General features: G+C 73.0%; 108 protein-coding genes, 5 pseudogenes and 2 riboswitches (1 of these 115 cut by a window edge). Of the genes and pseudogenes, 70 read left to right on the top strand and 43 right to left on the bottom strand.

Translation table 11 applies throughout. From position 1 onward, the window contains the following. Positions 1-68 precede the first annotated feature (68 nt). From GA0070624_RS01955 to GA0070624_RS01900, 12 genes are all read left to right on the top strand, one after another. Entirely contained in the window at positions 69-971 is a 903-nt protein-coding gene (locus tag GA0070624_RS01955; protein ID WP_091336106.1) for a hypothetical protein, read from the top strand. 148 nt (positions 972-1,119) lie between these two features. After that, on the top strand, positions 1,120-1,629 hold the full coding sequence (locus GA0070624_RS01950; protein WP_091336104.1) for a GNAT family N-acetyltransferase: 510 nt from the start codon (positions 1,120-1,122) through the stop codon (positions 1,627-1,629). A gap of 290 nt (positions 1,630-1,919) precedes the next feature. Further along, positions 1,920-2,375, top strand: a complete 456-nt coding sequence (locus GA0070624_RS01945) for a hypothetical protein (protein ID WP_091336102.1) — start codon at positions 1,920-1,922, stop codon at positions 2,373-2,375. Positions 2,376-2,377: 2 nt separating this feature from the next. Further along, on the top strand, positions 2,378-3,628 hold the full coding sequence (locus tag GA0070624_RS01940) for an SRPBCC family protein (RefSeq protein ID WP_176731558.1): 1,251 nt from the start codon (positions 2,378-2,380) through the stop codon (positions 3,626-3,628). Further along, positions 3,625-4,041: a gas vesicle protein GvpJ gene (gene gvpJ, locus GA0070624_RS36725; protein ID WP_091336100.1), complete on the top strand. Its 417-nt coding sequence runs from the start codon at positions 3,625-3,627 to the stop codon at positions 4,039-4,041. The genes GA0070624_RS01940 and gvpJ (GA0070624_RS36725) overlap by 4 nt, the downstream gene beginning before the upstream one ends. A 1-nt stretch (position 4,042) precedes the next feature. After that, positions 4,043-4,795, top strand: coding sequence for a GvpL/GvpF family gas vesicle protein (locus tag GA0070624_RS01930; protein WP_176731557.1), 753 nt, complete (start codon positions 4,043-4,045; stop codon positions 4,793-4,795). A gap of 3 nt (positions 4,796-4,798) precedes the next feature. Further along, positions 4,799-5,134, top strand: a complete 336-nt coding sequence (locus tag GA0070624_RS01925) for a gas vesicle protein GvpG (RefSeq protein ID WP_091336095.1) — start codon at positions 4,799-4,801, stop codon at positions 5,132-5,134. 10 nt (positions 5,135-5,144) lie between these two features. Then, positions 5,145-5,498: a gas vesicle protein GvpO gene (locus tag GA0070624_RS01920; protein ID WP_091336093.1), complete on the top strand. Its 354-nt coding sequence runs from the start codon at positions 5,145-5,147 to the stop codon at positions 5,496-5,498. A gap of 1 nt (position 5,499) precedes the next feature. Then, a complete protein-coding gene (gene gvpJ, locus GA0070624_RS01915) occupies positions 5,500-5,877 on the top strand; it encodes a gas vesicle protein GvpJ (protein WP_091336091.1) in 378 nt (125 codons plus the stop codon). Then, positions 5,861-6,697: a GvpL/GvpF family gas vesicle protein gene (locus tag GA0070624_RS01910; RefSeq protein ID WP_091336090.1), complete on the top strand. Its 837-nt coding sequence runs from the start codon at positions 5,861-5,863 to the stop codon at positions 6,695-6,697. The genes gvpJ (GA0070624_RS01915) and GA0070624_RS01910 overlap by 17 nt, the downstream gene beginning before the upstream one ends. A 19-nt stretch (positions 6,698-6,716) precedes the next feature. Then, a complete protein-coding gene (locus GA0070624_RS01905; protein ID WP_091336088.1) occupies positions 6,717-6,965 on the top strand; it encodes a gas vesicle protein in 249 nt (82 codons plus the stop codon). After that, on the top strand, positions 6,962-7,315 hold the full coding sequence (locus GA0070624_RS01900) for a gas vesicle protein K (protein ID WP_218105096.1): 354 nt from the start codon (positions 6,962-6,964) through the stop codon (positions 7,313-7,315). Before GA0070624_RS01905 ends, GA0070624_RS01900 begins: the two co-directional genes overlap by 4 nt. 4 nt (positions 7,316-7,319) lie before the next feature. Here the strand turns inward: GA0070624_RS01900 and GA0070624_RS01895 are convergent. The 3 genes and pseudogenes from GA0070624_RS01895 to GA0070624_RS01890 form a co-directional block, all read right to left on the bottom strand. Next, positions 7,320-8,882 (bottom strand): annotated as a pseudogene (locus tag GA0070624_RS01895) (AAA family ATPase); the annotation flags it as partial. Between the two features lie 149 nt (positions 8,883-9,031). Continuing rightward, positions 9,032-9,626, bottom strand: a pseudogene (locus tag GA0070624_RS36720) (AAA family ATPase); the annotation flags it as partial. Between the two features lie 34 nt (positions 9,627-9,660). Further along, positions 9,661-10,113: a roadblock/LC7 domain-containing protein gene (locus GA0070624_RS01890; RefSeq protein WP_091336084.1), complete on the bottom strand. Its 453-nt coding sequence runs from the start codon at positions 10,111-10,113 to the stop codon at positions 9,661-9,663. Positions 10,114-10,436: 323 nt separating this feature from the next. On the opposite strand from GA0070624_RS01890, the gene GA0070624_RS01885 reads away from it, so the two are divergent. Further along, positions 10,437-13,301, top strand: coding sequence for an alpha/beta fold hydrolase (locus GA0070624_RS01885; RefSeq protein ID WP_091336082.1), 2,865 nt, complete (start codon positions 10,437-10,439; stop codon positions 13,299-13,301). Beyond that, positions 13,301-14,197 (top strand): ABC transporter permease, encoded by an 897-nt coding sequence (locus tag GA0070624_RS01880; protein ID WP_091336080.1) that lies wholly within the window; start codon positions 13,301-13,303, stop codon positions 14,195-14,197. Before GA0070624_RS01885 ends, GA0070624_RS01880 begins: the two co-directional genes overlap by 1 nt. A 130-nt stretch (positions 14,198-14,327) precedes the next feature. Here GA0070624_RS01880 and GA0070624_RS01875 read toward each other — a convergent pair whose 3' ends face one another. Then, on the bottom strand, positions 14,328-15,371 hold the full coding sequence (locus GA0070624_RS01875) for an acyltransferase family protein (protein ID WP_091336078.1): 1,044 nt from the start codon (positions 15,369-15,371) through the stop codon (positions 14,328-14,330). 119 nt (positions 15,372-15,490) lie between these two features. Here GA0070624_RS01875 and GA0070624_RS01870 point away from each other — a divergent pair, with 119 nt between their 5' ends. The 4 genes from GA0070624_RS01870 (at position 15,491) to paaN (ending at position 20,422) form a co-directional block, all read left to right on the top strand. After that, positions 15,491-15,952, top strand: coding sequence for an EamA family transporter (locus GA0070624_RS01870; RefSeq protein ID WP_176731556.1), 462 nt, complete (start codon positions 15,491-15,493; stop codon positions 15,950-15,952). A gap of 20 nt (positions 15,953-15,972) precedes the next feature. Continuing rightward, positions 15,973-16,106: riboswitch (SAM riboswitch) on the top strand. Positions 16,107-16,117: 11 nt separating this feature from the next. Beyond that, on the top strand, positions 16,118-17,407 hold the full coding sequence (thrC, locus tag GA0070624_RS01865) for a threonine synthase (RefSeq protein WP_091336073.1): 1,290 nt from the start codon (positions 16,118-16,120) through the stop codon (positions 17,405-17,407). A gap of 269 nt (positions 17,408-17,676) precedes the next feature. After that, positions 17,677-18,696, top strand: coding sequence for a GNAT family N-acetyltransferase (locus tag GA0070624_RS01860; RefSeq protein ID WP_091336071.1), 1,020 nt, complete (start codon positions 17,677-17,679; stop codon positions 18,694-18,696). A gap of 52 nt (positions 18,697-18,748) precedes the next feature. Further along, positions 18,749-20,422 (top strand): phenylacetic acid degradation protein PaaN, encoded by a 1,674-nt coding sequence (paaN, locus tag GA0070624_RS01855; protein WP_176731555.1) that lies wholly within the window; start codon positions 18,749-18,751, stop codon positions 20,420-20,422. Positions 20,423-20,469: 47 nt separating this feature from the next. Here the strand turns inward: paaN and GA0070624_RS01850 are convergent, their stop codons facing one another. Further along, complete coding sequence (locus GA0070624_RS01850; RefSeq protein ID WP_091336067.1) at positions 20,470-20,997, bottom strand: GNAT family N-acetyltransferase; 528 nt, start codon at positions 20,995-20,997, stop codon at positions 20,470-20,472. 180 nt (positions 20,998-21,177) lie between these two features. On the opposite strand from GA0070624_RS01850, the gene GA0070624_RS01845 reads away from it, so the two are divergent. The 4 genes from GA0070624_RS01845 to groL all read left to right on the top strand — a co-directional run bounded on the left by GA0070624_RS01845 (position 21,178) and on the right by groL (position 25,332). Next, positions 21,178-21,468: a hypothetical protein gene (locus tag GA0070624_RS01845; protein ID WP_218105095.1), complete on the top strand. Its 291-nt coding sequence runs from the start codon at positions 21,178-21,180 to the stop codon at positions 21,466-21,468. Positions 21,469-21,944: 476 nt separating this feature from the next. Next, entirely contained in the window at positions 21,945-22,148 is a 204-nt protein-coding gene (locus GA0070624_RS01840; RefSeq protein ID WP_013288855.1) for a cold-shock protein, read from the top strand. A gap of 378 nt (positions 22,149-22,526) precedes the next feature. After that, on the top strand, positions 22,527-23,438 hold the full coding sequence (locus GA0070624_RS01835; protein WP_245718622.1) for a hypothetical protein: 912 nt from the start codon (positions 22,527-22,529) through the stop codon (positions 23,436-23,438). 271 nt (positions 23,439-23,709) lie between these two features. Then, complete coding sequence (groL, locus tag GA0070624_RS01830) at positions 23,710-25,332, top strand: chaperonin GroEL (RefSeq protein WP_091336062.1); 1,623 nt, start codon at positions 23,710-23,712, stop codon at positions 25,330-25,332. Positions 25,333-25,393: 61 nt separating this feature from the next. Here the strand turns inward: groL and GA0070624_RS01825 are convergent, their stop codons facing one another. After that, the gene (locus tag GA0070624_RS01825) at positions 25,394-25,594 is read right to left on the bottom strand and encodes a hypothetical protein (protein WP_176731968.1); all 201 of its coding nucleotides are present in this window, start codon (positions 25,592-25,594) and stop codon (positions 25,394-25,396) included. Positions 25,595-25,729: 135 nt separating this feature from the next. Further along, positions 25,730-26,665: a GNAT family N-acetyltransferase gene (locus GA0070624_RS01820; protein WP_091336058.1), complete on the bottom strand. Its 936-nt coding sequence runs from the start codon at positions 26,663-26,665 to the stop codon at positions 25,730-25,732. 403 nt (positions 26,666-27,068) lie between these two features. On the opposite strand from GA0070624_RS01820, the gene GA0070624_RS01815 reads away from it, so the two are divergent. Beyond that, the gene (locus GA0070624_RS01815; RefSeq protein ID WP_091336056.1) at positions 27,069-28,292 is read left to right on the top strand and encodes an IS110 family RNA-guided transposase; all 1,224 of its coding nucleotides are present in this window, start codon (positions 27,069-27,071) and stop codon (positions 28,290-28,292) included. A 23-nt stretch (positions 28,293-28,315) separates the two neighbouring features. On the opposite strand, the gene GA0070624_RS01810 is transcribed toward GA0070624_RS01815, so the two are convergent. Next, entirely contained in the window at positions 28,316-30,769 is a 2,454-nt protein-coding gene (locus GA0070624_RS01810) for a S8 family serine peptidase (protein WP_091336053.1), read from the bottom strand. 79 nt (positions 30,770-30,848) lie between these two features. On the opposite strand from GA0070624_RS01810, the gene GA0070624_RS01805 reads away from it, so the two are divergent. After that, positions 30,849-32,663: a glycerol-3-phosphate dehydrogenase/oxidase gene (locus tag GA0070624_RS01805; protein WP_091347935.1), complete on the top strand. Its 1,815-nt coding sequence runs from the start codon at positions 30,849-30,851 to the stop codon at positions 32,661-32,663. A gap of 86 nt (positions 32,664-32,749) precedes the next feature. After that, a complete protein-coding gene (locus tag GA0070624_RS01800; RefSeq protein ID WP_091336051.1) occupies positions 32,750-33,268 on the top strand; it encodes a hypothetical protein in 519 nt (172 codons plus the stop codon). A gap of 39 nt (positions 33,269-33,307) precedes the next feature. Here the strand turns inward: GA0070624_RS01800 and GA0070624_RS01795 are convergent, their stop codons facing one another. Then, positions 33,308-34,708: an FAD-binding oxidoreductase gene (locus GA0070624_RS01795; protein ID WP_091336049.1), complete on the bottom strand. Its 1,401-nt coding sequence runs from the start codon at positions 34,706-34,708 to the stop codon at positions 33,308-33,310. A gap of 67 nt (positions 34,709-34,775) precedes the next feature. On the opposite strand from GA0070624_RS01795, the gene GA0070624_RS01790 reads away from it, so the two are divergent. After that, positions 34,776-35,045, top strand: coding sequence for a DUF4031 domain-containing protein (locus GA0070624_RS01790; protein WP_091336047.1), 270 nt, complete (start codon positions 34,776-34,778; stop codon positions 35,043-35,045). Between the two features lie 56 nt (positions 35,046-35,101). Here GA0070624_RS01790 and GA0070624_RS01785 read toward each other — a convergent pair whose 3' ends face one another. After that, positions 35,102-35,746, bottom strand: coding sequence for an HD domain-containing protein (locus GA0070624_RS01785; protein ID WP_091336045.1), 645 nt, complete (start codon positions 35,744-35,746; stop codon positions 35,102-35,104). Positions 35,747-35,842: 96 nt separating this feature from the next. On the opposite strand from GA0070624_RS01785, the gene GA0070624_RS01780 reads away from it, so the two are divergent. After that, positions 35,843-37,075, top strand: a complete 1,233-nt coding sequence (locus tag GA0070624_RS01780; RefSeq protein WP_245718621.1) for an FUSC family protein — start codon at positions 35,843-35,845, stop codon at positions 37,073-37,075. A gap of 49 nt (positions 37,076-37,124) precedes the next feature. On the opposite strand, the gene GA0070624_RS01775 is transcribed toward GA0070624_RS01780, so the two are convergent. After that, positions 37,125-38,384, bottom strand: a complete 1,260-nt coding sequence (locus GA0070624_RS01775; protein WP_091336042.1) for an aminotransferase class V-fold PLP-dependent enzyme — start codon at positions 38,382-38,384, stop codon at positions 37,125-37,127. A gap of 48 nt (positions 38,385-38,432) precedes the next feature. Continuing rightward, a riboswitch (SAM riboswitch) is annotated at positions 38,433-38,551 on the bottom strand. A 23-nt stretch (positions 38,552-38,574) separates the two neighbouring features. On the opposite strand from GA0070624_RS01775, the gene GA0070624_RS01770 reads away from it, so the two are divergent. After that, entirely contained in the window at positions 38,575-40,065 is a 1,491-nt protein-coding gene (locus tag GA0070624_RS01770; RefSeq protein ID WP_091336040.1) for a PrsW family intramembrane metalloprotease, read from the top strand. Between the two features lie 54 nt (positions 40,066-40,119). Here GA0070624_RS01770 and GA0070624_RS34530 read toward each other — a convergent pair whose 3' ends face one another. After that, the gene (locus tag GA0070624_RS34530) at positions 40,120-40,287 is read right to left on the bottom strand and encodes a hypothetical protein (protein ID WP_176731554.1); all 168 of its coding nucleotides are present in this window, start codon (positions 40,285-40,287) and stop codon (positions 40,120-40,122) included. Between the two features lie 99 nt (positions 40,288-40,386). After that, positions 40,387-40,731, bottom strand: a complete 345-nt coding sequence (locus tag GA0070624_RS01765) for a GroES family chaperonin (protein ID WP_091336038.1) — start codon at positions 40,729-40,731, stop codon at positions 40,387-40,389. 140 nt (positions 40,732-40,871) lie between these two features. Here GA0070624_RS01765 and GA0070624_RS01760 point away from each other — a divergent pair, with 140 nt between their 5' ends. Continuing rightward, positions 40,872-42,185, top strand: a complete 1,314-nt coding sequence (locus GA0070624_RS01760) for an AI-2E family transporter (RefSeq protein ID WP_091336036.1) — start codon at positions 40,872-40,874, stop codon at positions 42,183-42,185. A gap of 1 nt (position 42,186) precedes the next feature. Here the strand turns inward: GA0070624_RS01760 and GA0070624_RS36715 are convergent. Continuing rightward, positions 42,187-42,873, bottom strand: a pseudogene (locus tag GA0070624_RS36715) (ATP-dependent DNA helicase); the annotation flags it as partial. Positions 42,874-42,984: 111 nt separating this feature from the next. Further along, a pseudogene (locus GA0070624_RS36710) lies at positions 42,985-44,334 on the bottom strand (ATP-dependent DNA helicase); the annotation flags it as partial. A 138-nt stretch (positions 44,335-44,472) separates the two neighbouring features. Here GA0070624_RS36710 and GA0070624_RS01750 point away from each other — a divergent pair. After that, on the top strand, positions 44,473-44,979 hold the full coding sequence (locus GA0070624_RS01750) for a DUF402 domain-containing protein (RefSeq protein WP_091336031.1): 507 nt from the start codon (positions 44,473-44,475) through the stop codon (positions 44,977-44,979). 7 nt (positions 44,980-44,986) lie between these two features. On the opposite strand, the gene sigJ is transcribed toward GA0070624_RS01750, so the two are convergent. Continuing rightward, positions 44,987-45,943, bottom strand: a complete 957-nt coding sequence (sigJ, locus tag GA0070624_RS01745; RefSeq protein WP_091336029.1) for an RNA polymerase sigma factor SigJ — start codon at positions 45,941-45,943, stop codon at positions 44,987-44,989. Between the two features lie 159 nt (positions 45,944-46,102). On the opposite strand from sigJ, the gene GA0070624_RS01740 reads away from it, so the two are divergent. The 3 genes from GA0070624_RS01740 to GA0070624_RS01730 all read left to right on the top strand — a co-directional run bounded on the left by GA0070624_RS01740 (position 46,103) and on the right by GA0070624_RS01730 (position 48,855). Next, positions 46,103-47,092: a PPK2 family polyphosphate kinase gene (locus tag GA0070624_RS01740; protein WP_091336027.1), complete on the top strand. Its 990-nt coding sequence runs from the start codon at positions 46,103-46,105 to the stop codon at positions 47,090-47,092. A gap of 127 nt (positions 47,093-47,219) precedes the next feature. Beyond that, positions 47,220-47,846 (top strand): DUF47 domain-containing protein, encoded by a 627-nt coding sequence (locus tag GA0070624_RS01735; RefSeq protein WP_091336025.1) that lies wholly within the window; start codon positions 47,220-47,222, stop codon positions 47,844-47,846. Positions 47,847-47,850: 4 nt separating this feature from the next. Beyond that, positions 47,851-48,855: an inorganic phosphate transporter gene (locus tag GA0070624_RS01730; protein ID WP_091336023.1), complete on the top strand. Its 1,005-nt coding sequence runs from the start codon at positions 47,851-47,853 to the stop codon at positions 48,853-48,855. A gap of 45 nt (positions 48,856-48,900) precedes the next feature. On the opposite strand, the gene GA0070624_RS01725 is transcribed toward GA0070624_RS01730, so the two are convergent. Next, complete coding sequence (locus GA0070624_RS01725; protein ID WP_091336021.1) at positions 48,901-49,869, bottom strand: Gfo/Idh/MocA family protein; 969 nt, start codon at positions 49,867-49,869, stop codon at positions 48,901-48,903. A 63-nt stretch (positions 49,870-49,932) separates the two neighbouring features. Here GA0070624_RS01725 and GA0070624_RS01720 point away from each other — a divergent pair, with 63 nt between their 5' ends. Next, the gene (locus tag GA0070624_RS01720) at positions 49,933-50,760 is read left to right on the top strand and encodes an NUDIX hydrolase (RefSeq protein WP_091336019.1); all 828 of its coding nucleotides are present in this window, start codon (positions 49,933-49,935) and stop codon (positions 50,758-50,760) included. Between the two features lie 131 nt (positions 50,761-50,891). Here the strand turns inward: GA0070624_RS01720 and pstB are convergent, their stop codons facing one another. The 7 genes from pstB to GA0070624_RS01685 all read right to left on the bottom strand — a co-directional run bounded on the left by pstB (position 50,892) and on the right by GA0070624_RS01685 (position 58,134). Continuing rightward, positions 50,892-51,668, bottom strand: a complete 777-nt coding sequence (gene pstB, locus GA0070624_RS01715; protein WP_091336018.1) for a phosphate ABC transporter ATP-binding protein PstB — start codon at positions 51,666-51,668, stop codon at positions 50,892-50,894. A 20-nt stretch (positions 51,669-51,688) separates the two neighbouring features. Next, positions 51,689-52,777 (bottom strand): phosphate ABC transporter permease PstA, encoded by a 1,089-nt coding sequence (gene pstA / locus GA0070624_RS01710; RefSeq protein WP_091336015.1) that lies wholly within the window; start codon positions 52,775-52,777, stop codon positions 51,689-51,691. Next, positions 52,774-53,865 (bottom strand): phosphate ABC transporter permease subunit PstC, encoded by a 1,092-nt coding sequence (gene pstC, locus GA0070624_RS01705; RefSeq protein WP_091336013.1) that lies wholly within the window; start codon positions 53,863-53,865, stop codon positions 52,774-52,776. The genes pstA and pstC overlap by 4 nt, the downstream gene beginning before the upstream one ends. Before the next feature lie 45 nt (positions 53,866-53,910). Next, a complete protein-coding gene (pstS, locus tag GA0070624_RS01700; protein WP_091336012.1) occupies positions 53,911-55,014 on the bottom strand; it encodes a phosphate ABC transporter substrate-binding protein PstS in 1,104 nt (367 codons plus the stop codon). A 308-nt stretch (positions 55,015-55,322) separates the two neighbouring features. Next, the gene (gene mshD, locus GA0070624_RS01695) at positions 55,323-56,249 is read right to left on the bottom strand and encodes a mycothiol synthase (RefSeq protein WP_091336010.1); all 927 of its coding nucleotides are present in this window, start codon (positions 56,247-56,249) and stop codon (positions 55,323-55,325) included. A gap of 129 nt (positions 56,250-56,378) precedes the next feature. Beyond that, positions 56,379-57,245 carry a polysaccharide deacetylase family protein gene (locus GA0070624_RS01690; protein ID WP_091347931.1) on the bottom strand — a complete coding sequence of 289 codons (867 nt, stop codon included), beginning with the start codon at positions 57,243-57,245 and terminating at the stop codon, positions 56,379-56,381. Between the two features lie 175 nt (positions 57,246-57,420). Further along, positions 57,421-58,134: a winged helix-turn-helix transcriptional regulator gene (locus GA0070624_RS01685; RefSeq protein ID WP_091336008.1), complete on the bottom strand. Its 714-nt coding sequence runs from the start codon at positions 58,132-58,134 to the stop codon at positions 57,421-57,423. Positions 58,135-58,388: 254 nt separating this feature from the next. On the opposite strand from GA0070624_RS01685, the gene GA0070624_RS01680 reads away from it, so the two are divergent. The 6 genes from GA0070624_RS01680 (at position 58,389) to GA0070624_RS01660 (ending at position 62,873) form a co-directional block, all read left to right on the top strand. Further along, complete coding sequence (locus GA0070624_RS01680; RefSeq protein WP_091336006.1) at positions 58,389-59,444, top strand: hypothetical protein; 1,056 nt, start codon at positions 58,389-58,391, stop codon at positions 59,442-59,444. 81 nt (positions 59,445-59,525) lie between these two features. After that, the gene (locus tag GA0070624_RS01675; RefSeq protein ID WP_091336004.1) at positions 59,526-60,311 is read left to right on the top strand and encodes an LmeA family phospholipid-binding protein; all 786 of its coding nucleotides are present in this window, start codon (positions 59,526-59,528) and stop codon (positions 60,309-60,311) included. A 127-nt stretch (positions 60,312-60,438) separates the two neighbouring features. Then, complete coding sequence (locus GA0070624_RS36705) at positions 60,439-60,516, top strand: Ms5788A family Cys-rich leader peptide (protein WP_311202345.1); 78 nt, start codon at positions 60,439-60,441, stop codon at positions 60,514-60,516. Between the two features lie 206 nt (positions 60,517-60,722). Then, positions 60,723-61,571, top strand: coding sequence for a sulfurtransferase (locus GA0070624_RS01670; RefSeq protein ID WP_091336001.1), 849 nt, complete (start codon positions 60,723-60,725; stop codon positions 61,569-61,571). 3 nt (positions 61,572-61,574) lie between these two features. Then, the gene (locus GA0070624_RS01665; protein WP_091335999.1) at positions 61,575-61,907 is read left to right on the top strand and encodes a DUF1416 domain-containing protein; all 333 of its coding nucleotides are present in this window, start codon (positions 61,575-61,577) and stop codon (positions 61,905-61,907) included. A gap of 105 nt (positions 61,908-62,012) precedes the next feature. Further along, complete coding sequence (locus GA0070624_RS01660; protein ID WP_091335997.1) at positions 62,013-62,873, top strand: hypothetical protein; 861 nt, start codon at positions 62,013-62,015, stop codon at positions 62,871-62,873. Between the two features lie 132 nt (positions 62,874-63,005). Here the strand turns inward: GA0070624_RS01660 and GA0070624_RS01655 are convergent, their stop codons facing one another. From GA0070624_RS01655 to GA0070624_RS01645, 3 genes are all read right to left on the bottom strand, one after another. Continuing rightward, entirely contained in the window at positions 63,006-65,060 is a 2,055-nt protein-coding gene (locus GA0070624_RS01655; protein WP_091335996.1) for an amylo-alpha-1,6-glucosidase, read from the bottom strand. After that, complete coding sequence (locus GA0070624_RS01650; RefSeq protein WP_091335995.1) at positions 65,057-65,437, bottom strand: SCP2 sterol-binding domain-containing protein; 381 nt, start codon at positions 65,435-65,437, stop codon at positions 65,057-65,059. The genes GA0070624_RS01655 and GA0070624_RS01650 overlap by 4 nt, the downstream gene beginning before the upstream one ends. Positions 65,438-65,527: 90 nt before the next feature. Further along, entirely contained in the window at positions 65,528-65,902 is a 375-nt protein-coding gene (locus GA0070624_RS01645; RefSeq protein WP_091335993.1) for a DsrE family protein, read from the bottom strand. 12 nt (positions 65,903-65,914) lie between these two features. Between GA0070624_RS01645 and mtfM the strand changes: the two genes are divergently transcribed. Both mtfM and GA0070624_RS01640 read left to right on the top strand, forming a co-directional pair. Continuing rightward, complete coding sequence (gene mtfM, locus GA0070624_RS36310; RefSeq protein WP_281180942.1) at positions 65,915-66,019, top strand: small membrane protein MtfM; 105 nt, start codon at positions 65,915-65,917, stop codon at positions 66,017-66,019. After that, on the top strand, positions 66,016-66,606 hold the full coding sequence (locus tag GA0070624_RS01640) for a heme-binding beta-barrel domain-containing protein (protein WP_091335991.1): 591 nt from the start codon (positions 66,016-66,018) through the stop codon (positions 66,604-66,606). Before mtfM ends, GA0070624_RS01640 begins: the two co-directional genes overlap by 4 nt. A 10-nt stretch (positions 66,607-66,616) precedes the next feature. On the opposite strand, the gene GA0070624_RS01635 is transcribed toward GA0070624_RS01640, so the two are convergent. Next, on the bottom strand, positions 66,617-67,465 hold the full coding sequence (locus tag GA0070624_RS01635) for an aminotransferase class IV (RefSeq protein ID WP_091335989.1): 849 nt from the start codon (positions 67,463-67,465) through the stop codon (positions 66,617-66,619). Positions 67,466-67,534: 69 nt separating this feature from the next. On the opposite strand from GA0070624_RS01635, the gene GA0070624_RS01630 reads away from it, so the two are divergent. The 4 genes from GA0070624_RS01630 to GA0070624_RS01615 all read left to right on the top strand — a co-directional run bounded on the left by GA0070624_RS01630 (position 67,535) and on the right by GA0070624_RS01615 (position 70,977). Beyond that, positions 67,535-67,963, top strand: a complete 429-nt coding sequence (locus GA0070624_RS01630) for a Fur family transcriptional regulator (RefSeq protein ID WP_091335987.1) — start codon at positions 67,535-67,537, stop codon at positions 67,961-67,963. Further along, positions 67,960-69,072, top strand: a complete 1,113-nt coding sequence (ygfZ, locus tag GA0070624_RS01625; RefSeq protein ID WP_091335985.1) for a CAF17-like 4Fe-4S cluster assembly/insertion protein YgfZ — start codon at positions 67,960-67,962, stop codon at positions 69,070-69,072. Before GA0070624_RS01630 ends, ygfZ begins: the two co-directional genes overlap by 4 nt. A 23-nt stretch (positions 69,073-69,095) precedes the next feature. Further along, the gene (locus GA0070624_RS01620; protein ID WP_091335983.1) at positions 69,096-69,923 is read left to right on the top strand and encodes a beta-keto acid cleavage family enzyme; all 828 of its coding nucleotides are present in this window, start codon (positions 69,096-69,098) and stop codon (positions 69,921-69,923) included. 94 nt (positions 69,924-70,017) lie between these two features. Beyond that, the gene (locus tag GA0070624_RS01615) at positions 70,018-70,977 is read left to right on the top strand and encodes an asparaginase (protein ID WP_091335981.1); all 960 of its coding nucleotides are present in this window, start codon (positions 70,018-70,020) and stop codon (positions 70,975-70,977) included. A gap of 86 nt (positions 70,978-71,063) precedes the next feature. Here GA0070624_RS01615 and GA0070624_RS01610 read toward each other — a convergent pair whose 3' ends face one another. Beyond that, a complete protein-coding gene (locus GA0070624_RS01610; RefSeq protein ID WP_245718620.1) occupies positions 71,064-71,861 on the bottom strand; it encodes an alpha/beta fold hydrolase in 798 nt (265 codons plus the stop codon). A 112-nt stretch (positions 71,862-71,973) separates the two neighbouring features. On the opposite strand from GA0070624_RS01610, the gene GA0070624_RS01605 reads away from it, so the two are divergent. From GA0070624_RS01605 to GA0070624_RS01585, 5 genes are all read left to right on the top strand, one after another. Beyond that, positions 71,974-72,570: a helix-turn-helix domain-containing protein gene (locus GA0070624_RS01605; protein ID WP_091335979.1), complete on the top strand. Its 597-nt coding sequence runs from the start codon at positions 71,974-71,976 to the stop codon at positions 72,568-72,570. Next, positions 72,567-73,250 (top strand): hypothetical protein, encoded by a 684-nt coding sequence (locus GA0070624_RS01600; protein WP_091335977.1) that lies wholly within the window; start codon positions 72,567-72,569, stop codon positions 73,248-73,250. The genes GA0070624_RS01605 and GA0070624_RS01600 overlap by 4 nt, the downstream gene beginning before the upstream one ends. A gap of 72 nt (positions 73,251-73,322) precedes the next feature. Beyond that, complete coding sequence (locus GA0070624_RS01595; protein ID WP_091347925.1) at positions 73,323-73,640, top strand: DUF2516 family protein; 318 nt, start codon at positions 73,323-73,325, stop codon at positions 73,638-73,640. Beyond that, a complete protein-coding gene (locus tag GA0070624_RS01590; RefSeq protein WP_091335975.1) occupies positions 73,637-74,524 on the top strand; it encodes an alpha/beta fold hydrolase in 888 nt (295 codons plus the stop codon). The genes GA0070624_RS01595 and GA0070624_RS01590 overlap by 4 nt, the downstream gene beginning before the upstream one ends. A gap of 11 nt (positions 74,525-74,535) precedes the next feature. Further along, positions 74,536-75,273 (top strand): alanyl-tRNA editing protein, encoded by a 738-nt coding sequence (locus GA0070624_RS01585; protein WP_091335973.1) that lies wholly within the window; start codon positions 74,536-74,538, stop codon positions 75,271-75,273. Positions 75,274-75,357: 84 nt separating this feature from the next. On the opposite strand, the gene GA0070624_RS01580 is transcribed toward GA0070624_RS01585, so the two are convergent. Beyond that, positions 75,358-76,095, bottom strand: a complete 738-nt coding sequence (locus GA0070624_RS01580) for a nucleotidyltransferase domain-containing protein (protein ID WP_091335971.1) — start codon at positions 76,093-76,095, stop codon at positions 75,358-75,360. Between the two features lie 77 nt (positions 76,096-76,172). On the opposite strand from GA0070624_RS01580, the gene GA0070624_RS01575 reads away from it, so the two are divergent. Further along, complete coding sequence (locus tag GA0070624_RS01575; RefSeq protein WP_091335969.1) at positions 76,173-77,087, top strand: SDR family oxidoreductase; 915 nt, start codon at positions 76,173-76,175, stop codon at positions 77,085-77,087. On the opposite strand, the gene GA0070624_RS01570 is transcribed toward GA0070624_RS01575, so the two are convergent. Further along, complete coding sequence (locus tag GA0070624_RS01570) at positions 77,078-78,142, bottom strand: helix-turn-helix transcriptional regulator (RefSeq protein WP_091335967.1); 1,065 nt, start codon at positions 78,140-78,142, stop codon at positions 77,078-77,080. The genes GA0070624_RS01575 and GA0070624_RS01570 overlap by 10 nt on opposite strands. A gap of 131 nt (positions 78,143-78,273) precedes the next feature. On the opposite strand from GA0070624_RS01570, the gene GA0070624_RS01565 reads away from it, so the two are divergent. From GA0070624_RS01565 to GA0070624_RS01555, 3 genes are all read left to right on the top strand, one after another. Next, on the top strand, positions 78,274-79,194 hold the full coding sequence (locus GA0070624_RS01565; protein ID WP_091335965.1) for an SDR family NAD(P)-dependent oxidoreductase: 921 nt from the start codon (positions 78,274-78,276) through the stop codon (positions 79,192-79,194). A 70-nt stretch (positions 79,195-79,264) separates the two neighbouring features. Then, positions 79,265-80,056, top strand: a complete 792-nt coding sequence (locus tag GA0070624_RS01560; RefSeq protein WP_091335963.1) for an EI24 domain-containing protein — start codon at positions 79,265-79,267, stop codon at positions 80,054-80,056. 1 nt (position 80,057) lies between these two features. After that, positions 80,058-80,573: an O-acetyl-ADP-ribose deacetylase gene (locus GA0070624_RS01555; RefSeq protein WP_091335961.1), complete on the top strand. Its 516-nt coding sequence runs from the start codon at positions 80,058-80,060 to the stop codon at positions 80,571-80,573. Positions 80,574-80,577: 4 nt separating this feature from the next. Here GA0070624_RS01555 and GA0070624_RS01550 read toward each other — a convergent pair whose 3' ends face one another. Together GA0070624_RS01550 and GA0070624_RS01545 are read right to left on the bottom strand one after the other, a co-directional pair. Next, entirely contained in the window at positions 80,578-81,471 is an 894-nt protein-coding gene (locus GA0070624_RS01550; protein WP_245718619.1) for a GNAT family N-acetyltransferase, read from the bottom strand. Continuing rightward, complete coding sequence (locus GA0070624_RS01545) at positions 81,468-81,869, bottom strand: RidA family protein (RefSeq protein WP_091347922.1); 402 nt, start codon at positions 81,867-81,869, stop codon at positions 81,468-81,470. The genes GA0070624_RS01550 and GA0070624_RS01545 overlap by 4 nt, the downstream gene beginning before the upstream one ends. A 196-nt stretch (positions 81,870-82,065) precedes the next feature. Here GA0070624_RS01545 and GA0070624_RS35495 point away from each other — a divergent pair, with 196 nt between their 5' ends. Beyond that, complete coding sequence (locus GA0070624_RS35495; RefSeq protein WP_091335957.1) at positions 82,066-87,738, top strand: ThuA domain-containing protein; 5,673 nt, start codon at positions 82,066-82,068, stop codon at positions 87,736-87,738. A 51-nt stretch (positions 87,739-87,789) separates the two neighbouring features. Here GA0070624_RS35495 and GA0070624_RS01535 read toward each other — a convergent pair. Together GA0070624_RS01535 and GA0070624_RS01530 are read right to left on the bottom strand one after the other, a co-directional pair. Further along, positions 87,790-88,514 (bottom strand): annotated as a pseudogene (locus GA0070624_RS01535) (LacI family DNA-binding transcriptional regulator). Beyond that, positions 88,511-89,269, bottom strand: a complete 759-nt coding sequence (locus GA0070624_RS01530) for a maleylpyruvate isomerase family mycothiol-dependent enzyme (protein ID WP_091335955.1) — start codon at positions 89,267-89,269, stop codon at positions 88,511-88,513. The pseudogene GA0070624_RS01535 and the gene GA0070624_RS01530 overlap by 4 nt, the downstream one beginning before the upstream one ends. 70 nt (positions 89,270-89,339) lie before the next feature. Between GA0070624_RS01530 and GA0070624_RS01525 the strand changes: the two genes are divergently transcribed. Beyond that, positions 89,340-90,428: a UDP-N-acetylmuramate dehydrogenase gene (locus GA0070624_RS01525; protein WP_091335953.1), complete on the top strand. Its 1,089-nt coding sequence runs from the start codon at positions 89,340-89,342 to the stop codon at positions 90,426-90,428. Between the two features lie 113 nt (positions 90,429-90,541). Here GA0070624_RS01525 and GA0070624_RS01520 read toward each other — a convergent pair whose 3' ends face one another. Both GA0070624_RS01520 and GA0070624_RS01515 read right to left on the bottom strand, forming a co-directional pair. Beyond that, positions 90,542-91,330, bottom strand: coding sequence for an SAM-dependent methyltransferase (locus tag GA0070624_RS01520; RefSeq protein ID WP_091335950.1), 789 nt, complete (start codon positions 91,328-91,330; stop codon positions 90,542-90,544). Position 91,331: 1 nt separating this feature from the next. Next, positions 91,332-92,096, bottom strand: coding sequence for an SDR family NAD(P)-dependent oxidoreductase (locus GA0070624_RS01515; RefSeq protein ID WP_091335947.1), 765 nt, complete (start codon positions 92,094-92,096; stop codon positions 91,332-91,334). Between the two features lie 169 nt (positions 92,097-92,265). Here GA0070624_RS01515 and mshA point away from each other — a divergent pair, with 169 nt between their 5' ends. The 3 genes from mshA (at position 92,266) to GA0070624_RS36570 (ending at position 95,347) form a co-directional block, all read left to right on the top strand. Next, positions 92,266-93,630, top strand: coding sequence for a D-inositol-3-phosphate glycosyltransferase (gene mshA / locus GA0070624_RS01510; RefSeq protein WP_091335945.1), 1,365 nt, complete (start codon positions 92,266-92,268; stop codon positions 93,628-93,630). A 49-nt stretch (positions 93,631-93,679) separates the two neighbouring features. Continuing rightward, complete coding sequence (locus GA0070624_RS01505) at positions 93,680-94,258, top strand: type III secretion system chaperone family protein (RefSeq protein WP_091335942.1); 579 nt, start codon at positions 93,680-93,682, stop codon at positions 94,256-94,258. A 186-nt stretch (positions 94,259-94,444) separates the two neighbouring features. Further along, entirely contained in the window at positions 94,445-95,347 is a 903-nt protein-coding gene (locus tag GA0070624_RS36570; protein WP_342672738.1) for a hypothetical protein, read from the top strand. A 370-nt stretch (positions 95,348-95,717) separates the two neighbouring features. Here GA0070624_RS36570 and GA0070624_RS01495 read toward each other — a convergent pair whose 3' ends face one another. Together GA0070624_RS01495 and GA0070624_RS01490 are read right to left on the bottom strand one after the other, a co-directional pair. Beyond that, a complete protein-coding gene (locus GA0070624_RS01495; protein ID WP_091335937.1) occupies positions 95,718-96,989 on the bottom strand; it encodes an MFS transporter in 1,272 nt (423 codons plus the stop codon). Between the two features lie 79 nt (positions 96,990-97,068). Further along, positions 97,069-98,358: an MDR family MFS transporter gene (locus tag GA0070624_RS01490; RefSeq protein WP_091335935.1), complete on the bottom strand. Its 1,290-nt coding sequence runs from the start codon at positions 98,356-98,358 to the stop codon at positions 97,069-97,071. A gap of 160 nt (positions 98,359-98,518) precedes the next feature. On the opposite strand from GA0070624_RS01490, the gene GA0070624_RS01485 reads away from it, so the two are divergent. After that, entirely contained in the window at positions 98,519-99,286 is a 768-nt protein-coding gene (locus GA0070624_RS01485; protein ID WP_091335933.1) for a phosphoglyceromutase, read from the top strand. A gap of 54 nt (positions 99,287-99,340) precedes the next feature. Here GA0070624_RS01485 and phoU read toward each other — a convergent pair whose 3' ends face one another. Continuing rightward, positions 99,341-99,994, bottom strand: a complete 654-nt coding sequence (gene phoU / locus GA0070624_RS01480; RefSeq protein WP_091335931.1) for a phosphate signaling complex protein PhoU — start codon at positions 99,992-99,994, stop codon at positions 99,341-99,343. Positions 99,995-100,204: 210 nt separating this feature from the next. On the opposite strand from phoU, the gene GA0070624_RS01475 reads away from it, so the two are divergent. Together GA0070624_RS01475 and GA0070624_RS01470 are read left to right on the top strand one after the other, a co-directional pair. Then, on the top strand, positions 100,205-101,488 hold the full coding sequence (locus GA0070624_RS01475) for a sensor histidine kinase (RefSeq protein WP_176731553.1): 1,284 nt from the start codon (positions 100,205-100,207) through the stop codon (positions 101,486-101,488). Positions 101,489-101,515: 27 nt separating this feature from the next. Beyond that, the gene (locus tag GA0070624_RS01470) at positions 101,516-102,199 is read left to right on the top strand and encodes a response regulator transcription factor (RefSeq protein ID WP_091335929.1); all 684 of its coding nucleotides are present in this window, start codon (positions 101,516-101,518) and stop codon (positions 102,197-102,199) included. Positions 102,200-102,262: 63 nt separating this feature from the next. Here GA0070624_RS01470 and GA0070624_RS01465 read toward each other — a convergent pair whose 3' ends face one another. Together GA0070624_RS01465 and GA0070624_RS01460 are read right to left on the bottom strand one after the other, a co-directional pair. Further along, on the bottom strand, positions 102,263-102,934 hold the full coding sequence (locus GA0070624_RS01465) for a response regulator (RefSeq protein ID WP_091335926.1): 672 nt from the start codon (positions 102,932-102,934) through the stop codon (positions 102,263-102,265). After that, on the bottom strand, positions 102,931-104,661 hold the full coding sequence (locus tag GA0070624_RS01460) for a sensor histidine kinase (protein WP_245718616.1): 1,731 nt from the start codon (positions 104,659-104,661) through the stop codon (positions 102,931-102,933). The genes GA0070624_RS01465 and GA0070624_RS01460 overlap by 4 nt, the downstream gene beginning before the upstream one ends. Positions 104,662-104,760: 99 nt before the next feature. Between GA0070624_RS01460 and GA0070624_RS01455 the strand changes: the two genes are divergently transcribed. Genes GA0070624_RS01455 through GA0070624_RS01435 form a run of 5 tightly spaced genes read left to right on the top strand, consistent with a single transcriptional unit; the run spans position 104,761 to position 109,533 of the window. Continuing rightward, positions 104,761-105,765 carry a Bug family tripartite tricarboxylate transporter substrate binding protein gene (locus GA0070624_RS01455; protein ID WP_091335921.1) on the top strand — a complete coding sequence of 335 codons (1,005 nt, stop codon included), beginning with the start codon at positions 104,761-104,763 and terminating at the stop codon, positions 105,763-105,765. Between the two features lie 5 nt (positions 105,766-105,770). Continuing rightward, on the top strand, positions 105,771-106,436 hold the full coding sequence (locus tag GA0070624_RS01450) for a tripartite tricarboxylate transporter TctB family protein (RefSeq protein WP_245718615.1): 666 nt from the start codon (positions 105,771-105,773) through the stop codon (positions 106,434-106,436). Next, positions 106,437-107,939 carry a tripartite tricarboxylate transporter permease gene (locus tag GA0070624_RS01445; protein WP_091335916.1) on the top strand — a complete coding sequence of 501 codons (1,503 nt, stop codon included), beginning with the start codon at positions 106,437-106,439 and terminating at the stop codon, positions 107,937-107,939. It abuts the gene before it with no gap. After that, a complete protein-coding gene (locus tag GA0070624_RS01440; RefSeq protein ID WP_091335914.1) occupies positions 107,936-108,328 on the top strand; it encodes a universal stress protein in 393 nt (130 codons plus the stop codon). Before GA0070624_RS01445 ends, GA0070624_RS01440 begins: the two co-directional genes overlap by 4 nt. Before the next feature lie 47 nt (positions 108,329-108,375). After that, complete coding sequence (locus GA0070624_RS01435) at positions 108,376-109,533, top strand: MFS transporter (RefSeq protein ID WP_218105093.1); 1,158 nt, start codon at positions 108,376-108,378, stop codon at positions 109,531-109,533. A gap of 2 nt (positions 109,534-109,535) precedes the next feature. On the opposite strand, the gene GA0070624_RS01430 is transcribed toward GA0070624_RS01435, so the two are convergent. Further along, positions 109,536-110,345, bottom strand: a complete 810-nt coding sequence (locus GA0070624_RS01430) for a DUF3109 family protein (RefSeq protein ID WP_091335912.1) — start codon at positions 110,343-110,345, stop codon at positions 109,536-109,538. Between the two features lie 74 nt (positions 110,346-110,419). Between GA0070624_RS01430 and GA0070624_RS01425 the strand changes: the two genes are divergently transcribed. Both GA0070624_RS01425 and GA0070624_RS01420 read left to right on the top strand, forming a co-directional pair. After that, on the top strand, positions 110,420-111,364 hold the full coding sequence (locus GA0070624_RS01425) for a Ppx/GppA phosphatase family protein (protein WP_091335909.1): 945 nt from the start codon (positions 110,420-110,422) through the stop codon (positions 111,362-111,364). A gap of 75 nt (positions 111,365-111,439) precedes the next feature. Continuing rightward, on the top strand, positions 111,440-111,519 hold the 5' portion of the coding sequence (locus tag GA0070624_RS01420; RefSeq protein WP_176731552.1) for a sugar phosphate isomerase/epimerase family protein. 727 nt of this gene lie beyond the right edge of the window; only the first 80 of its 807 coding nucleotides appear in the window; it begins with the start codon at positions 111,440-111,442; the stop codon falls past the right edge of the window.

Below are 111,519 nucleotides of genomic sequence, written 5' to 3'. Positions count from 1 at the left end.
GCGGCGGGCCGCGCCGGCATGTCGCCCGCCGGTCCGGGTAGGCGGGCGGCGAGGGAGGGAGCGCACAGATGGGGGCACCAGACCGCCGGTACCCGACCGGGACCCGACCGGCGCGGCCCGTCGGGGCGGCGCCCATGATGCGGGTACGCTCCGCCTCCGTCCCGGCGCCGGGCCGGCTGGAGAACGAGGACGTGGTCTTCCGGTTCGGCCCGCTGGTCGGGGTGCTCGACGGGGCGACCGTGCCGGAGGGCTTCGACACCGGCTGCGTGCACGGACCCGCCTGGTATGTCCGGCACCTCGCCGCCCGGATCGGCCTGGCGGTCGCGGCCCGGCCGGCGGCAACTCTGATGAGCAGCCTGGCGGCGGCGATCCTCGCGGTTCGCGCCGATCATGGGCTCGGCTGCGACCTGGACCATCCGGGCACCCCGTCGGCCACGGTCTGCCTGCTCCGAGAGGGCGGCGAGCAGGTCGACTACCTGGTGCTCTGCGACAGTCCGCTGGTGCTGGACGTCGGAGGCCAGGTGAGCGTGGTCTCCGACGACCGGCTGGAGGTCGCGATGGCGGAGCTGCGCCGCACCGCGGCCGGCCTGCCCGGGGGCGAGGTCGATCCGGTGACCCGGTTCCGGCAGGCGGTCATGGTGCAGCGGGAGCGGATGAACAAGACGCACGGGTACTGGGCGGCCGCCACCGACCCGGACGCGGCGTACCACGCGCTGACCGGGACGCTGCCGCTGCGCGGGCCCGGGGCGCTGCGCCGGGCGGCATTGCTGAGCGACGGCGCCTCCTGCGCGGTCGAGCAGTTCGGGCTCTTCGACTGGGCGGGGCTGCTGGACGTGACGGCGGCCGAGGGCCCCGAGGGGCTGATCGGCCGGGTCCGGGCCGCCGAGCGCGACCACCCGGACCGGCTGCGCCGGCGGAAGCGGACCGACGACGCCTCGGTGGTGTTCTGTGAGTTCGACCCGGCCGACTGAGCCGGTCGCGGGCGCGGGGACGGCCGGCCGACAGCGGAGCGTGAGGTGGAACACGGACGCGGTCCGACCGGCTGGTACGGCCCGACGGACCGCCAGTCCGTGCCCAAAGGGCTGGACTCGGGCCGGTAGGGGCGGCAGACTGCGGCACGTGACGGGTGCGGTGCGGCTGGAGCCGGTGGACGAGCGGAACCTGGAGCCGTTGCTGTCAGTAGCGGCCGCCGAGGCGGAGCCCGAGGACGTCATGCCCCCGGTCGACGCCCCGGCCGGCTGGTCGCTCGCCCGCCGCGAAGCCTTCCGGGACTTCCACCGGGCCAGCTTCGGCGGTCTGGACGGCGCCACCCGCACCCGGATGTACGCCATCCTGGCCGGCGGCGAGGTGGTCGGCATGGTGCGCATGAGCCGGTGCGACGAGCCCGGCACAGTGGAGACCGGGATGTGGCTCGGTCGTTCGGCCCGGGGTCAGGGTCTCGGCGCGGCGGCGCTGCGGGAGCTGCTGAACGAGGCCGCCGGGGCCGGGATGCGTACCGTCGTGGCGGAGACGACGCCGGACAACACCGGCGCGATATCGGTACTCAAGAAATGCGGCGCAAAATTGCGCGAGGACGACGGCAAGGTGCGCGCCGAAATGTGTCTGGATTCGACTCTCCCGGCCCTCTGAGCCCGCTTGCTTGCCGCTCGTTAAATATCGTCTCCTCCCTGCTCGACGCAACCTCTCTGACCGTTTTACGCGGTTCTGTCCGGAGCCCGGCGGCGTATCCGAATACGCCGTGACGGGCGCCTCGGTAATTGCGTCTAAATGTTTCGCGAGTATGCCGTGGGGTACTGCCCGCCGGGTCCGCAAATACGGGACGCCCGGTCGCAGGCCCTTCTCGCTATCCCCGGTAGCTGTCTGCCTGCCTGCCCACCTGCAGCCGGTGCCCGCGTCCGCCGGGGAGCGAAGGAGAGCTGATGAAGAGCGGAGCACGGATCGGACTCGCGGTCGGCCTGGGCTACGTCCTCGGCCGTCGGAAGAAGTTGCGGACCGCCCTCACCCTGGCCGCCGCGGTGGCCGCGGGGCGGGCCAGCCGTAACCCCGGCGGGCTGCTGAAGTACGGCTCGGACCTGTTGACCGCGTCCCCCCAGCTGAGCACTCTGGCCAAGCTCGGCGGGCCGCTGGCCACGGCCGGCAAGGCCGCGGCGACCGTCGCCGCCGGCAACGGCATCGACGCGCTGAGCGGCAAGCTGCGCGGCGGCGCGGACGCGCTGCGTCGCAGGTCCGGCACCGAACAGCCGGAGCAGGGCGTTGCCGCGGACGAGCGGTCCGCGCCCGACGAGGAGCAGGAGCTCGAGGACCAGCCGGAGGCGCAGGATGCCGACGAGGACCGCGCGGAGCGGCCGGTCGTCGTCCGTGGGCGGAGGCGGTGACCATGGCGGGCAACGTGAACCCCGGTGGCCTCGCCGACAAGGCCCGCGACCAGCTCGGTGCCGAGCTCCGCAACCTGGCCGGCGCGATCGGTGAGCGGGCCGTCTCGGTGGTGACGGAGCGGATCACCGGCGCCACCGGGCGGCTCAGCGAGTACGCCAAGCAGGGCGGCGGACCCGGCCTGGTCGCCGCTGCCACCGGCGCGCAGAAGCTCGCCGAGGGCAGCTCCCCGATGAAGGCCATGTTCCATGCCGGCCTGGCCGGCGGTAAGGAGAAGCTGATGTCGGCCCTCGGTGGCGGTGGCGGCAAGGGTGGCAAGGGCGGCAAGAAGAAGCTCAAGGTCACCAACATCGTGGAGACCATCGAGGTCGGCGTCCCGGTCCGGGTCGCCTACAACCAGTGGACCCAGTTCGGCGACTTCCCGAGCTTCATGAAGAAGGTCGAGAGCGTCGACGCGGAGAGCGACGAGAAGCTCGCCTGGAAGGCGCAGGTCTTCTGGTCGCACCGCACCTGGGAGTCGACCATCATCCGGCAGATCCCGGACAAGCTGATCCACTGGCGGTCCAAGGGCGAGAAGGGCTTCGTGGACGGCACGGTGAGCTTCCACGCGGTGAGCCCGGACCTGACCCGGATCCTGGTTGTCCTGGAGTACCACCCGCAGGGCCTCTTCGAGCACACCGGCAACCTGTGGCGGGCCCAGGGCCGCCGCGTCCGGCTGGAGCTGAAGCACTTCGTCCGGCACGTGATGACCCAGACCGTCCTCGACCCGGACTCGGTCCAGGGCTGGCGCGGTGAGATCGAGGATTCCAAGGTGGTCAAGGACCACGAGACCGCGCTGCGCGATGAGCAGGAGGCCCGCGAGCGGCAGGAGCGGGGTCGGGCGGCGGAGCCGGAGGAGGAGCGCGAGGAGCGCGCGGAGCGCCGGCCCGCCGAGCGCGGCCGTCGCCAACCGCCGCAGCGCCGCCGTCCTTCGAAGGACGAGTACGACGAGTACGAGGACGAGTACGAGGCCTACGAGGAGGGCGAGGACTTCGACGAGGGGTACGAGGAGAAGCCCGAGGAGCACCCCCCGCCGCGCCGCCGGCCGCCGGAGCGGGCCCGTCGCCCGCAGCCGCGCGAGGAGCAGCCGGAGCGGCCCCGTCGCCCCCTGCCCCGTGAGGAGCGGCCGGAGCGTCCCCGCCCGGCAGCCCGACGTGCCCCGGAAGCCCCCCGACGGCCGGTGGTCCGCCGCCGGCGAGAGGAGCGTGAGGAATGACCATCGCGACGACGACTAACGGCCAGACCGGCGGTGCGCTGGAGCGAAGCGGCAGCGGCGGCAGCAACCTGGCCGACGTGGTGGAGACCGTGCTGGACAAGGGCGTGGTGATCGACGCCCAGGTGTCGGTCGCCGTGGTCGGCATCCAGCTCCTCGAGATCAACGCCCGCGTCGTGATCGCCAGCGTCGAGACGTACCTGGGGTTCGCTCAGGCGGTCGACCGGCTGAGCATCGTGCCGAAGGGCCAGAAGGGGCTCCCCGACCTGGTCGAGGACGCGTCCGGCGCGGTGACCAAGGGCAAGGCGCTGGGCGGCCTCGGCCAGGCAGCCAAGGAGATCAGCGGAGCGCTGGCGGAGTCGCTGTATGACCGTGACCAGGAGCGGCCGCGTCGACGCAGAGAGGAGGAGCGCTGAGATGGCCGAGACGGGACTGTTCATCTACGGCATCGTGCCGTCCGATGTGGAGCCGACGTCGGACGCCGTGGGGGTCGGCGACCCGCCGGGTGAGATCGTCGCGATCCGGCACGGCGAACTGGCCGCGCTGGCCAGCGAGGTGGGGCTGGAGGAGCCGATGGGCCGGCCGGCCGACCTGACCGCGTACCAGATGCTGCTGGACGGGACGGCGGCGGTGGCGCCGGTGCTGCCGGTCCGGTTCGGCACGGTGGTGACCGGGCCGGACGCGGTGGAGGACCTGCTGGGCGCGCACCACGACCGGTTCGCCGCCGCGCTCGAGGAGTTCGAGGACCGGGTCCAGTACACGGTGCACGGCCGCTTCGACGAGCAGGCGGTGATCAGCGAGATCCTGGCCGCGAACCCGTCCGCCGCCGCGCTGGCCGAGCAGGTACGCGGCCGGCCGGAGGCGGAGAGCCGGGAGCAGCGGATCCGGCTCGGCGAGATGATCGGCCAGGTGGTGGAGCTGAGCCGGGAGGCGGAGAACCGCGAGCTGATCGACGCCCTCACCCCGTACGCGGTGGTGCACGCGCCCCGGCAGCCGAGCCACGAACTGGACGCGGTGAACGTAGCCTTCCTGGTCCGGACGGACCACGAGGACGACTTCGTCCGGGTCGTGGAGGACTTCGCCGAGCAGCGGCGGGACCTGATCCGGATGCGGCTGCTCGGCCCGCTCGCCCCGTACGACTTCGTCGACGCCGACCAGCTGGTGGGGTGATCGGTGGGCATCCTCTGGGGCTTGCTGACCTGGCCGTACGCCCCGGTGCGGGGGCTGACGGCGGTGGTCAGGGTGATGGCTCGGGAGGCGGAGTCGCAGCAGTACAACCCGGTCAACATCCGGCGGGAGCTGGAGGAGCTGGACCGGGCGGCGGCGGCCGGCGAGATCACCGAGCGGGAGCGGGACCGGAGGCAGCAGCAGGTCCTGGAACGGTTGGCCGAGCCGGCCGCCGGCACCGGGCCTACGCGCCCCAGCGCCGGTCGACGAGCCCCGCCTGCCGGGCAGCGGCGGCCGGTTGTCCGCCGCGCCGGCCGACGGGGCGACCAGGAGCGCGGGTGAGGGAGATGAGATGGCACCAGGACGGATCCGCGGCGACGGCGACCGGGAGCGCTGGCCCGACCGCGGCGCCCGCGACGACGACGACCGGTACGCCGACGAGGTGGAGTACGAGCCGGTGTCGGCCGCCGAGGCGGCCCGGGAGGGGCTGCGCCAGATCGTCGGGCTGACCGGCAAGGACCCGCTCGGGATCACCTCGATCGAGGCCACCGACGACGGCTGGCTCATCGGGGTGGAGGTGGTCGAGGACCACCGGATTCCCGCCTCAACCGACCTGCTCGGCCTCTACGAGGTCGAACTCGACGTGGCAGGCGGCCTGCTGGGCTACCGGCGGACCCGGCGCTACCAGCGCGGAAAGGGGGACTGAGATGACCACTGCGCGGACTTCCTCGATCGTCCAGAACTCCGGCCAGATCCTGCCGGCCGGGCACGAGCCGGCGAACCTGGGCGACATCCTCGAACGGGTGCTCGACCGGGGCATCATCATCGCCGGCGACATCCGGGTCAGCCTGCTCGACATCGAGCTGCTGACGCTGAAGCTGCGGCTGGTCATCGCCTCCGTCGACACCGCGCGGCAGATCGGCATCGACTGGTGGGAGCACGACCCGTGGCTGAGCTCCCGGGCCCGGCCGCCGGTCGAGCCCGGCCCGCGCGACCCGGAGGAGGTCGAGGCGGAGCGGCGCCCTCGGGTCGCCCGCCGGGCCGAGCGCGCGAGGAGGGAGGAGCGGGATGAGTACGACCGCTGAGACCACGCCTGCCGGCGGCGCGCCGGGCACCGGGACGGGGGTCTGGCTGCACGGCGTGGTCGCCGACGCGGATCCGGCCGTGCTGGCCGGGATCACCGGCATGGACGGCAGGCCGGTCCGCGCGGTCCGGGCCGTCGGCCTGGTCGCGGTGGTCAGCGCGGCCCCACTCACCGAGTACGGCGAGGAGGCGCTGCGCCGCAACCTGGAGGACCTGGCCTGGCTGGAGCGGGCGGCGCGGACCCACCACGCGGTGGTGGACGCGCTGTCCCGGGCCGGCGCGGTGGTGCCCGCCCGGCTGGCCACCGTGTACCGCGACGACGACCGGGTGGCCCGGGTGCTCACCGAGCGGCGCGACGAGCTGGCCGGCACGCTGGCCGGGCTGACCGGCCGCGAGGAGTGGGGCGTCAAGGGGTACGTCGTCCCCGGCGCGGTGCCCCGGTCCGCGGAACCCGCCGGCGAGGGCGGTACCGGTGCGGCGTACCTGCGGCGGCGCAGGGCCCAGCTGACCGCCCGGGAGGAGGGGCAGCGGATCGCCGCCGAGGCTGCCGCCACCGTCCACACCGCACTAGCCGGGTACGCGGTGGCCGCCCGCCGGCACGCCCCGCAGGACCGGCGGCTCTCCGGCGCGGCGACCGCGATGGTGTTGAACGGCGCGTACCTGATCGACCGGGCCGCCCTCGACGGTTTCTCCGAGCTGGTCGGGGCTCTCGCGGACCGGCATCCGGAGCTCCGGCTGGAGCTGACCGGGCCCTGGCCGCCGTACTCCTTCGTGACCGAACCATCGGCGGAGCCGGCACCCGCGGTGCGGGAGCGGGCATGACCGCCGATCGGAGGCCGGCATGGGCGTGACCTCGCTCGCGCCGAGCAGCGCGGACGACCCGCTGACCTACCGGCCGGTGGCGCTGGTCGACCTGCTCGACCGGGTGCTCGCCACCGGGGTGGTGATCACCGGTGACATCACCCTCGCCATCGCCGACATCGACCTGGTCCGGATCTCGCTGCGCGCCCTGATCGCCTCGGTCGGCGCGCTGGCCCGGCCCGAGCCGCCGGACGCCGACGGTCCGTTCATTGTGGAGGCCAAGCCGTGACCGATCGGGACGAGGCGGCGGACCTCGCGGCGGCGCTGGGTGAGCCGCGATGGCAGGCACCCCGGGTGACCCCGCTGGACCGCCGCCTGGCAGTGGACCGGGACTCGGTCGAGCGCGGCCTGGCCAGCCTGGTGCTCACCGTGATCGAGCTGCTGCGTCAGCTGATGGAACGGCAGGCGCTGCGCCGAGTGGACGTCGGCGACCTCACCGAGGAGCAGATCGAGCGGATCGGCGCCACGCTGATGGCGCTGGAGGAGCAGATGACCGAGCTCCGCGAGTACTTCGGTCTCGCCCCGGAGGACCTCAACCTCGACCTCGGGCCGCTGGGCCCGCTGCTGCCCACCGACTGACCGGTCACGCCTGCCGCGAGGCTGCGTACGCGGCGAGCCAGGCGACCTGGGTGAGGTCCAGCGAGGGGCGGACGCGTTTGCGGGCGGCCTCGACGTGGGCGGCGGTGACCGTGGAGGCGGTCAGCGACTCCCGCATCGCGGCGAGGGCCGACTCGCGGACCAGCGCCGCGCAGTCGGCCGCCGAGAAGCCCTCCAGCTCCGCGCCCAGCCCGGCCAGGTCCACGTCCGCGGCGAGCGGCACGTTGCGGGCGGCGGCGCGGAGGATCTCCGACCGGGCCGGGCCGTCCGGCGGCGGCACGTAGACCAGGCGTTCCAGCCTGCCCGGACGCAGCAGCGCGGGGTCCACCAGATCCGGTCGGTTGGTCGCGCCGACCACCACCACGTTGCGCAGGGCCTCCACCCCGTCCAGCTCGGTCAGCAGCGCGGCGACCACCCGGTCCGTCGTACCCCCGTCGGTGGCCTGGCCGCGGACCGGGGCGAGCGCGTCCACCTCGTCGAGGAAGATCAGCGTGGGCGCGGCCTCGCGGGCCCGGCGGAACAGCTCCCGGACCGCGCGTTCGCTCTCGCCCACCCACTTCGAGAGCAGCTCCGCGCCCTTCACCGAGAGCACGTTCGCCCGGCCGGAGCCGGCCAGCGCGGTCACCAGGTACGTCTTGCCGCAGCCCGGCGGCCCGTAGAGCAGCACGCCGCGCGGCGGCCGCACGCCCAGCCGGGCGAAGGTGTCCGGGTAGGTCAGCGGCCAGAGCACCGACTCGGTCAGCATCTCCTTGACCTCGTGCAGGTCGCCGACGTCGTCGAGGGTCACCGACGCCAGCTCCAGGGTGGACGCCGCCATCGTGGTCGGCCGGACCACCTCCAGCGCGGCGGCGAAGTCGGCCATCGCCACGGTCGGTGTCTCCGCCACCTTCTGCCGCAGCGCCGCGCGCACCCCGGCCTCGCGGACCAGTGCGGCCAGGTCGGCGGCAACGAAGCCGGGGGTACGCCCGGCCACCTCGTCCAGCCGGACGTCCTCGGCGAGCGGGACCTGGCGGGTGAGCACCGTCAACTGCTCCCGGCGTAGTGCCTGGTCGGGCAGGCGGACGGTGATCCGCAGCGAGAGCAGGTCCGGGGCGCGTAGCGCCGGGTCCACCGCCTCCGGCCGGCTGGTCGTGCAGACCACGGCGGCCCCGGCCCCGAGGGTCTCGGCGAGCACCTGCCGGAACACGGTGGCCACCGGGCCCGGTTCGTCGGTCGGGGCGAGCGCCTCCACGTCGGTGACCAGGAGGACGGCCGGGCCGTCCGCGCGTACCGCGGTGGCGGCGGCGCGCAGCCGCTGGGCCGCGGCCTCGTTGCTCAGCGCCGCCACCTCGGGCGCCCAGAGCGGGCAGACCCGGGCCCGGACCCGGGCGGCGGCCGCGCGGACCAGCGCCGACTTGCCGGAGCCGGCCGGACCACTGACCAGTACGCCGAGCGAGATGGTGGTGCCCAACCGGCCGAGCACCTCCCGGTGGTGGAAGCCGAGGTCGAGCAGTTCGATCAGCTCCTCGGCCTGCGCCCGGAGCCCGGGCAGGTCGTCGACGGTCGGCGCCTGGTCCGGCTCGACCAGTTCGGGCCGGGACTCGGTTGCCAAGGCCCATTCCGTCCCCGCTCCCGCCGGCCGGTTCACCGGGGCCCGGCCGCCGGCCCCGGTCGTCGGACCGGTGCCACCGGTCAGCCGACCGCTCGCGTCCTGGCCGACCGGGGCGGAGCCGTGGGCGGCCGTGCCGTGCTCCCAGCCGACGACGGTGTCCATGGTGACCAGTGCGCCAGGGTCCGGCTCGACGGTGACCACGGTGAGCAGGGTGCTGGTCCAGGCGTACCCGACGGTGTTGGCCAGGCTGCGCCGGGCCGCATCGACCAGGGTGCGGATCGAGGCGTCGGGTTGCACGTCCTGCGGCAGCAGCGAGACGTCGTCCCCGGCGGTGACCACCTTGCCGAGCAGCGCGAGGCGCAGCATCTCCGGGGAGACCGCGGCGATGATCTCGACCGGGCCGGTCAGGGTCACCCGCCGCGCGGCGGTAACCGGCGCCCGGCTCACCGCCACCTGTCCGCCGTCGCGGATACCCAGGTTGCCGAGCAGCAGGTCGTCGGCGTACAGCAGGCCGGTGCTCGCGGTCTGCTCGGCCGCGGCCGCGATGCCGGCGGTCACCCGGCGGCCAGCCAGTCGGACCGGGTCGCCGGGGCGCAGCGCCAGCGCGGCCAGCACCTCGGGGTGCAGGCGGACGACGCCGCGTCGCGCGTCGAGCGCCGCCGGGCGCAGGCTCGCGGTCAGGGTCAGGTCGGGTTCCCCCACCGCCCGACAGTAGCCGCCGGCGCCACCTCCTGCGTCACCGCTGCGCGCCGTTCGTCAGCTCGGCGATGAGGCGAGTGCTCAGCGCGCCGCCGGCCCGCCCGGCGAAGAGGGTCATCTCGTACGCGACCGTGCCGAGGTTGGCCGACCGGTCGGCGACCACGCCGAGCACCCCTCCGCTGCTGATCGCGCTGATCAGCAGATAACCCTCGGACATGTCCACGATCACCCGGTTCAACCCGCCGAGGGCGTACCAGTTGGCCGCGCCTCCCGCCAGGCTGGTCATTCCAGAGACGACGGCGGCGAGCCGCTCCGCGTTTGCCCGGTCCTTGCTCGCGGACATGGCCATCAGCAGGCCGTCCGGCGAGACCGCGATCGCCTCCATCACCCCGGGGGTGCTCGAGGTGAACGAGTCGAGCAGCCAGTTGAAGGTGCGGGCCTCCGGGCTGAGTCCCCCGGCGCGTTTCTGCTGGTCGACGTCGTCCTGCATGATCTGTCTCCTCCGGCGCGGGGACTCTGCCGGTGCCCGGGTCGTCGAGGCAGTCCCGTCCACCGGACCGGAAACTAACCGACCCACCCAGGGCATGAGTGCCCTCGCTGAGTCAGCTTCATGTCACTTCGACCGATATCACATCACGTTGATTCTCTCGGCACGGAGCGTTCCGTCCGGCGGGCGTCCTGCATGGATCGGGTGCGGTTTGCGAGTGAAGGTGTGAATTCACGTGATCCGAATGCATCCCGTTGGACGCTCGGGACGTCCGGCGTAGGTGGATCTCAGCCAACGCTCAGGATCAGCGCCGTACGGTGAGCCGCATGAGATCTCCGCTGTCGGCCGCGCGGGTCCGGCGCGCCCTGGCCACCCGCCGACGCCGCGTGGTCGCCGCGTCGGTGGTGGTCGTCCTGGTGGCGGCCGTGGCGGTCTGGGTGGCCCGGCCGGAGCGGCCCGACTTCCGGACCGAGGCGGCGATGGTCAGCGTCCGCTCCGGACCGGACGGCGACCAGCCGATCGACCTGGACACCACCCTCTACCTGCCGGAGGACGCCTCGGCCGACCGCAAGGTGCCCGCCGTGCTGCTGGCGCACGGCTTCGGCGGCACCAAGGAGTCGGTCCGGACCGACGCGGAGGACCTGGTCCGCCGCGGGTACGCGGTGCTCACCTGGACGGCCCGCGGCTTCGGCCGCAGCGGCGGCGAGATCCACCTGGACAGCCCGGACTACGAGGTCCGGGACGCGCAAGGCCTGCTCGACCGGCTCGCCGCCCGGCCGGAGATCCGCACCGACGCCGCCGGCGACCCCCGGGTCGGCGTGGTCGGCGGCTCATACGGCGGCGGGCTGGCCCTGCTGCTCGCCGCCCAGGACCGGCGGGTCGACGCGATCGTCCCGATGATCACCTGGAACGACCTCTCCCGCGCCTTCCTGCCGGAGAGCACCGGGAAGGCCCCCACGGAGGGCGTGTTCAAGAAGGGCTGGGCCGGCATCTTCTTCGGTGGCGGCGGTAGCGCCGGCTCCGGCCCGGCCGGGCTCTCCGGCACCGCCGCCGCCCAGCCCGAGGGCGCCCCGGCGGCGGGCGGCCCGCCCAGCCCGCGCCCCGGCTCGGGGCCCGGCTCCGGTCGCGCCCCCGGCGGCGCCGCCGACCCGTCCTGCGGCCGGTTCGCCGCGGACGTCTGCGCCGCGTACCTGCGGATAGCCACCACCGGCCGGGCCGACGCCGAGGCGGTGGCCCTGCTGCGCCGGTCCAGCCCGGCCGGCGTGCTCGACCGGATCACGGCGCCCACCCTGCTGGTGCAGGGCGAGGCGGACAGCCTCTTCCCGCTCGCCGAGGCGGACGCCAACGCCCGCGGCATCGCCGCCGCCGGCACCCCCGTGCGGGTGGCCTGGTTCACCGGCGGTCACGACGGCGGCGAGGGGCCGCAGAGCGACTCCGACCGGGTGCGGTTCCTGACCGCGCAGTGGCTCGACCACTACGTCAAGGGCGAGGGCGACGACCCGGGCGAGGGCTTCACCTTCTCCCGGATCGCCGGCTTCGACGCGCTCGACCGCGGCCTGGTGGCGACCGGCTACCGCACCACCGACTACCCCGGGGTGACCGGGGACGGGCGCCGCGAGGTGCCGGTCACCGGCCCCGCCCAGCCGATCGCCAACCCGCCCAACGGCAACCCGGCGGCCATCTCCTCGGTGCCGTTCGCCGGGACGCTCGGCTCGCTGCTCGACGGGGTGGCCGGCGACATCCCCGGGCAGCACGCCCGGTTCGAGTCCGCGCCGCTGACCGAGGCGGTCGACGTGGCCGGCGCGCCGACGGTCCGGATCCGGGCCGCGTCGCCGACCGGCGAGGCCGTGCTCTTCGTCAAGCTCTACGACGTCGACCCGAACGGCGCCGCCACCCTGCCCGACGGGCTGGTCGCCCCGGTCCGGCTGACCGGCCTGCCGAAGACCATCGACGCGGCCCAGCCGGTTGCCGTCACCCTCCCGGCGATCGTCCGCCGGATCGAGGCCGGGCACCGGCTGCGGGTCGTCGTCGCGACCTCCGACCAGGCGTACGCCACCCCGGCCGAGCCCACCGTCTACACGGTCGCCCCGGGCAGCGGGCCGGTGACCCTGCCGACCGTCGACGCCGAGCCCATCCCCACCGCGGCCACGGTCTGGCGCTGGGTGCTGGCCGGCCTGCTCGCCGCGATCGCGGTCGGGCTCGTCGCGGTCGTCCTGGTCGCCCGCCGGCGGCACCGCCGCCAGGACAGCTCCATCCACCCGCGGTACGCCGACATCCCGCTCGCCGTGCGCCAGCTCCGCAAGGAGTACGCGGACGGCTTCGTCGCGGTCTCCAACGTGGACTTCGAGGTGCACCCCGGTCAGGTGGTCGGCCTGCTCGGGCCGAACGGCGCCGGCAAGACCACCACGCTGCGGGTGCTGATGGGGCTGACCCAGCCGACGGCGGGAGAGATCTACGTCTTCGGGCACCGGCTGGTGCCCGGCTCGCCGGTGCTCTCCCGGATCGGCGCGCTGGTGGAAGGGCCGGGCTTCCTGCCGCACCTGTCCGGGCTGGAGAACCTGAGGGCGTACTGGCGGGCGACCGGGCGGCCCTGGGCGGACGCGCACTTCGACGAGGCGCTGGAGATCGCCGGCCTGGGCGCCTCGGTGCACCGGCGGACGAAGAACTACAGCCACGGCATGCGGCAGCGGCTGGCCATCGCGCAGGCCATGCTGGGCCTGCCCGAGCTGCTGGTGCTGGACGAGCCGACCGACGGGCTGGACCCGCCGCAGATCGCCGAGATGCGTCGGGTGCTGCAGCGGTACGCCACCGACGGCCGGGCGGTGCTGGTCTCCAGTCACCTGCTGGCCGAGGTGGAGCAGACCTGCACCCACGCGGTGGTGGTGAACAAGGGGCGGATTGTCGCCTCCGGCCCGGTCGAGGAGATCGTCGGCGAGTCGCCGAGCGTGCTCTTCGAGGTGACCGACCCGGACGCCGCCCGCACGGTGCTCGACCGGCTGGACGGCGTCCGGGTGCTGCCGGACGGCGACGGCGGCCTGGTGGTGGACACCAACGGCACTGCCCGCAGTGAGGTGGTGGCCGAGCTGGTGCGGGCCGGGATCGGGGTGGACCGGGTGGTGCCGCGGCGCCGCCTGGAGGACGCCTTCCTCGCCCTGGTCGGCGAGAACTCTCGGGGAAGCGGGGACCGGTGATGGCTCAGTCGTCTTCCGTCGGCGCGGTTGGCCGGACCGGCCCAGGTGGCGCCGCGCCGGGGTACCGGCCGTCGGCCACCCTGCCGTTCGTGGCGGAGTTCCGCCGGCAGGCGTCGCGGCGGCGTACCCAGTTGGCGCTCGGGTTCATGCTGCTGCTGCCGCTGATCATCCTGGTCGCCTTCCAGTTCGACTCCGGTGACGACGACCGGGGCGGCCGGGGCGAGTTCTCCAGCCTGGCCGACCTGGCCACCTCCGGCGGGCTGAACTTCACCCTGTTCACGATCCTGGTCTCGGCGTCGTTCCTGCTGGTCGTGGTGGTGGCGCTGTTCTGCGGGGACACGGTGGCCAGCGAGGCGAGCTGGGGCAGCCTCCGCTACCTGCTGGCCATCCCGGTGCCCCGGGCCCGGCTGCTCACGGTGAAGCTGCTGGTCGCGCTCGCGTACTCGGCGTTGGCCCTGCTGCTGCTCGCCGGCACCGCCCTGGTCGCCGGGACCCTTCGCTACGGCTGGTCGCCGCTGCGCAGCCAGGTCGCCGCCGAACTGGCCCCGACCGAGGGCCTGTTGCGGCTGGTGGCGGTGCTCGGCTATCTGGCGGTCGTACTCCTGGTGGTGGCCGGCCTGGCGTTCCTGCTCTCGGTGACCACGGACGCCGCGCTCGGCGCGGTCGGCGGCGCGGTGCTGCTCTGGATCCTCTCCAGCATCCTGGACCAGATCACCGCGCTCGGCGTGCTGCGCTCCTTCCTGCCGACCCACTACAGCAGCGCCTGGCTCGGGTTGCTCTCCACGCCGATGCAGACCGACGACGTGGTGCGGGGCGCCATCTCGGCGGTCAGCTACGCGACGCTCTTCTGGGCGCTGGCCTTCTGGCGCTTCACCCGCAAGGACGTCACCAGCTGACCGCGGAGGCGATGTCGTCTCCTCCGCTCCCTTTTGGAGCTGCCCCGTGCAGGCCGCCGCCGGCTGCCGCCTCGGCTGGGTCGAACCGCCGAGCTGTGGGTCAGGGCGACGAGTCGGTGGCGACCGCCGCTCAGGGAGCCGGGGTCGACGTCGCGCGCCGGTCGGTGAACGCCCACCGCAGCTGCGGTTCCACGGCCCAGCCGAAGAGCCGCCGGACGGGAGAGGAGGCCAGGACTCCCGTCGCGAGGACGGCGAGCGCACTGATGGTCAGTACGCCGGCGAAGGATTTGACGAACGGCGAGTGCTGGAACTTGTAGGCGAGCGCGATCTGAACGATGAACCCGTGCAGCAGGTAGGTGTACTGGGTGCCGGCGGCGAGCGGGGTGAGCAGATTGCGGTTCGCCGGCACCAGGGCGAGAAAGGCGACACTGAGCACCAGCGCGGCCGCGGCCAGGCCGAGTGCGCCGATGGCCCACGTCCCCCAGCTGACGTCCAGTTGCGCGTGCCCGTCGTGCCGGTAGAACCAACCAGTGGGCAGCTGCGGGGCGTAGTGGTAGACGGCGATCAGGGCTGCGGCGAACACCAGGACGGCGGCGGGGCGCAGCCACCGGGTGTCCCGGATCCATTCGAGGTGTTCGCGCCGGACGGTGAGGCCGAGCACGAAGAACGGGAGGAACTGGAGGATCCGGGCCAGGTCCAGTTCCCCGGAGAGCGAGGCGGCGCCCGAGGCGAGCATGACGACGGTCGCCACCGCGACCGGTGCGCGCAGGTTGAGCCAGAGCGGTGCGGTGACCCGCCAGACGAACAGGGCGACCAGGAACCAGGTCAGGTAGAAGGGCGTGACCAGGTCGATCGGGTGGGACTCGTCCAGGCGGTAGTTGTTGTACAGCTGGTATGCGGTGGCGAAGATCAGATAGGGCACCAGGGTGCTGGTGAGGAGCCTGCGCAGCCGGCCGGGATGAGAGGCGTCCGCGGCGAAGGAGCGGGAGAGGTAGCCGCTGATCATGACGAACAGCGGCATGTGGAAGGCGTACACCAGCAGGTAGAGAGCCCGCACGCCGCGCATCTCGTCCGGGGCGCCGGCGAGTGGGCCCCAGGTGTGGCCGAGGACGACCAGGGCGGTAGCCAGGAGTTTCGCGTTGTCGAGATAGGCGTCCCGGGAGGGCCGGGACATGGTGGCGCGATCGGCTGGGGTGGCTTGGCGGGGCAGAGCTGGGACGGGCATGGCGGGGGCTTTCGCGAGTAGGGCAGCGCGTCGGGGCGGGACGACGTGGCACCGGCTGGGAGCCCACGGTGGCAACTGCCCGGGGTGAGGCGCCGTGGCCGGCTCATGCTAGTGCGCCGGCCGCCGCCGACCTCGTCGCGGTCGCTCCGCAACTGGCGTACGCCGTGCTCGTCGCCGCCGTGATCGCGGTGCTCGCCTGGAACACCGGGGTGCAGCGGCTGGGCGCGGTGAACGCCGCGCTCTTCATGAACCTGGTCCCGGTGACCACCTTCGTCGTGCAGACCGCCCGCGGCTACCGGCCCGGCGCGGTGGAGCTGGTCGGCGCGGCCCTGACCATCGCCGCCCTGGTCGCCGCCAACCTGGCCACCCGCCCCCGCACCGCCGCCCCCGGTCGCCGCCGCGCCCCCCGCGGCCACCGCCGTCACCGACCGCGCGGCGATCGTCGACCAGGTCGCCGTGGTGGCGCATTGAGCCGGGCGGCGGCTCACACCGTGGGAACCGCCGGTGGCGATGGCGGGAGAAGTGCATAGACTCGGCGGCACAACTGCATACCTCATCCAGAGGGGCTGAGGGATACGGCCCGACGACGCCCCGGCAACCACCCGCGCGCTCGACGACGAGCGAGGAGCGGGCAGGTGCCAATTCCGTCCCCGCCGCAGGGTGCGATGCGGGGAAAGATGAGAGGACTCCTCGACATGACGTCGACGCTTCCCGCCACGTCCGGCATCGACACCACCCTCAGCCCGGCCCGCGCCCTGGTCTGTCGGGCCTGTTCCGCGCGCTACCCGCTGGCCGCGCAGCACGCCTGCTACGAGTGCTTCGGCCCGCTCGAGGTCGACTACGACACCGCCGCCCTCGCCGCCGTCACCCGGGAGCAGATCGAGGCCGGTCCCAAGAATCTCTGGCGGTACGCCGCGCTGCTCCCCGCCGGCCAGGACCCGGCGACCCGGGTGACCCTCAATCCGGGGCTCACCCCGCTGGTCGCCGCCCCGCACCTCGCCGCTGAGCTGGGCATCACCGCCCCGCTCTGGGTCAAGGACGACAGCGCCAACCCCACCCACTCGTTCAAGGACAGGGTGGTGTCGGTGGCGCTGACCGCCGCCCGGGCGCTCGGCTTCACCCGGTTCGCCTGCGCATCCACCGGCAACCTGGCCAACTCGGTGGCCGCGCACGCGGCTCGGGCCGGAGCTCCGTCGGTGGTCTTCATCCCCGGCGACCTGGAGCAGGGCAAGGTGGTGACCACCGCCGTCTACGGCGGCGAGCTGGTCGCCATCGACGGCTCGTACGACGACGTGAACCGGCTCTGCGGCGAGCTGGTGGAGACCGACGAGTTCGAGGACACCGCGTTCGTCAACGTCAACGTCCGGCCGTACTACGCCGAGGGGTCCAAGACCCTCGGGTACGAGGTGGCCGAGCAGCTCGGCTGGCGGATTCCCGCGCAGGTGGTCATCCCGATGGCCAGCGGAGAGTTGCTCACGAAGATCGACAGGGCGTTCTCCGAGCTGGTCGAGATCGGCCTGGTCGAGGCGCCGGCCGGCGGCTGGAAGGTCTTCGGCGCCCAGTCGGCCGGGTGCAACCCGATCGCCACCGCGCTGCACTCCGAAAGCGACACCATCACCCCGGTCAAGCCGACCGGCATCGCCAAGTCGCTCAACATCGGCGACCCGGCCGCCGGCCTGTACGCGCTGGAGGCGGTGCGCCGCACCGGCGGCTGGATGGAGTACGCCGCCGACGACGAGATCCGGGCCGGCATCCGGCTGCTCGCCCGGACCACCGGGGTGTTCGCCGAGACGGCCGGCGGGGTCACCGTGGCGGTGCTGCGCAAGCTGGTCGAATCCGGCCGGCTCGAGCCGACGGCGGAGACGGTCGTCTTCAACACCGGCGAGGGCCTCAAGACCATCGACGCCGTTGCCGCCCAGGTCGGCCCCACCCACCGGATCAAGCCGTCCCTCCGCGCGGCCCGCGACGCCGGCCTGCTCGGCTGACCGGGAATCGCCCGGACGGGGGATCGGGCCGATCCGCCGGGTAACTGGCTTTTCGCTGTGAGTGCGGAAAACCCGCCGCTAAGGACTTGACGGGCAGGATTCGGACGGCGCAAGATGCTCCGTGCGGGAGGGCGTTTCGCCGGAGACTTTCAGTTCTTTCGACCCAGCGCCGAAGGCGTTGTGCGATCGTCCCTCCCGACCAACGTCGCGATCGGGGCCAGCGGAAATTCGCTGGCCCCGATCGCTGTTCGGGGTGCACCCTCGGTGGCATGCGGATCACGATCGCGCCGTTCGACGCGGCCGACCCGGCGGCGGTCGACGAGGCCTACCGGATCGGTGCGGCGGTCGAGAAGGCCGACGTACCAGACTTCCCGCCGTTCTGCCGGCAGCGGTTCACCGCCGCCGTCCGGCACCCCATGCCGGGCACGGCGCGGCTCTGGGCGCTGGCCCGGCTCGACGGGGTGCCGGCCGGTTACCTCGCGCTCGATCTCCCGCAGCTTGACAACATCGACAACTCCGACGTCGAGCTGGTGGTGCATCCGGCGTACCGGCGCCGGGGCGTCGGACGGGCGCTGCACGAGTACGGCCTGCGCCTGCTGCGCGAGCGCGGCCGCAAGCGGGTCATCGGGGCGACCGTCTCGGCGTTGCCCGGGGGAGTGGCCCGGCCCGAGGCGGGCGACGCCTTCGCCACCGCGATGGGCGCCCGGCCGGCGCTCGCCGAGGTGCGCCGCCGGCTGGACACCGGCCGGCTCGACCAGGCGGCCCTCGACGCCCTGGCCGCCGACGCGCGGACGCACGCGACCGGTTACCGGATCGTCCGCTGGCGCGGCGACACCCCCGAGGAGTACGCCGCCGACGTGGCGTACCTCGACGGCCGGCTGATGGCCGACGCGCCCCTCGGGGACCTGGAGTGGGAGCCGGAGCGGGTCGACGTGGAGCGGCTGCGGGGCACGGAACGGGCGCTGAACGCCCGGGGCCGCCGCCGGTACCACCACGCGGCGGTGCACGAGGCCTCCGACCGGGTGGTCGCGTGGACCCTGATCGACCTCGGGCCGAACGCCGACTGGCATGCCTACCAGCAGATCACCATCGTCGACCCGGCGCATCGGGGGCACCGGCTCGGTCTGCTCACCAAGGTCGAGAACCTGCGGTACGTGCTCGATCACGAGCCGGCCCTGCGGGCGATCGACACCTGGAACGCCGCCGAGAACCAGCACATGATCGCGATCAACGAGCAGCTCGGCTTCCGGCCGGTGGACGCCTGGACGGACTGGCAGCTGACGATCTGAGTTGTGACACCGCCCTACTGATCGTGGGGCTTCCTGTTGCATGATGGCGGGCATGACGGAGAGCCCGCACCCCCTGTACGACAGGCACGCCGACACCCTCAACCGTGCGCTGACCGCGATCACGGAGCGCGGGTACTGGTCCGCCTACCCGGAGTCGCCCAGCCCCCGGGTCTACGGCGAGACCGCCGCCGCCGACGGCAGGGCCGCCTTCGAGGCGTACCTCAACGCCGACTTCCCGCTCGACCAGCCGGGTGACGGCGAGACCGTCGCCACCGAGGCGAGCCCGTTCGGCCTGGAGCTGAACGTCCGCTACCCGCACGCCGCGGCCGACCAGCTGGTGGGCGCCGCGACGGTCGCGCTGCCGGCCTGGCGCGACGCCGGCCCGCAGGCCCGGGTGGGCGTCTGCCTGGAGATCCTCGACCGGCTGCACAAGCACATCTTCGAGCTGGCCAACGCGGTGCAGTTCACCAGCGGCCAGGCCTTCGTGATGGCCTTCCAGGCCGGCGGCGCGCACGCGCTGGACCGCGCGCTGGAGGCGATCGCCTACGCGTACGCGGAGATGACCCGGCACCCGGGGACGGCCGGCTGGGAGAAGGCCGCCGGCAAGGGCGACCCGCTGCGGATGACCAAGACGTTCCACGTGGTGCCCCGCGGGGTGGCCCTGGTCATCGGCTGCAACACCTTCCCGACCTGGAACTCGTACCCCGGCCTCTTCGCCTCGCTGGTCACCGGCAACCCGGTCATCGTCAAGCCGCACCCGCGCGCGGTGCTGCCGCTGGCCATCACCGTGAGGTACGCCCGGGAGGTGCTCGCCGAGGCCGGTTTCGACCCGAACCTGGTGCTGCTGGCCCCGGAGGCCCCCGGCGAGAAGCTCGCCTCCACCCTCGCCCTGCACCCGGCCGTGAAGATCGTCGACTTCACCGGCTCCACCGAGTACGGCGACTGGCTGGAGGCGAACGCCCGACAGGCGGCCGTCTACACGGAGAAGGCCGGCCTGAACACGGTCGTGATCGACTCCACCGACGACTTCGCCGGGATGTGCCGCAACCTCGGCTTCACGCTGACCTTGTACAGCGGTCAGATGTGCACCACCTCGCAGAACCTGCTGATCCCCCGGGGCGGCATCGAGACCGACCAGGGGCACAAGAGCTTCGAGGAGGTGGCCGCCGGGATCGCCACGGCGGTCGGCAAGCTGACCGCCGACCCGGCCCGGGGCGTCGAGCTGACCGGCGCGATCGTCAACGATGCCGTGCTGGAGCGGCTGGACGAGGTCACCAAGGTCGGCGAGCCGGTGCTGGAGTCGCGGACCGTGGAGCACCCCTCCTTCCCGGGGGCGATCGTGCGTACCCCGACCGTCGTCAAGCTGGACGCGACCGACACCGCGACCTACTCCCGGGAGTGGTTCGGGCCGATCTCGTTCGCCATCGCCACCAACTCGACCGCGCACAGCCTGGAGATCCTGCGTACGACGGTGGGGGAGAAGGGCGCGCTGACCGCGGGGGTCTACTCGACGGACGAGGCGGTGCTGGACGCGGCCGAGGCGGCGGCGATCGAGGCCGGTGTGCACCTGTCCTGCAACCTGACCGGCGGCGTCTTCGTCAACCAGTCGGCGGCCTTCTCCGACTTCCACGGCAGCGGTGCCAACCCGGCCGCCAACGCCGCGCTGACCGATGGCGCGTACGTGGCGAACCGCTTCCGCATCGTGCAGAGCCGTCGCCCGGCGTGACGGCGTGACGAGCGGGCCGCCTTTCCGGACGGGAGGGGCCCGCTCGCTCAGGCGGGGCGGCGCATTTGGAGTTCGCGCAGCGTCGGGATCTTCGGGTGCGGGACGCGTACCCCCGTGTCCACGAAGCCGAGGCGCTGGTAGGCCCGGTAGGCGCGGTCGTTGCCGACCACGACCTCCAGCATCAGCTCGGGCCGGCCGCAGGCCCGGGACCAGGCGGCCACCTCCTCGACCAGGTCGGCGAGGAGCCCGCTGCCCCGCCAGGTCGGGGTGAGGTAGACGGCGTAGATCACGGTGAGCCCCGGCTCGCCCGGGGCCACCGTGCCGCCGGCGTGCCCGACGAACCGGCCGCCGGGGTCGGCGACGAACTGGGCCGTCCCGGGGCCGGTGGAGACCGCGGCGATCCGGGCCGCGTAGTCGGCGTGCGGGCGGGCGGCGGCCTCCGCGACGGTTTCCAGGAAGGCCAGCGGCGCGTCCGCGAGCATCTCCAGTCGGAGCGCCCGCATCCGGGCGGCGTCCTCGGGGCTTACCCGGCGGACGGTTGCGGTGCGGGCCAGGGTGGTCGGCGCGCTGGTCATCAGAACTCCTTCGAGGAGACCTCGCTTCAGGGCGGGGAGGAATCGAACTCCTGCGGAGCAGGGTAGAGATAGCCGCCGCCAAGGTGGACGGGCGTCCCGAGAGCCACAGGTTGTCAGAGGGCGATGCGATAGTTCGCGACCGCGTGGAAGAAGACCGAGGACCTGGCCTACCTCAACGAGGTGTCCTCCGTTCCGCTTCAGCAGGCCCCGCGGCGCCTTCAGACGGCCTTCACCAACTTCTTCGCCAAACGTGCGCAGTTCCCGCGGTTCAAGTCGCGGAAGAAATCGCGGAGGTCGGTGGAGTACACGACCAGCGCTTTCCGCTTCCGGAACGGCGAGCTGACGCTGGCGAAGATGGCGGAGCCGCTGCAGATCGTGTGGTCCCGCCCGCTCCCCGAGGGTGCGAAGCCATCGACGGTGACCGTGTCTCAGGATGCGGCTGGGCGCTGGTTCGTATCCCTGCTGTGCTAGGACGCAGCCGCTCCCCGCCATCGGCGCGGCGATCGGGATAGACGCCGGACTTGACCATCTGCTGACCCTGTCGACCGGGGAAAAGATCACCAACCCTCGACATGAGCGGCGGCTGGCGGTGGCGGCCGGTGGAGCTGGTGTAAGACCTCAACGGGAACCCTCCCGGACGAGGCGGCCGGCGACGAAGCAGGAAGCCTCACAGGCGACCGTCGAATCCCGGTCGTCCAGGGCCGGGAGAATGTCAACTCGCATGCATACCGGAACGACGCCCGCCGCCCTGTGCGGCCCTCGCCTGTGCGGTCGGAGCCTGGCTGGAATGTGCCCGATTTGTGGTCGTGCGCCGTCGTCACGCCTCGTGTAGCGTGCGATTTCGGTCACCGATTCAGCGGCCGTCGCCGATCGCCGAAGCGGTGGTCCGGGCGCGGGCTCGTCCGGCGTTCGGGTTGTGGTACGCCGCGCAGAGTGAGGAATGCACCGTGGCACAGGGCACCGTGAAGTGGTTCAACGCCGAGAAGGGCTACGGCTTCATCGCCGTCGACGGCGGGCAGGACGTCTTCGTTCACTTCTCCGCGATCGAGATGGACGGTTACAAGGCGCTGGACGACGGCCAGCGGGTCGAGTTCGAGATCGCCCAGGGCCAGAAGGGCCCGCAGGCGGAGCGCGTCCGCGTCATCGCCTGATTTCCTCTCTTCCTTGCCGTCCTCCCGGCGGCTGTACCACCCGATCCGGGGCTGCGGTGCGGGCGCGCACCGTGGAAGATCGTGAGCCGTTCCAGCCATCGCTGCTGAGGAGGGTTCATGTCCGACCAGCCCCCGTCGGGTCCCACGGAGCCGGCTTCTCCCCTGCCACCCGATCCGGGCCGACCGGTCGATCCGACGTCGGCCACGTCTCCGGCCGCTGATCCGACGGTGCCGGGGCAGTGGGCCGGACCGGATCCGGCGGGGCCGGGACAGCCGGCCGCTCCGTTCGGCCCGGGGCAACCCGCCGGGCCACCCTTCCCGTGGGATCCGGCCGCCCTGCAGCCGCAGGGCTGGGTCTGGCCCCCGTCCGGTGTCCCCGTGCCCGCCGGCCCGTACCCCGCTCTCCCCGGCCAGCCGTACGGCTGGTATCCGGCCGGCGCGGGCTGCGACCCGAACGACCCGCTGGTCACGCCGCCGAACGCGGGGTTGAGCGGCTGGTTCTCGCGCTGCACGGGGGCGCTGCGCCGCAGTTGGCGGCTACTGATCCCGATCATGCTGCTCACCCAGGCGGCGCCAGCTGCGGCGGTGTCGCTGCTCTCCCTCGGGCTGAACCCGTCGGCCCAGCTGGAGACCCTCCCCGGCGACGGCTCCGCGCCCCTGCCCGACGGCTACCTGGCCGACGTCGCCGCCTTCGGCGGCGCGGTGCTGCTCGGCAGCCTGCTCCTCGGCCTGTTGCAGAGCCTGGGTTGGGCGGCGGGCACCTGGGCGGTCACCCGGCAGGCGGCGGGTGAGCCGGCAGACCTGGGCGGCGCGCTGCGTTACGGGCTGCGCCGGGCTCTCGGGCTGTGGGGTTGGACGCTGCTGAGCTCCGTGCTCATCGGGGTCGGGGTCTGCTTCTGCGTCCTGCCCGGGATCTACCTGGCCTTCGCGACGGCCCTCGCCGGCCCGGTCTACCTCTTCGAGCGGGAGAACCCGATCGGCCGATCCTTCCGGATGTTCCACGAGCGGTTCGGACCCGTGCTGGGCCGGCTGGCGCTGGTCGCGGCGGTGCTGATCGTGGGCAGCGTGGTCGGCGGCGTGCTGGAGTCGGTGGGCATGCTGCCGTTCGGCACCGATCCGCTGGCCACACCCGGCGCGACGGCGGGCGCGGTCGCGGTGATCGTGGTGGCCGCCGTGCTGGTCGTCCCGGTCTACCTGGTGCAGCTCGTCGGGCTGCTCGCCACGTACGCGGAGCAGCGCGCCCACGAGGGTCCGGTGAACGCAGCCCGACTGGCCGCGGAACTCGGCTGAGCGGGGCGATCCTGCTTGCACTCGGCAAGGCAGAGTGCTAAACAGGTGATTGGCACTCGCACACCGTGAGTGCCAATGGTCGGGGCGGTAGGGCCACGGTCAGGCCGGCGTCGATGACGCGGGCGTGGCACATGGCCGGTCGTCGCGGGCTATCCGGCCCGGCCGACGGACGTCGCCGTCGCCAGGTGGCGACGTCCCAAGGTGCGTACACCAGGCGGCCCATCCGGGGCACACTCGGGTGGCCCGTGAGTGTCCAGGAGGACAACGCCGTATGGCCAAGATGATCGCGTTCGACGAAGAGGCGCGCCGCGGCCTCGAGCGGGGCATGAACCAGCTCGCCGACGCCGTGAAGGTGACCCTCGGCCCCAAGGGCCGCAACGTCGTGCTCGAGAAGAAGTGGGGTGCCCCCACCATCACCAACGATGGTGTGAGCATCGCCAAGGAGATCGAGCTCGAGGACCCGTACGAGAAGATCGGCGCCGAGCTGGTCAAGGAGGTCGCGAAGAAGACCGACGACGTGGCCGGTGACGGCACGACGACGGCGACCGTCCTGGCCCAGGCCCTGGTGCGCGAGGGCCTGCGCAACGTGGCCGCCGGTGCCAACCCGATGGCCCTGAAGCGGGGCATCGAGGCCGCTGTGGCCAGCGTCTCGGAGGAGCTGCTCAAGCTCGCCAAGGACGTGGAGACCAAGGAGCAGATCGCCTCCACCGCCTCCATCTCGGCCGGTGACACCAGCGTCGGCGAGATCATCGCCGAGGCGATGGACAAGGTCGGCAAGGAAGGCGTCATCACCGTCGAGGAGAGCAACACCTTCGGCCTGGAGCTGGAGCTCACCGAGGGCATGCGCTTCGACAAGGGCTACATCTCCGCGTACTTCATGACCGACCCGGAGCGTATGGAGGCCGTCTTCGACGACCCGTACCTCCTGATCGTGAACAGCAAGATCTCGTCGGTGAAGGACCTGCTCCCGATCCTCGAGAAGGTCATGCAGTCGGGCAAGCCGCTGCTGATCATCGCCGAGGACATCGAGGGCGAGGCCCTGGCCACCCTGGTGGTCAACAAGGTCCGCGGCACCTTCAAGTCGGTCGCCGTCAAGGCGCCGGGCTTCGGTGACCGCCGCAAGGCCATGCTCGCCGACATCGCCATCCTCACCGGTGGCCAGGTCATCAGCGAGGAGGTCGGCCTCAAGCTGGACGCCGTCGGCCTCGACATGCTGGGCCGCGCCCGCAAGGTCGTGGTGACCAAGGACGAGACCACCATCGTCGACGGTGCCGGCGACGCCGAGCAGATCCAGGGCCGGGTCAACCAGATCCGGGCCGAGATCGAGAAGAGCGACTCCGACTACGACCGGGAGAAGCTGCAGGAGCGGCTGGCCAAGCTGGCCGGTGGCGTCGCGGTGATCAAGGTCGGCGCGGCCACCGAGGTCGAGCTCAAGGAGCGCAAGCACCGCATCGAGGACGCCGTCCGCAACGCGAAGGCCGCCGTCGAGGAGGGCATCGTCCCGGGTGGTGGCGTCGCGCTGGTGCAGGCCGGCAAGACCGCCTTCGACAAGCTGGACCTGGCCGGCGACGAGGCGACCGGCGCGCAGATCGTCAAGATCGCGCTGGACGCCCCGCTGCGGCAGATCGCCGTCAACGCCGGCCTCGAGGGCGGCGTGGTCGTCGAGCACGTCCGCAACCTCGACGCAGGCCACGGCCTCAACGCCGCCAACGGCGAGTACGTCGACCTGATGGCCGCGGGCATCATCGACCCGGCCAAGGTGACCCGCTCGGCGCTGCAGAACGCGTCGTCGATCGCCGCGCTCTTCCTCACCACCGAGGCCGTCGTGGCGGACAAGCCGGAGAAGACCCCGGCCGCCGCGGCTGCTCCGGGTGGCGGGGAGATGGACTTCTGAGTCCAGTTCCAACGCCGAGAGGGGGCGGGCCGCGTCAGCGGTCCGTCCCCTCTCCGTTTTCCTATGTCGGCAGTGGCCGCTGGTTGCGCCGTTTCTGCGCCCGGTCGTACGGCGGTCGGATCCGGATCGGCTCGTCCACCAGTTCCAGCGGTTCCTCGGCGGCCTGTTCGTCGACGCTGGTCATCTCCGCCAGTTGCTCGGCGTCGCCGTAGTCGAGTCGGTCGAACGGCAGTTGCCCGGGGAGTTCATCGACCGGGGCCATGCTGACCGGTTGGTCTTCGGTCCGTTCGTCATCCGTGGTCATGGCTGCCTCCTCTATGCTGAAACGGTAAGGGGCGTCGATGACCGATGTGGGCGAATGACGTTATTGGCGTCTATATCCCTTTCGCCCTTTTCGTTATTTTGCGGCTCCGTTGCCGATCGCCTTCCGGTACAGGAAGAAAACCCGTTCGATCCGTGCGCCCGCGCTGCCCGAATAGAACGGCACCGGCCCCACCCAGCCGATCTGCGCGGCATCGATCCCCGCCGCGGCCTGGTCCCGCAGGCACCGGCGGAGCAGCACGCCGCCGATGCCCGAGCCCTCGGCCGCCGGGGCGGTGCCCATCGGCCCGAACCAACTCGGCCGCGACGAGCCGTACGCGGCGAAGCCGAGAATTTCGCCGTCCCGCTCCGCGAGGTGTGCCCCCGCCCCGGGCCGGCCCACCGAGCCGGCCAGCTCGGCGTCCCAGGCGCCGCCGAAGGTGGCGCGGGCGAATCCGGCCAGGGCGGGCAGGTCCGCCGGCTCGGCCCGCCGTACCGTCACGCCCCGGTCGGCGAGCCGGCGCTCGGCGGCCTCCGTGGACCGCAGCGCCGGCGAGCCGTCCGACAGGTCCGCGGTCATGTTCCACGCGGTACGGTCCTGCCGGTAGCCCAGCCGCAGCGCGGCGCAGACCGCCGGGGTGTAGCGCACGTCGATGCCCGGCCAGGCGTAGTACGGCGGGTTGCCGGCGAGCAGCAGCTCGGTCGCGCCGAGCCCGGCGAGCCGCCGCTCGGCCTCGCCCAGCAGCGCCCGCCCGACCCCTCGGCGGCGCTCCTCCGGCGTCACCGCCACCAGGTCGACGTGCCCGAGGCGCGGATCCTGCGGCGAGATCGACCCGACCAGCACCCCGACCAGTTCCGGTCCGCGGACCGCGCCGATCAGGGCCACCGGCCGGTCCGTCGCCGCCCGGGTGACCAGAGCGTCGAGGATGGCCGGTGCCTCGGCCGCGTCCTCGGGCAGGTCGAGCGCTCGCCGGCAGAGGTCGACGACCTCGGGCAGCCGGTCATGGCTCGGCTCGATGATCTCCGCGTCCATGGTGGCCGACCCTAGGCCATCCGCCTGCCCGGCGACACCGCCCGACCGGCCCACCGGCCCTCGCCGTGCCCGCCCCGGCCCACGGGCTCCCGCGCCGTGCCGGCTGTTAAGAAGGGGCCCCTGCTATGCCCGAGGCGTTAACAGGGGGCCCCTCCTAATGAGTTCTGGGAGTGAGCCATCCGGCAAACTCCTGGTGGGTAGGTAGCCGCCGGCGGGTGAGCACTTGCTGTTCCTGGACGTCGAGTCCTGATGAAAGATCGTGCCCCTGCCGGTCGGTGAGGAGAGTTGATCGCTGATGGGATGTCGTGCCCGCCCGGTTGTGGCGTGAGCACTGCTTCATTAGGTCGCTGATGGTTCTCCTGCCGGCTACTGACCGTGTTTGCGATCGGAGGCGGGAGACGCGGTGCTGTTCGTGGGAGATGACTGGGCCGAAGACCATCACGACGTTGAGTTGATGGATGCGGCTGGGCGCACCCTGGCCAGGGCCAGGTTGCCCGAGGGCGTCGCAGGGATCACGCGACTGCACGCGATGATCGGCGCGCAGCTCGGCGAGGACGCCGACGGCGCCGGGCAGGTCACGATTGGGATCGAGACCGACCGAGGGCCGTGGGTGCAGGCGTTGATCGCGGCGGGGTACACCGTGTTGGCGGTCAATCCGTTGCAGGCGGCCCGTTACCGTGACCGTCTCGGGGTGTCCGGTGCCAAGAGCGACGCCGCCGACGCGCACATGCTGGCCGACATGGTCCGTACCGACGGCCACCAACTGCGCCGGGTCGCCGGTGACAGTGCCGGATCCGAGGCGGTCAAGGTGGTCGCCCGGATGCACAAGACACTGATCTGGGAACGCACCCGCGCCAGCCAGCGGTTGCGGCACGCGTTGCGGGAGTACTTCCCTGCCGCGTTGGCCGCGTTTGACGATCTCGACGCCGCCGACACCCTTGAGTTGCTGGCCAGGGCCCCGGACCCGGCCAGCGCCGCGAGGCTGAGCATCAGCCAGATCAGCGCGGCCCTCAAACGGGCCCGCCGCCGCGACATCCCGGCCAAGGCCGCAGCGATTCAGGCCGTCCTGCGCGCCGAGCACCTCAGCCAGCCCGCCGTGGTCACCGCCGCCTACGCCGCCTCGGTCCGGGCGCTGATCGCGGTCCTGGGCACGCTCAACGAGCAGGTCAAGGCCCTGCAAGGGCAGGTCGAGGCCTATTTTGGCCAGCACCCGGACGCTGAGATCATCCTGTCCCAACCGGGACTGGGCACGATCCTCGGCGCCCGGGTGCTCGCCGAGTTCGGCGACGCGGCCGACCGCTACACCTCGGCCAAGGCCCGCAAGAACTACGCCGGCACCAGCCCGATCACCCGCGCCTCGGGTAAGAAACGCACCGTCGCTGCCCGGTTCGTGCACAACGACCGGCTCATCGACGCGCTGATGACCCAAGCGTTCGCGTCGCTGAACACCTCGCCCGGCGCCCGCGCCTACTACGACCGGCAACGCGCCCGCGGCGCCAGCTACAACGCCGCGCTGCGGCAACTCGCCAACCGGCTCGTCGGCATCCTGCACGGATGCCTCAAAACCGGCGCGCTCTACGACGAGGCGACCGCCTGGTCGCATCACCTCAACGAGGCCGCTGCTTGACATTCAAGCTCCTGGGATGTCTTTCAGCCCGCCCGCGCGGCGCGGACCGCCGCGTACGCGTCGACCAGGCCGGCACCGACCAGGTCGGCCTCGCCCCCGCAGCGGTTCGCGCTCGGGTGGTTCGGGTGGGAGACCACGCCGGCCGGGCCGGCGGTGTCGCGGAGGATCCGCCGGGTGCGAGCCAGGTCGCCGACCAGCGCCGGGTTGGCCGACCACATCAGCGCCACCACCCCGGCGACGTGCGGCGTCGCCATCGAGGTGCCGGGCAGCGTGGCGTAACCGCCACCGGGGTACGCGGACAGGACGTCGGCACCGGGCGCGACGAGGTCGGGCTTGTCGACGCCACCGGTGGCCGGGCCCCGGCCGGAGAAGGTGGTCAGCTGCCGTTCGCGGTTCACCGCGCCGACGGTCAGCACGTCCGGGTAGGGCGCTGGCGGGTCCGCGATCGAGCCGCAGTACGGGCCGGTGTTGCCGGCCGCGGCGACCACCAGGATGCCGGCCGTGGCCAGCGCGGCGGTGGCCGGCCGGAGCGCTCCCGGGTCGCACCCCTCGATCGGCGGGCAGCCCCAGGAGTTGGTCAGCACGTCCGGCGCCCGGGCCGGCCGCCCGTCGGTGAACGGGTCACCGCCGAGCGGGAACGGCGCCAGCATGAACTGCAGGCAGTCCAGATAGCGCGCCGGGTTGCCGATGTTGCGGTCCAGGTTGACGCAGCCCACCCAGCGGGCCCCGGGCGCCACCCCGATCCCGCCGCGGCCGACCGCGCTGCCGGTCGTGTGGGTGCCGTGGCCGCTCTGGTCGTTCGGCGTACGGGTGTGCGACCACGGGTCGTACCAGGAGTCGTCGCCGCCGCGGAAGCCGTCGGCCAGCGCCGGGTGCCCACCGTCCACGCCCGAGTCCGAGCTGCCGACCACGATGCCGGAGCCGGTCACGCCCAGCTCGGGCCAGACCCGGTCCGCCCCGATCAGGGAGACGTTCCAGGCCGGGCCGCCGGGTGGCGGCAGGTGGCCACGGGCGGCCGGGGCCGCCGCCGGCAGCGGGCGCAGCCGCTGGCTGACCAGCACCCGGGCCACCTCGGGACGGCCGGAGAGCCACGCCCGCACGCCCGGGCCGCCGTCCGTCTCGATCGCGTTGACCAGGTAGTACGGCGTCGGGTGCAGGCGTAGCCGGGTCAGTTCCCGGCGCAGGTTCCCCTGGGTCCGGTCGGCCGTGGCCACCAGCCGCCGGTAGACCTCCGCGGCACGGACGTCCCGCCCGGCCCGTCCCGGTGCCCCGGCCGGGATACCGGTCAGGTCGGCCTGCTCGCGCAGCACCACCAGCAGTCGTTCGCCGTACAGGCCGGGCCGGCCCGGGCCAAGGTGGACCACCGCCACCGCGAGCAGCAGGACGGCGGCGGTCGCCCCGGCCACCCGGCGGCTCGGCGTCCCGGCGCCCGGCCGGGCCAGCAGGACGGCGTACCCGATGGCGAGCAGCACCGCGACGGCGAGCCCGGCGCCGGTCGCGACGGCGACCCAGAACGGCACGTCGCGGGCGGCCACCAGCAGCACCGTGATCTCTTCCGGGTCGGCGAAGGCCAGCGGGCCGAGCACGCCGAGCCCGACCAGCCAGCGGACCGGGGCGCCACCGGCCGGGCGGCCCGCGCGGTGCGCCGCCGCGTGCAGCGCGGCCAGCACGAAGCCGGCCGGTGGCAGCAGGAACAGGGCCGGCAGCTGCGCCCCCGACTGCCCGGCGCCAGCGGCGACCAGCGTCAGGGTTACCCCGGCGACCAGCCCGCCGACCAGCACCAACCGGGCCGGCCGGGCCGGCGTGCCCACGGTGAAGTGCGTCCAGAAGGCGGCGTCGAGCAGCACCCCGGCGAGCGCGCCCAGCGCGGCGGCGGCGAGCGCGGCGAGCAGCGTCTCCAGCAGCCCGCCCAGCGCGCCCAGCCACGCCCAGGGCAGCAGTAGCGCCAGCCCGGCCGCGACCCCGAGCAGGGTCACCGGCTGCGGTGGTCGCCGAGCCTCGGCGTGCGGGACGGCCGCTCGGCGGCGGTGCAGGAGCCGGTCGAGGACGGCTGTGAGCAGCGCGGCGGTGGCGGCCAGCGCGGCCAGGTAGGCCTCCTGGTGCACCGGGGGCACGGTCCGCAGCAGGGTCAGCGCGCCGAGTGCGAGCGTCGCGGCCAGCCAGGCACGGCCGGTGGCCCGGACCGCCGGGGCGCGGGGCAGCAGGGCGAGCGCCAGCGTGGGCGCGCCCACCAGCAGGACCGTGCCCAGGGCGACCACCGGCCAGGTCAGCACCGCCCGGTCCAGGCCGGCCGCCAGCACCGCCTGGTCGACCGCCCAGCCGACGCCCTGTCCGGCCACCGTGACCAGCACGGCCCAACCGCCGGTCAGCACCGCCGCGACCACCGGCCACGGTCCGGTCCCACCCGGACCGGGAAGCGGCGGCGCGGGGGGCGGCGGGACGGGTGGACCGGCGGGTGGTGGGGGACCGACCTCCATGCCCAGTACCGTACGGCGGGACCGGTTCGTGCCGCGGAACGGCCGGGACGGTTACCGTGGACGGGTGCGCGACCCCAACGTGTCCCGATCCGTGGCCGGTCAGCTCTCCGCCGAGCGCCGCGCCGACGACCTGCGCCGACTCCGCGCCGAGCGGTTCGACGTGCTGGTCATCGGCGGCGGGGTGACCGGGGCGGGGGCCGCCCTCGACGCGGCGTCCCGAGGGCTCAAGGTGGCCCTGGTGGAGGCGCGCGACTACGCCGCCGGCACCTCCAGCCGGTCCAGCAAGCTCATCCACGGCGGGCTGCGCTACCTGGAGCAGTTGGAGTTCCACCTGGTCCATGAGGCGCTCACCGAGCGCGGGCTGCTCGCCACCCGGCTCGCGCCGCACCTGGTCCGGCCGGTCCCGTTCCTGGTCCCGCTCCCCGCCCGTCGCGGCCTGCACGACCTGCCCTCGCGGGTCTTCCGCCGCTCCTACTACGGCGCCGGGGTGGCCACCTACGACGCCTTCGCCGGGATGTTCGGCGGGGGGCGGGGCATGCCGCTGCACCGACACCTGACCCGCGAGGGCGCCCGCCGGGTCTTCCCGAGCCTGCGGGCCGACACCCTTGCCGGGGCGATCCGCTACTACGACGGGCAGGTCGACGACGCCCGGCTGGTGGTGACGCTCGCCCGCACCGCGGCCAGCCTGGGCGCCACCGTGGTGACCAGCGCCCGCGCCGTCGGCCTGATCCGGCAGGCCCGCGAGGTGACCGGGGTCCGGGTCCGCGACCTGGAGGCGCCCGCCGGCTCGCCCGATGCCGAGTTCGAGGTACGCGCCCGCACGGTGATCGCCGCCACCGGGGTGTGGAGCGACGACATGTCCCGGATGCTCAACGATGTCGGGCTCCGCCCCGGCCTGCGGGTCCGGGCCTCCAAGGGCGTGCACCTGGTGGTGCCCCGCTCGGCGATCACCGGCGAGGCCGGGCTGATCCTGCGGACCGCCACCAGCGTGCTCTTCGTCATCCCGTGGGGCGGCCACTGGATCATCGGCACCACCGACACCGACTGGCGGCTGGACCGGTCCCACCCGGCGGCCAGCGCGAAGGACATCGACTACCTGCTGGAACAGGTCAACAGCGTGCTCGACCGGCCGCTCACCAAGGACGACATCGAGGGCGTCTACGCCGGGCTGCGCCCGCTGCTGGCCGGCGAGGCGGACTCCACCTCCAAGCTCTCCCGCGAGCACGCGGTCGTCGAGCCGATGCTCGGGCTGCTGCTGGTCGCCGGGGGCAAGTACACGACGTACCGGGTGATGGCCTCGGACGTGGTCGACCGGGCGGCGCGCCGGCTCGGCGCGGTGCGCCCCTCGCGTACCGCCGACCTGCCGCTGCTCGGCGCCGACGGGTACGCCTCGACGTGGCGCGACCGGGCCGACCTGGCCCGCCGTCACGGGGTGCCGGTCGGGGTGGTCGAGCACCTGCTGGAGCGGTACGGCACGCTCACCCTCGACCTGCTCGCCCTGGTCGACGCCGACCCGCTGCTCGCCTCCCCGCTCGCCGGCGCCCCGGAGTACCTGGCCGCCGAGGTCGCGTACGCGGCGCGGGCCGAGGGGGCGCTGCACCTCGAGGACGTGCTGACCCGGCGGACCCGGATCTCCATCGAGACCAGCCACCGCGGCCTGGACTCGGCGGAGCACGCCGCCGAGCTGATGGGCGCGGTGCTCGGCTGGGACGAGGCGACCCGGGCCCGCGAGGTCGCGCACTACCGGGCCCGGGTGGAGGCCGAACGGCAGTCTCAGCTGATGCCGGACGACGTGGCCGCCGATGCGGCCCGGCTCGGCGCCCCCGACGTCCGGGGGTTCGCGGCCGACCGGGGCGCCGACGGCGACGTGGCCGAACCCTCGCCCTCCCGGTAGCCGATCCGCTCCGGCACGGGCCGACGATCATCGCCCGGCCACTCGGCGGGTTCCGACGCAACCTACGGTGGGGTAGGTTGCTCTGCGTGGTTCGCCCTTCTTGGTCGCGCGTCGTACCTTTTTCGGCCGGCGTCCTGCTGGCGATCGCCCTGACCGGCTGCTCTCTGGTCGGCCGGGCCGAGGGTTCCACGACACCGGGGCAGGCGGGGCCGGCCTCCAGCGCGTCGGCGCCCACCGGGTCGCGGCGGGTCTCGCTGATGCAGACGCTGGGCGCGGACGGCCCGGTCCGGTCGCTCACCGTGGAGCCGAACGGAAAGTGGAACTGCCAGGACTGCGCCGGCGACGGGGTCAACTCGACCGGCGCGCTCACCCCGGAGCAGGTGCAGCGGTTGCAGCAGATGCTCGCCGACCCGGGCCTGGCGAACGAGACCGACGAGGCGCGCCGCTACCGGCTGGCCTGCATCGACGCGTTGACCTCCACGCTGCTCATCCCGCCGGGCCTGACCATCACCTCGCAGGACTGCCCCGGCGAGGAGCGGACGCCGATCGCCGGCGAGATCCTGCTGCTGATCACCCAGGCCACCCCGGCCGAGGTCACTGGCTGACCGAGCCGCCCCGCCGGCAGCGGTCACCGGGGCCGCCGGTCAGAGCACCTTGCCGGGGTTGAAGAGGCCCTGCGGGTCCAGTGCCGCCTTGATCGCCTGGTGCACCCGGACCCCGACCGGGCCGATCTCCCGAGCCAACCAGTCCCGCTTGAGCAGCCCCACGCCGTGCTCGCCGGTGCAGGTGCCGCCCAGCTCCAGCCCGAGGCGCATGATCTCGTCGAAGGCCCGGCGACCGCGCTCGACGCTGGCCGGATCGGCCCGGTCGACCACGATGTTCGGGTGCATGTTGCCGTCGCCGGCGTGGCCGACCACGCCGATCGGCACGTCGCACTCCTCGGCGATCCGGGCCACCCCGTCCAGCAGCGCCGCCAGCGAGCCCCGCGGCACCGCCACGTCGTCGATCACCAGGCCGCCGTTGCCGCCCGGGTACGCGGCCGCGGCGTACCGCTCCATCGCCGGGTGGGCCAGTCGCCGGGCCTGGAGCAGCGCCGCCGCCTCGACCCCGTCGGTGGCCGCGTAGACCTCGTCGGCGCCGGCCGCCGCGCAGACCTCGGCGATCCGGGCCAGGTCGTCCGCCGCCCGGGAGCCGGTGTCCACGGCGGCCAGCAGCAGCGCCTGCGCGTCGGTGCGCAGCCCCATCGGCTGGTACGCCTCGATGGCCCGCAGGTGGGTCCGGTCCAGCAGTTCCAGCAGGCTCGGGCTCAGCCCCCGCTCGGCGATCCCGGCCACCGCAGTGCCGGCCGCAGTGGTGGCTCCGAAGACCGCGACCAGGGTCAGCGACTCCTCCGGCGCGGGCCGGAGCGAGACGGTGATCTCGGTAATCACCCCGAGGGTGCCCTCGGAGCCGACGAAGAGCCGGGTCAGGTCGTACCCGGCGACGCCCTTGGCGGTACGCCGGCCGGTGCGCAGCACCTCGCCGGAGGCGAGCACCACCTCCAGGCCGAGCACGTACTCGGCGGTCACCCCGTACTTGACGCAGCACATGCCGCCGGCGTTGGTCGAGACGTTGCCGCCGATGGTGGAGGACTCCCAGGAGCCCGGGTCGGGCGGGTAGTAGAGGCCCTGCTTGGCCACCGCGCCGGCCAGCGTCGCGTTGACCACCCCGGGCTGCACCACGGCGATCCGGCTCACCGGGTCGATCTCCAGGATCTCGTCCATCGCGACCGTGCTCAGCACCACCGCCCCGTCGACCGCGTTCGCCGCCCCGGCCAGGCCGGTCCGGGCTCCCTGCGGCACCACCGGCACGCCGTGCCGGGCGGCCGCCCGGACCACCGCGACGACCTCCTCGGTGCTGCGCGGCCGGGTGACCAAGAGCGGGGTCCCGGCGGCGCAGAGGTCGGCCTCGTCCCGCTCGTGCATCCGGAGCAGGTCCGGGTCGGTCAGCACGGCGGCGTCACCGAGCGCGGCCCGCAGGTCGTCGAGGAGTAGGGAGCCGGACATGCCGGGAAGGCTAGTGTTCCGGGAAGCCGATCATCAACCGGCGGTTCCCACGGGTTAGATTCCCGCCATGCTGTATTTGGACCGGCCAGCCGTGCCCTGGCGGGGACGGCTCTGGTCGCATCTGATCAGCGACGTCTCCTACGCCGAGTTGCACGCCTTCGCCGAGGCGCTCGGCGCACCGCGCCGGGGCTTCGACCGGGACCACTACGACATCCCGGCCGAGCGGTTCCGGGTGGCGGTCTGGCTGGGCGCCCGGGTGGTGCCGAGCCGGGAGCTGGTCCGGCTGCTGCGCGACTCCGGCCTGCGCCGTCCCAAGCATCTGGTCGACCCCAGCTGAGCCGGCCGTCCGGGGATCTGTCCGAGCAAGCGGGAAGTGCAGGATCGCGGGGCGGGTCACGCCGGTGCGCGGAGCGCCGCCAGTTCGCGGGTGAGGTTGGCGCGGGCGGGGGTTTCCCAGCGGCGCGCCAGCGGCGGGAGGCGGAAGAGCGCGGGCAGGGCGAGCAGGCCGTCGAGCACCCGGGCCCGGCCGGCCCGGAAGGCCGGTTCCGGCACGTGCGCGTACTCGCGGCGGACGGCCGCGGCGTAGCGGTCGTACTCGGGTGGCGGGCTGGCCAGGATCGCCAGGTCGGCGTCGCAGAGCAGGGCGCCGTCCGGGTCGTCGCCGGCCACCGCGTGCCCGGCGGTGAGCAGCACCAGTCGGCGTACCTCGGCCACCCCGCCGGCCGACAGCCCCGCGCCGGCGAGCAGGGCGCCGGCGAGCGCGGCACTGGCCCGCTCGTTGGCGTCGCCACCGGCCCGGGGGTCGTAGATCGCGTCGTGGCACCAGGCGGCCAGCCGGACCAGGTCCGGTCGCCGGGCCAGCCCCGCGTGCGCGTCGATCACGTCGAGCACGAGGGTCAGGTGGGCCAGCGCGTGGTAGTGCCGGTGCGGCTCGCGCCAGGCGGCGAGCAGCCGCTCCCCGGCCCGGTCCACCCCGGCAGGATCGGACGCCCCGGCGCCCCGGGCGGCGTCGCGCCACCGCTCGATCAGGTCTCCCACCCGGTGCAGTCTGCCCCACGGGCGCCGGCGGGCGAGGATTCACCCGGTACGACGCGGGTAGTCCCCGCCGTGGCCCAGGACCAAGGACCTCCGCTTGTGCGACGTACCGACCTGAAGAGCGGGCTCGTCGACGTCGACGAGCAGCGGATCGCAGAAGCGGTGGAGCAGCTGCGCAACCGGGGGAAGGCCACCCTGCAGGACCGGCTGCACCGGGTCCGGATGGCGCTGGGCCTGGCCGCCCAGGCGGGGCTGGCCGCCGCGCTGTCCTGGGTCATCTCCCACGATGTCCTGGGCAACCCGCAGCCGGTCTTCGCCCCGATCTCGGCGGTCGGCACGCTGGCCGCGTCCGTCGGTCAGCGGCTGCGCCGGACCGTCGAGCTGATCATCGGGGTCGCGGTCGGGGTGGCACTCGGGGATGCCCTGATCTACCTGCTCGGCGCCGGCGGGTGGCAGCTGGGGCTGGTGGTGACCGCCGCCATCCTGCTGACCATCTTCTTCGGCGGGAGCGTGGCGATCGTGATCCAGGCCGCGGCCACCGCGGTGCTGATCGTCACGCTCAGCCCGATGACCCAGAACCTGGAGATACCACGCTTCGTGGACGCCTTCATCGGCGGTGGGATCGCGTTGGTGGTCACCGCGATCCTGCTGCCGCTCAACCCGCTCCGGGTGATCAACCGGGCCGCCCGCCCGGCGCTGGACCTGCTCGCCGGGCAGCTGGACAGCACCGCCGAGGCGCTGCGCAACCGGGACCGCAACGCGGCGCAGCAGGCGCTGTTCCGGCTGCGGGCGAACAAGGACGAGCTGGCGGCGTTCAGCGAGGCGATCGAGGGAGCCAAGGAGACCAGCAGGCTCTCCCCGGCCCGCTGGCACCGCCGGGACGAGCTGATCCACTACGCCGAGGCGGCCGAACCGATCGACCGGGCGATGCGCAACAGCGGCACGTTGATCCGTCGCGCGGTCACCCTGATCGAGGACGAGGAGCCGATTCCGGAACCGATGCCCGACTCGGTGAGCCACCTCGCCGAGTCGGTCCGCCTGCTCCGGCACGAGTTCGCCGCGGGCCAGGAACCGAACAGGGCCCGGGAGCGGGCCCTGCGCGCGGTAAGCGAGGCCGGCCGGGCGTACACGGACGGGGTGGGCTTCTCCGGCAGCGTGGTGATCGCCCAGGTGCGTACCGCCGCCAGCGACCTCCTGGTGGCCTCCGGGATCGACCAGGAGGAGGCGAACCGGCTGATCCGGCAGGCGTTCGGCGGAACGGAGCAGCGGCCGAGCGGCGAGGCCGAGGAGGAAGCCGCGCCGAAACCGCCGGTAGCGCCCCCGATCGGATGACGGCAGGGGACCTCCGGTCGAGGAGGCGCCGCAAGAACCGGGCGCCCGCTCAGGCGAGCCCGGCCAGGGCGGCGAGCAGGCGATCGACCTCGGCGGTGGTGCTGCCGAGGCCGATGCTGGCCCGCAGCGCGGTGGGAGGCAGGTTTCGCCGCCCGCTCCGGGCGGCCGCCTCGGCGAGCAGCCGCCGGGCCAGCGGGTGGGCGCAGAAGAGGCCATCCCGGACGCCGATCCGGTGGCTGGTCGCCAGGTGGGCGGCCACCTCGGCGGAGTCCCGGCCGGCGACCACGAAGGAGACGATGCCCACCCGGGGCGCGTCCGGGCCGAAGGTGCGCAGCTCCACGACGTGCGGCAGCGCGGCGAGTCCGTCCCGCAGCCGGATCAGCAGTTCCTGCTCCCGGGCGTGCAGCGCGTCCCGGTCGGCGTCCGCGAGCGCGGCGCAGACCGCGGCGAGGGCCACCGCGCCGAGCAGGTTCGGGGTGCCGGCCTCGTGCCGCGCCGGGCCGGTGGCCCAGCGCACCTCATGGGTGCCCGCACCGACGTGACTGGTGGCGCCGCCCCCGGCCAGGTACGGCGCAGCGGCGTCCAGCCAGTCCGACCGCCCGACGAGCACGCCCGCGCCGAACGGGGCGTACAGCTTGTGGCCGGAGAGCGCCAGGTAGTCCACGTCCAGCGCGGCGAGGTCGACCGGCGCGTGCGGGGCGAGCTGCGCGGCGTCCACCAGGATCCGGGCGGAGTGCCGGCGGGCGGCCCGGGCCAGCTCCGCCACCGGCCAGCGCTCGCCGGTCACGTTGCTCGCGCCGGTCACCGCGACCAGCACCGGCAGGCCCGGCCGGGCATCCCGGCGCAGCTCGGCGAGGGCGGCGTCCAGCGAGCGGACCGCCTCGGCGGGGCTGGCCGGCACCGGCAGCCGGACCGAGCCGCGCGGCCAGGGCAGCAGGTTGGCGTGATGCTCCCCGGCGAAGGTCACCACGGTGGTGCCGGCGGGCAGCGCCCGGGCCAGCAGGTTGACCGCGTCGGTGGTGTTCCGGGTGAAGACCACGTGGTCGTCGGCGCGGGCGCCGAGGAAGTCGCCGACCGTCTGCCGGGCCCGCTCGTAGGCCAGCGTGCAGCGCCGCGACAGCGCCCCGGCGCCGCGGTGCACGCTCGCGTACCAGGGGAGGAGCTCGGCCACCGCGTCGGCGGCGGCTCGCGCGCACGGCGCGCTGGCCGCGTGGTCGAGGTTGATCTCCCCCGGCACGCCGAGCACGGCGAGCGGGTCCGGCCCGGCCGGCCGGGCCGGGAGCGCGGGGGGTACGAGGGTGACGGTCATGCCGGAACCTCCGAGGTCCAGGGACCCCGGGGGTGGGCACCGGGACGGGGTCCGCGCTTGCCCAGCACGGTTCGGGCTGGGCCCGGTCATCACCCGGGGCACCCCACCGCGAACTCGACGAGGGTTGCCGGCCAGCAAGCCGGGGCTTGACGCTGGCGCTCGTGACCTTCCCGGCAGCATAGCGACCGGAATGCGGCCGGACCAGCCGGCCGCGGGTGACTACGCTGACCGCATGGCCGACACCCCGTCCGGCGGAGCCCCGCCGCCGCCGCCCGTGCCCGCCGCCCCGCCACCGGGCACGGCCGCCCCCCGGATGCCGTTGCGCCGGCTCGGCTGGCGGCGGTTCCTGGTGCTCGCCGGGGTCGTCCTGCTGATCGCCGCCGGCGCGGTGTTCATGCTCTACACACTCGGCTCCAACCTCGGCCCGGAAGCGCTGCTGATCGGCGTGATCGCGGCGGTCCTGCCGGTGCCGGTGCTGGTCTCCTGCTTCCTCTGGCTGGACCGCTACGAGCCGGAACCGCTGAAATACCTGATCTTCTGCTTCGGCTGGGGCGCGTTCGTCGCCACGGCCATCTCGCTGGTGGTCAACGAGACCTTCGCGGGGCTGTTCAAGGGCTGGGGGCTGCCCACGGCGCTGACCGCCGTGCTGGTCGCCCCGTTCATCGAGGAGCTGACCAAGGCGCTCGGGCCCATCCTGCTGCTGATCTTCCGGCGCCGGGAGTGGTCCGGGGTCACCGACGCCCTGGTCTACTGTGGGCTCTCCGCGATCGGCTTCGCCATGGTGGAGAACATCCTCTACCTCGGCGGCTACGGGTACGCCTCCGGCGTCGAGCAGTACGGCCCGGCCACCGCCGCCACCCGGGTCATCGCCATCTTCATCGTCCGGATCCTGCTGTTCGGCTTCGCCCACCCGCTGTTCACCTCGATGACCGGGGTGGGCCTGGGCGTCGCCGCGCGGACGGCCGACCGGCGGGTGCGGATCCTCGCCCCGATCGCCGGCCTGCTGCTGGCGATGATGCTGCACGGCACCTGGAACCTGCTGCCCTCGCTCGCCGTGGCCACCGGCCAGCCGCTGATCGCCCTGTACGGCTACATCGGCGTGATGGTGCCGATCTTCTTCGGCATGGTGGGGCTGGCGATCTGGCTGCGCGCCTGGGAGGGGCGGCTCACCGAGCGGACGCTGCCGGACTACGTGCGGGCCGGCTGGCTCACCCCGCCCGAGGTGGCGGCGCTGGGCAGTCTCGGCCGGCGGCACGCGGCCCGCACCTGGGCCCGCCGGGTGGCCGGCGACGGTGGGGTCAAGGCGATGCGCGGCTACCAGTTCGCGGCGACCCGGCTGGCCCTGCTGCGGGACGGCATGCGTCGGGGACTGGACCGCAAGGCGGCGGACCGGGAACGGACGGCCCGGGAGGAGCGGGAGTTGCTGGACGCGATCGCCGCGTACCGGTCCTTCTTCGTCGGGCGGGACCCGCAGGCACCCGTCGGGGTCTGGGACGGGCACCGCTACCACCTGCGGTTCCCGGACGGATCACGGCGGTCGGTGGAGGCGCCGGACGAGCCGGTGGTGCCGATCCCGGTGGTGCTCGCCCCGCCGCCGCCCCCGGCGTACCCGGCCGGCTACGGCCCGCCCGGCTGGTACGGCCCCCGGCCGGCCGCCCCCTGGCCGCCCGGGTCCCGCTGACGCCGGGCGGGCAGTGCTCCGCCGGGCCGGTGGCGATCGGCGAGGCCGGCGTGGTCAGGTCATCAGTCTGGTCATGAAGTCGCCGAGGCCCTGGAAGATCGCCATCAGCCCCGCGCCGATCCCCTTGAACATCGCCGCCGCCCCGTCCGGCCGGAACGCCATGAAGAAGATCAAGAACGCGATGAAGGTCCAGAACAAGAGCTTCCTCAGCAGTTCCGGCATCATCCCTCCCCAGGGCCCTGGTCGGCCCTGGCTTCCCCTGGAAGCAGAGCCCAAACGGGACGGGGAGTCGGTGCGGCGGCGCCCGTCGGGGCGGTCGGCTCAGAGGTAGAGGCCGGTGGAGCCGGCCTCCTTCTCCACCCGCTCGGCGGCGACCGCGTGCACGTCGCGTTCGCGCAGCAGGACGTACCCCCGACCGTGCAGCTCAACCTCCGAGCGGTCGTCCGGGTCGAAGAGCACCCGGTCGCCGGAGACGATGGACCGGACGCTCGGACCCACCCCCACGGCGGTCGCCCAGGCCAGGCGCTTGCCCATTGTGGCAGTGGCCGGGATCACGATACCGGCGGTGGAGCGGCGCTCACCCTCGCTGCCCTCCGTGCGCACCAGGACGCGGTCGTGCAGCAGGCGGATCGGCAGGCCGGCGTCGAGGTTCTGGTCGGCGGTCACGCCGCAGACGGTACCCCGTCATCCCGGGCCGCTCCGCCGGTGGTTGCCCGGACACCGCCCTGGGCAATGTGTGGTGGAACCGTCCTACGGTGGGTCGAACCGGCGTATCCTGTCACCCTTGTCTCCGTGGGCGGACCGTCATGCAGGAGGTGCGCTTGAGCCGCTTCGAGCGGATACGCGGACGGCTCCGCCGCGCGTACGAGTCGGGCCGGGAGTCGGTGCGCGCGGAGCGCGCCGAGGCCCGGGACGGGCCCGAGGAGTCGGGGCTGGCCTCGCCGGCCTCGCCCGGGCCGGAGGCGCCACCGTCGGCGACGGTGGTCGGCGCGGAGCCCCCCGCCGCCATGCACACCTCCACCTCTAGCCGGGACGACGCCGACGTGCCGCACGCGCTGCGCATCGCCGCCGCCTGGTCGTGGCGACTGATCGTGATCGGCATCGTGACCTGGGCGCTGCTCAAGATCGTCGGCACCATCCGGATCGTGATCATCCCGGTGGCGATCGCGCTGCTGCTCTCCGCGCTGCTCGCCCCGGCGGTCGGCTGGCTGCTCAAGGCCCGCTTCCCCCGGTCGCTGGCGACCGCGGTGGTGCTGGTCGGCGGCCTGGTCGCGGTGATCGGCACGCTGACCCTGGTGGTGAACGAGTTCATCCAGGGCGTGCCGGACCTCAGCGACAAGTCCTCCCAGGGCGTCCGGCAGATCCAGAACTGGCTCAAGACCGGCCCGCTGCACCTCTCCGACGGTCAGCTCAACACCTACATCAACGAGGCGCAGAGCTGGATCAGCGGCAACACCAAGACGTTCACCAGCGGTGCGCTCTCCGCCACGGCGACGCTCGCCGAGGTGCTGACCGGCACCATCCTGGTGCTCTTCGCCACCTTCTTCTTCCTCCGCGACGGCAAACAGATCTGGCGGTTCCTGGTCCGGCTGCTCCCGGTGGCCGCCCGGTGGAAGGTCGACGACGCCGGCCGGGCCTCCTGGGCCACGCTCGGCGCCTACGTCCGGGCCACCGTGCTGGTCGCCTTCATCGACGCGGTCGGCATCGGCATCTTCCTGGTCATCTTCGACGTCCCGTTCGCCTTCCCGCTGGCCGCCCTGGTCTTCCTGGGCGCCTTCATCCCGATCGTCGGCGCAGCGCTCTCCGGCGGTGTGGCGGTGCTGGTGGCGCTCGTCGACAGCGGCCTGGTCACGGCATTGATCATCCTCGGGGTGGTGATCGGCGTGCAGCAGCTGGAGGGGCACGTGCTCCAGCCGCTGATCATGGGCCGAGCGGTGGCCATCCACCCGCTCGCGGTGATCATCGGCATCGCGGCCGGGGTGGTCCTGGCCGGGATCGCCGGCGCGCTGGTGGCGGTGCCGCTGATCGCGGTGCTCAACACGGCGGTCCGGCGGCTCGCCGCGAGGACGGTGCCCGACACCCCGCCGGACGCGGTGGTGGTCGCCTCCCAGGCCCCCTGACTCAGCTCTTCCCGAGGCGTTCCAGGGCGCCCCGGGCCACGTCCGGGCGGGTGGTGTACCAGAACGGCGGGAGCGAACGTCGCAGGAACGGGCCGTAGCCTCGGGCGGTCTCCAGCCGGGAGTCGAGCACCGCGACCACACCGCGGTCGCCGGTCGCCCGGATCAGCCGCCCGACGCCCTGGGCCAGCCGGACCGCCGCGATCGGCACGCTGACCGCGGCGAAGCCGGAGCCGCCGCTCGCGTCCACCGCGGCCGCCCGGGCCGCCGCGAGCGGCTCGTCCGGGCGCGGGAAGGGCAGCCGGTCGATCACCACGAGCTGGCAGGAGTCGCCCGGCACGTCCACCCCCTGCCAGAGCGACATCACCCCGAACAGGCAGCTGGCTCGCTCCTCCCGGAACCGCCGGACCAGCAGCGGCAGCGCCTCCTCGCCCTGGAGCAGCACCGGCAGGTCGGTCCGCGCGCGGAGCAGCTCCGCCGCCTGCTGCGCGGCCCGCCGGGAGGAGAAGAGCCCGAGGGTACGCCCACCGAGCGCCCCCACCAGCGCGAGCAGCTCCTCCCCGGCCGCCGGGGGCAGCCCGGAGACGCTGGGCCGGGGCAGGTGCGCGGCGACGTAGAGGATGCCCTGCCGGGCGTAGTCGAAGGGGGAGCCGACGTCGAGCGAGCGCCAGCCCGGCCCCTCGGTGGCCGGGACGGTCCCGGTGGCGGCCCGGCTACCGGCGGCGCTGGCGACCACGCCACGGCCGGCCGAGCCGGCGGGAGCGGTGGCGGCGGCCAGCGCGGCGGCGGCCGGGGACGGCGGGGCGGGCGGGGGAGCGTCCAGGCCGAGCGCCCGGGCCACCGTGTCGAACCGGCCGCCCAGCGAAAGGGTGGCCGAGGTGGCGACCACGGTGCGCTCGTCGTACAGGTGGGTGGCGAGGGTGCCGGCCACGGAGAGCGGCGCGACCACGAGGGCGCGCCGGCTGCCGTTGTCGGGCTTCTCCACCCAGGCGACGTCGTGGTCGGCCTCCTCCAGCAGCCGCTGGGCGGTGGTGGAGAGCTCATCCAGCACCGCTTTGGCCTGCTGCTTGCGGACCGGGTCCGGATCGTCGGCCTTCACGTCGCCGATCGCCTCCAGCGCGGCCCGGGTCGCCGCGTCGAGCAGCGTGCAGGCCTCGCGCAGCGGGCTGGGCAGGCCGCCGGTGATCCGCCCGGCCGGCGCCTCGGCCAGCCCGACGGCGAGGGCGTCCCCGGCCTCGGTGAGCCGCTCGGCGACCTCCGGACGCAGCAGCGGCCGGGCCCGGCGGGCGGACCGGTCGATCAGCTCCGGCACCAGCTCGGCCTGGGCGGCGGAGGAGACCCGGTCGGCCAGCTCGTGCGCCTCGTCGACGATGAGCACCTTGTGCGGCGGCACGATCTGCCGGCCGGCGAGCATGTCGACCGCCAGCAGGCTGTGGTTGGTGACCACGATGTCCGCCTCCCGGGCCCGGGCCCGGGACGCCTCGGCGAAGCACTCCGCCCCGAACGGGCAGCGGCTCGCCCCGACGCACTCCCGGGCCGGCATCGACACCAGCCGCCAGGCCTGGTCGTCCACGCCCGGGTCCAGCTCGTCGCGGTCGCCGGTGTCGGTCTCCATGGCCCAGTCGCGCAATCGCTGGATCTGCTTGCCGAGCCGGCCGGCCTCACCGAGCCATTTCGTCCCGCCGGCGGGCCGGGACGCCGGGGCGTCGAAGAGGGTGTCCTCCGGCTCCTCCTCGGTCGAGTTGTCCAGCCGAGCCAGGCACAGGTAGTGGTGCCGGCCCTTGAGCACGGCGAAGGTGGGCCGGCGGCCGAGCAGCGGCTCCACCGCATCGGCGAGCCGGGGCAGGTCGTGGTCGACCAGCTGGGACTGCAACGCCAGGGTGGCGGTGGAGACCACCACCGGGCCGTCCACGGTCAGCGCCGGGGCGAGGTACGCCAGCGACTTGCCGGTGCCCGTGCCGGCCTGGACCAGCAGGTGGTCGCCGGAGGCGATGCTGTCGCAGATCGCCGCGGCCATCTGCTGCTGGCCCGGACGGGCGGTGCCGCCGGGCACCGCGCCGACCGCCGCCGCCAGCAGCTCCGTCCCGCTCGGCCGGCTGCCCCGGCGCTTCCGGGCGGCTGCGGGACCGGTGGCGGCGCGGGGCGGAGTCACCGTGCGACGGTACCTGCCGCCGCCGACACCGGCCGCGCCGATCCGCCGCGTGGCGTGGTCACGGTACGGATTCCGGCGGGTCGCGTCCGGTTACCTGCCGATCGCGTCGCGTTGCCGGAATCGGCTAGGGTGCCAGTCATGCCGAGCGACGTGGTCCGCGTGATCTACCGCAAGTACGACGGCAGCGCCCACCGCGACTACCCGGCCCGCCGGCTCACCGAGGACGACCTCGGCGTCTGGCTCGGCGTGCCGGCCGGCACAGAGTCCGTCTACCATGGCCGTCCCTCGGTCGAGCAGATCCCGTTCGTGCTGCTGGTGCCGCACCACGGCTGGTGGACGGGGATGTTCAACCCGCCGCCGCGGACCAGCGAGGTCTACTGCGACATCGCCACCCCGGCCGGGTGGGAGGGCGACGACACGGTCCACCTGATCGATCTCGACCTCGACGTGGTGCGCCGCCGGGCGACCGGCGTGGTCGAGCTGCGGGACGAGGACGAGTTCGCCGAGCACCGGGCGCGGTTCGGTTACCCGGACGAGGTGGTGGCGGAGGCGGAGGCGGCGGCCCGCTGGCTCTTCCGCGCGCTCGGCGACGGCACCGAGCCGTTCGCCACGTCGTACCGGAAGTGGCTGGCCCTGGTGGTCTGACCGGGCCTCACCAGCGCAGCGGCCAGATGTCCTCCGGGCCGAACTCCGGCAGGTCGGCCAGCTTCTCCGGGTTGAGCTGGTTGAAGACGCCGGTGATCCGCCCCCCGTGTACGGCGAACCCGATGACCAGGCGAACCGGACGACCGTCCCGGTGGACGGTTTCCAGCTGCCAACCGAGGGCGCCGTTGACCAGCGCCGGCCGGGCCAGCAGCCGACCGCTGTACCGGTCGGCCTGGCCGAAGAGCCCGAGGATGAAGCGGGCCACCGCGTCGGCGCCGACCACCGGCCGGCGGGCCGCCGGGAAGTGGCCGCCGCTGTCGCCGACCAGGACCACGTCCGGGGCGAGCACCCGGATCAGCCGGTCGAGCTCGCCGGACTCGACGGCGGCGGTGAAAGCGGCCAGCACCCGCTGCTGCTCGGCCAGGTCGGCGGTGTGCCGGGGGACGTCCGGCCCGGTGACCGTCCGGCGGGCCCGGGAGGCGAGCTGGCGGGCCGCGGCGGGAGTGGTGCCGAGCACCTCGGCGATGGTGGCGAACGGCACCGCGAAGACGTCGTGCAGGACGAACGCCACCCGCTGCTCCGGGGCGAGCCGTTCCAGCACCACCAGCAGCGCGGTGCCGAGTTGGTCGGTCCGAACCGCCCGCTCGGCCGGGTCGGGGGCGAAGCCGTCCGTCGCGGGGACGGCGGTCACCACCGGCTCCGGCAGCCACTGACCGGGGTACGTCTCCCGGCGCACCCGCGCCGAGCGCAGCACATCCAGGCAGATCCGGGAGCAGGTGGTGGTCAGCCAGGCGCGCAGCTGGCGGATCTCCGCACGGGTGGACGGATCGGCGAGCGCGCCTGCGTACCGCAGCCAGGTCTCCTGCACGGCGTCCTCGGCCTCGCTCCGGCTACCCAGCATCCGGTACGCCACCGCCATCAGGTGCCCCCGCTCGGCCTCGAACTCCGTCGCCAGATCCCCCACCACGCTCTCCCTCCCCGTTCTCTCTCCGCCGGACACATTCTCCCCCTCCGCTGGGACGCCCCCCAAACGTGCCACCGGCCCCGGCTTCTCCGGCGGGGTGGGGTGGCCCGGGGGAGGTCGTGGGGAGGCGGGCGGGGGTGGATGGGTGATGATCCGGGGATGAGCGGAGTCGATGAGTCCGGGATCGTGGGTCCCGAGGGCGGCAAGATGCGGGAGCTGCTCCGGGTGGCGCCCGACGGTGGGGCGGTCGACCTGGCGGGGATCGATCAGCGGTCGACGCCCGGCCTGCCGGCGGCGGCCGGGAACGGGAGGCGGCGCAAGGACTGGGCCGGTCAGCAGGTCGAGCTGCTCGGCGCGGGACTCGGCCGCGAGCAGGAGATGCTGTACGCCGAGGCGAAGAGCGCGGCCGGGCCGGAGGCCCCCGCCAGCGCTCCGACGAGGGCGGGAGCCCACCTCAACGGCGACCGGCCGCGCCGGCTGCTGCTGGTGCTCCAGGCGATGGACTGCGGCGGCAAGGACGGCACGATCAAGCGGGTGGCCGGCGCGATGAACCCGCTCGGCCTGCACATCCGCTCCTTCGGCCCGCCGACGGAGGAGGAACTGCGGCACGACTTCCTGTGGCGGGTCCGCCAGGCCCTGCCGCCGCCCGGCCACGTCGGGATCTTCAACCGGTCGCACTACGAGGACGTACTCGTCGCCCGGGTCGAGTCGCTGGTCGACGAGGCCACCTGGCGGGCCCGGTACGACGCGATCAACGCCTTCGAGCGCGAGCTGACCCACGGGGCGGTGACCCTGGTCAAGGTGATGCTGCACATCTCCCGCGAGGAGCAGGGCGAGCGGCTGATGGAGCGGTTGACCGATCCGCGGAAGTACTGGAAGTACAACCCGAGCGACCTGGACTCCCGGGCCCGCTGGGACGACTACCAGGCCGCGTACGCCGAGGCGCTGGGCCGGTGCGGCACGGACGCCGCCCCCTGGTTCGTGGTGCCGGCGGACCGGAAGTGGTACCGGGACTGGGCGGTCGCCCACCTGCTCCGCGAGACGTTCGACGGACTTGATCTGGGGTATCCGGCAGCCGGTTTCGACGTGGAGCGGGAGCGTCAGCGGTTGCGGGCCGCAAGCGAGCGGAGAAAGGTGAACGCCAGGTAAACGAGCGGTGAATCGGGCCTGACCAGGGGTGGGCCGCCTAATGCCGCGTTCTCCGGGGTACCTAGCATGCGCAGAGCAGACGCCCGGGGCGTCGCCACCCTTTCACTGAGACGACGAGGTCCGTGCTGTGAAGTTTTCCTTCCGCCCCACCGAGGGCGCCTTCTACGAGCTCTTCACCAGGGCCGCGCAGAACCTGGTGCGGGGTACCGAGGTGCTCAACGAGCTGGGCCTGCCCGGCGCCGACGTGCAGTCGGTCAGCGAGCGGCTCACCGAGGTCGAGCACGACAGCGACCAGATCACCCACGAGCTGTACAAGAAGATCAACTCCACCTTCATCACCCCGTTCGACCGGGAGGACATCTACCGTCTGGGCTCGCTCCTCGACGACGTGATGGACCACCTGGAGGCGGTCGGCAACCTGCTCTACCTGTACGGCCTGACCAAGCTCCCCGCGCTGCCGCGCGAGCTGCACGAGCTGCTCAACGTCCTCGACCAGCAGGCCAAGCTGACCGCCGAGGCGATGCCCCGGCTGAAGTCGATGAAGGACCTCGAGGACTACTGGATCGAGTGCAACCGCCTCGAGAACGACGGCGACCAGGCGTACCGGATGCTGCTGGTCCGCCTCTTCTCCGGCGAGTACGACGCGCTCACCGTGCTGAAGATGAAGGAGGTGGCCGACGAGCTGGAGGCCGCCTGCGACGCCTTCGAGCACGTGGCCAACACCGTCGAGACCATCGCGGTCAAGGAGTCCTGATCCTGTGACCCCCGAACTCATCGCCGTGCTGGCGGTGATCGTGGTGGCCTTGGCGTTCGACTACACCAACGGCTTCCACGATGCCGCCAACGCGATCGCGACCAGCGTCTCCACCCGGGCGCTGACCCCCCGGATCGCCCTGCTGCTGGCCGCGGTCGGCAACTTCGTCGGCGCGCACTTCGGCGCCGGCGTGGCCAAGACCGTCGGCGACGGCCTGGTCACGCTGCCCACCGGGGTGGCCAGCCTGGGGGTGGTCTTCGCCGGCGTGCTCGGCGCCATCGCCTGGAACCTGATCACCTGGTACTTCGGCCTGCCGTCGTCCTCCTCGCACGCCCTCTTCGGCGGACTGGTCGGGGCGACCCTGCTCGCCACCGGCGGCGTGGTGCAGTGGGCCAACATCGGCGCGAAGGTCATCATCCCGATGATCCTGTCGCCGATCGTCGGCCTCACCCTGGGCTACCTGGTGATGCTGGCCATCCTCTGGCTGTTCCGGAAGGGGCACCCGGGCAAGCTCAACCGGGGCTTCCGCTGGGCGCAGACCCTCTCGGCGGCAGCCATGTCGGTCGGCCACGGTATGCAGGACGCCGCGAAGACCATGGGCATCGTGGTCCTGGCCCTCTACACCGGTGGCTTCCAGGACGACAAGACGCACATCCCCGGCTGGGTGTTCTGGACCTCCGCGGCGATGCTGGCGCTCGGCACGTACGCCGGTGGTTGGCGGATCATCCGGACCCTGGGCCGGAAGATCATCGACCTGGGCCCGCCGGAGGGCTTCGCCGCCGAGACGGTGGCCAGCGCGGTGCTCTACTTCAACGCCCTGGTGCTCAAGGCCCCGATCTCCACCACCCACACGATCACCTCGGCGATCATGGGGGTGGGCGCGACCAAGCGCCTCACTGCGGTCCGCTGGAACGTCGCCGGCAACATCGTGGTCGCCTGGATCATCACGTTCCCGGCTGCCGCGGCGATCGCCTGCCTCACCTACCTGGTGGTCCGGCCGCTGTTCTGACGCCGACCGTCCGTTGAGAGGCCTCCCGCCACGGTGGGGGGCCTCTCACGCGTAGTCGACCCCGATCCGGTCCCGGATGTCGTCCAGGAGCGCCATCACGTCCAGCGTCGCGGCGTGCGGGACCAGCGGGCTCTCGGTCAGCCCGGCGGCCAGGCAGCGCTGCACCTCGGCGGCCTCGTCCTGGTAGCCGCCGCCGATCAGCTCGGCGGGGAGGGTCTCCGGCTCGGCGCCGGCCCGGTGCAGCACCGCCGACCCGGGCCGGAAGAACGGCTCGGGCAGGTCGATCCGGCCGGTCGTGCCGGTGATCGAGGCGGCGATCGCGGTGGCACCGATCAGCCCGCAGCTCAGCGTGGCCACCGCGCCCGAGTCCCAGCCGAGGACGATGCCGGTGTTCTCGTCCACGCCCTCGGGGCTCAGCTTCGCCCAAGCGTGCACGTGCTGCGGCACCCCGAGCAGCAGGTGGGCCAGACTCACCGGGTACACGCCGAGGTCGAGCAGGGCGCCGCCGCCCAGCGTCCGGGCCCGCATCCGGTGCTCGGGCGGGAACGGCCCGGCCACCCCGAAGTCCGCCCGAACGCTGGTCACCTCGCCGATCGCGCCGTCGCGGACCAGGTCGAGCACCCGGCGGACGAGCGGGTTGGTCCGCATCCACATCGCCTCCATCAGGAAGACCCCGCGGGCCCGGGCCGTCTCAATCAGCTCGGTGCTGGTGGCCAGGTCGAGCGTGAACGGCTTCTCCAGCAGCACGGCCCGCGCCGCGGCGAGGCAGGTCATGGCCGCCTCGTGATGGGCGGCGTGCGGGGTGGCCACGTAGATCACGTCCAGCTCCGGGTCCGCGGCCAGCTCCGCCCAGGAGGCGTACGCCCGGGGGATGCCGTGCCGGGCGGCGAACCGTTCGGCACTCTCGGGGGTGCGGGAGCCGACCGCGACCAGCTCGGCGTCCGGCACCAGCCGCAGATCCTCGGCGAAGCGGCCGGCGATGTGTCCGGTGGCCAGGATTCCCCAACGTGCCATGGCGGCACGCTATCCCGGACCGCCTGCGAGGATGATCCACCGATCGGGAACTAGGCTCGCGGAATGACGATCGAAGGCTTCGCCGCACCCCCCGCCCTGGTGGCGCACGCGCGCCGGTTCCGCGCCGAGGGCGGGACGCCGGCGGCGCCCCGGGTCGCGGCCACCGTGCTGCTGCTCCGCCCCGCCGGGGCCGACTTCGAGGTGTACGTCATCCGCCGGGTCGCCGCCATGGCCTTCGGCGGCATGTACGCCTTCCCTGGCGGCGGGGTGGACCCCTCCGATTCCCAGGCCCACCTGGACTGGGCCGGCCCGGAGCCGGCCGACTGGGCGGCCCGCCTCGGGCAGCCACCGGCCGCCGCCCAGGCCGTGGTCTGCGCCGCCGCCCGGGAGGTCTTCGAGGAGGCCGGCGTGCTGCTGGCGGGCCCGGCCGCCTCGGCCGTGGTGGGCGACGTCAGCGGCGACGACTGGGAGACCGCCCGGCAGGACCTGGAGGCCCGCCGGGTGGGCTTCGCCGACCTGCTCGCCAGGCGTCGGCTCACCCTCCGCTCCGACCTGCTGCTGCCGTGGAGTCGGTGGATCACCCCGGAGTTCGAGCCGCGCCGCTTCGACACGTACTTCTTCGTGGCCCTGCTCCCGGAGGGGCAGCGGACCCGGGACGTCTCCGGCGAGGCCGACCACACCATGTGGGTCCGCCCGGCGGACGCCCTGGCCCGGGCGGAGGCCGGAGAGCTCACCATGCTGCCCCCGACCATGGTCACCCTGGCCCAGGTCGCCGCCGCCGGCAACCTGCCCGGCGTGGCCAGGGCGGCGGCCACCCGCGACGCCGCCACCCCCGTCACCCCCCGCCTCGACCTCCCCGAGGACGGCGACCCCCGCTTCATCCTCGACTGACCCGCCGCTCCACCCCGCCGATCTTGCACTTACGGTGGGTGCAAAGGGGATGAACCGTCCCCGATCGTCAACCACAACCGCAAGATCGCCGGAGGTGCGCTGAGCGCGGGGGGTGTCCGGGAACCAGCGGCTCAGCCGAAGCGGCCGGTGATGTAGTCCTCGGTCTTCTTCACGCTCGGGTTGCTGAAGATCTTCTGAGTGTTGTCGTACTCGATCAGTCGGCCGGGGTCGCCGGTCTTCTCGATGGAGAAGAAGGCGGTCCGGTCCGACACCCGGGCGGCCTGCTGCATGTTGTGCGTGACGATGATGATGGTGAACTTGTCCTTGAGCTGGAACATCAGGTCCTCGATGGCCAGCGTCGAGATCGGGTCGAGCGCCGAGCAGGGCTCGTCCATCAGCACCACCTGCGGCTCGACCGCGATGGTGCGGGCGATGCAGAGCCGCTGCTGCTGACCGCCGGACAGGCCGGCGCCCGGCTTGCCCAGCCGGTCCTTGACCTCGTCCCAGAGGTTGGCCGAGCGGAGCGCCTTCTCCGCGGCCTCCTCCAGGATCGACTTCCGCTTCACGCCGTTGAGCCGCAGCCCGGCCACCACGTTGTCGAAGATGCTCATGGTGGGGAACGGGTTGGGCCGCTGGAAGACCATGCCGATCATGCGGCGGACCGCGGTGACGTCCACGTCCCGGTCGTAGATGTCCTGGTCGTCGATGGTCAGGCTGCCCTCGACCCGGGCGCCGGGGAGCACCTCGTGCATCCGGTTGATGGACCGCAGGAAGGTCGACTTCCCGCAGCCCGAGGGCCCGATCAGGGCGGTGACCGTCTTCGGCTCGACGGTCAGGTTGATGTTCTCAATCGCCTTGAAGCTGCCGTAGTAGGCGGTGACGTTCGTGGCTTCGATGCGCTTGGCCATGGTGGCGGTACCTCCGGGGTTCATCGGCCGAGCCGGTTGCGACGGGCCAGCAACTTCGCCGCAATGGTCAGGATGAGGACGAGGGCGACCAGGGTCAGCGCCGCGGTCCACGCCCGCGCCGGTGCGTACTTCGACGCATCACCGGCCTGCTGGTAGACGAAGAGAGCCAGCGACGACTGGTTGTTCTCGAGCGGGTTGAAGTTGATCGCCGCGCCGCCGCCGGCGACGAGCAGCACCGGGGCGGTCTCGCCGGCGGCCCGCGCGATGGCGAGCATCACACCGGTGACGATGCCCGGCAGCGCCGTGGGCAGCACCACCCGCAGGATGGTCTTCCACTTCGGCACGCCGAGGGCGTACGCGCCCTCGCGCAGCGGCGCCGGGACCAGGCGGAGCATCTCCTCCGTGGAACGGACCACGGTCGGGAGCATCAGCACGCTGAGCGCCAGCGCGGCGGCGAAGCCGGAGAAGCCCGGCCGGCCGTCGTTGAAGATCGGCGACACGATCAGCACCCAGAACGCCAGGATGAACAGGCCGGCGACGATCGACGGGATGCCCGTCATCACGTCCACGAAGAACCGGATCGCCAGGGCGAACCGGCCCCGGCCGTACTCGACGACGTAGATCGCGCAGAGGATGCCGAGCGGGACGGTGATCAGGGTGGCGATGCCGACCTGCTCCAGCGTGCCGACGATGGCGTGGTAGGCGCCGCCGTTCGCGTCCCGCGCGCCGATGTTGTTCATCGAGGTGCCGAAGAAGTTGCCGTCCAGGCGCTCCACGCCCTTGCTGACCAGCGTCCAGACCACCGAGGCCAGCGGCAGCACCGCCAGCACGAAGGCGGAGTGGATCAGCGCGCTCCAGGCGCGGTTGCGCGCCGCCCGGCGACCCTCCACCGCGTTCGCGGCGGTGAATAGGCCGGCCAGGTAGAGCAGCGCGGCGACCACCACGACGAGCACCGGGCCACCGATGCCCGTGCCGTAGACGACGCCGGCGGCGACCAGGAGGGCCGCGAGGGCGATGACGGGTGCGGCGTACCTCGGGAGCCGCCGGGCCCGCAGGGTGGTGGGCTGAACCGGCGGCCGGGTGCGGTGGTTCATGACAGCGCTGGTCATGCGGCCGACTCCCTGAACTCGCGGCGGCGGTAGATGATCGCCCGCGCCGTGATGTTGACGATCAGCGTGATGGTGAAGAGCACCAGGCCGGAGGCGATCAGCGCGCCCCGACCGGTGTCGTTCGCCTCGCCGAACGCGTTGGCGATGTTCGCGGCGATGGTGTTGCCGCCGTTCTGGATCAGGTTGAACGAGATGCCGAACGTGATGCCGAGGGTCATCGCGAGCGCGATGGTCTCGCCGAGCGCGCGGCCCAGGCCGAGCATCACCGCGGCGATGATGCCCGGACGCCCGTACGGCAGCACGGCGGTGCGGATCATCTCCCAGCGGGTGGCGCCCAGCGCGAGGGCGGCCTCCTCGTTGGCGGTCGGGGTCTGCAGGAACACCTCGCGGGAGAGCGACGTGATGATCGGCAGCACCATGATCGCCAGCACGAGCGCGCCGAGCATGACCGACCTACCGAAGGGGCCGTCGCCGCCGAAGATCGGGATCCAGCCGAAGTACTCGTTCAGCCAGGTGGAGAAGTCCCGTACCGGGTTGATGAAGACGTCCCGGCCCCAGAGGCCGAAGACGACGCTGGGCACTGCGGCCAGCAGGTCGATCAGGAAGCCGAGGGCGGTGCCCAGCCGGCGCGGGGCGTAGTGGGACAGGTAGAGCGCGATGCCCAGGGCCACCGGAACCGCGACGAGCAGCGCGAGCGCGGAGCTGAGCACGGTGCCGAAGGCGAGCGTGCCGATCCCGAACTTCGGCTGGGCCTCGTTGGGCGACCAGCCCTCGTAGGTCCAGAAGTTCTCGGTGTCCGCGCGGAGCGCCGGGACCGCCTTGGTGATCAGGAAGACCGCGATCGCCGCGATGATGACCAGCACGGCGGTGCCGGCGGCCAGGGTGAGCCCACGGAACGCGCGTTCCGCGCCGAAGGCCCGCGCCCGGGGCAGCGAACCGCCGCCGCCCATCCCGTTCCCACCCGGGACACGGGTGCCGACATAAGTCTCGGCCACACGCGCCGATGCACCGGCGGGCCACTCGTGACCTGAGGCCACGCGGGTCCCGCCGGTGCCGGCGTGCGCCGAGCTGGGAGGGGTTTCACCCATCTGCTCGCTCGCTTCGAATTGAGAAGGTGGTGTTGCTCGGGACGGTCAGGAGAGGTTCTTGACCGCGGCCTCGACCTTGGTGCGGACCGAGTCCGGCAGCGGGGCGTAGCCGAGTTCGCTCAGCTGGGTCTGGCCCTCGCTGCTGGCGGCGTAGCCGAGCAGCCCCTTGACCAGCGGCAGCTTGTCGGCAGCCAGGCCCTTGCTGCAGACGATCTCGTAGGTCGCCAGGACGATCGGGTACGCCCCGGCCTCGGTGGTGTTGTAGTCGATCGACAGCTTCAGGTCGTCGCCCTGGCCCTCGACCTTGGCGCCGGCGATGGTCTTGCCGGCGGCCTCGCCGGTCAGCTCGGTGTACTCACCGGCACCGTTCTTGATCTTGGTCATCTTGAGGCCGGAGTTCTCGGCGAAGGACAGCTCCATGTAGCCGATCGAGCCGTCCGCGCCCTTGACCGCGCTGGCCACGCCGTCCGAGCCCTTGGCGCCGGTGCCGCCCGGAGCCTTCCAGGCCTTGCCCTTGTCGAAGGTCCAGTCCGCCTCGGCGGTCTTGGACAGGTACTTGGTGAAGTTGTCGGTGGTGCCGGACTCGTCCGAGCGGTGCACCGTCTGGATGGTGGTCGACGGCAGCTTGGCGTCCGGGTTGTCGGCCTTGATCGCCGCGTCGTCCCACTTGGTCACCTTGCCGGCGAAGATCTTCGCCAGGGTGGCCGGGCTGAGCTGGAGGTTGTCCACGCCGCTGACGTTGTAGGCGACCGCGATCGGGCCGATCACCATCGGCAGGTGGATGGCCTGGCCGCCGGAGCACTTGGCATCGGCCTGCGGCTGCTCCTCCGGCTTCAGCGCGGAGTCGGAGCCGGCGAAGTCGGCGGTGCCGGCGATGAAGGCCTGGATGCCCGCGCCCGAGCCGGAGGGCTCGTAGTTGATCGTCGTACCGGAGCACTTCTGCTGGTACGCCTTGATCCACTCGGCCATGGCGTTCTTCTGAGCGGAGGAGCCCTGCGCGTTCAGCGTGCCCTTGCCGCAGTCGACGGCGGCGGCCGAACCGGAGGCGGAGGTGCCGGTCGGCTCGTTGTTGTCCGAGCCGCAGGCGCTGAGACCGAGCACCGCGGTAAGAGCGAGGCAGGCGATGGCGCCGTGCCGCTGGAGCTTCACCTGAGGGGTTTCCCTTCACGTCTTTGGTCAGGTCGCCCGGATGGGCCCGGGTGCCGGCGCTGACCGGCTGAAACGAAAGTTAGGAGCCCCAGGTAGCCGGTTTGCCGGTCGGGAGTGAACGGCAGGTGAACAGGTGCGACCGGCCGGGTGGACATGGCCTGAGTAGAGGTTGTCCTTTTCGTGAACTCGCCGCCCGGTATCGCTAATAGTACGATTTTTCCGGGCGGTTGTGACTCTGCCGAGTCCGGCGCGTGATGCCCTCGTGACCGATGCGCGGGACGCGTCGGGTTGACGTCGCGGCCGTGGAGTCAGCCGAGCTGGTAGTGCACGTGCGCGGACCAGCGGGCGAAGCCGAGCCGTTCGTAGAGCGCCACCGCGCTGGTGTTGGACTCGTCGACGTAGAGCATCACCCGGTCCAGGCCCCGCCGGTCCCGCAGGTAGGCCAGTCCGGCCGCGGTCAGCGCCTTGCCGAGCCCGCCGCCGTGTGCCGCCGGGTCCACCCCGAGCACGTACACCTCGCCGATCCGGGCCGAGCCGGGGCGCTCGTGCACCTTGGTCCAGTGGAAGCCGAGCAGCCGGCCGGTCGCGGACTCGACGGCGAGCAGGAAGCCGGCCGGGTCGAACCACGGCTCGGCGAGACGTACCCGCAGGTCGGCCGGGGTCCAGCGGCCCTGTTCGGGGTGCTGCGCGAAGGCCCGGGCGTTGAGCGCCAGCCACGCCTCGTCGTCCTCGCCCGGCCGGAAGGCTCGTAGCTCCACCCCGTCGGCGAGGTGGGGCTCGGGCAGCGCGGCGGCCAGCGATCGGCGCAGCTGCCAGAGCACCCGGGCGCGGGCGAAGCCGAGGTCGACCGCCAGCGCGGCGGCCGACGGGTGGTCGCCGTGCGCCCAGGCGCGCAGCGGTCCGGCAGCCGCGGCCAGCACCCCGCGCGCCAGCGCCCGGCCGGTGCCGCGCCGCCGGTACGTCGGGTGCACCACCAGCTCCACGCCGATGCCGGTCGCGGCGTCGGTGGTGTCGAGGTGGGCGTAGCCGGTGAGCGTGTTGTCGGCCGCCCGGGCGGTCAGGTGCACGGCGGGGGCCTCGGGATCCCGCAGCCGCAGCAGCACGTGCTCGTCGAGCGGGTCGGCGCCGTCCGCGTCCCCGGCGATCCGGGCCAGCGCCAGCACCTCGGCGACCTCGACCGGCGCCAGCCGGTCGGCGCGGGCGACACGGTCGACGGTCGGCTCGGTGCTGCTCACCCCGTCACCGTAGCGGCCGGGGCGCGGCCGATCATGCCGGACGCGCGTACCCGTGGAGCGACACGCGTCACGGTGAGCGGCGCGGCCCGCCGCCGGGCCGGCCCCGGTGGCGCCCGTCCGCCGGAGCCGTCACGTGGTGCCGCTGGGCAGCGCCTCGAGCTGGAACCGGGCCAGTAGCGCCGGCAGGAGGCTCTGCAGCGCCTCGACGGTGCCCTGCCGGTCGCCGCCGGCGTCGTGCATCAGCACGATCGAGCCCGGCGCGATCCCGCCCAGCACCGCCGCGGTGATCATCGCAGCGCCGGGGGACTTCCAGTCCGACGGGTCGACGGCCCAGTGCAGCGGGGTCATCCCCAGCTCCTCGGAGACCGACACCACCGGGTCGGTCCAGGCCCCGCCGGGCTGCCGGAAGTAGGCGATCGCCGCGTTCGGCACCGCCGCCCGGATCGCGGCGTTGGTGCGGAGCAGGTCATCCCGGATCGCGTCCGGCGGGCGGCTGCCCAGGGTGACGTCATGGTGCCAGGAGTGGTTGCAGAGGGTGTGGCCGTCGGCGACGATCGCCTGGATGAGGTCCGGGTGGGACTGGACGTTCTCGCCGACCACGCAGAAGGTCGCCTTGACGCCGTGCTCGCGGAGCAGCGCGAGCACCTCCGGGGTGTACTGCGGGTCCGGCCCGTCGTCGAAGGTCAGCGCCACCCGGGGCGAGCCGGTGGACACCTGGGTGCCGAAGGGGCCGGCGGCATCCGCGTAGGTGCGCCGTCCGCCGGCCGGCGTCGGGCCCGAGGTGGAAGCTTCGGGGGATGCGGTGGGAGCCGCAGGGGATTCCGTGACGGTCGGCGGCTGATCGGCGTAGTCCGGTCGGGTGACGCTCGCCGGGACGCCGGTGCGCTCACTCGGCGGGTCGGGGACCAGGCTGCGACCGAGTCCGTACGCCGAGCCGAGCAGCGCGGCCAGCACCAGGATCACCGTCCCGGCCGCGCGGACCGTACCGCCCCGCATCAGAAGCCCCGACCGTTCGGCCCGCGGCACGGACCCGTCGTCGCCCCCGCGGTCACCGCACGCACCGTCGCCTCCCTTTTAGAGCAAACCCGGCACAAAGTGTAAAACCGGATCCGCCCTTAAAAGGGATGTGCAGGAATTAATCCCCCAAGAAGGGACAGTTGGGAGTTGCCGGTCAGACCGGCAGTGGAGCGGGCTCGGACTCCGGCAGCGAACGGGACGGGGGGACGACGAACTTGTAGCCGACCTGGCGCACGGTGCCGATCATCGACTCGTACTCCGAGCCGAGCTTGGCCCGCAGCCGCCGGACATGCACGTCCACCGTCCGGGTGCCGCCGAAGTAGTCGTAGCCCCAGACCTCGCGGAGCAGCTGGTCCCGGGTGAACACCCGGCCCGGGTGCTGGGCCAGGAACTTCAGCAGCTCGAACTCCTTGTAGGTGAGGTCGAGCGGGCGGCCCTTGAGCTTCGCCGCGTAGGTGTCCGGGTCGATGGTCAGCTCGCCGGCCCGGATCGAGCCGCTGGCGCCGGCGGTCGCGTTGCTGAGCCGGCCGACGGCCAGCCGCAGCCGGGCCTCCACCTCGGCGGGGCCCGCCCCGGCCAGGATGACGTCGTCCACGCCCCAGTCGGCGTTCAGCGCGATCAGGCCGGCCTCGGTTACCACCGCGACCAGTGGCACGCCGAGCCCGGTGGCGTGGAGCACTCGACAGGTCGCCCGGGCCTCGCTCAGCTCGGAGCGGGCGTCCACCAGGACCGCGTCCGGGCTCGGGCCGGCGACCAGCGTCCGGACGTCGCGTGGCGCGGTGCGGACCGAGTGCGGCAGCAGGTCGAGTGCCGGCAGTACCGCCGATGGTTCGCCTGCGCGTGCGGTCACCAGCAGCAGGATCTCCACACGATCACCTCCGTCCCGGCGGCCCTTCGGCCGCGCGCGACCAGCGGGACACCCATCGGCGGGGTGGCGCTGAGAACTTGCGTGGGTCCCGGCGTCGCTGACGGGCGGGTAACGGCTTGAGCGTAACCGATGGCCTGACCTTCACCTTTGCGTCTTTTCCCGTTTGTCTGATCTGCCCATGATCGCGGCCGAGGTTTTAACGTTGCCGAAACCGCGGCCTCCGCCGGAGCGGCCTGGTCTGGCACGATCGGATCGTGTTTTCCTCGACCTCGCCCGAGACCGGCCGCGACCCCTGGGCCGGCGATGCCCGTCCGGGGCCGGCCGACCCCTCCCGTGGCTATCCGCCGGGCCCGCGTACCGGCCCGGCCGCCGACGACGGCGGGGACCGGCGGGACCGGCGTGGGCCGCGTCGGCTCCGCAAGGGCGGGCCGGGTTGGCGGCCAGACGACGAGCCCGCCGACGACGCCCCCGTGGAGGAGGTGCCGGCGGTTCCGGTACGCCGACCGCTGGCGCTCACCGTCGCCGGCTTCGCCGCGCTGCTGGGCGTCGGCCTGGTGCTCGGCGCACAGACCGCCGGGCCCGGGCACCGGCTGCCGTTCGCGTTCATCATCTTCGGCGTCCAACTGCTCTTCGTGCTGGCCTGGACGATGGCCATGCGGCCGCCCGCGCTGCTGCTGGTCGCCCTGGTCAGCGCCGGCGTCGCCGCGGCCGCCGACGCCGCCGCCGTGCGCTCCGACATCGCCGGGCTGGCCCCGCTCGGGTACGTGGCCGTCGGCGGCTTCGTCCTCGGCGTGCTCGGCCAGCTGGTCCGTCGGGTCGACCGGGTCCGGGTGACCGACTCGCTCGGCAGCACCCTGCTCATCGTGGTGGGCGTCGTCGCGTTCGGCACACTGATCGTGCTGAGCCGTATCCCGGCCGGCACCCAGGCCATCACCATCTGCCTGGGTGCCACGGCCGTCGCGCTCACCGTGGCCCGCCTGACCGACGCGGTTGCGCCGTGGCCCCGGCTCGCCCCGCAGGTGCCGCGCGGCGCGGCCGGCGTGGTCGCCGGCGCGATGATCGGCACGCTGACCAGCGCGGTGCTCGGCAGTTACCTGGTCGGGTTCACGCCGACCAGCGCGGCGCTGATCGGCCTGGTCACCGCCGCCACGGCCGTGCTCGCCGACCTCGCCGTCGGATACGCGGAGGCGGGCCGGCTGATGGCCGGCGAGCCGCCGACCATGTGGATCGCCCGGCACATGCAGGGGCCGCTGGGCGGCTTCGCGCTCGCCGCACCCGCCGCCTACGCCATGTGCGTGCTCTTCCTCTGAGCGGGCGATTGGGGAATCGACGCCTCGGGTAAGTACGGTTGCGCCGGGAGGCAGCGACCGGCAGCGAGGACAGGAGGCGGCGTGGCAGAAGCGTACCCGGCGTACGAGGAGCGGCCCCGGCGACGCGGGCGGAAGGTGCTGATCGGCCTCGTCGTCCTGCTGCTGATCCTGGGCGGGCTGCTGGTCGCCGCCGACCGGGTGGCGGCCGGGGTGGCCGAGCGGGCCATCGCCGACCAGGTGAAGCAGGAGGTCGCCAAGAAGAACGCGCAGTCCGCGCCGCCGCAGGTCGACATCGGCGGCTTCCCGTTCCTCACCCAGGTGCTCGCCGGGAAGTACGAGCGCATCTCGATCGTGCTGAAGGACGTGCAGGGCCCGGTGCAGGGTGGCACGGTCAGTGTCCCGCAGCTCGACGTGGACGCCCGCAACGTGAAGGCCTCGCTGGACACCATCCGGTCCGGCCAGGGCGACGTGGTCGCCGAGAGCGTCGACGGCACCGGCACGATCACCTACGACAGCCTGGCCAAGCTACTCGGCCGGCCGGGGCTCACCCTCGGCGAGCGGGACGGCAAGCTGGTGGTCAATGCCCCGGTGGACATCCTGGGCGCCAAGCTGACGGTCACCGGCACCGCCGACGTGACCGTGGCGAAGGGCAAGGTGGCGCTGCGCTTCAACGACCTGAACGCCGAGGGGCTGCCGAACCTCCCGATGGCCCGGACGCTGCTGGCCAACTACGCCAAGAGCATCTCGATCGACGTGCCCCTGCCGGAGCTGCCGTTCCAGCTCAACGTCCGCAAGGTCGAGCCGCGGCCCGAAGGGCTGACGGTGACCGCCGACGCCCGGAACGTACCCATCAACGCGGCCGGCTGACCGGCCCCGCCATCCGTGCTCACGGCCCGACCCGGTCGGGCCGTCGGCCTGCCCGGGTCGGGCCGCGCGTCCCGGATGCTGGTCGATCCGGTGGCGGGTCCGGGAGCGGCTGGTAGGCTCCGTGCCCATGGGGACGCTCCTCACCAAACGGCGCGCGGTCGACCTGTGCCGCGTGGCCACCTGCCTGTGTCGCCCTGTCATCTGACGGCGGGGCTGTCCTCGGCCGCCTAGCGGCCATCCCGGCACGCAGGGTCCGCGTACCCTCCGGTGCTCCTTTGATCGCCCGGCAGCGGCGCCGTCGCACGAACCCGTGATCCGTTCCTAGCTCTGGGTCCCGCGCGTGGTGCGACAATCATCTACTTCGATCTCCGCGCGCTGGCTCACCATCCATCCTCACCAGGGAGTGATCTGATGAGTCGCGACACCGCACTCGTCTCGGCCGAGTGGGCCGAGAAGAACATCGACGGCCCGGGCGTCGTCTTCGTCGAGGTCGACGAGGACACCTCGGCCTACGACACCGGCCACATCGCCGGTGCGATCAAGCTCGACTGGCGGACCGACCTCCAGGACCCGGTCCGGCGGGACTTCGTCAACAAGAGTCAGTTCGAGGCGCTGCTCTCCGAACGCGGCATCGCCAACGACGACACCGTGATCCTGTACGGCGGCAACAACAACTGGTTCGCCGCGTACGCGTACTGGTACTTCAAGCTCTACGGCCACCGGGACGTCAAGCTGCTCGACGGCGGCCGCAAGAAGTGGGAGCTGGACGCCCGTCCGCTGGTCACCGACGCCGTGTCCCGCCCGAGGACCGAGTACGTCGCGCAGGAGCCGGACACCTCGATCCGCGCGTTCCGCGACGAGGTGGTCGCCGCGATCGGCACCAAGAACCTGGTCGATGTGCGTAGCCCCGACGAGTACGCCGGCCGGCTGCTCGCCCCCGCCCACCTGCCGCAGGAGCAGGCGCAGCGGGCAGGCCACGTGCCGACCGCGATCAGCGTGCCGTGGTCCAAGGCGGCCAACGAGGACGGCACCTTCAAGTCCGACGACGCGCTGCGCAAGATCTACGCGGCCGCCGGCCTGGACGACAGCAAGGAGACCATCGCGTACTGCCGGATCGGTGAGCGCTCCTCGCACACCTGGTTCGTGCTTCAGGAGCTGCTCGGCCACGCCAACGTGAAGAACTACGACGGATCCTGGACCGAGTACGGCTCGCTGGTCGGCGTTCCGGTGGCGCTCGGCGATGAGCCGGGGGAGGCCTGAGCCATGACTGCTCCCGCTGCTCCCACCGCCGCTGGCTGCGCCGCTCCGGACCAGGCCGCGCCGCTGCCGGCCAGCCTGGACCTGGAGAAGGAGACCGTCATCACCGGCGTCGTCCGCTCCGAGGCGGGCGAGGCCGTGCCCGGCGCGTACGTCCGACTGCTCGACTCCACCGGCGAATTCACCGCCGAGGTGGTCACCTCCCCGGCCGGCCAGTTCCGGTTCTTCGCCGCGCCGGGCAGCTGGACCCTGCGGGCGCTCTCCCGACACGGCAACGGCGACGTCGCCGTGACCGCCGCCCGCGGCATCAACGAGGTGGCCGTGACCGTCGCCAGCTGACCCACGCTCTGATTCCGTGGCCCGTCGTCCCCACCGGGGCGGCGGGCCACGTGCCGTTCCGGTGGCGCCGCCGGGGGCGTCGCCACCGCGTGACACGATGGCGCGGTGAACGCTGTCCCGGCGGGGTACGCCCCACCGACCGGTCCCGACCGGCCCGCGCCCGGCCGGCGGTGGCTGCGCTGGCTGCTGGCCGCGACCGTGGCGTGGGCGGTGCTGCTCGCCGTGCTCACCTGGAACTCCGTCCGCGACGACCCGCCGACGGTCCGCGAGCAGCGCACCCTGGCCGAGGCCGGGCCGGTGGTCGACCGGGCGGTCGGCGAGTTGCTGGCCGCCGTCGGCGACGGTGGCGTGGCGACGCTCGCCCCGGACCGCATCGGGCAAGGCTGCCGGATCACCCCGTTGACGGATGGGGCCGCCCTGGAACGCCGGGTGGATGTTCGCGTCGCCGGCGACGACGTGCGCGGGCTGCTCCAGCGCGTGGCCGACCGACTGCCGGCGAGCTGGCGGGCCGGGGTCTCGGTGACCAGCGAGGGGCCGGTGCTGCGCGCCGATGCGGGCGAGTTCGTCACGGTCGAGGGCCGGTCCACCGGCCCGGGGCGGGTGCGGCTCACCGCCGACACCGGCTGCCGGCCGATCGGCTCCGGCTACCGTGCCCCGCAGGCGCGGGCCGGAGCGGAGGCGACGGCGGTCGCCGAGGCGCTGCGCGCGCTCGGCGGGCCGGCCGGGCTGACCCCCGCACTATCCGCCGCGCCCTGCCCCAGTGGCGGCCGCGTCGCCCACACCGCCCGGGCCACCACCGGGGCCGGGCCGAAGCCTCTGGCCACCGCACTCGCCCCGGTCGCCGCCGGCGCCGTCGTCCTGGACACCGTCGACGCGTACGCCTATCGTCGCGGCCCCGTCACCGTCCTCGCCGAGCGCACCGGCGACCAGATCCATGTCACGGCCACCACCCCCTGCACCCCCTGACCCCCAGCCCTCACTCACCCACGCCCCACCTCTCGTTGATCATGAGGTTGTTGTCCCTCCCCGCGGCGTGTCGTGACGACAACTTCATGATCACGAGGGGGAGGTGAAGGGGGAAGGCGGCGCCGGGGCGGGTCAGTGGGCGCCATGCTGCTCGTGGGGCGTGCGGCTGCGGCCGAGGGCGTCGACCCGGCCCCAGCGGCCCGGTATGTCGAGCAGCTCGACCCGGCCCATCCGATCCGGCACCGCGGGGTCGATGATCAGGTGCTCACCCTGCGGATCGAGGCCGAGCATCACCCGGAGCAGCAACAGCGGCGTGCCCGCGGACCAGGCCTGCGGACTGCACGCGGTCGGGTACTGCACCGGATAGTCGGTGAGGTCACTCTCGTATCCGGCGAACGCCTCGGGCAGCCGCCCTTCGAAGTACCAGGAGGCGCCGATGATCGCATCGCAGATCCGACCGGCCTCCTCGCGAAAACCGTACCTCCAGAGCCCCCAGGCGATGATCGAGTTGTCGAACGGCCATACCGTCCCGACGTGGTAGCCGATCGGGTTGTACCGCCCCTGGTCGTCGGCGAGGGTACGTATCCCCCAACCGGAGAAGAGCCGCGGCCCGAGCAGGTGCTGGACGACCAGACCCGCGCGTGCTTCGTCGACGATCCCGCTCCACAGCAGGTGCCCCATGTTGGAGGACAGGGCGTCGACGTGTCGGCCCTCGGGGTCCAGCGCTTGGGCGTAGTACTCCCGCTCGGGGATCCAGAACTCCCGGTTGAACCGCTCCTTGAGCGCGGCCGCTTCGCGTTCCAGCCGCTCGGCGTACGCGGGATCGTTCCAGAATGTCCGGGCCAGTCGTGCGCCCCGCCGCTTCGCGTCGTAGGCGTACCCCTGCAGCTCACAGGTGGCGAGGGGATACTCCGGCAGCCGGCCGTCCCGGTAGGAGACGGAGTCCCAGGAGTCCTTCCAGCACTGGTTCTTCAGGCCGGTCTCCGGGTTGCGGGTCTGGTACCAGATGTACCCGGTGCCGAGCAGGTCCCCGTACGTGTCGATCCAGTTCAGCGCGGCCCGGGCCGGGAACTCCAACTGCCGCACCAGCGCGGCGTCGCCGGTCCACCGCTCGTACTCGTCGAGCAGGATCACGAAGAGCGGCGTGGAGTCGGCCGAGCCGTAGTACGGGGAGTGCGGCTGCTCCTCGAAGCCCGTGGTCTCGCCGTATCGAAGCTCGTGCAGGATCTTGCCGGGCTCCTCGTCCCGGAAGTCGTCCAGCCGGCTGCCCTGCAGGGCAGCCAACATCAGGATGGTGGGCGGGACCAGGTCCGGCAGGAAGGGCAGCGCCTGCAGCGAGGTGAAGATGCTGTCCCGGCCGAAGAGGGTCATGAACCAGGGCAGACCGGCGGCGAGCAGCCGCACGCCGAGCGCGATCGACTCGTACCTGAGTGCCGCCAGGTCGTTCAGGCTGCGCCGGTACGCCGTGGAGACCGACTGGCAGTCGCAGCTGAGCTTCGGCGCCTGGTTGATGAGTTCGTCCTGCTCGGCGTGGATCGCCGCGGCCGTGCGGTGGCCGCCGAGTGGCAGGGTGGCGCGGATGTCCTCGCCCCGCGCGCCGTAGATGACCGCCGCGACGTGCAGCCGGGTCGTCCACTCCCCGTGCGGGCCGATCCGGAGCCGGAAGGTCATGCCGGACTCGTCGATCTCACCGGGCGCGCTCGTGCTGATCACCGTCTCCCGGTGGAAGCCCCCTCGGCGGTAGGTGAGCCGGAGCTCGTTCTCCCCCGCCGTCGGAGTGGTCCGGCCCTTCTTGTGCCGCTGGTGCTTGATCTCGAAGAGGTCGGCAAAGTCGGCGCCGATGTCCAGCCGGAGGGTGAACTCGGCCTCCTGGACCGAGTGGTTGAGGACGGTCAGTTCCTCCTCAAAACTGGCGCCGATCGAACGGCTGCGGATCACCGAGACCTTGGCGTCGAGGTAGTGCGTCGGCTCGCCCGGCACCAGGAAGTACCGGGTCTGGTACGACTGGGCGTCGTCGATGGAGAGGGCCTGCAGCCGTTCCCCGTTCAGGGTGAGCAGCCAGGTGGAGATGAAGCGGGTGTCGAACGAGAAGAGCCCGGTCGGGAAGTCGAAGGACGGCTCGATGTTTCCCCGCTGGTCGCTGACCAGGAAGGTGTTGCCGTCCAGGATGCTGACCCGCTCCTTCATCGCGCCCGTCCGGCCTGCGCCCGGGCTGTCGCCCGGGGGTCCCGGGTGCCCGGCGGATCGGGGAAGAAGCGTCGGAAGGCGAGGAAGAGCACCACGTTGCCGCTGAAGGTGGCCTCGTTCCGGAACACGGCGGCGATGCCCTGCGCCTCGCCGATGATCAGCCGCTCGAAGAGGTCGACGCTGCTGGTCCAGGTCGCGTCGGCCGGCCGGCGTTCGCGGCTGACCTGGACCGAGCCCGGCCGCAGCTCGATCAGCCAGTGCTCGGTGCGGTTGCCCGTGGCCAGGTCGATCTGGAGGGTCCCGGCGGTCGGGGTGCGGAGCACCGCCGGGGCGCGCGCCGGTAGCGACGCGAAGAACCGCTCGACCGCCTCACTCACATCCGAATCGTAGGCAGTGGCCCGACATGTCGGGTAAGTATCGGCACTCGAAGCAGAACGGGCATGCCGCGCGGCGGCGGAGGGGCGGCCTCAGTAGACCAGCGCTTGCGCGCCCTCGGCCATCGCCTCCTCGACGAAGACCGCCGCGCCGGCGATCCGTACGCCGGGGATGACGTCGTCCGCGCCGATGTCCCGGCGGGCGGCGCACTGCGTGCAGGCGGTGACTTTGCCGGTGGCCAGGATCACGTGCAGCAGCTCGGCCAGCGGCGCGGAGTGCGGCAGCTCGAAATCCTGAGCCCGGCCGGGGAGCGCGAACCAGGTGGACTCACCGGTCAGCCAGAGCGACACGTCGACCCCGGCGGCCGCCGCGGTGGCGGCGACGGTGAAGGCCTGGGCGCACCGCTCCGGTGCGTCGGCGCCGGCGGTTGCCTTGACGACGAGAGTGCGGGCCATGGCGCCCAGCATAGGATGACCGGGATGGTTACCGAGATCGGGTTCGTCAGCCTGCTGGTCGCCGGCCTGGGTGCGCTCGCCGGTGGCCTGGTCTACCTTGCCGTACGCATGTCGAGGGGTAATTGGTGAGCGACGAGAATCCGCTGCAGCCGCCGTGGCTCAACGCGCCGCCGGTCGACCCGTACCCGTACGAGGAGAGCCACGACCTGCGCGTCGGTCCCAAGCTGCACCCGAGCCTGGACGGCCTGCTGCCGTACATCGGGGTGTGGCGCGGCCGCGGCCGGGGCGGTTTCCCGAGCGTCGAGGACTTCGACTTCGCCCAGGAGATCCGGATCAGCCACGACGGCCGGCCGTTCCTGTTCTACGAGTCCCGGGCGTGGATCCTCGACGAGCAGAGCCGGCCGGTCCGCGCGGCCGGGCGTGAGGTCGGCTGGTGGCGCCCGGTCTTCGACGGCGAGCGGGTCACCGACGAGCTGGAAGCCCTGATGACCACGCCCACCGGCGTGATGGAGCTGTACATCGGCAAGCGCCGGGGCACCCAGATCGAGTTCGCCACCGACGCGGTGCTGCGCACCGCGACGGCCAAGGAGGTCACGGCTGGCGCGCGCCTCTTCGGCATCGTCGAGGGCGCGCTGCTCTACGCCCAGGAGATGGCCGCCATGGGTCACCCCCTGAGCCCGCACCTCTCCGCCCGCCTGATCCGCGTCGGCGGCTGAGGCCCCGGCCTCACGGGACGGGGAAGCCCAGCAGGGACTGCAGGTCGGGGGTCCGCAGGGACTGCGCTCGGGGGTAGCCGTCGAGGGAGCGGACCTCGACCAGGCCGCGGACCGACGAGGTGAGCCAGACGCCGTCGGCGGCGCGCAGCTCGGCGGGGGTGACCATCCGTTCGGCGGCGGTGAGGCCGAGCTCGCCGGCGTGGTCCAGGAGCCACCGGGCGGTGACCCCGGGCAGGATGCCGGTCGCCGCGGCCGGCACCGTGCAGAGCGTCGAGCCGGCCAGCCAGACCACGCTGGCGCTCGGCCCCTCCAGCACGTACTCGTCGGTGGAGACCCAGAGCACGTCGGCCACGCCGTTGCGGGTCGCCCAGCGCCGGGCGGCGCTGCTGGCCCCGTAGGAGGTGGACTTGATCCCGGCGGGCAGCCAGTCCAGGCCGGGACGGGCCTTGGCGGGCACGCCGAGGGAGAGGGTGGCGACGCTCACCCCGTCCCGGCGGGCCTGCTGGGACTCCGCCGGCACCTGGCCGAGCGTGGCGTAGACGGTCGGCGGCCCGCCGCCCTCCGGCCCCCGGGTGCAGACCAGCCGCAGCGCCCCCTCCACCTCGGCGGGCCAGCCGGCGCGGACCGTGTCGAGCAGCTCGACCAGGGTGCCGTCGGGCGGTAGCACCAGCTCCACCGCGGCCGCGCCGGCCCGCAGCCGGGCCAGGTGCGCCTCGATCAGCCAGGGTTGGCCGTCGCGCAGGTGCATGGTCTCGAACAGGCCGTCGCCGCGCAGCACGCCCAGGTCGTCGCCGCGCAGCACCGGCTCCCCGGGCGGTACGACACCCCGCCCGAGCACGGCCATCCGCGATGCCACCATGACCGCCGAGCTTAGTGGCGTACGACATCGGCGGCCGGCCCGGCGCGGCGGCCGAACTATGATCGGACGGTGTCCGAATCCTCCCTCGCGGAACTGCTCCGCTCCCGCGGGCTGCGGCTGACGGCGCAGCGGCAGCTGGTGCTGCAGGCGGTGCTGGAGCTGGGGCACGCCACGCCGGAGCAGGTGCACTCGGCGGTCCGGGAGGTCGCCGCCGGGGTCAACATCACCACCATCTACCGGACGCTGGAGCTGCTGGAACGCCTCGGCCTGGTGACCCACACCCACCTCTCGCACGGCTCGCCGACCTACCACGCGGCCGGCGAGCACCAGCACGTCCACCTGGTCTGCCGGGAGTGCGGCGCGATCGACGAGATCGATCCGGAGCTGCTCCGCCCACTCGCCGACCAGCTGGCCGGGCAGCGGGGGTTCCAGGTCGACATCGGGCACGTGGCCCTCTTCGGGGTCTGCGGCCAGTGCGAGAACGGGGAAGAGAAATGATCGACATCACGGGCGCGGTGGCCGCCGAGGCGATCGACGAGGAGACCCGGGACCAGCCCGAGCCCGCGCACCGGGCGGCCGGCGTGCGCGGGGTGGCCGCCCACTACGGCGACCCGATGCGCGAGCAGCGCACCCTCGCCACCGCCGTCGGCCTGGTCGACCGGTCACACCGGGGCGTGGTGGCGGTGCCCGGCGAGGAGCGGATCGGCTGGCTGCACACCCTCACCAGCCAGCACCTCGCCGCGCTCACCGCCGACCAGGGCACCGAGCTGCTGGTGCTCTCCCCGCACGGGCACATCGAGCAGCACGCCATGGTCGTCGAGGACGGCGTGACCACCTGGCTGGACACCGAGCCGGGCGCCACCGAGGGCCTCCTGTCGTACCTGGAGAAGATGCGCTTCTTCAGCCGGGTCGACCCGCGCGACGCCACCGCCGACCACGCCCTGCTCTCCCTGGTCGGGCCGGAGGCCACCGGCGCGCTCGACACGCTCGGCGTCGGCGGGCTCGCCGAGCCGGAATTGGTCGCGGTGCCGGGTCCGAAGTTCCGCTCCGGCGAGGTCCCGCAGCGGCCGAGCATCGTGTACGACGTCAAGCCGCTGCCGATCGGCGGCTGGGCCCGGCGGGTGCCGCTCGGCGTGGATTTGCTGGTGCCCCGGGAGGCGATGACGCAGGTGGTGGACGAGCTGCGCGGCGCGGGGGTGCCGGTGGCCGGGCTGTGGGCGTACGAGGCGGTCCGGGTGGCCGCCCGGCGGGCCCGGGTCGGAGTGGACACCGACCACCGGACCATCCCGGCCGAGGTGGACCTGATCGCCCCGGCCGTGCACCTCGACAAGGGCTGCTACCGCGGGCAGGAGACGGTGGCCCGGGTGCACAACCTGGGCAGGCCGCCGCGTCGCCTCGTACTGCTGCACCTGGACGGGATGACCACCGACCAGCCGCTCGCCGCCGGTACGCCGGTGACCCTCGACGGCCGGGCGGTCGGCTTCGTCGGCACCGCCGTGCACCACTACGAGCTGGGCCAGATCGCCCTCGCGGTGGTGAAGCGCAACGTTCCCGACGACGCCCGCCTGCTGATCGGCGAGACGGCCGCGGCCATCGACCGGGGCTGAGCGGGGCGTCTAGGATCGCCGGCATGACGACAGGGACGTTGATCACGGTTGCCCCCACCGGCGCGGAGTCGGCCAAGGCGGAGGTGCCGGCGCTGCCGGTGACCCTCGACGAGTTGCTGCTGACCGCCAAGGAGTGCGAGGCGCTCGGCGCCGCCGTGATCCACGTCCACATCCGCGACGACGAGGCCAGGCCGACCCTCGACCAGGGCCGGCTGCGCGAGACCGTGGCCGCGCTGCGGGAGGGCACCGACCTGATCGTGCAGCTCTCCTCCGGCGGCGCGGTGACCGACCCGGAGGCGGACCGGCTCGCCGTGCTCGACGCCGGGCCCGACATGGCCTCCTGCACCATGGGCACGGTCAACTTCGGCGACGACGTCTTCCTCAACCGCTGGGAGTTCATCGTCGACCTGCACACCCGGATGCAGGAGCGCGGCATCGTGCCCGAGTACGAGATCTTCGAGCTGGGCCACCTGACCTCGCTTCAGCGCCTGCTCGGGAAGTACGGGCTGCCGCACGGCGGGCACGTGCACGTCGACTTCGTGATGGGCGTCCCGGGCGCCATGCCGGGCACCACCGAGACCCTTGTCGCGGCCCGGCAGATGCTGCGCGACCTGCCGGAGGGGACCACCTTCTCGGCCACCGGCATCGGCCGCACGACCATCCCGGTGATGCTGGCCTCGCTGTCGGCCGGCGGGCACCTGCGGGTCGGTTTGGAGGACACCATCACCTACGCCAAGGGTCGGCCGGTGGAGTCCAACATGCAGCTGGTCGCCCGCGCGGTCGGCTTCGCCCAGCTCGCCCAGCGTCCGCCGCTGACCACCGCCGAGGCCCGCCAGCTCCTCGGCCGGTAAGGCCGGCCCGGCTCGCCACTCCTGTACGCCCGCGGCTGACGCCGCTGGTCACCCCGGTGCCGGGCCCGTCGGGGGCGTCGGTACCGTCCACCCCGTGGGAAAGACGTACGAGGGCGGCGTGCCGCTCGCCGAGGTGGTTCGCTCCGGTTTCGTGGAGGGGCTGCACCGCGGCTCGGTGGTGGTGCTGGACGCGAGCGGCTCGACGCTGGCCGGAGCCGGGGACGTGAGCTCCCCGATCTTCCCCCGCTCGTCCAACAAGCCCATGCAGGCCATCGGGATGCTCCGCGCCGGGCTGCCGCTGACCGATCCGGCGGACATCGCGCTGGTCTCGGCGAGCCACGCCGGCGAGGAGTTCCACCTGGCCAGGGTCGCCGCGCTGCTCCGCGGCGCCGGGCTGGACGAGTCGGCCCTGCACTGCCCGCCCGACCTGCCGGTCGGCGAGGCGGCCCGGGAGGCGGTGCTGCGGGCCGGCGGTGGCCCCACGCGCACCCAGATGAACTGCTCCGGCAAGCACACCGGAATGCTGCTGACCTGTCTCGCCAACGGCTGGCCGCTGGACGGGTACTGGCGGCCCGAGCACCCGCTCCAGCAGCGGTTGCGGGCCGCGATCGAGGAGTTCACCGGCGAGGAGGTGGCGGCGATCGGGGTGGACGGCTGCGGCGCCCCGGTGCTCGCCGTCTCGCTCACCGGGCTGGCCCGGGCCTACCTGCGGCTGGTCTCGGCGGAGCCCGGCACCGTCGAGCGGACCGTGGCCGACGCGATGCGGGCGTACCCGGAGCTGGTGGGCGGCACGCGGGCCGACGACACCCGGCTCATGCGGGGAGTCCCGGGTGCCCTGGCCAAGGTCGGGGCCGAGGGGGTCATCGCGGCCGCCGTCCCCGGCGTCGGCGCGGTCGCCGTCAAGATCGACGACGGAGCCGGCCGCGCCCGGATGCCGGTGCTGGTCGCCGCGCTGCGCCGGCTCGGCCTCGACGCCCCGGTGCTGACCGAGTACGCCGAGTTGCCGCTGCTCGGCGGCGGCCTGCCGGTGGGCGCGGTCCGCGCGGTCTGGTGACCCGTCGCGCCTCAGGCAGCCACCCGCTCAGCGTCGATCCGCGCCGACGGCCCGCCGGCGGGTAACGGGCTGTCCTGCCGGGTGGTTCAGCGGAGGAAGTCGAGCAGGGCGGCGTTGACCGGCTCCGGGCGTTCCAGTGGGAGCAGGTGGGCGGCGTCCGGCACGTCCGGCAGGCGCACCGCGCCGGGCACCTCGGCCGCGATCCGGTCGGCGAGCCGGGCGATGTCCGGTACGTCCGCCACGCCGGCCCCGACCAGCACCGGCACCCGCAGCTCGCCGAGCCGCTCGATCGCCGGCGGGTCGAGCTCGGCCACCTCGACAGCGCTGAGCGCCTGCTCGGCGGCGAGGGCCCGCCGGTCCATCTCCTCGGCGAACCGGACCAGCTCAGGGTCCACGTCTTCAGGCCGGCGGGCCGGGCCGACCACCCAGAACCGCACCTCGGCGGCGGCGCTCGCCGCGAAGTCCTCCGGGTCCACCTCGCCGATCAGGGCCTCCCAGAGCCGCTCGGTCTCCTCCGACCACTCGTTGCCGGACACGGGGCTGCCGAAGAGCGCCAGCGCGGAGATCCGCTCCGGATGGGCCAGCGCGGTGTCCACCGCGACCGCGCCGCCGAACGAGCAGCCGACCAGGGCGGCCCGCTCGATGTCGAGGGCGTCCAGCAATCCCGCCACGTCGTCATGGTGGGCGAACGGGGCCGGCGGCAGCTCGGAGTCTCCGTAGCCGCGCAGGTCGAGGGCGATGACCCGGTGGCGCGCGGCGAGCGCTGGCAGCTGTTCCCGCCACATTCGCCGGTCGGCGATGCCGGCGTGCAGCAGGATCACCGGCGAGCCGCTGCCCGCCTCGTCGTACGCGAGCATCGCGCCGTTCACTTCGATCTTGGTCACGCCAGGACGGTACGTACCGGACACCCGACGCGCAACAGGCTATCTGAGACGTTGCTAACTCCGGTTAGCGTTTTGCTTGCAGTAGCTAGCAGGCCGGGGTTAGCGTCGAATCATGGCCACCAGCAAGGACCTTCCCGACGTCGGCGGGTTCATTCGCGATCTGCGCCGCAACGCGAAGATCTCGCTGCGGCAGCTCGCCGAGCAGGCCGGCGTCAGTAACCCGTACCTCAGCCAGATCGAGCGCGGCCTGCGCAAGCCGAGCGCCGAGGTGCTCCAGCAGCTGGCCAGCGCCCTCCGGGTCTCCACTCCGGCGATGTACCTGCGCGCCGGGCTGCTCGACGACAAGGAGGGGCAGGGCGTGCTCGCGGCGATCGCCGTCGACTCCGAGCTGACGATGGCGCAGAAGCAGTCGCTCACCCAGATCTACGAGACGTTCCGCCGGGAGAACGCGCGGCTCGCCGAGGCGACCGCTGCGGCCAACGCCGCCACCGAGCCGGCCCCGACGCCCGCCGAGGCGCCGGAGGCCCCCGTCACGCCGGCCGCGACCGGCCCCACGACGCCGGACGGCACCCCGACCGAGGCGGTCCTCGAGTCGGTCGCCGTCACCGAGGCGGGCCCCGCGCCCGCCCCGACCACCGCCGACCCCGAGAAGAAGACCGCGCCGAAGGCGGTCCGGACGGCCGCCGGTGCGGCCGAAGAGGAGAAGTGATGACCCAGCCGAAGACCAACCGCATCCCCGCCCCGCTCTACGCCGCCGCCGGCGCCGGTGAGCTGGCCCTCCAGCAGCTGCGCAAGCTCCCCGCCGTGGTCACCGACCTCGGCACCAAGGTCGTCGCCGACCTCGGCGGTAAGGCCGTCGTCACCGGCTTCGAGCTGCGCCAGAAGGCCACCGAGACGCTGAAGACCGCCAACCTCACCGCGACCGGGCTGCGGGAGAAGGCCGTTTCGGCCGAGTTCGACCGGGACAAGTTCCGCGGGGCCGCCTCCCGCAACGCCTCCGTTCTGCTGGCCGGAGCGCAGGCCGCCCAGGAGCGCGCCGTGGCCACCGCGCACGCCGCTCAGGAGCGGGCCCTGGCCGCGTACGCCGAGCTGGTCGCCCGCGGTGAGCGGGTGGTCGGGGCCGGCGTGCTCGAGGCCGCTGACACGGTGAACGCCGACATCGAGGCGACCGGGGCCGACACGACCGGCAAGCCTGGGGCGACCCCGACTGCCGCCCCGGCCGAGGTGCCGACCCCGGCCGACGTGGCCGAGGCCGCCGACGTCAAGCCGGCCGCCGCGAAGACCCCGCGGACCCGAGCCACCAAGGCCACCGGGGCGAAGGCCGCCGCCGCCACCCCGTCCGCGAAGCTGCCGAAGACCACCAAGCGGACCCGCCCGGCCGCCGAGTAAGTAATTGCACCGGTACGACCCCGGAGGCGTCCTGTCGGACGTTTCCGGGGTCGTCGGCATATGCTGGCCGTCATGGCCCACGCCGCGCCGATCTTCGTGTTCACAGTCACCGCTGTGATCGAGCTGATCCTGCTCGTCTTCGCCCTGGTCATCGAGGGCATCTCGCTCGTGCACGCCATCACCCAGCGCGGCGACGCGTTCTCCGCCATCGGCACCCTGCCCAAGGGCGGCTGGATCGCCATTCTCGCGATCTGCATGGTGCTCACCCTCCTGTTCGGCTTCGGGCCGACCAGCCTCTTCGGACTGATCGGCATCGCGGCTGCCCTCATCTACCTGCTGGACGTCCGGCCCGGTCTGCGCGACCTGCACGACGGCAAAGGCTTCTGGTGAGGGGTTTCCGCTGGCCCCCGCCGCCGGACGGTGGTCCCCGCACCTGGGGTCCCGGCCCGGGAGCGCCCCGCACCGGCCGACCCGCGCTCCCCGAGCCGGAGACCGAGCTGGTCACCACCCCGCACGGCGTACGGCTGGAGCGGCTGGTCACCGGCGCCGGTGACCCGGTCACCGTCTTCGCGCACGGGCTCGGCAACGGGATCGCCACCACCCGCCCGTTCGGCAGCGCGGTCACCGGTCGCAAGATCTTCTTCCAGTTCCGCGGGCACGGTCGCTCCGACTCGCCGCCCGGTCCGTGGAGCTACCTCGACCTGGCCCGGGACCTGCGGGCCATCGCCGACCTCGGTGGCGCCACCCGGGCCTTCGGCGTCAGCCTCGGCGCCGGTGCCCTCTGCCGGCTGCTGGTGGAGAGCCCGGACCGCTTCGACCGGCTGGTCTTCTTCCTGCCCGCGGTGCTGGACAAGCCGCGCGGCGCGGCGGCTCGGGAACGGCTGACCGACCTGCTCGACGCGGTGGAGAGCGGCGACGCCTCCGCCGTCGCCGAGGTCGTGTCGATGGAGCTGCCGGCCGCCGTGCGCAACACGCCGGCCGGCTGGGCGTACCTGCGGCAGCGGCTCGACCAGCTGCTCCGGGACGGGCTCGCCCCCGGGCTGGCCAGCCTGCCCGAGCAGGCGCCGCTGCGGGACGCCGCCGCGCTCGCCTCGGTCACCGCGCCGGCGCTGGTGATCGGCTGCGCCGGCGACGACCTGCACCCGGCGGCGGTCGCCGAGGCGCTCGCCGCCGCGCTGCCGAATGCCACCCTGCACGTGTACGACCGCCCGGGCGTGCTCTGGTCGGAACGCGCCGACCTGCGGGAGCGGATCTCGTCCTTCCTCAACGGGTAACGTCGCCTGTCATGGGCGTCACACATCACGGCCGTACGCACCGACTCGACCTCGCCGACCCCACCCTGCGGGAGTGGGAGTGCACGGTGCTGGCGGCCGATCCCGAACAGGGCATCGTGCTGGACCGGTCGGCCTTCTACCCGGGCGGCGGTGGACAGCCGCCGGACCACGGGGTGCTGCTCTGGCAGGGGGTGCAGACCCGGATCGTGGGCACCCGCAAGGGCGACGACCTCTACCTGATCCCCGCCGAGGGTGATCCGCTGCCGCCGGCCGGCACCACGGTCACCGGCGCCGTCGAGGACGACCGGCGGACCCGGCTGATGCGTACCCACTCCGGGCTGCACGTCCTCTGCGGGGTGGTGTTCCGCGACTTCGGCGCGCTGGTCACCGGTGGCAACATGGAGCCCGGTGACGCCCGGATGGACTTCAACCTCCCCGAGGTGCCGCCGGACTTCAAGAGCCGGATCGAGGAGCTGGTCAACGCCGAGGTGGCCGCGGACCGGGCGGTCGCGGTCCGGGTCCTGCCCCGGGCCGAGGCGCTGGCCCTGCCGGACATCATCCGTACCCAGTCCAACCTGATCCCGCCGGACGAGCAGGAGGTCCGGATCGTCGACATCGTCGGGCTGGACGTGCAGGCCGACGGCGGCACGCACGTCGCCTCGACCGCCCAGATCGGCAAGGTCCAGGTGGTCAAGGTGGAGAGCAAGGGCCGCGCCAACCGCCGGGTCCGGGTCAGGCTGGTCGACTGACGTGGCTCGGGAGGTCGCCGACCGGGGCAGCGTGCACACCACCATGGCCGACCCGGAGGGCAACGAGTTCGACGTGCAGTGACGCTACCCGCGCCGGAGTTCCGGCGGCAGGTGGGCGGCGCGGACGTCGAGCAGCCAGCGCTCGACGGTCTCCTCGTCGGGCCGGTCGGGCAGCGGGGTGCGCACGCTGTCGAAGTCCCGTTCCGCCTCGGCGATCAGTGCCCGCGCCTCGTCCAGCGCCCCACCGGCGACCCGCTCCCCGAAGGCCCGGAACCACTCCGGGTCGTCCAGCCGGATCTGCAGGACGCCCGTGGCGTACAGGAGCCGTCCCTGGTGGACCAGGCGAGCCAGGTGCCGGGCGTGCTTCGCCGAGCGCAGCCGGCCGCCGGCCTGCGACGACTCCAGCTCGGCGCGTCTGACGCCGCGCCGCGACCTGGAGCCGTCGGCGTCGCGCGAGGCCAGCCTGCGGAACTGCTGGGTGGCGTACCCGAGGTAGGCGTCGCGGACCCGGGGTGCGCTGAGAAAGGCCGAGCGGATGGCGATCAGCCGCTCGCCGAACTCCGTCCGGGTCTCGTAACAGTCGTCCGGCAGCCACATCAGCTCGGTGGCGGTGGGATTGCCGCTCAGCGCGAGGCGGCAGTATTTCGCGGCCTCGTGCAGGGTGACGTCCGGCTCGGTGGTCACCACCGACTCCCGGGGCGGGTGCAGGCCGTGGAAGGCCACGGTCGGCGCGGCGAAGACGCCGAGCCGGTCCACGTCCGAGCCGGGGCCGGCCAGGCCGTAGGCGACCGAGCCGACGATCCCGCAGAGCAGCACGTGCATGCCGGCATCATCGCGGATCCGGGTCACTCCGGAAACCCGACTTCGGCTGTCAGGTATTGCTGACAGCCTTTGACCCCATGAGGAAACCGCTGACAGGGAAGATCGCGCTCGTCGCCGGGGCGACCCGGGGCGCGGGCCGGCAGATCGCCGTCCAGCTCGGCGCGGCCGGGGCCACCGTCTATGCCACCGGCCGCAGCACCCGGGAACGCCGGTCCGAGATGAACCGGCCGGAGACCATCGAGGAGACCGCCGAACTGGTCACCGCCGCGGGCGGCACCGGCATCGGCATCGCCGTCGACCACCTGGACCCCGATCAGGTACGCCGCCTGGTCGACCGGATCGACTCCGAGCAGGGCCGTCTCGACGTGCTGGTGAACGACATCTGGGGCGGCGATCCGTTGACCACCTGGCACCGGCCGGTCTGGGAGCAGCCGCTGGACCAGGGCCTCCGCACCCTGCGGCTGGCGATCGACACGCACATCATCACCAGCCACTTCGCCCTGCCGCTGCTCATCCGCCGGCCGGGCGGACTGGTGGTGGAGATGGGGGACGGCACCAACGACTACAACGACGCCAACTACCGGGAGTCCGTCTTCTACGACCTGGCCAAGGTCTCGGTCAACCGGCTCGCCTTCGCCCAGGCGAAGGAGTTGGCGCCGCACGGCTGCACCGCGGTGGCGCTCACCCCCGGCTGGCTGCGCTCCGAGGCGATGCTGGAGCACTTCGGCGTCACCGAGGCCAACTGGCGGGACGGCGCGGCCAAGGACCCGCACTTCGTCATGTCGGAGACGCCGGCCTTCGTCGGGCGCGCGGTGGCCGCCCTCGCCGCCGACCCAGACCGGGCCCGCTGGAACGGCCGGTCCGTCCACGCCGGCGGGCTCGCCCAGGTGTACGGCTTCACCGACCTCGACGGCACCCGCCCGGACTTCTTCCGCTACCACGAGGAGGTGATCGCGGCCGGGAAGCCGGCGGACGACACCGGCTACCGCTGACCCGGCCCGTCCACCGCGGCGGTGCGCGACGCGTCCGGCGCGGCCATGGCCGACCCGTCCGGTGCCGACGCGTCCCGCGGGTCGCCGGCGGCGTAGAGCGCTGCCGACCGTCGTGCCGCCTCGGCGAAGCGGGCTCGCAGCTCCGGCGGGTCGAGCACCTCCACCTCCGGGCCGAGCCGGAGCAGCACGTCGTACGCCACGGGCACGGACTCGACGGGCAGGCGGGTCACCACCCACCCCTGCCCGTCGGGCTCGCCGGCGGCGGCCACCGCCTCGTCGTACGCGAAACGGGCCTCCGCCGCCCAGCGCAGCGCCCGCAGGCCGGCGGGGCTGAGCCGGACGGTGACCCGTTCGGTGAACATGCCCCGGAGGAACGCCTCGGCCTGCTCCCGCCAGTACCCGGCCAGGTCGAAGCCCTCGCCCCGGTCGAAGGTCTCCTCGCCCACCTCGACGCCGACCACCCGGTCCACCCGGTAGGTGCGCACGTCCGCGCCGACCCGGCCGACCAGGTACCAGGTTCCGCTCTTGAGGACCAGCCCGTACGGCTGCACCGAGCGGGCCACCTCCCGCCCACCGCGCCGGTAGCGCAGCTCCACCACCCGGTCGCGCCAGACCGCCCGGGCCAACTCGGTCAGCCACGGCGGCGGCCCGGCCTCCCGGAACCAGCCCGGGACGTCCAGGTGGAACCGCTGTCCCGTGCGGGCGGGCGCGTCCCGCAGGCTCGGCGGCAGTGCGGCCAGCACCTTCAGCTCGGCGGCCGCCACCGCGTCGGCCAACCCCATGTCGCCGGCCGGACCGGGCAGCCCGGCCAGGAAGAGCGCCTCCGCCTCGTCCCGGGTCAGCCCGGTCAGCCGGGTGCGGTAGCCGCCGAGCAGACGGTAGCCGCCGGCCCGGCCGCGATCGGCGTAGACCGGCACCCCGGCGGCGGAGAGCGCCAGCACGTCCCGGTAGACCGTCCGCTCGGAGACCTCCAGCTCCCGGGCCAGTGCGGTCGCGGTCATCGTCTCCCGCGACTGCAGGAGCAGGACCAGCGAGATCAGCCGGGACGCGCGCACCGATCCATCCTGCCCCGCGGCTGCCCCGTCGCCAGTCCGGGTACCCGGCGGTGGCCGCGGATCCTGTCCCTGCCGGTACCAGTACCAGCGAGATCCTCACTGTCGGTGATGACTCGCCGCATCATCGAGCCATGACGCAAACCTTGACGACACCATTCGGATTCGCCTCGACCGCCGATGACGTCCTGGCCGGCGTGGACCTGACCGGCACCCGTGCCGTGGTCACCGGCGCCGCCTCCGGCGTCGGTAGAGAGACCGCCCGGGCCCTGGCCCGCGCCGGCGCCGCCGTCGTCCTCCCCGTGCGCAACGTCGAGGCGGGGAACGTGAACGCGGCCGAGATCGCCCGGTCGACCGGCAATCCAGAAGTCACCGCCGCCCCCCTTGACCTGGCCGACCTCACGTCGGTCCGCGAGTTCGTCGACGCTTGGCAGGGGCCGCTGCACATGCTGGTCAACAACGCCGGGATCATGGCCCTGCCGGAGCTCACCCGTACCCCGCAGGGCCATGAGATGCAGTTCGGGGTCAACTTCCTCGGGCACTTCGCGCTGACCGTCGGACTGCACGACGCCCTGTCGCGGGCCGACGGGGCGCGGATCGTCTCGGTCAGCTCCAACGCCCATCTCTTCGCCCCAGCCGTCCTCGACGACCTCGACTGCCACTCCCGCCCCTACGACCCCATCGGCGCGTACGCCGAGTCGAAGACCGCCAATGTGCTCCTCGCCGTCGAGGCGACCCGCCGCTGGGCGGGCGAGGGCATCCTCGCCAACGCGGTACACCCGGGCGCTGTCGCTACCAAGCTGCAGAAGTACATGGGCGGGTTGCAGTCGCCACCCGAGCTCCACAAGACCCCCGCCCAGGGCGCCGCGACCTCGGTGCTGGTGGCCGCCTCACCGCTGCTGACCGGCGTTGGCGGCCGCTACTTCGAGGACTGCAATGAGGCACCGGTGGTCCGGGAGCGGCCGACCGGCGTGCCCGCCGGGGTCGCCGCGTACGCCGTGGACCCGGAAACCGCCGAACGGCTCTGGACCATCGCAACGGACGTGGCGTCTTGATCCGGAACCCGCGGCACCGGATTGAACGGACGCCTCACCGACCTTGACACAGGCCCTAGGCTCTGCGGTCGTGAACGCACCCCGCCTCGCCGCCCCGGTCGTCGGTGCCGTCGGCCGGTTCCTCTCCGGCGCCGGGCTGCTGCTGCGCGGCATCGGCCTGTACGTGCGCAGCCCCGGCCTGATGCTGCTGGGCGTGCTGCCGGCGCTCATCTCCGGTGCGCTCTTCGTCGCCGCGTTCGCCACCCTGGTGTACTTCGTGGACGACCTCGCCGCGCTGGTCACCCCGTTCGCCGATGACTGGTCTGCGACCCCGCGCGGCCTGGTCCGGGTGATCGCCGGGCCGGCGTTCCTGGGGCTGGGCGGCCTGCTCGCGGTGGTCACCTTCACCGCGGTCACCCTGGTGATCGGTGACCCGTTCTACGAGAAGATCTCCGAGCGGGTCGAGGAGCGGTACGGCGGGACCCCGGGCGCCGTGGAGGTGTCGTTCTGGGCGTCGCTGCGCCGCAGCATCGCCGACTCGGTGCGGCTGGTGGCGATCTCGGCGCTGGTCGGCATCCCGCTCTTCGCGGCCGGCTTCCTCCCGGTGGTGGGCCAGACCGTCGTACCGGTGATCGGCGCGGCCGTGGGCGGCTGGTTCCTGTCCCTGGAGCTGGTGGGCGCGCCCTTCTACCGGCGGGGGATGCGGCTGCCGGACCGCCGCTCGCTGCTGAAGGCGGACCGGCCCACCACGCTCGGCTTCGGCGTGGCCGTCTTCGTCTGCTTCCTGATCCCGCTCGGCGCGGTGCTGGTCATGCCCGCCGCCGTGGCCGGGGCCACCCTGCTCGCCCGCCGGTCACTCGGCCAGTCCATCGAGGAGCGCTGACATGGAGATCACCCTGATCCAGGGGGACATCACCGCCCAGCAGGTGGACGCGGTCGTCAACGCGGCCAACTCGTCGCTGCTCGGCGGCGGGGGAGTGGACGGTGCGATCCACCGCAAGGGCGGGCCGGTGATCCTCGAGGAGTGCCGGGCGCTGCGCGCCTCCCGGTACGGCGGAGGCCTGCCCACCGGCGAGGCGGTGGCCACCACCGCCGGCAACCTGCCGGCTCGCTGGGTGATCCACACCGTCGGGCCGGTCTGGTCGGCGAGCGAGGACCGGTCCGCGCTGCTGCGCGACTGCTACGCCAACGGCCTGCGGATCGCCGACGAGCTGGGCGCGGCCACCGTGGCGTTCCCGCTGATCTCCGCCGGCGTCTACGGCTGGCCGGTCGAGGACGCGGTCCGTCAGGCGCTCTGCGTGCTGCGCCCGGCCTCCCCGACGAACGTCACCGAGGCCCGGCTGGTGCTCTTCGGCGCCGACACGTACGCGACCGCCGAGCGGGTCGCCGCCGCCGGCTGACCCGTCAGTTGAGCTGCCGCAGGCACGACCACTGGGTCGCCACCGGCCGGTAGCCGAGCCGCTCGTTGATCGCGAGCATCGGGGCGTTGGACTCGTCGTTCGAGGTGTAGGCGCAGTTGATCCCGCCGGCGTGGGCGCGGTGCAGCGCGGCGAGCTTGGCCAGCCGAGCCAGCCCTCGTCCACGGTATGCCGGCAGGGTAGCTGTCATGTCCGACCACATCCGGTCGTCATCCCGCTTGACCAGGCTGAAGGCGACCAACGCCCCGTCGACCTCGACGGCCACGCTGGCCTCCCGGTCCAGCCCGAGGTTGTCCCAGACCTCGTAGCGCCAGTTCTCGTAGCCGAGCGCGTCGGAGGGCGTGTCGCCCGGCTCGTCGGAGGAGGCCGCGACGTAGGCGGTGTGCAGCCGGCGCGGATCGAGCCCGGCCAGCGGCAGTAGCCGCACTCCGTCCGGGGCGTCCGGCAGCGGCGGCGTCGCCCGCAGGTCGAGCGCGGAGTAGCGCAGCTCCCGGCTCGGCGTGAAGCCGTGCCGCCGCGCGAACGGGAGCGACTCCGTCAGCACCCAGGTCCGCACCCGGCGGATCCCCAGCGGACGGAGATGGCCGAGCGCCTCGCCCAGCAGCGCGAAGCCGACGCCTTGGCCGCGATACTGCGGGTGGACGTGAAGCAGGGAGATTTCGCCGAAGTCCGCCTCGGACGTACGGCCGTTCCGGTAGGCCGAGACCCAGCCGGCCACCTGGCCGCCGACCTCGGCCACGAACGCGGTCCACTCCTCGCCGGGCGGCGGTTCGGCGATCATCTGGCGGGTCGACTCGACCCCGCGCACCAGGTACGGGTACACCAGCGCACGCAGCGCCACCACTGCGGGCGCGTCCGCGGGGCGGGCGGAACGGATCACGCGGCGTCCCGGACTGCGGCGACGGCCTCGACCTCGACGAGCTGGTCGGGGTAGCCGAGCACGGTCACCCCGAGCAGGGTGCTGGGCGGATCGTGGTCGCCGAAGACGTCCCGGACCACCTCCCAGACGGCCACCAGGTCGGCGCGGTCGGTGCTGGCCACGTACACCGTGGTCTTGACGACGTCGGCGAGCCCGGCCCTGGCGGCGGCCAGTGCGGTGGTCAGGTTGGCCATCACCTGGCGGGCCTGGGCGGCCGGGTCGCCCGGAGCGACGGTGCGGCCCTCGGCGTCCAGCGGGCAGGCGCCGGCGGTGAAGACCAGCCGGGCCGGCGGCACGACATCGGCCGCGTACGCGTACTCGGCGACGTCGGAGAGTTGGGGCGCGCGGATCAGCTGCACGGCGGTCACGACCGCGACCGTAGCCGCCGCTGCCCCGAACGCGCGAGCCGTTAACGCCCGGGCGACTTTCGCGTGAGTCGGAAAAAGTTAGGACCTCAACATCAGAACTTCTGTCCTCGAAAGCTGTTCTTTGCTCCGCGTGGCCATTATCGTCCGGTTAGAAGTTGGTCGATCGGTTGGGGAACTGGAGGCTGGTGTGTCCGGACAACCGCTACGCCGTCTGCTGTCGGCAGCGCTGGGTGCGCTGCTGGCGCTGCCCATAGCCGGCGCCCTGTCGACGCCGGCGTCGGCAGCCGAACCGAGCTTCCGCGCCCTGGTCTTCTCGAAGACCGCGGGGTTCCGGCACGGCTCGATCCCGGTGGGCATCGCGGCGATCCAGAAACTCGGGCAGGAGAACAACTTCGCGGTGGACGCGACGGAGGACGCCGGGGCGTTCACGGACGCGAATCTCGCCCGGTACGACGTGGTTGTCTGGCTCTCGACCACCGGCGACGTGCTCAATGCCGAGCAGCAGTCGGCCTTCGAGCGGTACATCCGCCACGGCGGTGGCTACGCCGGGGTGCACGCCGCCTCGGACACCGAGTACGACTGGCCGTGGTACGGCAAGCTCGTCGGCGCGTACTTCAACTCCCACCCGGCCATCCAGCAGGCCGCGGTGCGGGTGGACGACCATGTGCACCCGTCCACCGAGCCCCTGCCGGACCGGTGGACCCGCACCGACGAGTGGTACAACTACCGCTCCGACCCGCGCGGCAAGGTGCACGTGCTGGCCACGCTGGACGAGCGGACGTACAGCGCGGGAGCGGGCGCGATGGGCCCGAGCCACCCGATCGCCTGGTGCCAGCAGTACGACGGTGGTCGGTCCTGGTACACCGGCGGCGGCCACACCGACGCCTCGTACTCGGAGCCGGCCTTCCTCGAGCACCTGCTCGGCGGCATCCGGACGGCCGCCGGTGCCGTGCCGGCCGACTGCGGCGCGACCGTCGACGACAACTTCGCGCAGGTCACCCTCGCCAAGGGTGCGGACACCACCGGCGAGCCGATGAACCTCGCGGTGCTGCCCGACCGGCGGGTGCTGCACACCTCCCGGGACGGCCGGGTGTTCCTCACCACGCCGGACGGCTCGACCAGCCTCGCCGGCCGGATCCCGGTCTACAACCACGACGAGGACGGCCTGCAGGGTATCGGGGTGGATCCGAACTTCGCCAGCAACGGGTGGATCTACCTCTACTACGCACCACCACTCACCACACCGGAGGGTGACGCGCCGAACGACGGTACGAGCGCGGACTTCGCGCGTTTCGACGGCGTGAACCGGCTGTCCCGGTTCAAGCTCGCCGGCGGCACTCTGGACCTGGCGAGCGAGCATAAGGTCCTCGATGTGCCGGCGAACCGGGGCATCTGCTGCCACGCCGGCGGTGACATCGCCTTCGACGCGGCCGGTAACCTCTACCTCTCGACCGGCGACGACACCAACCCCTTCGCCTCCAACGGCTACAGCCCGATCGACGAGCGCGCCACCCGCAACCCGGCCTACGACGCGCAGCGCTCCTCGGCCAACCCGAACGACCTGCGCGGCAAGGTGCTGCGCATCAAGGTGGCCGCGGACGGCAGCTACCAGGCCCCGGACGGCAACCTCTTCCCGGCCGGCACCGCCGGAACCCGGCCCGAGATCTACGCGATGGGATTCCGTAACCCGTTCCGCTTCAAGGTGGACCCGAAGACCGGCTGGCTCTACCTCGGCGAGTACGGCCCGGACGCCGGGGCCGCCGACCCGAACCGCGGGCCGGCCGGGATGGTGGAGTTCAACCAGATCCGCGCCCCCGGGAACTACGGCTGGCCGTACTGCGTCGGCCCGAACCTCCCGTACAACGACTACGACTTCGCCACCGGGGCCTCCGGGCCGAAGTTCGACTGCGCCGCACCGCGGAACACCTCGCCGCACAACACCGGCAAGCAGGACCTGCCGGCGGCGCAGCCGGCGTGGATCGCGTACGACGACGGGTCGGTGCCCGAGTTCGGCACCGGCAGCGAGTCGCCGATGGGCGGGCCGGTCTACCGCTACGACCCGGAGCTCAAGTCGGACACGAAGTTCCCGGCCTACTACGACGGGACCTTCTTCGCCGGCGACTGGGGGCGCGGCTGGATCAAGAACATCGTCATGGACGGCGCCGGGCAACCGATGACCATCAACCCGTTCCCCGAGCAGGTGGTCCGGCCGATGGACATCGAGTTCGGCCCGGACGGCTCCCTCTACGTCCTCGACTACGGCAGCGGCTACTTCGGTGGCGCTCCCGACTCGGCCGTCTACCGGATCGACTACGTCAAGGGCAAGCGCGCCCCGATCCCCGTGGTCGGCGCCAACCCGACCTCCGGAGCGGCCCCGCTGACCGTCGCCTTCTCCTCGGCGGGCTCGCGCGACCCGGACCCCGGGGACTCCTTCACCTACGCGTGGGACTTCACCGACGACGGCACGGTCGACTCGACCGAGCCGGACCCGGCGTTCACCTACACCACCACGGGGCAGTTCACCGCCCGGCTGACCCTGACCGACCAGGCGGGCACCGCCGGGACGGTGACCGTGCAGATCACGGTCGGCAACACCGCGCCGCGCGTCGAGTTCGCCGCGCCGCCGGCCGGCGGCGTGTTCCAGTTCGGTGACCGGGTGCCGTTCAAGGCGACCGTCACCGACCCGGAGGACGGCGAGATCGACTGCGGGACCGTGCAGATCGACTACGCCCTCGGTCACGACACCCACAGCCACGGGCTGGCCCAGGCGCACGCCTGCGAGGGGGTGCTCGACACCGTGGCCGAGGACGGCCACAGCGCGGACGCAAATCTCTACGGCGTGTTCGCCGCGACCTACACCGACAAGGGCGCGGGCGGCGTACCACCGCTCACCGGGCAGACCCGGCTGGTCCTCCAGCCGCGCGTCCGGCAGGCTGAGCACTTCAGCGAGGCCAACGGCATCCAGGTCGTCGACGCGGGCGGCGCGCACGGTGGCAAGCGCGTCGGATACATCGACAATGGGGACTGGATCGCGTTCGACACGTACAACCTCACCGGGATCACCGGCGTCCAGGCCCGGCTCTCCTCCGGAGGCGGGGGTGGCACCCTCGAGTTCCGGATGGACGCGCCGAACGGACCCCTGGTCGCCAGCATGGCCGTGTCGAACACCGGCGGCTGGGACAACTACGTCGACAGCCCGGTCGTCCCGGTCACCGACCCCGGTGGCACGCACCGGCTCTACCTGGTGTTCAAGGGCTCCGGCGGCGGGCTCTTCGATGTCGACGCGTTCACCTTCCACGGCAAGGGCGTGGCGTCCAGCACCCGCCCCGAGGTGACGGCCTCGGCCGACGTCACCGCGGGACAGGTCCCGGCGACCGTGCACTTCACGGCGAACGGTGACGACCGGGACGGTGACTCGCTCGGCTACGCCTGGGAGTTCGGCGACGGGACGACCTCGACCGAGCAGAACCCGACGCACACCTACACCACCGCCGGCCTGTACACCGCGAAGGTGACCGCGACCGATCCGTCCGGACTCGCCGCGTCCGCCACCGTCAAGGTGAACACTTACCGCGTGGCCCCGCCGTGTGCAGACCCCTCCGCCGAGGTGAACCCGGACGACGACTTCACGGGCGAGGTCATCGACCGGTGCCGGTGGACGGTGCTGCGCGAGGATCCCGCGCACTACCGGCTGGTCGGCGGGTCGCTCCAGATCGACGCGCTCGCCGGTGACATGTACGGCGGCGGCACCGACGCGAAGAACATCCTGCTGCAGGACGTTCCGGCCGGGGCGTGGCAGGCCGTGACCAAGGTGACCGTCGATCACACGGACGCCTGGGAGCAGGCGGGCCTCATCGTCCACGGTGACGACGCGAACTTCATCAAGTTCTCGTTCATCAGGACCGACAGCGGGGTGCGCAACTTCGAGTTCATCCACCAGCAGAACGGCTCGCCGATCGACGGCGGCGCCATCGACCGCTCGCCCAACCTGGCCGTGGACTTCCCGCACACGGTCTGGATGAGGGTCACCAGCGACGGCCGGACGCTGACCGCGGCGTACTCGACCGACGGTGAGCAGTGGACGAACGTCGGGCGACCGCGGGCCATCTCCGCCATCCCGAACCCGAAGGTCGGCGTCGCCGCCTTCAACGGCACCGGCAACCCGGCGTCGTTCGACTCGTTCCGGCTCGACGATGCGCCGCAGAACGCCTGCGCACCGACCACCCCGGAGGCCGGCTACACCAGCCTCTTCGACGGCACCTCGCCGAGCCTGTCCAAGTGGAAGCAGGCCGGCCCGGGCGGCTTCCTGCACGCCTCCGACTGCACGCTGCTGTCGTACGGCGGGCTGGGGCTCTACTGGTACGACCAGAGCTTCACCGACTACAGCCTGAAGCTCGACTGGAAGCTGGCCGGGGATGACAACTCCGGGGTCTTCGTCGGGTTCCCGAACCCGGGCAACGACCCGTGGCTGGCGGTCAACAAGGGCTACGAGATCCAGATCGACGCGACGGACGCGCCGGAGAAGACGACCGGAGCGATCTACAGCTTCCAGTCAGCGGACCTGGCCGCCCGGGACGCCGCGCTCAGGCCCCCGGGCCAGTGGAACTCGTACGAGATCGTCGTGCGGGGGCAGAGCATCGTCGTCTACCTGAACGGCACGAAGATCAACCAGTACGTCAACACCGACCCGGCGCGGATGCAGGCGCCCAGCTACATCGGCATCCAGAACCACGGCGACGGGGACGACGTCTCCTTCCGCAACGTCCGGGTCAAGGAGTTGCCGGCGGACACCACCGCACCCACCACGACGGCGAAGACGGTGCCGGGCGAGCCCGACGGTGCCAACGGCTGGTACCGCTCCGACGTCACGGTGGCGCTGACGGCCACCGACGCCGACAGCGGGGTGGCGCGGACCGAGTACCGGACCGGCGGTGACTGGACCGCCTACACCGGCCCGATCCCGGTCGCCGGCGACGGCGAGCACACGGTGGAGTACCGCTCGGTCGACCTCTCGGGCAACGGCGAGACGATCCGGAAGCTGGTGCTCAAGCTGGACGGGACCACACCGGTCTCCGCCGCGGCCTTCGCCCCCGCGGGCGATGCCGGATGGCACACCGGTTCGGTGCCGGTCACGATCACGGCCACCGATCAGACGTCCGGGGTGGCCAAGGTCGAGTACTCGCTCGACGGCGGGGCGTGGACCGCGTACACGGACTCCGTCGAGGTCCGGGGCGACGGCGAGCACACCCTCCGGTACCGCGCGACGGACCGGGCGGGCAACGTCGAGGACGTGAAGTCGGCCGTACTGAAGATCGATGGCACGGCACCGAGCGTCCTGCTCTCCGGGGTGGCGGCCGGTGTCACGTACGGCGACAGCCAGGATGTGCGGATCACCTTCTCGGCGACCGACGGCACGTCCGGGGTGAAGTCGATCGTCGGGACGCTAGACGGCGAGCCCATCCTCGACGACACCCTCCTGCCGCTCTATCAACTGTCGCTCGGCGAGCACACCCTCGCCGTGGTGGCGACCGACGAGGCGGGTAACCGGTCGACCCGGTCGATCACGTTCGCCGTGACGACGTCCATTGCGGACATGAGCAACCTGGTGGACCGGTTCCGGGCCACCGGCTGGCTCTCCGACCAGAGCGCGACCGAACTGCAGAAGCCACTCGCCAAGGCCGGCAGGTTCGACTCCCGCGGGCTCAGGGAGCAGGCGGTGCGGGAGCTGGAGGCGTTCAAGAACCTGGCCGGGGACCCCCAGGCCGTACCGAACGCCGAGGTGCGAGCCGTCCTGGTACGCGATGCGGATGCCGTGATCGCGCGGCTGGCCGCCGCATCGGGCCGGGCTGTCCGTCGCTGAGTTCAACGGCCGGGATCGGGGGTGCCATGGCACCCCCGGCCCGGCCCTTCCCTAGGCCGACTCGCGCAGCACCAGCTCGGTCGGCAGCACCAGCGCCTGCTCGACGGGCTCGCCGGCCACCATCCGCAGCAGCTGCCGGGTCCCCTGCCGGCCGATGTCCACTATCGGCTGCCGGACCGTGGTCAGCGGCGGATCGGTGTACGCCGCAGTCTCGATGTCGTCGAAGCCGGCCACCGCCACGTCCGCGGGAACCCGCCGTCCCGCCTCCCGCAGGGTTCGCAGGGCGGCGTGCGCCATCAGGTCGGAGGCGGCGAAGACCGCGTCCAGGTCCGGGTGCTCGGCGAGCAGCTGACGCATCGCCGCCGTGCCGGACTTCCGGGTGAAGTCGCCGAACGCGACCAGCCCCGGCAGGCCGGCCGCAGCTCCACCCGGGCATGCCCGGCGGGCGACCCGGCCAGCATCAGCACGAGCTGCTTGTCGGCCGCCTCCAGCTCCTGCGCCGCGCCGCGGATGATCCCCGGGAAGACCTGGTCGTCGGAGAAGACCCGGGCCGCCGCCTCGGGCAGGACCAGGGCGATCGAGTCGGTGCGCTGGGTGACCAGGCTGCGGGCGGCGAGGTTGGGGACGTACCCGAGCTCCGCCACCGCCTGGCGGACCGCCTCCTGGATCGGCTCGGCGACGGTGGTGGAGCCGTTGACCACCCGGGAGACCGTGGCGCGGGGCACCCCTGCCCGTCGGGCCACCGCCTCCAGGGTCGGTCGCTGTGCCGTCGTCATCCGACCCGGAGACCCTCCAGCAGCCGCCGGTCACCGCTCACCCCGAGGGTGTCGAAGCTGATCCGGCCCCAGAGGGCGAGCAACAGGTCGCTCGCGGTGCCGGTGACCTGCACCCGGGCGTGGTGCTCGTCATGGTCGAGGATGGTGGCCGTGTCGAGCAGGGCGACCCCCTCGCCCCGCAGCCGCAGGTACCAGTCCTGGAGGGCGTCGGGCGCGCTCAGCTGCACCACCCCGTGCCACTGGCCCGGTGTCCTGCGCCGACCGCCGGGCAGCCAGGTGTCCAGCACCTCGCTCACCCCGTCGGCGGCGAGCTTCGCCTCGATCGGCTCGCCCGCCGCGATGGCGAGCTGGGCGTCCCACCGGTGGACCGCCGTCTCGTGCGCCATCCGGCGCACCCAGAAGCCGGCCCTCTTCGGCTGCGGCGCCCAGTTCCACGCCGGCGCCTCCGGGTCGAGCCCGTCGAAGAGGGTCATCAGCTGGTCGTACTCCTGCCGGTAGTACTGGGCCGGGGTGAGCCCCGCCGGCGGCTCCTCGTGGTAGCCGCGCGGCGGCGCCGCAGTCGTCCCGGAGCCCGCGAAGCCGCGAACCCAGGCGTAGACCCGGGCGAGGTGGTGGGCGAGATCCGAGACCGTCCAGCCAGGACAGGAGAGCACCGGTGTCTCCGGCGGCGCCTCGGCTACGGCGGCGGCGAAGGCGGGGCCCTCGGTCCGGAGCGCTCCTATCCAGAACTCCTTCGTGCCGTGCAGTCTGCTCATCGCAATCCTCCCGGGGGTGACCGGGCCACCGGTGGGTGCCGCGGCTACCCCTCAGCCTAGGGTGAAAGGCGTGTCAGACGTCTACGCCCAACCGACAACCGGAGCCGATCCCGCCGCGGCCGGGCTGGCGAGATACACCACCCTGCGCCTGGGGGGCCCGGCGGCCCGGTTGACGACCGGCGCCAGCGCCGACGAGATCGTACAAAAGGTGCAGGAGGCGGAGCGGCGGGAGGAGCCGGTGCTGATCCTCGCCGGCGGCAGCAACGTGGTGATCGGCGACCAGGGCTTCCCCGGCACGGTGGTCCTGGTCCGCTCCCGCGGCTTCCGGGTGGTCGCCGAGGACACCGACACGGTCACCGTACGGGTCGAGGCCGGCGAGCCCTGGGACGATCTGGTCGCCGCCACGCTGGCGAACGGCTGGTCGGGCCTGGAGTGCCTCTCCGGGATCCCCGGCTCCGCCGGCGCCACCCCGATCCAGAACGTCGGCGCGTACGGCCAGGAGGTGGCGGAGACCATCACCGGCGTGCAGGTGTACGACCGCACCGACGGCAGTGTCGGCCGGGTCGCCGCCGCGGACTGCGGCTTCGCGTACCGGTCCAGCATCTTCAAGTACAGCGACCGCTGGGTGGTGCTCTCGGTCGACTTCCGGCTGGCCCGCTCGCCGATCTCCGGCCCGGTGCGCTACGCCGAGCTGGCCCGGGCGCTCGGCGTCGAGGTGGGCGACCGGGTGCCGCTGGCCGACGCCCGGGCGATCGTGCTGCGGCTGCGCGCGGGCAAGGGCATGGTGCTCGACGAGGCCGACCCGGACACCCGGTCGGTCGGCTCGTTCTTCACCAATCCCGTGCTGGACCGCCCGGCATTTGAGCTGCTCCGCAAGCGCGCCGCCGACCTGGCCGAGCCACCGTCCTGGCCCTGCCCGGGAGACATGGTGAAGGTCAGTGCCGCCTGGCTGATCGACAAGGCCGGCTTCGCCAAGGGGCATCCCGGCCCGGAGGGGGTCGCCATCTCCAGCAAGCACACCCTCGCCCTCACCAACCGAGGCGGCACCGCCAGCACCCAGGCCCTGGTAACCCTGGCCCGCGAGATCCGCGACGCCGTCCACGACCGCTTCGGCGTCACCCTCCACCCCGAACCCGTCCTCATCAACTGCCTCATCTGACCCCACCCCCAACCCCACCCCCCTCGCGATCTTGCGCTTTTGGTGGGGGCAAAACGCCCGGAAGGGCACGAACCGCGCACCCGAAGTGCAAGATCGGGGAGACGTGGCGGGGGTCAGCGCGGGGAGACGGTGGGCCAGGGGAGGGTTAGTTCGCCGCGGCGCCAGCGGCGGGGGCGGTTTAGGACGGGCCAGCCGGACTGCTTGAGGGCGGTGACGGCCTGGACCCAGCGGTGGCGGGGGCCGAAGGGGGCGTAGCCGGCGGCGGCGTGCCAGGCGTCGTCGAGGGCGCGGATCAGGTCGTGGATCCGCTCCCCGGGGACGTTGCGGTGGATCAGCGCCTTGGGCAGCCGCTCGGCGAGCTGGGCCGGGCTCTCGAGCGTCGCCAGGCGAGCCGCCAGGGTCAGGGTGCGGGGCCCCTCGGCGCCGAGCAGCACCCAGCTTCCCAGCCGGCCCAGCTCGTCGGAGGTCCCCTCGACCAGCAGCCCGCCCGGGGCCAGCCGGTCGGTCATCGTCCGCCAGGCCGCGCCGACCTCGCTCTCGTCGTACTGCCGCAGGACGTTGAACGCGCGGACCAGGGCGGGGCGGAGGCCGGCCAGCTCGAAGCCGCCTCGGGTGAACGTCAGCCCGGGCGGGTCGGCGGCCGGCTGGGCGGCGGCGACGCGTAACGGATCGATCTCCAGCCCGACCACCCGGACGTCGGCGCGGACCCCGGCCGCCAGCCGGGCCCGCAGCTCGACCGTGGTGATCGGGGTGGCGCCGTAACCCAGGTCGACCACCAGCGGGTCGGCCGCCGCGCGCAACGTGTCGCCGCAGGTCTCGACGATCCAGTTGTCCACCCGGCGGAGCCGGTTCGGGTTCGTCGTTCCCCGGGTGACCACGCCCAGCGGCCGGCGTTGGGTCACCTCAGCTCACCCGGTGCACCTTGTGCTGGGCGGCCTGGGCCAGCGGGCGGACCACCAGCCGGTCCACGTTGACATGGTGCGGGCGGGTGGCGCACCAGGCGATGCAGTCGGCGATGTCCTCGGCCACCAGCGGCTCGGCCACCCCGGCGTAGACGGCGGCGGCCTTATCCTCGTCGCCGTCGAAGCGGACCAGGCCGAACTCCTCGGTCTTCACCATCCCGGGGTCGATCTCGATCACCCGGATCGGTCGCCCGCAGAGCTCCAGCCGGAGCGTGCCGGCGAGCGCCGTCTGCGCGTGCTTGGCCGCGGTGTAGCCGCCCCCGCCCTCGTAGACCACGAAGCCGGCGGTGGAGCTGACGATCACGATGGTGCCGGCGCCGGAGCCTTCCAGCGCGGGCAGCAGCGCCTGGGTGACCCGGAGCGTGCCCAGCACGTTGACGTCGTACATCCACTGCCAGTCGCCCACCGAGCCGGCCTCGACGGGGTCGAGGCCGCGGGCACCGCCGGCGTTGTTGACCAGCAGGGTCACCGGCCCGGGCGCCGCGGCGGCGGCCGCGGCCAGGCCGGCGACCGACTCGTCGGAGGTGACGTCGCAGGCCACCGCGGTGGCGGCGCCGCCGGCCGCGGTGATCTCATCGACCAGTTCGGCCAGCCGGTCGGTACGCCGCGCGGCGGCGAGCACGTGGAAACCCTCGGCGGCCAGCCGGCGCGCGGTGGCCGCGCCGATCCCGCTGGACGCCCCGGTGACGATCGCGACGGAGGTCATCCGGTCATTCTCACCCCGCCCATCCGTCACGTGGTGATGAGGTCCGTCACGCCCGGGGCGGGCGGGACGCATTTCCGAAGCCCGATGGGGAACATGACATCCGGCGCGGAGGTTGACTGAGAAGCGCCGGTAGTGCGGGACGGCATCAACCGTGACAGAGGGAGCGGACGTGGCGGAATTGCACACCGGTGTCGGTCGTCAGCGAGGTGCCCGTCCGTGGCCGCGGCCCCGCCGGATCGCCACCCTCTCCGTGCACACGTCGCCGCTGCACCAGCCCGGCACGGGCGATGCCGGCGGCATGAACGTCTACATCCTCGAGGTGGCGCGCCGGTTGGCCGAGGCGGACGTCGAGGTCGAGATCTTCACCCGGGCCACCTCCGGCGACCTGCCGCCGGTGGTGGAGATGGCGCCCGGCGTGCACGTCCGGCACGTCACCTCCGGCCCGCTCGAGGGGCTCACCAAGGAGGAGCTTCCCGGGCAGCTCTGCGCGTTCACCGCCGGGGTGCTCCGCGCCGAGGCGGCCCGCCCGCCGGGCCACTACGACCTGATCCACTCCCACTACTGGCTCTCCGGCCAGGTCGGCTGGCTGGCCAAGGAGCGCTGGGGGGTGCCGCTGGTGCACACCGCGCACACCCTCGCCAAGGTCAAGAACGCCCAGCTCGCCGCCGGTGACCGGCCCGAGCCCAAGGCCCGGGTCATCGGCGAGGAGCAGGTGGTCGCCGAGGCCGACCGGCTGGTCGCCAACACCCGGGTCGAGGCCCGCGACCTGCTCGACCGGTACGACGCCGACCCGGCCCGGGTCGCCGTGGTCGAGCCGGGCGTCGACCTGCACCGGTTCCACCCGGCCGCCGGGGACCAGCACCGCGCGACGCTCGCCGCGCGTCGCCGGCTGGGGCTGCCCACCCACGGGTACGTGGTGGCCTTCGTCGGCCGGATCCAGCCGCTCAAGGCGCCGGACGTGCTGATCCGGGCCGTCGCCGCGCTGCGCGAGCGGGATCCCGCGCTCGCCGACGAGCTGACCGTGGTGATCTGCGGCGGCCCCAGCGGCAGCGGCCTGGACCGGCCGACCGCCCTGATCGAGCTGGCCGCCTCGCTCCGCGTCACCGATCGGGTGCGCTTCCTGCCGCCGCGCACGGGCGAGGACCTGCCCGCGCTCTACCGGGCCGCCGACCTGGTCGCGGTGCCGTCGTACAACGAGTCGTTCGGGCTGGTGGCGCTGGAGGCTCAGGCCTGCGGTACGCCGGTGCTGGCCGCCGCCGTCGGCGGCCTGGTCACCGCCGTCCGCGACGGGGTCAGCGGGGTGCTCATCGACGGCCACGACCCGGTCGACTGGGCGCGCACGCTGGGCCGGCTGTTGCCGGATCGGCTTCGCCGGGCCGCGCTGGGCCGCGGCGCCGAACGGCACGCCCGCGGCTTCTCCTGGGACCGTACGGTCTCCGGACTGCTGGCGGTCTATGGCGAGGCGATCGCCGAGCACCGTGGCCGGCTGGCCGCCCAGCTGGCCGGCGACCCCGCCCTGTCCTGCTCATGGTGACGCGGTCGCCGCGCGGTGGGCGGGGCGGTCCGACCGTAGAGTGGGTCCGATGAGCCGCAAGAGCGAGGTCGCCGCACTGATCGAGTCCGTCTGCGCCGAGCGGGAGCTGGCTTTCGAGTCCACCGGCGAGGCGTCGTACGCGGTCACCCTGCCGGGGACGCACAAGCTCAAGACGATCTGCAACCTGATCGTCGGCGAGCACGCGCTGCGGATCGAGGCGTTCGTGATGCGCCAGCCGGACGAGCGCCGCGAGGAGCTCTGGGCCTGGCTGCTGCAACGCAACGCCCGGATGTACGGGGTGTCGTTCTCGATCGACGCGGTCGGCGACGTCTACCTCACCGGCCGGGTCAACCTTGCCGGCATCGGCGAGGCGGAGCTGGACCGGCTGCTCGGGGCCGTGCTGACCTACGCCGACGAGTCCTTCGACACCATGCTGGAGATCGGCTTCGGCACCGCGATCCGCCGGGAGTGGGAGTGGCGGGTCAAGCGGGGCGAGTCCACCGCCAATCTGGCCGCGTTCGCCCACCTCTTCGAGCCCTCCGCTGGCACCGACCGGGCGCCGGACCGCGGCGAATCGGCCCCGGCGGGAAGCGCCACCTCGACCGCAGGCGGTTCGGACCCGTCCTGACGGGTATGCCGCACTGCGCGGTGCGGTACTGGGACCCACCGCGGGCCGAGGACGGACTGTCGAGGAGCGTGTCCCATGGCTCAGCGCATCAGCTCAGGTCGCGGCGCGGCTGCGACCAGGACCAAACAGCAACCTGGCAACCAGACCCCGGGGACCCCGCGGATCTCCGAATCCGAGATCTCCCGGATGAGGGTGGACGACCTCCGCAGCCAGCTCCGCCGGCGCGGGGTGTCCGGGATATCCGCCCTGCGCAAGCCGGACCTGGTGAAGACGCTGGCGCAGACCCTCCGCGCGGAGAGCCGGGGCGGTGGTGCCGCCCGCAGGCCGACCGGGCCGGCCGGCCGCGCCGCACCAACGAAGAAGGCCGCCGCCAAGAAGGCTCCGGCGAAGAAGGCCGCTGCGGCCAAGGCGGTGCCCGCCGCGAAGGCCACGGGCGCGCGGGCGAGGAAGGCGGCCCCCGCGAAGAAGGCCGCCGCGAAGAGGGCCCCCGCCGCGAAGAGGGCGCCAGCCAAGAAGGCGCCAGCGAAGAAGGCGCCCGCCGCGAAGAGGGCGCCCGCCGCGAAGAGGGCGCCCGCCGCGAAGAAGGCGCCCGCCGCGAAGAAGGCGCCAGCGAAGAAGGCTGCCCCGTCCCGGGCCCGCGCTGCGAAGGCGCCACCCGGTGCGGGTGCGAGGGCGGCGCCGCCCGGGGGCGGCGGCGCGGCGGCGGTGAAGGCGACTCCGGTCCGGACCGGCGGATCTTCGTCCCGTTCGGTGCGGTCGTCCCAGCAGATCACGTCTCTGGAGGATCGTCCCGAGCGTCCGGGCCGGAGCCTGGTGACCGCCAACCACGAGGTGATCCAGCGCTGGGCGCAGTCCCGCAACGCCAAGCCGGCCACCATCGCCGGCACCGAGCGGGAGGGCCGGCCGGGGGTGCTGACGTTCAACATCCCGGGCTATCGGGAGAGCAGCCGGATCCGGGAGATCCCCTGGGACGACTGGTTCCGGACATTCGACCTACGCGGGCTGAACCTGATCTATCAGGAACAGATGCGGGATGGCCGGCAGAGCAACTTCTTCCGTACGGAGAACCCAAATCGCGAGGACGCCTGAGGTTTACGGGAATGGCCGGCGGGAAAGCGTTGTTGGCCAACAGAGGCCCGGAGGATTTGCGACCGGTTGCTGTGACCGGCAAGACAGCGATCTGGGTTGTATCCGGAATCTGGGCGAACTAGCTTTATTGAACCGCGCCACGCTTGGAAACGTTCGGGGGAGCGGCGGATCGATCAGATCCGTGCACCGAGCGAGGCGCAGGGGGAACGGGTGGACAACGCCGTTGGGGGACGGTGCCACCTGTTGAACCGGCGGCGCGAGCGGGCGACGCTTACGGGGGTGAGTGTCGCCCGCCGCCGCCGGGCGTACGGTGCGAGCGCCCATCACGGCCACAGGCCGAGGTGGGCGCTCAGCGCCGTTCGGGGGCCCGTCAGCGGCCGACCGTCACCACCTCCCCCGAGTGGTCGTCCCTGCCGCGCAGGGCCGCCACCCGGCGTTCCCGGGGCGGGCCGGCCAGCAGGTGACCCACCGCCGCGACCAGGCCCAGCCCGCCGACGATCAGCCAGTGCCGGTCGCCCAGGTACTGAAGGCTGACCCCGCCCAGCGCCGGCGCCACGAACGACGCCGCCGGGAAGGTCAGGTAGAAGACCGACTGGTAGCGGGCGCGCAGCTCCGGCGGGGCCAGATCGGCGTTGATCTGCGCGTTCGGCGGTGCGGCGAGCATCGAGCCGACCGTCCAGACCACCGCCGCGCCCAGGTAGACCGCCAGCTCGTCGGCGACGGTGAGGGCGCCGAAGCCGAGCGCCATCAGCCCGGTGGAGACCGACAGCACGGAGGCCTTGCGGTACGGCTCGATCAGCCGGGGCACGAAGAGCTGCCCGAGCACGATCAGCGCGCCGCCGAGCGCCACCACCACGCCGTACGCCGAGGGTCGCAGGCCGTCCGCCCGCATCGCCAGCGGCATGATCGTCGAGGTCTGCATGGTGAGCACGGCCAGCACGAAGGTAAGCCCGACGAAGACCAGGAAGGTGCGGTCGGTCAGCGCGGTGTGCAGCCCGGGCCGCCGCCGGACCGCCAGCTCCCGCCGCCGGACCGCCGGCGCCGGCCGCCGCCCGACCAGGGTCTCGGGCACCTTCCAGCCGATCACGGCGGCGGCGGTGAGCGTGGCGGCAGCGTCCACCAGGAAGAGCGCGACGAAGCTCGCCTCGGCGAGTACGCCGGCCAGCAGCGAGGCGACCGCCATGCCGAGGTTGAACGCCCAGAACTGGAGGTTGAACGCGCGCGAGCGGCGGGCTTCGGGGACCACGTCGACGATCGCCGCGACGAACGCCGGGCTGGGCATCGAGTGGAGCACCCCGAGCAGCGCGGCGAGCACCGCGATCATGGCCAGGTGCCGGCTGAACGCCAGCGCCGCCATCAGCCCGGCCGCGCCGAGGTGGGCGGTGAGCAGGGTGGCCCGCCGGCCCCAGCGGTCGGCCAGCACCCCGCCGAGCAGCACACCGCCCGCCCCGCCCGCCCCGTACGCCCCGACGACCGCCCCGGCGAGCCCCTCCGACGCCCCGCGCGCGTCGGTCAGGTAGAGCGACAGGAAGAGCATCGCGAACGAGCCGGCCCGGTTGATCAGGAGACCGGACCAGAGGTACCAGAAGATGGCGGGGAGCCCGCCCGCGGTGTCGTGCAGCCAGCGCCGCAGGGCCTGCACTCGTCCTCCATGAAGGTTTGTCAACCGGTGCGCAGTCGACGCTAGGCAGTGCGGCGGAGGCGCGCCACCGTGTCCCGGATCACGCGGCGGCCTGGGCCACCTCCGGGGCCGGCGGCTGGACGACGGTGGCCGGTTGGACCGGCGCCGCGGCCTGGAGCTGGGCCGCCCGCCGCTCGCGGGCCGGGCCGGAGACCAGGTGGGCCACGGCCATCACCACGCCGACGCCGGCGCAGCCGAGCCAGAGCGCGGTGTTGCCGGCCTGCTCCCGGACCAGGCCGCCGAGGATCGGGGCGACGGCGCCGGCCACCTGCCAGGAGAGCGAGAAGACGCCCTGGTAACGGCCGCGTAGCGCGGCGGGGGAGAGTTCGGCGATCAGCGTGGCGTTGGACGGGGAGTTGAGCATCTCGCCGAGGGTCCAGATCAGCACGGTGATCCCGTAGAACCAGGCGCTGTCGGCAAACGCGGTCAACCCGAACCCGACGCCCATCACCACCGACGCGAGCGCCAGCACGTGCGACCGGCTCCGGCCGTTGATCAGCCGGGGTACGAAGAGCTGCCCGACCACGATCAGCACCCCGTTGAGCGCGATCACCGAGCCGTAGGTGGCCGGAGTCAGACCGGAGTCGCCCATCGCGATCGGCAGCATCGAGATGTGCTGGAGGAAGACCAGCGCGGCGAACAGGTTGAGCGCCACGAAGCCCAGGTAGACCCGGTCGGTGAGGATGGTGCGCAGCACGCCGGCGGGAGCGTCGCCGCCGCTGCGGGCGGGGGCGGCCGAGGCGGTGCGGGTCTCCTTCACCCGGGTGAAGATGATCAGCGCGGTGACCACGGTAGTGGCCGCATCGACCACGAAGAGCAGCAGGTAGCCGGCCTGCGCGGCGAGGCCGGCGAGCACCGCGGCGCAGGCGAAGCCGAGGTTGATCGCCCAGTAGTTCAGCGAGAAGGCGCGCAGCCGGTCCTTCTCCGGCACCACGTCGATCATCATGGCGCCGAACGCCGGCCGGGCGGCCTCGGCGAACGTGCCGAGCAGCAGCGCGCCCAGCGACACCGCCCAGAGCGGCCGGGCCAGGCCGAGCGCGAGCATCATGGTGGCCGCGCCGAGGTGGGCGGTGAGCAGGGTGGGCCGGCGTCCCCAGCGGTCGGTGAGCGTGCCGCCGACGGTGGTGCCGACCGCGCCGCCGACGCCCCAGAGGCCGAGCACCAGGCCGGCCTGGGACGCCGAGAAGCCGCGCTCCTGGGTGAGGTAGATGGCCAGGAAGACCAGGACGAACGAGCCGAGCCGGTTGATCAGCGTGCCGGTCCAGAGGTACCAGAAGGGCCTTGGCAGCCCGCCGGTCGTGTCCCGGAACCAACTCCGTACCGTCCGCACCGCTCCGCCCCCGCTTCGGTAATGACCGATGTATCTCAAGCGCCTTACAACCTAGTCCCGCCCCGGAACGGCGGTCACCAGCTTTTCCACGTGGTGGTCGTCACGACCGGTCCCCGCACGCCCGCCGACGGCGTACGGCAGGATGATCGGCATGACTGGCATGACTGCGAGCGAGGGGCCCACCGTCGGGACGCTGGTCCTGCTGCGGCACGGGGAGAGCGACTGGAACGCCAAGAACCTCTTCACCGGCTGGGTCGACGTCGACCTGTCCGAGAAGGGCGAGAACGAGGCGCGCCGCGGTGGCGAGCTGATGCGCGAGCACAGCCTGCTGCCGGACGTGGTGCACACGAGCGTCCTGCGTCGGGCGATCCGCACCGCCGAGTTGGCGCTGAACGTCGCCGACCGGCCCTGGATCGCGGTGCGTCGGTCGTGGCGGCTGAACGAGCGGCACTACGGCGCCCTGCAGGGCAAGAACAAGAAGCAGACCCTGGACGAGTACGGCGAGGAGCAGTTCATGCTCTGGCGCCGGTCGTACGACACGCCGCCGCCGCCGATCGACGACAACGACCGGTGGTCCCAGGCGGGCGACTCGCGGTACGCGCTGCTGCCGCCCGAGCTGATGCCGCGCACCGAGTGCCTCAAGGACGTCGTAGAGCGGATGCTGCCGTACTGGTACGACTCGATCGTGCCGGACATCCTGGCCGGCCGGACGGTGCTGGTGGCCGCGCACGGCAACTCGCTGCGCGCCCTGGTCAAGCACCTCGACCAGATCTCCGACGAGGCGATCGCCAAGCTCAACATCCCGACCGGCATCCCGCTGCGCTACGACCTCGACCCGCAGTTGCGTCCGCTGACGCTCGGGGGGACGTACCTCGACCCGGCCGCCGCCAAGGAGGCCGCCGCCGCGGTCGCCAACCAGGGCCGCTGACGTACGCGAGAGGCCCCGGTCCGCACGGACCGGGGCCTCTCGTCGTTTCCCGGCTCAGCCGGCCGAGGGGGTGGTCTCCCCGGTGATCAGGTAGACCACGTGCTCGCCGGCGTTCACCGCGTGGTCGGCGAAGCGCTCGTAGAAGCGGCCAAGCAGGGTGGCGTCGATCGCCGTCTCCACCCCGTACGGCCAGTCGTCGTCCAGAAGCACGCCGAACAGGCTGCGGTGCAGGTCGTCCATGGCGTCGTCGTCCCGGTCCAGCTCGGCCGCCAGGGCGGCGTCCGGCGCGCCCAGCACCTTGCCGATCTTCACGGCCATCCGGTCGGCGATGTCCGCCATGTCGGTGAAGATCGGCCGCAGCTCGGCCGGCACCGCCGGCGAGGGGTGCCGACGCAGCGCCGTCTTGGCCACGTGGTCGGCCAGGTCGCCCATCCGCTCGAGGTCGGCGGAGACGTGCAGCGCGGTGATCACCGTGCGCAGGTCGGTGGCGACCGGTGCCTGGCGGGCGATCAGATCGCAGACCCGCTCCTCGACCTGCCGGTAGACGCCGTCGATCTCGGCGTCGCCGGCGATCACCGCCTCGGCCGCCTGCCGGTCGGCGGTCAGCAGGGCCCGGGTGGCCTGACGCATGGCGGTGCGGACCTCCTCCGCCATGTCCACCAGCAGCCGGCTGACGGCCTGCAGTTCGGCCCGGAACTCGTCGCGCATCGTCACTTCCTGGGGTCGGTGGCAGCCGGCCCGAGGTCGGTGCCGGCGCACGGGTTGAGCAGGTGCGCGACCCACGGTAGGCCGGTGGAACGGACCGGAGGTGAACGCGGGTGAACGACGCGGGACCCGGGGGTGAACTTTCCCGGAAGTGAGAGTGGTTCGTCCCGTTCTGGGCGATAGCCAGGTTAACAATGACCCTACGATCGCCGGGTGGAATGGGCGGTGGCGGTCGTGGTGGCCCTGGCTCTGGTGACCGGACTGGTCGCCGGGCTGCTGCTGCGCCGACGCCGGGAGTGGTGGCGGCGCTGGGCGCGGCCGGGGAGCGGTCGCTCCCGCTGGAGTGCAGGGAGGCTCCCGATTCCGGAGGACCAGCAGGGCGGGCTCCCCGGGCTCGGCCGCAAGACGATCGACTCGCTCCGCGCCGGCGTCGTGGTCCTGGACCCGGACGACGTGCCGGTCCTGATGAATCCGGCCGCCCGGGCCATGGGCCTGCTCCGCACCGGCGCCACGCCGGGCTCCATCGCCGCCCACCCCCTGCTTCGTACGCTGGCCGGGCAGGTCCGCCGCACCGGGGTGCGGCGGGAGATCGAGCTGGATCTGCCGCGCGGCCGCGACAACACCGGTGACAACCCGCTCGGCGTGCACCTGCGGGCGTTGGGTCTCGGCGGCGGCTACATCTCGATCGAGGCGGCCGACGTCACCGAGTCGCACCGGGTGGCCCGGGTCCGGCGGGACTTCGTGGCCAACGTCAGCCACGAGCTGAAAACCCCGATCGGTGCGCTGCAACTGCTCGCCGAGGCGCTGCTGGACGCCACCGAGCCGGCCGGCGACGGGGCGCCCGACCTCTCGGAGGACCTGGTCGCCGCCCGACGGTTCGCCGAGCGGATCCAGCACGAGTCGACCAGACTCGGCCGGCTGGTGCAGGAGCTGCTGGAGCTGACCCGGCTGCAGGGCGCCGAGCCGCAGCCGTCGCCGGAGCCGGTGGCGGTGGACTGGGTGATCGCCGAGGCGATGGACCGCACCCGCACTGCAGCCGCCGCCCGCCGGGTGAACGTCCTGGTCGACGGCGAGCGCGGCCTCACCGTCTACGGCAGCGACACCCAGATCGCCACCGCCGTGGCCAACCTGGTGGAGAACGCCATCAACTACTCGGGCGAGGACACCACGGTACGGATCGCCGCCCGGAGCACCGAGGAGCACATCGAGATCGCGGTGGCCGACCAGGGCATCGGCATCGCGCCGAACGAGGTCGACCGGATCTTCGAGCGGTTCTACCGGGCGGACCAGGCCCGCTCGCGCGCCACCGGCGGCACCGGCCTTGGCCTGGCCATCGTCAAACACATCGCCAGCAACCATGGCGGTCGGGTGGACGTCGCGAGCACTCTTGGTGGGGGGTCGACGTTCACCCTCCGGCTGCCCGCCCGCCCACCGGACGACCTGGAGGCGACACTCTCCTCCGCTGAGATCGAGGCCGGCCCGGCCGAGCTCCGGTAGGTCTGACCGACAGGAAAGGAACACCCGTTGAGCCGCGTACTGGTGGTCGAGGACGAGGAATCGTTCTCCGACGCCCTGTCCTACATGCTCCGCAAGGAGGGCTTCGAGGTCTCCGTCGCCGCGACGGGTCCGTCCGCCCTCACCGAGTTCGACCGGACCGGCGCCGACATCGTGCTGCTCGACCTGATGTTGCCGGAGATGTCGGGCACCGAGGTCTGCCGCCAGCTCCGGCAGCGCTCGCACGTGCCGATCATCATGGTCACCGCCCGGGACAGCGAGATCGACAAGGTCGTCGGCCTGGAGATCGGGGCCGACGACTACGTGACCAAGCCGTACTCCCCGCGGGAGCTGGTGGCCCGGATCCGGGCCGTGCTGCGCCGGCAGAGCGTGGAGGCGACCGAGTCGGGCGCCCCGACGCTCGCCGCCGGCCCGGTCCGGATGGACATCGAGCGGCACGTGGTGAGCGTCGAGGGCGCGGCGGTCCAGCTGCCGCTGAAGGAGTTCGAGCTGCTGGAGCTGCTGCTCCGCAACGCCGGCCGGGTGCTCACCCGCGGGCAGCTGATCGACCGGGTCTGGGGCGCCGACTACGTCGGCGACACCAAGACCCTGGACGTGCACGTCAAGCGGCTCCGCTCCAAGATCGAGCCGGAGCCCTCCGCGCCGCGCTACATCGTCACCGTCCGCGGCCTGGGCTACAAGTTCGAGCCGTGACCGGCCGGCCCTACTGGCGGTGACCGCGGGCACGGAGTCGGGTTGGACCGCCGCCCCGGCGGGTCAGCCCACCCAGCAGTAGCGGCGTTCTGGACGCCCGGCCGCGCCGTAGCGCAGGGTCACCTCGGCGCGTCCCGTGCCCGAGAAGTGCTCCAGGTAGCGGCGGGCGCTGACCCGGGAGATGCCCACCCGGTTGGCGCACTCGGCCGCCGAGAGGGTGCCGTCGTGCTCGCGCAGCGCGCGCTCGACCAGCTCCGCGGTCTCCGGACTGAGGCCCCGGGGCAGGGCCGCGGAGGCGATCGAGCCGCTGCGGGAGAGCACCCGGTCGACATCGGCCTGGTCGCTGACCACGGCGGCGCGCAGTGAGTTGCGCCGGGCGGCGTACTGCTCCAGCCGGCCCCGCAGCTCGTCGAAGCCGAACGGCTTGAGCAGGTAGTTGACCGCGCCGTAGCGGACGGCCCCGCGGACCGCCTCCGCCTCCCGAGCGGCGCTGATCACCAGGATGTCGCAGTCGTGCCGGGCGGCCCGCAGCCGGGTCACCACGTCGAGGCCGAACATGTCGGGCAGGTAGAGGTCGAGCAGCACCAGGTCGGGGCGGAACTCGTCGACCTTGGCGATCGCCTGTTCGCCGGTGCTCGCGGTGCCGACGACCCGGAAGCCGTCGACCCGCTCGACGAAGCCGCAGTGGATCCGGGCGACCATGAAGTCGTCGTCGACGACGAGCACGTCGATCATCGCGCCTCCTCCAATGCCCTGGACACCGACATCCGCGCGGTGAACATCGCCCCCTCCTCGGTGTTCATCACCGCGACCTCGCCGCCGCGACGGTGGCACACCAGCCGGGTGAGCGCCAACCCGATGCCGCGCTCACCGCCCTGGGCCGCCTTGGTGGTGAAGCCGTGAGCGAAGACCTCCTGGGCCAGCTCGGGGGCCACCCCGGGGCCGGAGTCCCGGACGACGATCTCCACGGACGAGGCGTCCTGGCGCAGCTCGACCTCCACCCAGGCGGGTCGGGCCGTCGGGTCGGGCTCGCCCGGATCCGCCGCGCCGGCGTCCCGCCCACCGGCGCCGACCGGCGTCTCCCGCCCGCTTCCAGGGGTACGCCCTGCCCGCTCCCGGCTGCCGGCCACCGCCTCGACGGCGTTGTCGACCAGGTTGCCCAGCACCGTCGCGACGTCAGCCGAGACCTCGGGCTCCAGCCGGTCGAGCCCGGTCCGCTCGGAGATCCGCAGCTCCACCCGGCGTTCGGCGGCCACCGCCGACTTCGCCATCAGCAGCGCGGCCACCGCGGTGTCGTGGATCCGGCTGGTGATCGTCAGGTCCAGTGAGGCGCGGTGCCGGCTCAGCGCGTCGACGTACCGGACCACCTCGTCGTGCTCGCCGATCTGGATCAGCCCGGAGATGGTGTGCAGCTGGTTGGCGAACTCGTGGGTCTGCGCCCGGAGCAGCTCGGTGGTGCTCCGGAACGAGCCGATCTCCTGCTCCAGCCGGGCCAGCTCGGTCCGGTCCCGCAGCGTGGTCACCGAGCCGAGCCGGCGGCCGTCCTTCCGGACCGTCATCCGGTTCATCACCAGCACCCGGCCGCGCCGGACCACGACCTGGTCGCGCGCCTCGGGGCCGGTGCCGGCGCCGGCCAGCACGTCCCGCAGCCGGCCGGAGATCCCCAGCTCGGACAGGCTGCGACCGAGGCAGTGTTCGGGTAGGCCGAGCAGGCGTCGGCCGACTCCGTTCACCAGCGTGACCCGTAGCTGCGGGTCCAGCGCGATCACCCCCTCGGCGATGCCGTGCAGCAGTGCCTCCCGGTGCTCGGCGAGCCCGGCGATCTCCCGCGGTTCCAGGCCCAGGGTCTGCCGCTTGATCCGCCGAGCCAGCAGCCAGGACCCCACCACCCCGAGCAGGCTCGCGATGCCGAGGTAGGTCAAGAGGTACGACGATGCCCCGACCAGCCGTTCCAACCAGGTCGGCGACGCCTCACCGATCACCACCACGCCCAGATAGCGCCCCAGGTTCTCCTCGCGGGCACCGAGCACGGGCACCTGGGCGACCAGTTCCCGGGATCCGTCGACCTCCAGCTCGCCGAACCAGCTCCGGCCCTCGGCCACCTGGCGATCGCCCAGCATTACGGGCGAGCCGACCAGGGTCGGGTTGGTGGAACTGACCACCCGACCCCGCGCGTCGGCCACGGTCACCGAGGTCACCCCGGACCGGGTCGCCATGTTCTGCACCAGTGGCGCGATCGTCTCGGCCGGCACCGGCTGGTTGAGCCGGTCGCGCAGCAGTCTGTCGGCGGCGAGCTGCTCGCCGAGGGCCGCCACGCGATCCCCCTCCACCCGCTTGAAGGTGGCCTCGGACTGGGCCAGCGAGACGGCGGCGACGGCCACCAGCACGACGACGATGATCGCGAGCTGGAGGACCAGCAGCTGCCCGGCCAGCGTGCGGCGGCGGGACGTGATCGCGACCACAAAGACCTCAACTTCCGCTGGTGACACAACGCAGACAAGTTGCCCACGTGGAGGCCACCATCTTGCCGCTGGACTCATTCGAAACGGAAGAGAAACAAGATGGCAACTAGGAGAAACGTGCTGGTCATGGGGGTCGCCGCCGCCACGGCGCTGGCCCTGGCTGCCTGCGGCGCCACCGCCGACAAGAACGAGGGCGGCGCCAGCGACGGCAAGCCGGTCACCGGTCTGCGGATCATGGTGCCGAACACCCCCGGCGGCGGGTACGACACCACGGCCCGTACCGCCGCGAAGGTGATGGAGGACGCCAAGATCGCTACCGGCGTGCAGGTCTTCAACCTGCCCGGCGCGGGCGGCACGGTCGGCCTCCAGCGGACCGTGAACGAGAAGGGCAACGGCAAGCTCGCCATGCAGATGGGGCTCGGCGTGGTCGGTGCCTCGTACACCTCCAAGTCGGCGGCGACGCTCACCCAGACCACCCCGCTGGCGAAGCTGATCGAGGAGGCCGGCGCCATCGTGGTGCCGAAGGACTCCCCGTACAAGACCATCAACGACCTGGTCGCGGCCTGGAAGGCCAACCCGAAGGGGATCGCGGTCGGTGGCGGCTCGTCGCCCGGCGGCCCGGACCACCTGCTGCCGATGCAGCTCGCGAAGACCGTCGGCATCGACCCCCGTCAGGTCAACTTCGTGTCCTACGACGGCGGCGGCGAGCTGCTGCCGGCCGTGCTCGGCGGCAAGGTGGCCTTCGGCGCCAGCGGCTTCGGCGAGTTCCTCGACCAGGTCGAGGCCGGCCAGATCCGCGTCCTCGCGGTGACCAGCGAGGCGCCGATCGAGGCGCTCAAGGACGTGCCGACCCTCAAGTCGTCCGGCATCGACCTGGTCTTCACCAACTGGCGGGGCATCGTCGCGCCCCCCGGCATCAGCGACGCCGACAAGAAGGTCTGGATCGACGCGCTGACCAAGATGCACGAGTCGGACGAGTGGAAGGCCGAGCTGAAGAAGCGCGGCTGGACCGACGCCTTCGTCACCGGCGACGAGTTCGGCACCTTCCTGACCGAGCAGGACAAGGCCGTGGCCGACGTGCTCAAGCAGCTCGGGTTGGCATGAGCGGGATGACCACCCGACCGGACCGGGGCGGCGAGCAGCCGCCCCGGCCCCCGGCCGTGGAGACATCCGTACCGCCGATCCCGGAGCAGCCGGGCGCGGAGCGTACGTCGCCGGAGGCGGCGCGGGCAGCGACGGCCGACGTCCCGCCGACCGTCGCGGACCCGGCGGTGGAGGACGGCCCGGCGCCGAAGCCCGACCGGGCCCAGTACGGCGTCTGCGCCTTCCTGGCCCTCGTCGGTGCTTTCGTCATCGTCGACGCGACCCGCATCGGGCATGCGGTGAACAGCGCCGACCCGATCGGCCCCAAGCCGGTGCCGATTTTGCTGGGCGTGCTGCTGCTGATCGTCGCGGCGATCTACGCGGTGGACGTGGCCCGGGGCGGCGCGGGCGAGCCGGAGGCCGGCGAGGACGTCGACCTGACCACCCCGATCGACTGGCGGACCGTGCTGTTGCTGATCGGCGCGTTCCTGGTCAACGCGGTGCTGATCGACCGGCTCGGTTGGGTGATCAGCGGGACGCTCCTCTTCTGGGGCTCCGCGTTCGCGCTGGGCAACCGGCACTACGTGCGCAACCTGCTGATCGCCGTCGCGCTGTCGCTGATCACGTTCTACACCTTCGCCATCGGGCTCGACATCAACCTGCCCGCCGGCGTGCTGCAAGGGATCCTGTAGATGGACAACCTCGCCAACCTGCTCGACGGGTTCGCCAACGTGGTGACCCCGATGAACCTGCTGTTCGCGCTGCTCGGCGTGACCATCGGCACCGCCGTCGGGGTGCTGCCCGGCATCGGGCCGGCGATGACGGTGGCACTGCTGCTGCCGGTCACCTACGGGATGGAGCCGGCGCAGGCGCTCATCATGTTCGCCGGCATCTTCTACGGCGGCATGTACGGCGGCTCGACCACCTCGATCCTGCTGAACACGCCCGGCGAGTCGTCCTCGGTGGTGACCGCGATCGAGGGCAACAAGATGGCGAAGGCGGGCCGGGCCGCGCAGGCGCTGGCCACCGCCGCGATCGGCTCGTTCGTCGCCGGCACCATCGCCACCCTGCTGCTGGTGTTGGTCGCCCCGCCGGTGGTGCAGTTCGCGGTCAGCCTCGGCGCGCCCGACTACTTCGCGCTGATGCTGCTGGCCTTCGTGGCGGTCACCGCGGTGCTCGGCGCGTCCCGGGTGCGCGGCTTCGCCTCGCTGCTGCTCGGCCTGACCATCGGCGTGATCGGAATCGACCAGACCGGTCAGCAGCGGCTCACCTTCGGGCTGCCGCAGCTCGCCGACGGCATCGACGTGGTCGTGGTGGCGGTCGGCATCTTCGCCGTGGGCGAGGCGCTCTGGATCGCCGCGCACCTGCGCCGCAAGGCTGGCGAGGTGATCCCGGTGGGGCAGCCCTGGATGGGGAAGCAGGACTGGAAGCGGTCCTGGAAGCCGTGGCTGCGCGGCACCGCCCTCGGGTTCCCGTTCGGCGCGGTGCCGGCCGGCGGGGCGGAGATCCCGACCTTCCTGTCGTACGTCACCGAGAAGAAGCTGTCGAAGCATTCGGAGGAGTTCGGCCGGGGCGCGATCGAGGGTGTCGCCGGACCGGAGGCGGCCAACAACGCCTCGGCCGCGGGCACGCTGGTGCCGATGCTCGCCCTCGGCCTGCCCACCAACGCCACCGCCGCGGTGATGCTGGCCGCCTTCCAGGGGTACGGCATCCAGCCCGGCCCGCTGCTCTTCACCCGGGAGTCCACCCTGGTCTGGACGCTGATCGCCAGCCTCTTCATCGGCAACCTGCTGCTGCTGGTGCTCAACCTGCCGCTCGCCCCGGCCTGGGCGCGGCTGCTGCGGATCCCGCGCCCGTACCTCTACGCCGGCATCCTCTTCTTCGCCTCGATGGGCGCGTACGCGGTCAACGCCCAGCCGTTCGACCTGTTCCTGCTGCTCGCCCTCGGTTTGCTCGGCTTCGGCATGCGGCGGTTCGGGCTGCCGATCCTGCCGCTGATCGTCGGGGTCATCCTCGGCCCGCGCGCCGAACTGCAGGGCCGGCGGGCGCTGCAGCTCTCCGGCGGCGAGCTGCACGGCCTGATCGGCGGCTGGGTGTCCTGGCTGATCTACGCCACGGTCGCCGTGGTGCTGCTCTGGCCGCTGATCGGCCGGTTCGTGGTTCGTCCGCTGCGAGGAAGGTTGGTGACCGGATGACCGTGCTGGTGGGTTACGTGCCCTCGCCGCTCGGCGAGGCGGCCCTGGCGGCTGCCGTGGAGCAGGCCCGGTTCCGGGACGAGCCGCTGCTGGTGGTGAACACCTCGCGCGGCGACGCGTACGTCGATCCGCGCTTCGCCCAGGAGGGCGATCTGGAGCGGGTGGTCCGCGAGCTGACCGCCGCGGGCGTGCCCCACACGGTCCGGCAGTTGATGCGGGGCCGGGACGCCGCCGAGGAGATCGTGGAGATCGCCGAGGCGGAGGACGTGTCGCTGGTGGTGATCGGGATCCGGCACCGGACCCCGGTGGGCAAGCTGATCATGGGGTCGAACGCCCAGGAGATCCTGCTCCGGGTCTCCTGCCCGGTGCTCGCGGTCAAGGCCGACTGAATGCCAAGTCGACGTCGACGGGGGCTCCCGGTCTGAAGGGAGTCCCCGTGCGCACCCAGAATGGCCTGCTGCTCGCACACACCATCGTCGTGCAGGCGGTCACCTTCATGCTCCGCCCGGCGTCCGCGTACCGGGCGCTGGACCTCGACGTGCCGTCGGCCTGGCTGGGCGTGCTCGGGGCCAGCTTCGCCGTCGTACCGCTGATGCTGGCGGTCCCCTCCGGCCACGCGGTCGACCGGTTCGGCGAACGCCGGATCGCGCTGGCCGGGTCGGGCCTGCTCGCCGCCGCCGGTCTCTGCTTCGTCCTGCTCGCCGACTCGGTCGTCGGCCTGGTGCTCGCCAGCATGGTCCTCGGCACCGGACACCTCTGCTCGGTGGTCGCGCAGCAGGCCCTGGTCGCCAACCGCACCCCGGCCGACCGCTACGACGCCGCATTCGGCTACTACACCTTCGCCGCCTCGCTGGGCCAGGCGCTCGGGCCCGGCCTGATCGTGGCCTTCGGCGGGGACCGTCCGATCCCGGACACCCGGGCCATCTTCCTCGGGGCCACCGCGCTCGCCCTGCCGCTGCTGGTCGCCGCCGGGTTCCTGCGCCCGTCCGGTCACCACCGGCGGGCCGCCGAGTCCGGCGCGGGCGGGATGCGGGACCTGCTCCGCCAGCCGGGTCTGGTGCGGGCCCTCACGGTGAGCTGCGTCGTCCTGGCTGCGGTCGACATCAGCCTGGTCTACCTGCCCGCCCTCGGCACCGAACGCGGCATCGCGGCCGGCTCGATCGGCGTGCTGCTCGGGCTACGGGCGGCCGCGTCCATGGCCTCCCGGCTGCTGCTCGGTCGGCTGGCCGCGGCCCTCGGCCGGCGCCGGCTGCTGATCGGCACCGTCGCCCTCTCCGCCGCCGGTCTCGGGCTGCTGCTGCCGCCCCTGCCGTTCTGGGCGATGGCCGTGGTGGTCATCGTCGCCGGGCTCGGGCTGGGCGCCGGGCAGCCGCTGACCATGTCGTTCCTGGCCGAGTCCGCCCCGCCCGGCCTGCGCGGTCGGGCGATGTCCCTGCGGCTGACCGGCAACCGGCTCGGGCAGGTGCTGATCCCCAGCGCCGCCGGGGTGCTGGCGGCCGGCGCCGGGGCGGCGGGGGTGCTTGCCTGCACCGCCGCGGGCCTGGCCGGCGCGGCCGTCGCCGCCACCGGCCTGCGCCGGTCCCCGGAAACCTGAGGTCAGCCCTCGCTGGCCGGGTGGGGGGCGATCTGGCCCTGGCGCACCCGGGCCGCGCACAGTTCCGCCAGCTTCGCGTACGCAGGCGCGCCGATCAGTGCGCTCAGCTCCGGGCCGTACGAGACGTACATCGGCTCGGTGCCCACGTGCGCGTCGGTGGAGGAGGTGCACCACCAGTCCAGGTCGTGCCCGCCCGCGCCCCAGCCCCGCCGGTCGAACTCGGAGAGCGTGGAGATCAGCACCTTGGTGTTGTCCGTGCGCTTGTGCCACTCCTGGTCGCGGCGGATCGGCAGCTGCCAGCAGACGTCCGGCTTGTACTCCAGCGGGTGCACCCCGTCGCGCAGCGCCTGGGCGTGCAGGGCGCAGCCGCCCCCGCCGGGGAAGTCGGGGTCGTTGAGGAAGACGCACGGCGCGTCGACGTCGCGGGTGGCGGTGCGCCGGGCCGGGTTCTTGCCGTCGATGGTGTCGTTCTCGGTCCAGTTCTTGAAACCCCGGCGGAAGTGCTGCCAGGTCTGCGGGGTGAGTCGCTTGACCGCGGCGCGCACCCGCTTCTCGTCGTCCGAGTCGGTGAAGAAGGCCCCGTGCGAGCAGCAGCCGTCGGCGGCCCGGCCGGCGATGATGCCGTGGCAGCCCTTGCCGAAAATGCAGGTCCAGCGGGACAGCAGCCAGGTCAGGTCGGCCCGGATCAGGTGCTTCTCGTCCGCCGGGTCGGGGAACTCGATCCACTCCCGGGGGAAGTCCAGCTCCACCTCCCGACTGCGTGGGTCGTCGGGGTCGTCCACCAGCACCTGCAGCTCGATCTGGCCTGTCACCCGGACCAGCGTACGCGCGGTGTCCCTCGCCGGCTGGCGAGCCAGCCAAACGTGTTGGCCCTAGGGTCATCAGCATGCGACTGGGTGTCCTCGACGTCGGATCGAACACGGTGCACCTGCTGGTGGTCGACGCCCATCACGGCGCGCACCCCTGGCCGGCGCACTCGGAAAAGGTGGTGCTGCGGCTGGCCGAGCAGATCGGCCCGGGCGGCGCGCTGACCGAGGCGGGCGCGGACGCGCTGGTCAAGGCCGTCGGGACGGCCCGCGCCGCGGCGTCCAGATTGCAGACCGACGACCTGCTCGCCTTCGCCACCTCCGCGGTCCGGGACGCCACCAACGCCGCCGAGGTGCTGGCCCGGGTCCGCGACGAGACCGGCGTACGGCTCGAGGTGCTCTCCGGCGCGGACGAGGCGCGGATGACCTTCCTCGCGGTCCGGCGATGGTTCGGCTGGTCGGCCGGGCGGCTGCTGGTGATGGACATCGGCGGCGGCTCGCTGGAGCTGGCGGCCGGCATCGACGAGGACCCCGACGCTGCCATGTCGCTGCCGCTCGGGGCCGGGCGGCTGAGCCGGGAGCGGCTGCGGGTCGACCCCTCGGGCGCCGTGCCGCCGTCGGCCGAGGCCGTGGAGGAACTGCGGGAGCACGTGCACGGGCAGCTCGACCGGGTGGTGAAGAACATGGCCGAGGTGGGCTGGGAGCGCCCGGTCGCCACCTCGAAGACGTTCCGCATGCTGGCCCGTTTGGCCGGCGCGGCGCCGTCCGGCGCCGGGCTCTGGGCCCGGCGCAGCCTGACCCGCACCGGGCTGCGCCAGGTGCTGGGCTTCATCCGGCACATCCCGCCGGGGCAGCTGCACGAGCTGGAGGGGGTGAGCACCGCCCGGGCCCACCAGCTGCTGGCCGGGGCGGTGGTGGCCGAGGCGGTGATGCGCCGGCTCGACGTCGACGCGCTGGACATCTGCCCCTGGGCGCTCCGCGAGGGGGTCATCCTCAGACGGCTGGATCAGCTCGCGCCGCTGTGATCTCGGTCGGTCGTTCTGGGCGCTTTGCGGATGCTCGTCCTGATGCCGTGCGGGGGGCGGGCTACCCTGAGGGGCGTGACTTCCCGCGTCCCGGTGCTCCTCTCCACTTCCTCGGTCTTCCCTGAGCGGACCGCGGCGGCGTTCCAGATGGCCGC

The sequence above is a fragment of the Micromonospora rhizosphaerae genome (genome assembly GCF_900091465.1).
In the GTDB taxonomy this organism is placed as follows: domain Bacteria; phylum Actinomycetota; class Actinomycetes; order Mycobacteriales; family Micromonosporaceae; genus Micromonospora; species Micromonospora rhizosphaerae.
This window is presented reverse-complemented; position numbering and strand designations above follow the sequence as displayed.

What these genes read in the sequence shown, in the direction of transcription:
- GA0070624_RS01455 (WP_091335921.1), top strand. Translation starts at nt 104,761, where the DNA reads ATGGCAACTAGGAGAAACGTGCTGGTCATGGGGGTCGCCGCCGCCACG.
- GA0070624_RS01635 (WP_091335989.1), bottom strand. Translation starts at nt 67,465, where the DNA reads ATGGTGGCATCGCGGATGGCCGTGCTCGGGCGGGGTGTCGTACCGCCC.
- GA0070624_RS01445 (WP_091335916.1), top strand. Translation starts at nt 106,437, where the DNA reads ATGGACAACCTCGCCAACCTGCTCGACGGGTTCGCCAACGTGGTGACC.
- GA0070624_RS01770 (WP_091336040.1), top strand. Translation starts at nt 38,575, where the DNA reads ATGCGGCCGGACCAGCCGGCCGCGGGTGACTACGCTGACCGCATGGCC.
- GA0070624_RS01930 (WP_176731557.1), top strand. Translation starts at nt 4,043, where the DNA reads ATGGCCGAGACGGGACTGTTCATCTACGGCATCGTGCCGTCCGATGTG.
- GA0070624_RS01860 (WP_091336071.1), top strand. Translation starts at nt 17,677, where the DNA reads ATGCGGATCACGATCGCGCCGTTCGACGCGGCCGACCCGGCGGCGGTC.
- pstB (WP_091336018.1), bottom strand. Translation starts at nt 51,668, where the DNA reads ATGGCCAAGCGCATCGAAGCCACGAACGTCACCGCCTACTACGGCAGC.
- GA0070624_RS01905 (WP_091336088.1), top strand. Translation starts at nt 6,717, where the DNA reads ATGGGCGTGACCTCGCTCGCGCCGAGCAGCGCGGACGACCCGCTGACC.
- GA0070624_RS01760 (WP_091336036.1), top strand. Translation starts at nt 40,872, where the DNA reads ATGCAGGAGGTGCGCTTGAGCCGCTTCGAGCGGATACGCGGACGGCTC.
- GA0070624_RS01425 (WP_091335909.1), top strand. Translation starts at nt 110,420, where the DNA reads ATGCGACTGGGTGTCCTCGACGTCGGATCGAACACGGTGCACCTGCTG.
- GA0070624_RS01740 (WP_091336027.1), top strand. Translation starts at nt 46,103, where the DNA reads ATGAGCGGAGTCGATGAGTCCGGGATCGTGGGTCCCGAGGGCGGCAAG.
- GA0070624_RS01690 (WP_091347931.1), bottom strand. Translation starts at nt 57,245, where the DNA reads ATGCGGGGCGGTACGGTCCGCGCGGCCGGGACGGTGATCCTGGTGCTG.
- GA0070624_RS01440 (WP_091335914.1), top strand. Translation starts at nt 107,936, where the DNA reads ATGACCGTGCTGGTGGGTTACGTGCCCTCGCCGCTCGGCGAGGCGGCC.
- GA0070624_RS01890 (WP_091336084.1), bottom strand. Translation starts at nt 10,113, where the DNA reads ATGCAGGACGACGTCGACCAGCAGAAACGCGCCGGGGGACTCAGCCCG.
- GA0070624_RS01595 (WP_091347925.1), top strand. Translation starts at nt 73,323, where the DNA reads ATGGCCCACGCCGCGCCGATCTTCGTGTTCACAGTCACCGCTGTGATC.
- mtfM (WP_281180942.1), top strand. Translation starts at nt 65,915, where the DNA reads ATGGTTACCGAGATCGGGTTCGTCAGCCTGCTGGTCGCCGGCCTGGGT.
- GA0070624_RS01585 (WP_091335973.1), top strand. Translation starts at nt 74,536, where the DNA reads ATGGGCGTCACACATCACGGCCGTACGCACCGACTCGACCTCGCCGAC.
- GA0070624_RS01555 (WP_091335961.1), top strand. Translation starts at nt 80,058, where the DNA reads ATGGAGATCACCCTGATCCAGGGGGACATCACCGCCCAGCAGGTGGAC.
- GA0070624_RS01565 (WP_091335965.1), top strand. Translation starts at nt 78,274, where the DNA reads ATGACGCAAACCTTGACGACACCATTCGGATTCGCCTCGACCGCCGAT.
- GA0070624_RS01580 (WP_091335971.1), bottom strand. Translation starts at nt 76,095, where the DNA reads ATGCACGTGCTGCTCTGCGGGATCGTCGGCTCGGTCGCCTACGGCCTG.
- GA0070624_RS01940 (WP_176731558.1), top strand. Translation starts at nt 2,378, where the DNA reads ATGGCGGGCAACGTGAACCCCGGTGGCCTCGCCGACAAGGCCCGCGAC.
- GA0070624_RS01670 (WP_091336001.1), top strand. Translation starts at nt 60,723, where the DNA reads ATGAGTCGCGACACCGCACTCGTCTCGGCCGAGTGGGCCGAGAAGAAC.
- groL (WP_091336062.1), top strand. Translation starts at nt 23,710, where the DNA reads ATGGCCAAGATGATCGCGTTCGACGAAGAGGCGCGCCGCGGCCTCGAG.
- paaN (WP_176731555.1), top strand. Translation starts at nt 18,749, where the DNA reads ATGACGGAGAGCCCGCACCCCCTGTACGACAGGCACGCCGACACCCTC.
- GA0070624_RS01465 (WP_091335926.1), bottom strand. Translation starts at nt 102,934, where the DNA reads ATGATCGACGTGCTCGTCGTCGACGACGACTTCATGGTCGCCCGGATC.
- GA0070624_RS01665 (WP_091335999.1), top strand. Translation starts at nt 61,575, where the DNA reads ATGACTGCTCCCGCTGCTCCCACCGCCGCTGGCTGCGCCGCTCCGGAC.
- GA0070624_RS01775 (WP_091336042.1), bottom strand. Translation starts at nt 38,384, where the DNA reads ATGACCGTCACCCTCGTACCCCCCGCGCTCCCGGCCCGGCCGGCCGGG.
- GA0070624_RS01605 (WP_091335979.1), top strand. Translation starts at nt 71,974, where the DNA reads ATGGCCACCAGCAAGGACCTTCCCGACGTCGGCGGGTTCATTCGCGAT.
- GA0070624_RS01530 (WP_091335955.1), bottom strand. Translation starts at nt 89,269, where the DNA reads ATGAGCAGACTGCACGGCACGAAGGAGTTCTGGATAGGAGCGCTCCGG.
- GA0070624_RS01485 (WP_091335933.1), top strand. Translation starts at nt 98,519, where the DNA reads ATGACTGCGAGCGAGGGGCCCACCGTCGGGACGCTGGTCCTGCTGCGG.
- gvpJ (WP_091336091.1), top strand. Translation starts at nt 5,500, where the DNA reads ATGACCACTGCGCGGACTTCCTCGATCGTCCAGAACTCCGGCCAGATC.
- GA0070624_RS01920 (WP_091336093.1), top strand. Translation starts at nt 5,145, where the DNA reads ATGGCACCAGGACGGATCCGCGGCGACGGCGACCGGGAGCGCTGGCCC.
- GA0070624_RS01620 (WP_091335983.1), top strand. Translation starts at nt 69,096, where the DNA reads ATGACGACAGGGACGTTGATCACGGTTGCCCCCACCGGCGCGGAGTCG.
- GA0070624_RS01885 (WP_091336082.1), top strand. Translation starts at nt 10,437, where the DNA reads ATGAGATCTCCGCTGTCGGCCGCGCGGGTCCGGCGCGCCCTGGCCACC.
- GA0070624_RS36570 (WP_342672738.1), top strand. Translation starts at nt 94,445, where the DNA reads ATGAGGGTGGACGACCTCCGCAGCCAGCTCCGCCGGCGCGGGGTGTCC.
- GA0070624_RS01725 (WP_091336021.1), bottom strand. Translation starts at nt 49,869, where the DNA reads ATGGCACGTTGGGGAATCCTGGCCACCGGACACATCGCCGGCCGCTTC.
- GA0070624_RS01515 (WP_091335947.1), bottom strand. Translation starts at nt 92,096, where the DNA reads ATGACCTCCGTCGCGATCGTCACCGGGGCGTCCAGCGGGATCGGCGCG.
- GA0070624_RS36705 (WP_311202345.1), top strand. Translation starts at nt 60,439, where the DNA reads ATGGGGACGCTCCTCACCAAACGGCGCGCGGTCGACCTGTGCCGCGTG.
- GA0070624_RS01880 (WP_091336080.1), top strand. Translation starts at nt 13,301, where the DNA reads ATGGCTCAGTCGTCTTCCGTCGGCGCGGTTGGCCGGACCGGCCCAGGT.
- GA0070624_RS01955 (WP_091336106.1), top strand. Translation starts at nt 69, where the DNA reads ATGGGGGCACCAGACCGCCGGTACCCGACCGGGACCCGACCGGCGCGG.
- GA0070624_RS01945 (WP_091336102.1), top strand. Translation starts at nt 1,920, where the DNA reads ATGAAGAGCGGAGCACGGATCGGACTCGCGGTCGGCCTGGGCTACGTC.
- GA0070624_RS01575 (WP_091335969.1), top strand. Translation starts at nt 76,173, where the DNA reads ATGAGGAAACCGCTGACAGGGAAGATCGCGCTCGTCGCCGGGGCGACC.
- GA0070624_RS01450 (WP_245718615.1), top strand. Translation starts at nt 105,771, where the DNA reads ATGACCACCCGACCGGACCGGGGCGGCGAGCAGCCGCCCCGGCCCCCG.
- GA0070624_RS01850 (WP_091336067.1), bottom strand. Translation starts at nt 20,997, where the DNA reads ATGACCAGCGCGCCGACCACCCTGGCCCGCACCGCAACCGTCCGCCGG.
- GA0070624_RS01750 (WP_091336031.1), top strand. Translation starts at nt 44,473, where the DNA reads ATGCCGAGCGACGTGGTCCGCGTGATCTACCGCAAGTACGACGGCAGC.
- GA0070624_RS01910 (WP_091336090.1), top strand. Translation starts at nt 5,861, where the DNA reads ATGAGTACGACCGCTGAGACCACGCCTGCCGGCGGCGCGCCGGGCACC.
- GA0070624_RS01505 (WP_091335942.1), top strand. Translation starts at nt 93,680, where the DNA reads ATGAGCCGCAAGAGCGAGGTCGCCGCACTGATCGAGTCCGTCTGCGCC.
- GA0070624_RS01820 (WP_091336058.1), bottom strand. Translation starts at nt 26,665, where the DNA reads ATGGACGCGGAGATCATCGAGCCGAGCCATGACCGGCTGCCCGAGGTC.
- GA0070624_RS01720 (WP_091336019.1), top strand. Translation starts at nt 49,933, where the DNA reads ATGACGATCGAAGGCTTCGCCGCACCCCCCGCCCTGGTGGCGCACGCG.
- pstA (WP_091336015.1), bottom strand. Translation starts at nt 52,777, where the DNA reads ATGACCAGCGCTGTCATGAACCACCGCACCCGGCCGCCGGTTCAGCCC.
- GA0070624_RS01810 (WP_091336053.1), bottom strand. Translation starts at nt 30,769, where the DNA reads ATGGAGGTCGGTCCCCCACCACCCGCCGGTCCACCCGTCCCGCCGCCC.
- GA0070624_RS01645 (WP_091335993.1), bottom strand. Translation starts at nt 65,902, where the DNA reads ATGCTGGGCGCCATGGCCCGCACTCTCGTCGTCAAGGCAACCGCCGGC.
- ygfZ (WP_091335985.1), top strand. Translation starts at nt 67,960, where the DNA reads ATGATCGACATCACGGGCGCGGTGGCCGCCGAGGCGATCGACGAGGAG.
- GA0070624_RS01790 (WP_091336047.1), top strand. Translation starts at nt 34,776, where the DNA reads ATGCTGTATTTGGACCGGCCAGCCGTGCCCTGGCGGGGACGGCTCTGG.
- GA0070624_RS01655 (WP_091335996.1), bottom strand. Translation starts at nt 65,060, where the DNA reads ATGAAGGAGCGGGTCAGCATCCTGGACGGCAACACCTTCCTGGTCAGC.
- GA0070624_RS01795 (WP_091336049.1), bottom strand. Translation starts at nt 34,708, where the DNA reads ATGTCCGGCTCCCTACTCCTCGACGACCTGCGGGCCGCGCTCGGTGAC.
- GA0070624_RS01875 (WP_091336078.1), bottom strand. Translation starts at nt 15,371, where the DNA reads ATGTCCCGGCCCTCCCGGGACGCCTATCTCGACAACGCGAAACTCCTG.
- phoU (WP_091335931.1), bottom strand. Translation starts at nt 99,994, where the DNA reads ATGCGCGACGAGTTCCGGGCCGAACTGCAGGCCGTCAGCCGGCTGCTG.
- thrC (WP_091336073.1), top strand. Translation starts at nt 16,118, where the DNA reads ATGACGTCGACGCTTCCCGCCACGTCCGGCATCGACACCACCCTCAGC.
- GA0070624_RS01825 (WP_176731968.1), bottom strand. Translation starts at nt 25,594, where the DNA reads ATGGCCCCGGTCGATGAACTCCCCGGGCAACTGCCGTTCGACCGACTC.
- GA0070624_RS34530 (WP_176731554.1), bottom strand. Translation starts at nt 40,287, where the DNA reads ATGCCGGAACTGCTGAGGAAGCTCTTGTTCTGGACCTTCATCGCGTTC.
- gvpJ (WP_091336100.1), top strand. Translation starts at nt 3,625, where the DNA reads ATGACCATCGCGACGACGACTAACGGCCAGACCGGCGGTGCGCTGGAG.
- pstC (WP_091336013.1), bottom strand. Translation starts at nt 53,865, where the DNA reads ATGGGTGAAACCCCTCCCAGCTCGGCGCACGCCGGCACCGGCGGGACC.